At 58.6% G+C, this 111,988-nt stretch carries 110 protein-coding genes, 2 tRNA genes, 1 pseudogene and 1 riboswitch (1 of these 114 running past the window's edge); of the genes and pseudogenes, 61 read left to right on the top strand and 52 right to left on the bottom strand.

Going from position 1 to position 111,988, the window contains the following annotated elements:
- Positions 1-86, bottom strand: partial view of a FliI/YscN family ATPase gene (locus tag SHM7688_RS03945; RefSeq protein WP_058238682.1) — the beginning only. The gene continues 1,249 nt to the left of window position 1, outside the view; only the first 86 of its 1,335 coding nucleotides appear in the window; it begins with the start codon at positions 84-86; its stop codon lies off the left edge, out of view.
- Positions 87-170: 84 nt separating this feature from the next.
- Here SHM7688_RS03945 and SHM7688_RS03940 point away from each other — a divergent pair, with 84 nt between their 5' ends.
- The 9 genes from SHM7688_RS03940 to SHM7688_RS03900 are packed head-to-tail and all read left to right on the top strand — an operon-like array spanning position 171 to position 4,738.
- Complete coding sequence (locus tag SHM7688_RS03940) at positions 171-554, top strand: FlgB family protein (RefSeq protein WP_058238681.1); 384 nt, start codon at positions 171-173, stop codon at positions 552-554.
- A 19-nt stretch (positions 555-573) separates the two neighbouring features.
- Positions 574-960, top strand: coding sequence for a flagellar basal body rod protein FlgC (gene flgC / locus SHM7688_RS03935; RefSeq protein ID WP_058238680.1), 387 nt, complete (start codon positions 574-576; stop codon positions 958-960).
- A gap of 21 nt (positions 961-981) precedes the next feature.
- Positions 982-1,269, top strand: a complete 288-nt coding sequence (gene fliE / locus SHM7688_RS03930; RefSeq protein WP_058238679.1) for a flagellar hook-basal body complex protein FliE — start codon at positions 982-984, stop codon at positions 1,267-1,269.
- Entirely contained in the window at positions 1,269-1,538 is a 270-nt protein-coding gene (locus tag SHM7688_RS03925) for a flagellar biosynthetic protein FliQ (protein WP_058238678.1), read from the top strand. The genes fliE and SHM7688_RS03925 overlap by 1 nt, the downstream gene beginning before the upstream one ends.
- A gap of 1 nt (position 1,539) precedes the next feature.
- The gene (locus tag SHM7688_RS03920) at positions 1,540-2,253 is read left to right on the top strand and encodes a flagellar hook-basal body complex protein (protein ID WP_058238677.1); all 714 of its coding nucleotides are present in this window, start codon (positions 1,540-1,542) and stop codon (positions 2,251-2,253) included.
- A gap of 15 nt (positions 2,254-2,268) precedes the next feature.
- Positions 2,269-3,054, top strand: a complete 786-nt coding sequence (flgG, locus tag SHM7688_RS03915) for a flagellar basal-body rod protein FlgG (protein WP_058238676.1) — start codon at positions 2,269-2,271, stop codon at positions 3,052-3,054.
- Between the two features lies 1 nt (position 3,055).
- Positions 3,056-3,478, top strand: a complete 423-nt coding sequence (gene flgA, locus SHM7688_RS03910) for a flagellar basal body P-ring formation chaperone FlgA (RefSeq protein WP_058238675.1) — start codon at positions 3,056-3,058, stop codon at positions 3,476-3,478.
- A gap of 12 nt (positions 3,479-3,490) precedes the next feature.
- Positions 3,491-4,222, top strand: a complete 732-nt coding sequence (flgH, locus tag SHM7688_RS03905; protein ID WP_058238674.1) for a flagellar basal body L-ring protein FlgH — start codon at positions 3,491-3,493, stop codon at positions 4,220-4,222.
- A gap of 12 nt (positions 4,223-4,234) precedes the next feature.
- Entirely contained in the window at positions 4,235-4,738 is a 504-nt protein-coding gene (locus SHM7688_RS03900) for a flagellar basal body-associated FliL family protein (protein ID WP_058238673.1), read from the top strand.
- Between the two features lie 92 nt (positions 4,739-4,830).
- Here SHM7688_RS03900 and SHM7688_RS03895 read toward each other — a convergent pair whose 3' ends face one another.
- The 10 genes and pseudogenes from SHM7688_RS03895 to SHM7688_RS03850 all read right to left on the bottom strand — a co-directional run bounded on the left by SHM7688_RS03895 (position 4,831) and on the right by SHM7688_RS03850 (position 15,101).
- A complete protein-coding gene (locus SHM7688_RS03895; RefSeq protein WP_058238672.1) occupies positions 4,831-5,241 on the bottom strand; it encodes a hypothetical protein in 411 nt (136 codons plus the stop codon).
- Entirely contained in the window at positions 5,238-6,323 is a 1,086-nt protein-coding gene (locus SHM7688_RS03890; RefSeq protein ID WP_058238671.1) for an EscU/YscU/HrcU family type III secretion system export apparatus switch protein, read from the bottom strand. The genes SHM7688_RS03895 and SHM7688_RS03890 overlap by 4 nt, the downstream gene beginning before the upstream one ends.
- A complete protein-coding gene (locus SHM7688_RS03885) occupies positions 6,320-7,093 on the bottom strand; it encodes a flagellar biosynthetic protein FliR (protein ID WP_058238670.1) in 774 nt (257 codons plus the stop codon). The genes SHM7688_RS03890 and SHM7688_RS03885 overlap by 4 nt, the downstream gene beginning before the upstream one ends.
- Positions 7,093-9,120 carry a flagellar biosynthesis protein FlhA gene (gene flhA, locus SHM7688_RS03880; RefSeq protein ID WP_058238995.1) on the bottom strand — a complete coding sequence of 676 codons (2,028 nt, stop codon included), beginning with the start codon at positions 9,118-9,120 and terminating at the stop codon, positions 7,093-7,095. Before flhA ends, SHM7688_RS03885 begins: the two co-directional genes overlap by 1 nt.
- Positions 9,121-9,183: 63 nt before the next feature.
- The gene (locus tag SHM7688_RS03875) at positions 9,184-9,918 is read right to left on the bottom strand and encodes a transglycosylase SLT domain-containing protein (RefSeq protein WP_083498905.1); all 735 of its coding nucleotides are present in this window, start codon (positions 9,916-9,918) and stop codon (positions 9,184-9,186) included.
- A gap of 130 nt (positions 9,919-10,048) precedes the next feature.
- A complete protein-coding gene (locus tag SHM7688_RS03870; RefSeq protein WP_058238669.1) occupies positions 10,049-12,379 on the bottom strand; it encodes a hypothetical protein in 2,331 nt (776 codons plus the stop codon).
- Positions 12,376-13,245 (bottom strand): flagellar motor stator protein MotA, encoded by an 870-nt coding sequence (gene motA, locus SHM7688_RS03865; RefSeq protein WP_058238668.1) that lies wholly within the window; start codon positions 13,243-13,245, stop codon positions 12,376-12,378. Before motA ends, SHM7688_RS03870 begins: the two co-directional genes overlap by 4 nt.
- A gap of 60 nt (positions 13,246-13,305) precedes the next feature.
- Positions 13,306-13,959 carry a MotE family protein gene (locus SHM7688_RS03860; protein WP_223229158.1) on the bottom strand — a complete coding sequence of 218 codons (654 nt, stop codon included), beginning with the start codon at positions 13,957-13,959 and terminating at the stop codon, positions 13,306-13,308.
- 345 nt (positions 13,960-14,304) lie between these two features.
- Positions 14,305-14,592 (bottom strand): annotated as a pseudogene (locus SHM7688_RS03855) (hypothetical protein); the annotation flags it as partial.
- An 11-nt stretch (positions 14,593-14,603) separates the two neighbouring features.
- Positions 14,604-15,101, bottom strand: coding sequence for a flagellar basal body-associated FliL family protein (locus SHM7688_RS03850; protein ID WP_058238992.1), 498 nt, complete (start codon positions 15,099-15,101; stop codon positions 14,604-14,606).
- 123 nt (positions 15,102-15,224) lie between these two features.
- Between SHM7688_RS03850 and fliF the strand changes: the two genes are divergently transcribed.
- The 6 genes from fliF to SHM7688_RS03820 all read left to right on the top strand — a co-directional run bounded on the left by fliF (position 15,225) and on the right by SHM7688_RS03820 (position 19,633).
- The gene (fliF, locus tag SHM7688_RS03845) at positions 15,225-16,868 is read left to right on the top strand and encodes a flagellar basal-body MS-ring/collar protein FliF (RefSeq protein WP_058238667.1); all 1,644 of its coding nucleotides are present in this window, start codon (positions 15,225-15,227) and stop codon (positions 16,866-16,868) included.
- Positions 16,868-17,464 carry a FliH/SctL family protein gene (locus tag SHM7688_RS03840; RefSeq protein ID WP_058238666.1) on the top strand — a complete coding sequence of 199 codons (597 nt, stop codon included), beginning with the start codon at positions 16,868-16,870 and terminating at the stop codon, positions 17,462-17,464. Before fliF ends, SHM7688_RS03840 begins: the two co-directional genes overlap by 1 nt.
- Positions 17,457-17,738, top strand: coding sequence for a FliM/FliN family flagellar motor switch protein (locus tag SHM7688_RS03835; RefSeq protein WP_058238665.1), 282 nt, complete (start codon positions 17,457-17,459; stop codon positions 17,736-17,738). The genes SHM7688_RS03840 and SHM7688_RS03835 overlap by 8 nt, the downstream gene beginning before the upstream one ends.
- Complete coding sequence (gene fliP, locus SHM7688_RS03830; RefSeq protein WP_058238664.1) at positions 17,738-18,475, top strand: flagellar type III secretion system pore protein FliP; 738 nt, start codon at positions 17,738-17,740, stop codon at positions 18,473-18,475. Before SHM7688_RS03835 ends, fliP begins: the two co-directional genes overlap by 1 nt.
- Positions 18,476-18,554: 79 nt before the next feature.
- A complete protein-coding gene (locus tag SHM7688_RS03825; protein WP_058238663.1) occupies positions 18,555-19,508 on the top strand; it encodes a DMT family transporter in 954 nt (317 codons plus the stop codon).
- A gap of 48 nt (positions 19,509-19,556) precedes the next feature.
- Positions 19,557-19,633: transfer RNA gene (locus tag SHM7688_RS03820), tRNA-Pro, on the top strand.
- Between the two features lie 78 nt (positions 19,634-19,711).
- On the opposite strand, the gene mvaD is transcribed toward SHM7688_RS03820, so the two are convergent.
- The 6 genes from mvaD to SHM7688_RS03790 form a co-directional block, all read right to left on the bottom strand.
- Positions 19,712-20,719 carry a diphosphomevalonate decarboxylase gene (mvaD, locus tag SHM7688_RS03815; protein WP_058238662.1) on the bottom strand — a complete coding sequence of 336 codons (1,008 nt, stop codon included), beginning with the start codon at positions 20,717-20,719 and terminating at the stop codon, positions 19,712-19,714.
- Positions 20,712-21,620, bottom strand: coding sequence for a mevalonate kinase family protein (locus SHM7688_RS03810; RefSeq protein ID WP_058238661.1), 909 nt, complete (start codon positions 21,618-21,620; stop codon positions 20,712-20,714). Before SHM7688_RS03810 ends, mvaD begins: the two co-directional genes overlap by 8 nt.
- Before the next feature lie 5 nt (positions 21,621-21,625).
- Positions 21,626-22,684 carry a mevalonate kinase family protein gene (locus tag SHM7688_RS03805; protein ID WP_158500659.1) on the bottom strand — a complete coding sequence of 353 codons (1,059 nt, stop codon included), beginning with the start codon at positions 22,682-22,684 and terminating at the stop codon, positions 21,626-21,628.
- A 61-nt stretch (positions 22,685-22,745) separates the two neighbouring features.
- Positions 22,746-23,909, bottom strand: coding sequence for a hydroxymethylglutaryl-CoA synthase (locus SHM7688_RS03800; protein WP_058238659.1), 1,164 nt, complete (start codon positions 23,907-23,909; stop codon positions 22,746-22,748).
- A gap of 13 nt (positions 23,910-23,922) precedes the next feature.
- Positions 23,923-24,972 (bottom strand): type 2 isopentenyl-diphosphate Delta-isomerase, encoded by a 1,050-nt coding sequence (fni, locus tag SHM7688_RS03795; RefSeq protein WP_058238658.1) that lies wholly within the window; start codon positions 24,970-24,972, stop codon positions 23,923-23,925.
- Positions 24,969-26,051, bottom strand: coding sequence for a hydroxymethylglutaryl-coenzyme A reductase family protein (locus tag SHM7688_RS03790; protein ID WP_223229170.1), 1,083 nt, complete (start codon positions 26,049-26,051; stop codon positions 24,969-24,971). The genes fni and SHM7688_RS03790 overlap by 4 nt, the downstream gene beginning before the upstream one ends.
- A 478-nt stretch (positions 26,052-26,529) precedes the next feature.
- Here SHM7688_RS03790 and rpsT point away from each other — a divergent pair, with 478 nt between their 5' ends.
- On the top strand, positions 26,530-26,793 hold the full coding sequence (gene rpsT / locus SHM7688_RS03785) for a 30S ribosomal protein S20 (protein WP_058238657.1): 264 nt from the start codon (positions 26,530-26,532) through the stop codon (positions 26,791-26,793).
- A 56-nt stretch (positions 26,794-26,849) separates the two neighbouring features.
- On the opposite strand, the gene SHM7688_RS03780 is transcribed toward rpsT, so the two are convergent.
- Positions 26,850-27,653, bottom strand: coding sequence for an undecaprenyl-diphosphate phosphatase (locus SHM7688_RS03780; RefSeq protein ID WP_058238656.1), 804 nt, complete (start codon positions 27,651-27,653; stop codon positions 26,850-26,852).
- 220 nt (positions 27,654-27,873) lie between these two features.
- Here SHM7688_RS03780 and SHM7688_RS03775 point away from each other — a divergent pair, with 220 nt between their 5' ends.
- On the top strand, positions 27,874-29,310 hold the full coding sequence (locus SHM7688_RS03775) for an NAD(P)-dependent oxidoreductase (protein ID WP_058238990.1): 1,437 nt from the start codon (positions 27,874-27,876) through the stop codon (positions 29,308-29,310).
- 213 nt (positions 29,311-29,523) lie between these two features.
- Positions 29,524-34,062, top strand: coding sequence for a glutamate synthase large subunit (gene gltB / locus SHM7688_RS03770; protein ID WP_058238655.1), 4,539 nt, complete (start codon positions 29,524-29,526; stop codon positions 34,060-34,062).
- Between the two features lie 84 nt (positions 34,063-34,146).
- Here gltB and SHM7688_RS03765 read toward each other — a convergent pair whose 3' ends face one another.
- Entirely contained in the window at positions 34,147-35,082 is a 936-nt protein-coding gene (locus SHM7688_RS03765; protein ID WP_058238654.1) for a GGDEF domain-containing protein, read from the bottom strand.
- Between the two features lie 258 nt (positions 35,083-35,340).
- Here SHM7688_RS03765 and SHM7688_RS03760 point away from each other — a divergent pair, with 258 nt between their 5' ends.
- The 6 genes from SHM7688_RS03760 to SHM7688_RS03735 all read left to right on the top strand — a co-directional run bounded on the left by SHM7688_RS03760 (position 35,341) and on the right by SHM7688_RS03735 (position 41,406).
- Complete coding sequence (locus tag SHM7688_RS03760) at positions 35,341-36,003, top strand: hypothetical protein (protein ID WP_058238653.1); 663 nt, start codon at positions 35,341-35,343, stop codon at positions 36,001-36,003.
- 147 nt (positions 36,004-36,150) lie between these two features.
- Positions 36,151-36,516: a DUF4189 domain-containing protein gene (locus SHM7688_RS03755; RefSeq protein WP_158500657.1), complete on the top strand. Its 366-nt coding sequence runs from the start codon at positions 36,151-36,153 to the stop codon at positions 36,514-36,516.
- 143 nt (positions 36,517-36,659) lie between these two features.
- Complete coding sequence (mtgA, locus tag SHM7688_RS03750; RefSeq protein ID WP_058238651.1) at positions 36,660-37,376, top strand: monofunctional biosynthetic peptidoglycan transglycosylase; 717 nt, start codon at positions 36,660-36,662, stop codon at positions 37,374-37,376.
- 66 nt (positions 37,377-37,442) lie between these two features.
- Positions 37,443-38,108 carry an FtsZ-binding protein FzlA gene (gene fzlA / locus SHM7688_RS03745; RefSeq protein WP_058238650.1) on the top strand — a complete coding sequence of 222 codons (666 nt, stop codon included), beginning with the start codon at positions 37,443-37,445 and terminating at the stop codon, positions 38,106-38,108.
- A gap of 110 nt (positions 38,109-38,218) precedes the next feature.
- Complete coding sequence (gene queG, locus SHM7688_RS03740) at positions 38,219-39,250, top strand: tRNA epoxyqueuosine(34) reductase QueG (protein ID WP_058238989.1); 1,032 nt, start codon at positions 38,219-38,221, stop codon at positions 39,248-39,250.
- A 137-nt stretch (positions 39,251-39,387) separates the two neighbouring features.
- Positions 39,388-41,406, top strand: coding sequence for a hydantoinase/oxoprolinase N-terminal domain-containing protein (locus SHM7688_RS03735; RefSeq protein ID WP_058238649.1), 2,019 nt, complete (start codon positions 39,388-39,390; stop codon positions 41,404-41,406).
- A gap of 63 nt (positions 41,407-41,469) precedes the next feature.
- On the opposite strand, the gene msrA is transcribed toward SHM7688_RS03735, so the two are convergent.
- From msrA to SHM7688_RS03695, 8 genes are all read right to left on the bottom strand, one after another.
- Positions 41,470-41,970, bottom strand: a complete 501-nt coding sequence (gene msrA / locus SHM7688_RS03730; RefSeq protein WP_058238648.1) for a peptide-methionine (S)-S-oxide reductase MsrA — start codon at positions 41,968-41,970, stop codon at positions 41,470-41,472.
- Positions 41,967-42,419: a peptide-methionine (R)-S-oxide reductase MsrB gene (msrB, locus tag SHM7688_RS03725; RefSeq protein WP_058238647.1), complete on the bottom strand. Its 453-nt coding sequence runs from the start codon at positions 42,417-42,419 to the stop codon at positions 41,967-41,969. The genes msrA and msrB overlap by 4 nt, the downstream gene beginning before the upstream one ends.
- 145 nt (positions 42,420-42,564) lie before the next feature.
- Positions 42,565-42,972, bottom strand: a complete 408-nt coding sequence (locus SHM7688_RS03720) for a thioredoxin family protein (protein WP_058238646.1) — start codon at positions 42,970-42,972, stop codon at positions 42,565-42,567.
- A gap of 15 nt (positions 42,973-42,987) precedes the next feature.
- Entirely contained in the window at positions 42,988-43,722 is a 735-nt protein-coding gene (locus SHM7688_RS03715; protein WP_306341254.1) for a cytochrome c biogenesis CcdA family protein, read from the bottom strand.
- A gap of 36 nt (positions 43,723-43,758) precedes the next feature.
- Positions 43,759-44,634, bottom strand: coding sequence for a DMT family transporter (locus SHM7688_RS03710; RefSeq protein WP_058238644.1), 876 nt, complete (start codon positions 44,632-44,634; stop codon positions 43,759-43,761).
- 89 nt (positions 44,635-44,723) lie between these two features.
- Positions 44,724-45,794, bottom strand: coding sequence for a DUF2955 domain-containing protein (locus tag SHM7688_RS03705; protein ID WP_058238643.1), 1,071 nt, complete (start codon positions 45,792-45,794; stop codon positions 44,724-44,726).
- Positions 45,784-46,848, bottom strand: coding sequence for an HlyD family secretion protein (locus SHM7688_RS03700; RefSeq protein WP_058238642.1), 1,065 nt, complete (start codon positions 46,846-46,848; stop codon positions 45,784-45,786). Before SHM7688_RS03700 ends, SHM7688_RS03705 begins: the two co-directional genes overlap by 11 nt.
- Entirely contained in the window at positions 46,848-47,924 is a 1,077-nt protein-coding gene (locus SHM7688_RS03695) for an AI-2E family transporter (RefSeq protein ID WP_058238641.1), read from the bottom strand. The genes SHM7688_RS03700 and SHM7688_RS03695 overlap by 1 nt, the downstream gene beginning before the upstream one ends.
- Positions 47,925-48,039: 115 nt before the next feature.
- Between SHM7688_RS03695 and SHM7688_RS03690 the strand changes: the two genes are divergently transcribed.
- From SHM7688_RS03690 to SHM7688_RS03675, 4 genes are all read left to right on the top strand, one after another.
- Positions 48,040-48,696: a potassium channel family protein gene (locus tag SHM7688_RS03690; RefSeq protein WP_158500655.1), complete on the top strand. Its 657-nt coding sequence runs from the start codon at positions 48,040-48,042 to the stop codon at positions 48,694-48,696.
- A complete protein-coding gene (locus SHM7688_RS03685) occupies positions 48,693-49,061 on the top strand; it encodes a VOC family protein (RefSeq protein ID WP_058238639.1) in 369 nt (122 codons plus the stop codon). Before SHM7688_RS03690 ends, SHM7688_RS03685 begins: the two co-directional genes overlap by 4 nt.
- A 74-nt stretch (positions 49,062-49,135) precedes the next feature.
- Entirely contained in the window at positions 49,136-50,242 is a 1,107-nt protein-coding gene (gene aroC, locus SHM7688_RS03680) for a chorismate synthase (protein ID WP_058238638.1), read from the top strand.
- The gene (locus SHM7688_RS03675) at positions 50,242-50,913 is read left to right on the top strand and encodes an HD domain-containing protein (RefSeq protein WP_058238637.1); all 672 of its coding nucleotides are present in this window, start codon (positions 50,242-50,244) and stop codon (positions 50,911-50,913) included. The genes aroC and SHM7688_RS03675 overlap by 1 nt, the downstream gene beginning before the upstream one ends.
- A gap of 11 nt (positions 50,914-50,924) precedes the next feature.
- Here SHM7688_RS03675 and SHM7688_RS03670 read toward each other — a convergent pair whose 3' ends face one another.
- Entirely contained in the window at positions 50,925-51,848 is a 924-nt protein-coding gene (locus tag SHM7688_RS03670) for a DMT family transporter (protein ID WP_058238636.1), read from the bottom strand.
- Between the two features lie 121 nt (positions 51,849-51,969).
- On the opposite strand from SHM7688_RS03670, the gene SHM7688_RS03665 reads away from it, so the two are divergent.
- Positions 51,970-53,481 carry a malonate--CoA ligase gene (locus SHM7688_RS03665; RefSeq protein WP_058238635.1) on the top strand — a complete coding sequence of 504 codons (1,512 nt, stop codon included), beginning with the start codon at positions 51,970-51,972 and terminating at the stop codon, positions 53,479-53,481.
- Between the two features lie 148 nt (positions 53,482-53,629).
- Here SHM7688_RS03665 and SHM7688_RS03660 read toward each other — a convergent pair whose 3' ends face one another.
- Positions 53,630-54,499 (bottom strand): branched-chain amino acid aminotransferase, encoded by an 870-nt coding sequence (locus SHM7688_RS03660; protein WP_058238634.1) that lies wholly within the window; start codon positions 54,497-54,499, stop codon positions 53,630-53,632.
- Positions 54,500-54,677: 178 nt separating this feature from the next.
- On the opposite strand from SHM7688_RS03660, the gene SHM7688_RS03655 reads away from it, so the two are divergent.
- The 6 genes from SHM7688_RS03655 to dxs all read left to right on the top strand — a co-directional run bounded on the left by SHM7688_RS03655 (position 54,678) and on the right by dxs (position 59,913).
- Complete coding sequence (locus SHM7688_RS03655) at positions 54,678-55,175, top strand: MarR family winged helix-turn-helix transcriptional regulator (RefSeq protein WP_058238633.1); 498 nt, start codon at positions 54,678-54,680, stop codon at positions 55,173-55,175.
- 26 nt (positions 55,176-55,201) lie between these two features.
- Positions 55,202-55,903, top strand: coding sequence for a response regulator (locus tag SHM7688_RS03650; RefSeq protein WP_058238632.1), 702 nt, complete (start codon positions 55,202-55,204; stop codon positions 55,901-55,903).
- Positions 55,904-55,967: 64 nt separating this feature from the next.
- A complete protein-coding gene (locus SHM7688_RS03645) occupies positions 55,968-56,903 on the top strand; it encodes a histone deacetylase family protein (RefSeq protein ID WP_058238631.1) in 936 nt (311 codons plus the stop codon).
- Complete coding sequence (locus SHM7688_RS03640; RefSeq protein ID WP_058238630.1) at positions 56,900-57,142, top strand: exodeoxyribonuclease VII small subunit; 243 nt, start codon at positions 56,900-56,902, stop codon at positions 57,140-57,142. The genes SHM7688_RS03645 and SHM7688_RS03640 overlap by 4 nt, the downstream gene beginning before the upstream one ends.
- A gap of 11 nt (positions 57,143-57,153) precedes the next feature.
- Positions 57,154-58,023, top strand: coding sequence for a polyprenyl synthetase family protein (locus SHM7688_RS03635; RefSeq protein ID WP_058238629.1), 870 nt, complete (start codon positions 57,154-57,156; stop codon positions 58,021-58,023).
- 36 nt (positions 58,024-58,059) lie between these two features.
- Positions 58,060-59,913, top strand: coding sequence for a 1-deoxy-D-xylulose-5-phosphate synthase (dxs, locus tag SHM7688_RS03630; protein ID WP_058238628.1), 1,854 nt, complete (start codon positions 58,060-58,062; stop codon positions 59,911-59,913).
- Between the two features lie 50 nt (positions 59,914-59,963).
- Here dxs and SHM7688_RS03625 read toward each other — a convergent pair whose 3' ends face one another.
- From SHM7688_RS03625 to SHM7688_RS03605, 5 genes are all read right to left on the bottom strand, one after another.
- The gene (locus SHM7688_RS03625) at positions 59,964-60,818 is read right to left on the bottom strand and encodes an SDR family oxidoreductase (RefSeq protein ID WP_058238627.1); all 855 of its coding nucleotides are present in this window, start codon (positions 60,816-60,818) and stop codon (positions 59,964-59,966) included.
- A 114-nt stretch (positions 60,819-60,932) separates the two neighbouring features.
- Positions 60,933-61,718 (bottom strand): carnitinyl-CoA dehydratase, encoded by a 786-nt coding sequence (locus tag SHM7688_RS03620; protein WP_058238626.1) that lies wholly within the window; start codon positions 61,716-61,718, stop codon positions 60,933-60,935.
- Entirely contained in the window at positions 61,715-63,736 is a 2,022-nt protein-coding gene (locus SHM7688_RS03615; RefSeq protein ID WP_058238625.1) for an acetate--CoA ligase family protein, read from the bottom strand. Before SHM7688_RS03615 ends, SHM7688_RS03620 begins: the two co-directional genes overlap by 4 nt.
- Before the next feature lie 241 nt (positions 63,737-63,977).
- Positions 63,978-64,253 carry an Rdx family protein gene (locus tag SHM7688_RS03610; protein WP_058238624.1) on the bottom strand — a complete coding sequence of 92 codons (276 nt, stop codon included), beginning with the start codon at positions 64,251-64,253 and terminating at the stop codon, positions 63,978-63,980.
- A 66-nt stretch (positions 64,254-64,319) separates the two neighbouring features.
- On the bottom strand, positions 64,320-65,480 hold the full coding sequence (locus tag SHM7688_RS03605) for an acyl-CoA dehydrogenase family protein (protein ID WP_058238988.1): 1,161 nt from the start codon (positions 65,478-65,480) through the stop codon (positions 64,320-64,322).
- A 77-nt stretch (positions 65,481-65,557) separates the two neighbouring features.
- Between SHM7688_RS03605 and SHM7688_RS03600 the strand changes: the two genes are divergently transcribed.
- On the top strand, positions 65,558-66,499 hold the full coding sequence (locus tag SHM7688_RS03600) for a GlxA family transcriptional regulator (protein ID WP_058238623.1): 942 nt from the start codon (positions 65,558-65,560) through the stop codon (positions 66,497-66,499).
- A gap of 3 nt (positions 66,500-66,502) precedes the next feature.
- Here SHM7688_RS03600 and SHM7688_RS03595 read toward each other — a convergent pair whose 3' ends face one another.
- Both SHM7688_RS03595 and SHM7688_RS03590 read right to left on the bottom strand, forming a co-directional pair.
- Entirely contained in the window at positions 66,503-67,498 is a 996-nt protein-coding gene (locus SHM7688_RS03595; RefSeq protein ID WP_058238622.1) for a sterol desaturase family protein, read from the bottom strand.
- A 33-nt stretch (positions 67,499-67,531) separates the two neighbouring features.
- On the bottom strand, positions 67,532-68,287 hold the full coding sequence (locus SHM7688_RS03590) for a class II aldolase and adducin N-terminal domain-containing protein (protein WP_058238621.1): 756 nt from the start codon (positions 68,285-68,287) through the stop codon (positions 67,532-67,534).
- Between the two features lie 310 nt (positions 68,288-68,597).
- Between SHM7688_RS03590 and ade the strand changes: the two genes are divergently transcribed.
- From ade to SHM7688_RS03570, 3 genes are all read left to right on the top strand, one after another.
- The gene (gene ade, locus SHM7688_RS03580; RefSeq protein WP_058238619.1) at positions 68,598-70,406 is read left to right on the top strand and encodes an adenine deaminase; all 1,809 of its coding nucleotides are present in this window, start codon (positions 68,598-68,600) and stop codon (positions 70,404-70,406) included.
- A complete protein-coding gene (locus SHM7688_RS03575; protein WP_058238618.1) occupies positions 70,403-71,881 on the top strand; it encodes an AMP nucleosidase in 1,479 nt (492 codons plus the stop codon). The genes ade and SHM7688_RS03575 overlap by 4 nt, the downstream gene beginning before the upstream one ends.
- A gap of 131 nt (positions 71,882-72,012) precedes the next feature.
- The gene (locus SHM7688_RS03570; RefSeq protein ID WP_058238617.1) at positions 72,013-72,300 is read left to right on the top strand and encodes an HU family DNA-binding protein; all 288 of its coding nucleotides are present in this window, start codon (positions 72,013-72,015) and stop codon (positions 72,298-72,300) included.
- A gap of 240 nt (positions 72,301-72,540) precedes the next feature.
- Here the strand turns inward: SHM7688_RS03570 and SHM7688_RS03565 are convergent.
- Positions 72,541-72,616, bottom strand: a tRNA-Lys gene (locus SHM7688_RS03565).
- Between the two features lie 107 nt (positions 72,617-72,723).
- Here SHM7688_RS03565 and dapF point away from each other — a divergent pair.
- From dapF to SHM7688_RS03550, 3 genes are all read left to right on the top strand, one after another.
- Positions 72,724-73,569, top strand: coding sequence for a diaminopimelate epimerase (gene dapF, locus SHM7688_RS03560; protein ID WP_058238616.1), 846 nt, complete (start codon positions 72,724-72,726; stop codon positions 73,567-73,569).
- Positions 73,566-74,843 (top strand): tRNA (N(6)-L-threonylcarbamoyladenosine(37)-C(2))-methylthiotransferase MtaB, encoded by a 1,278-nt coding sequence (gene mtaB, locus SHM7688_RS03555; protein ID WP_058238615.1) that lies wholly within the window; start codon positions 73,566-73,568, stop codon positions 74,841-74,843. The genes dapF and mtaB overlap by 4 nt, the downstream gene beginning before the upstream one ends.
- Positions 74,844-74,908: 65 nt before the next feature.
- A complete protein-coding gene (locus SHM7688_RS03550; RefSeq protein WP_058238614.1) occupies positions 74,909-75,562 on the top strand; it encodes a glutathione S-transferase in 654 nt (217 codons plus the stop codon).
- Here the strand turns inward: SHM7688_RS03550 and SHM7688_RS03545 are convergent.
- Positions 75,559-75,999 (bottom strand): 6,7-dimethyl-8-ribityllumazine synthase, encoded by a 441-nt coding sequence (locus tag SHM7688_RS03545; RefSeq protein ID WP_058238613.1) that lies wholly within the window; start codon positions 75,997-75,999, stop codon positions 75,559-75,561. The two genes, SHM7688_RS03550 and SHM7688_RS03545, sit on opposite strands and share 4 nt — an antisense overlap.
- Before the next feature lie 78 nt (positions 76,000-76,077).
- Positions 76,078-76,285: riboswitch (FMN riboswitch) on the bottom strand.
- Between the two features lie 63 nt (positions 76,286-76,348).
- Here SHM7688_RS03545 and SHM7688_RS03540 point away from each other — a divergent pair.
- Positions 76,349-76,978, top strand: a complete 630-nt coding sequence (locus SHM7688_RS03540) for an FMN-binding negative transcriptional regulator (RefSeq protein ID WP_058238612.1) — start codon at positions 76,349-76,351, stop codon at positions 76,976-76,978.
- A 45-nt stretch (positions 76,979-77,023) separates the two neighbouring features.
- Entirely contained in the window at positions 77,024-77,638 is a 615-nt protein-coding gene (locus SHM7688_RS03535; protein ID WP_370733045.1) for a glutathione S-transferase family protein, read from the top strand.
- A 72-nt stretch (positions 77,639-77,710) separates the two neighbouring features.
- Here SHM7688_RS03535 and fdhF read toward each other — a convergent pair whose 3' ends face one another.
- The 4 genes from fdhF to cysK all read right to left on the bottom strand — a co-directional run bounded on the left by fdhF (position 77,711) and on the right by cysK (position 84,367).
- A complete protein-coding gene (gene fdhF / locus SHM7688_RS03530; protein WP_058238611.1) occupies positions 77,711-80,497 on the bottom strand; it encodes a formate dehydrogenase subunit alpha in 2,787 nt (928 codons plus the stop codon).
- A 1-nt stretch (position 80,498) separates the two neighbouring features.
- Positions 80,499-82,190 carry an NAD(P)H-dependent oxidoreductase subunit E gene (locus SHM7688_RS03525; protein WP_058238610.1) on the bottom strand — a complete coding sequence of 564 codons (1,692 nt, stop codon included), beginning with the start codon at positions 82,188-82,190 and terminating at the stop codon, positions 80,499-80,501.
- An 89-nt stretch (positions 82,191-82,279) separates the two neighbouring features.
- Complete coding sequence (locus tag SHM7688_RS03520; protein ID WP_058238986.1) at positions 82,280-83,164, bottom strand: LysR family transcriptional regulator; 885 nt, start codon at positions 83,162-83,164, stop codon at positions 82,280-82,282.
- 138 nt (positions 83,165-83,302) lie between these two features.
- On the bottom strand, positions 83,303-84,367 hold the full coding sequence (gene cysK / locus SHM7688_RS03515; protein WP_058238985.1) for a cysteine synthase A: 1,065 nt from the start codon (positions 84,365-84,367) through the stop codon (positions 83,303-83,305).
- 397 nt (positions 84,368-84,764) lie between these two features.
- Here cysK and SHM7688_RS03510 point away from each other — a divergent pair, with 397 nt between their 5' ends.
- From SHM7688_RS03510 to SHM7688_RS03500, 3 genes are read left to right on the top strand one after another with little or no spacing between them, the layout of a single operon-like run.
- Entirely contained in the window at positions 84,765-85,469 is a 705-nt protein-coding gene (locus SHM7688_RS03510; protein WP_058238609.1) for an ABC transporter permease, read from the top strand.
- Complete coding sequence (locus SHM7688_RS03505) at positions 85,463-86,182, top strand: ATP-binding cassette domain-containing protein (protein WP_058238608.1); 720 nt, start codon at positions 85,463-85,465, stop codon at positions 86,180-86,182. The genes SHM7688_RS03510 and SHM7688_RS03505 overlap by 7 nt, the downstream gene beginning before the upstream one ends.
- Positions 86,179-86,985 carry an ABC transporter substrate-binding protein gene (locus tag SHM7688_RS03500; RefSeq protein WP_058238607.1) on the top strand — a complete coding sequence of 269 codons (807 nt, stop codon included), beginning with the start codon at positions 86,179-86,181 and terminating at the stop codon, positions 86,983-86,985. The genes SHM7688_RS03505 and SHM7688_RS03500 overlap by 4 nt, the downstream gene beginning before the upstream one ends.
- A gap of 37 nt (positions 86,986-87,022) precedes the next feature.
- Here SHM7688_RS03500 and SHM7688_RS03495 read toward each other — a convergent pair whose 3' ends face one another.
- Genes SHM7688_RS03495 through SHM7688_RS03480 form a run of 4 tightly spaced genes read right to left on the bottom strand, consistent with a single transcriptional unit; the run spans position 87,023 to position 89,489 of the window.
- Complete coding sequence (locus SHM7688_RS03495; protein ID WP_058238984.1) at positions 87,023-87,502, bottom strand: DUF6505 family protein; 480 nt, start codon at positions 87,500-87,502, stop codon at positions 87,023-87,025.
- Complete coding sequence (locus SHM7688_RS03490; RefSeq protein WP_058238606.1) at positions 87,502-88,227, bottom strand: biotin/lipoate--protein ligase family protein; 726 nt, start codon at positions 88,225-88,227, stop codon at positions 87,502-87,504. Before SHM7688_RS03490 ends, SHM7688_RS03495 begins: the two co-directional genes overlap by 1 nt.
- Positions 88,224-89,288, bottom strand: a complete 1,065-nt coding sequence (gene apbC, locus SHM7688_RS03485; protein WP_058238605.1) for an iron-sulfur cluster carrier protein ApbC — start codon at positions 89,286-89,288, stop codon at positions 88,224-88,226. The genes SHM7688_RS03490 and apbC overlap by 4 nt, the downstream gene beginning before the upstream one ends.
- Positions 89,289-89,489, bottom strand: coding sequence for a DUF6494 family protein (locus SHM7688_RS03480; protein WP_058238604.1), 201 nt, complete (start codon positions 89,487-89,489; stop codon positions 89,289-89,291).
- Between the two features lie 88 nt (positions 89,490-89,577).
- On the opposite strand from SHM7688_RS03480, the gene SHM7688_RS03475 reads away from it, so the two are divergent.
- Positions 89,578-90,333, top strand: coding sequence for a cytochrome c family protein (locus SHM7688_RS03475; protein ID WP_144432474.1), 756 nt, complete (start codon positions 89,578-89,580; stop codon positions 90,331-90,333).
- On the opposite strand, the gene SHM7688_RS03470 is transcribed toward SHM7688_RS03475, so the two are convergent.
- Positions 90,327-92,297 carry a 4Fe-4S binding protein gene (locus SHM7688_RS03470; protein WP_058238602.1) on the bottom strand — a complete coding sequence of 657 codons (1,971 nt, stop codon included), beginning with the start codon at positions 92,295-92,297 and terminating at the stop codon, positions 90,327-90,329. The two genes, SHM7688_RS03475 and SHM7688_RS03470, sit on opposite strands and share 7 nt — an antisense overlap.
- Before the next feature lie 324 nt (positions 92,298-92,621).
- Between SHM7688_RS03470 and SHM7688_RS03465 the strand changes: the two genes are divergently transcribed.
- From SHM7688_RS03465 to SHM7688_RS03410, 13 genes are all read left to right on the top strand, one after another.
- Positions 92,622-93,179, top strand: coding sequence for a DUF3305 domain-containing protein (locus SHM7688_RS03465; protein WP_058238601.1), 558 nt, complete (start codon positions 92,622-92,624; stop codon positions 93,177-93,179).
- On the top strand, positions 93,176-93,835 hold the full coding sequence (locus SHM7688_RS03460; protein ID WP_058238600.1) for a DUF3306 domain-containing protein: 660 nt from the start codon (positions 93,176-93,178) through the stop codon (positions 93,833-93,835). Before SHM7688_RS03465 ends, SHM7688_RS03460 begins: the two co-directional genes overlap by 4 nt.
- Positions 93,832-94,440 carry a TorD/DmsD family molecular chaperone gene (locus SHM7688_RS03455; protein ID WP_058238599.1) on the top strand — a complete coding sequence of 203 codons (609 nt, stop codon included), beginning with the start codon at positions 93,832-93,834 and terminating at the stop codon, positions 94,438-94,440. Before SHM7688_RS03460 ends, SHM7688_RS03455 begins: the two co-directional genes overlap by 4 nt.
- 50 nt (positions 94,441-94,490) lie before the next feature.
- The gene (locus tag SHM7688_RS03450) at positions 94,491-94,682 is read left to right on the top strand and encodes a ubiquinol-cytochrome c reductase iron-sulfur subunit N-terminal domain-containing protein (RefSeq protein WP_058238598.1); all 192 of its coding nucleotides are present in this window, start codon (positions 94,491-94,493) and stop codon (positions 94,680-94,682) included.
- A 108-nt stretch (positions 94,683-94,790) separates the two neighbouring features.
- Positions 94,791-97,685, top strand: a complete 2,895-nt coding sequence (locus tag SHM7688_RS03445) for a formate dehydrogenase subunit alpha (protein WP_058238597.1) — start codon at positions 94,791-94,793, stop codon at positions 97,683-97,685.
- 12 nt (positions 97,686-97,697) lie between these two features.
- Complete coding sequence (gene fdh3B / locus SHM7688_RS03440) at positions 97,698-98,291, top strand: formate dehydrogenase FDH3 subunit beta (protein ID WP_058238596.1); 594 nt, start codon at positions 97,698-97,700, stop codon at positions 98,289-98,291.
- A gap of 100 nt (positions 98,292-98,391) precedes the next feature.
- Positions 98,392-99,609 (top strand): formate dehydrogenase subunit gamma, encoded by a 1,218-nt coding sequence (locus tag SHM7688_RS03435; protein ID WP_223229159.1) that lies wholly within the window; start codon positions 98,392-98,394, stop codon positions 99,607-99,609.
- 2 nt (positions 99,610-99,611) lie between these two features.
- Positions 99,612-100,910 carry a c-type cytochrome gene (locus SHM7688_RS03430; protein WP_058238595.1) on the top strand — a complete coding sequence of 433 codons (1,299 nt, stop codon included), beginning with the start codon at positions 99,612-99,614 and terminating at the stop codon, positions 100,908-100,910.
- A 1-nt stretch (position 100,911) separates the two neighbouring features.
- Positions 100,912-101,037 carry a hypothetical protein gene (locus SHM7688_RS20135; RefSeq protein WP_262975164.1) on the top strand — a complete coding sequence of 42 codons (126 nt, stop codon included), beginning with the start codon at positions 100,912-100,914 and terminating at the stop codon, positions 101,035-101,037.
- A 4-nt stretch (positions 101,038-101,041) separates the two neighbouring features.
- Positions 101,042-102,424 carry a sigma-54-dependent transcriptional regulator gene (locus tag SHM7688_RS03425; RefSeq protein WP_058238594.1) on the top strand — a complete coding sequence of 461 codons (1,383 nt, stop codon included), beginning with the start codon at positions 101,042-101,044 and terminating at the stop codon, positions 102,422-102,424.
- 49 nt (positions 102,425-102,473) lie between these two features.
- Positions 102,474-104,420, top strand: a complete 1,947-nt coding sequence (locus SHM7688_RS03420) for a sensor histidine kinase (RefSeq protein ID WP_233486586.1) — start codon at positions 102,474-102,476, stop codon at positions 104,418-104,420.
- A gap of 156 nt (positions 104,421-104,576) precedes the next feature.
- On the top strand, positions 104,577-106,256 hold the full coding sequence (locus tag SHM7688_RS03415; RefSeq protein ID WP_188128093.1) for a cyclic peptide export ABC transporter: 1,680 nt from the start codon (positions 104,577-104,579) through the stop codon (positions 106,254-106,256).
- 49 nt (positions 106,257-106,305) lie between these two features.
- Positions 106,306-107,055 (top strand): hypothetical protein, encoded by a 750-nt coding sequence (locus tag SHM7688_RS03410; protein ID WP_058238591.1) that lies wholly within the window; start codon positions 106,306-106,308, stop codon positions 107,053-107,055.
- Here the strand turns inward: SHM7688_RS03410 and SHM7688_RS03405 are convergent.
- From SHM7688_RS03405 to SHM7688_RS03385, 5 genes are all read right to left on the bottom strand, one after another.
- Positions 107,019-107,642, bottom strand: coding sequence for a CDP-alcohol phosphatidyltransferase family protein (locus SHM7688_RS03405; protein WP_058238590.1), 624 nt, complete (start codon positions 107,640-107,642; stop codon positions 107,019-107,021). The two genes, SHM7688_RS03410 and SHM7688_RS03405, sit on opposite strands and share 37 nt — an antisense overlap.
- An 11-nt stretch (positions 107,643-107,653) precedes the next feature.
- Positions 107,654-109,189 (bottom strand): xylulokinase, encoded by a 1,536-nt coding sequence (locus tag SHM7688_RS03400; RefSeq protein WP_058238589.1) that lies wholly within the window; start codon positions 109,187-109,189, stop codon positions 107,654-107,656.
- Between the two features lie 80 nt (positions 109,190-109,269).
- The gene (locus SHM7688_RS03395) at positions 109,270-110,406 is read right to left on the bottom strand and encodes a glycosyltransferase family 4 protein (protein ID WP_058238588.1); all 1,137 of its coding nucleotides are present in this window, start codon (positions 110,404-110,406) and stop codon (positions 109,270-109,272) included.
- Positions 110,403-111,548 (bottom strand): LptF/LptG family permease, encoded by a 1,146-nt coding sequence (locus SHM7688_RS03390; protein ID WP_058238587.1) that lies wholly within the window; start codon positions 111,546-111,548, stop codon positions 110,403-110,405. The genes SHM7688_RS03395 and SHM7688_RS03390 overlap by 4 nt, the downstream gene beginning before the upstream one ends.
- On the bottom strand, positions 111,545-111,988 hold a 444-nt coding region (locus tag SHM7688_RS03385), incomplete at its 5' end, for a hypothetical protein (RefSeq protein WP_158500653.1). The genes SHM7688_RS03390 and SHM7688_RS03385, both read right to left, overlap by 4 nt.

The raw sequence follows: 111,988 nt of genomic DNA, 5'->3' as shown, positions 1-111,988 counted from the left end.
TCGACCGCGCATACACGACCTATGTCTTTGATTGGGCGTACTCTTTCAAGTTCCGCGCCCAGGCATTCTAGCTCCAAAGCGTTCATTGGTTTCTCCAATCTACCTACGAAACACTTTCTAAAGGAATCAGGGTTAAGCCTTGATTTAAGTTGTTCGAGGGAGAAACCCCGATGTTCAAATCGTTGGATGTCTTTAAAACGGCACACGCCATGGCTCAGCACGCTGCGACCCGTCAGGTCGTTGTGTCTCAAAATATGGCAAATGCAGATACGCCTGGTTATCAAGCGCAGGACATCACGCCTTTCAAAGAGGTGTTTCGCAATGATGGCAGCGCCAAAACGATGCGCGCAACCCGTTCCGGCCATCATGGCCACAGCCTGGAAGCTTCCGCGCTGAACCCAACCCTCACTACCGCAGAAGTATCTCCCAACGGCAACAGCGTGTCGCTGGAAGAGGAAATGCTGAAGGCGGTTGAGGTCAAGCGCCAGCACGACCGCTCCATGGCGATTTACAAATCATCGCTGACTGTCCTGCGCACCGCGCTTGGACGATAAGACAGAAAGTCCCAGACAAATGAGTGATCTCGGCTCTGCATTAAGCATCACCTCCTCTGGCCTGCGCGCACAGGCCGCGCGCCTGCGCCACGTTTCGGAGAACATAGCCAACGCCGATACCCCAGGGTATCAGCGTAAAACCGTTCGTTTTGAAGCGGATACAGGGGCGCGTGACGGCAGTGTCATGGTTGGCCCCGTTCAGTTGGATCGCAGTGAAGGCACCAAAGTCTTCGATCCATCGCACCCGATGGCAGATGCGACCGGCAACTATTTCAGTTCCAATGTCGACATGATCATCGAGATCGCAGACGCGCGCGAAGCGCAGCGTAGCTACGAAGCCAATCTAAAAATGTTCGATCAAACCCGACAGATGTCGTCCTCTTTGATGGAACTCTTGAGAAAGTAAACTTAGCCTAGGAGACCCAGAATGGATGTCCGCACAGTACTGGCCGCACAGAAATACACGGCCTCCAAACCGGCAACAGGGCCGGCCGAAAACGGGCAGGGCGGCAACGTCTTGCTTGGGCTTGCAAAAGACTTTGCAACCACTCTGCAAGAGAGTGAGCAAGTGTCCATGCAGGCCATGACCAGCAAAGCAGATCCGCACACTTTGGTTCAAGCTCTGGCACAGACAGAGCTGGCGGTGGAAACCGCTGTGACCGTGCGCAACAAGGTTGTGGAAGCCTATCAAGAAATCCTGCGCATGCCGGTCTGATGCTTGATCAAGCCATCTTCTTTGACACTCTGCGCCAGGGGCTCTGGGTCGCCGTGATGATTTCCACGCCGATCCTCGCCGTGGCTCTGATTTCAGGTGTCGCCGTTGGCTTGTTCCAGGCGCTCACCTCCATCCAGGAAATGACACTGACGTTCGTGCCAAAGGTGCTTTCGATTGTCATCGTCTTCTGGGCCACCATGGGGTTCATGAGCCAGTCACTTGTCGCATTTTTTCAAAATCAAATCATACCCTTAGTCGCCGGAGGCTAATATGGATAACGCAGGTTACACAACATTGACCCGCCAATCGGGCCTGAAGCGGGAAATGACGGTTCTGGCAAATAACATCGCCAATGCCGCAACCACAGGGTATCGCGCCGGTGGCATTACTTTTTCGGAATTTATCAAGTCTGCGCCGGGTACGGAAAGTATCTCCATGGCGACAGCCAATGTGCAGACCACATTGCTCAGCCAAGGGGCACTTAAGAAAACCGGCGGATCATTTGATTTTGCCATCGAAGGCACCGGTTTCTTTATGGTTCAGACACCAGAGGGCGAGCGGCTGACGCGTGCAGGTGCCTTTACCCCAAATGAGAATGGCGATCTGGTCAACATGGACGGCCATCTGGTTTTGGATGGGGGTGGCGCGCCAATTTTCATTCCTCCAGATGCCAAAAGCGTGGATGTGTCTTCTGATGGCACGTTCAGTGTTGACGGGCAGCCCTTTGCGCAGATTGGTCTCTATCGTCCGACCAACCCGTTGGATCTGAAGCGGGAAACCGGAGTTTTGTTTGACGCGCCAGATGGTGTTGAGCCGGTAGAAGAGGGGCGCGTGCTTCAGGGATTTCTGGAGAGCTCCAATGTGGATCCTATCTTGCAAATGGCGCGCATGATTGATGTGCAGCGCGCCTATGAGATGGGGCAAACCTTTCTTGAAAACGAACACAGCCGCATTCGCGACGCTGTTAAAACCTTTGTCCGATAACGAGAGGATACCAACATGCGTGCCCTGACGATTGCAGCCACCGGTATGAGCGCACAGCAATTGCGCGTTGAGACCATTTCCAACAACCTCGCCAATATGTCGACCACTGGCTATAATGCGCGGCGCGCCGAATTTGCCGATCTGCACTATCAGCAGGTCTCACGCGCCGGGGCGATCAGCTCTGCGGATGGCTCTGTTTTGCCCACCGGTATTCAGGTCGGTCTGGGGGTGCGTCCTTCGGCGATTTCCGTGCAACTGGAACAGGGCTCCCTGTCCAACACGGGCGGGGATCTGGATGTTGCCATTGAAGGCAAGGGCTATCTGGAAGTCACCATGCCGTCTGGCCAATCCGCCTATACCCGTGATGGGGGGCTTAAGCGCAGTGCCGATGGGCTGATTGTGACCTCAGATGGCTATCCTGTTGCGCCGGAAATCACCATTCCAGAAGATGCGACCAGCATTTCCATCAATGGCGACGGTGAGGTTTATGCCTTCTTCCGGGACAGTCCTGATGCGGAGTTGCTGGGACAGTTCACCATGGCCAGCTTTGCCAATGCCAAAGGCCTAGAGGCGATTGGCAGCAATATGTTCCTTGAGACCGAGGCCTCCGGTGCGCCCACCGTTTCTTCACCCGGGGAAGATGGGCTGGGCACCCTGCGTCAGGGGTATCTGGAAGACAGCTCTGTGGATGCGGTGCGCGAGGTGACCGAGTTGATTGAGGCACAGCGCGGGTATGAGTTGAATGCCAAAGTGATCACGGCCGCCGACCAGATGATGGCCGCCACGTCGCAGGTGCGTTGATATGAAAAAGGCCCTTCTGTTTCTCATCTCTCTTTGTATGGCCGCGCCAGCATGGGCGGAAATTGTGGTCGCGACCACGACCATTCGCGCCAATACGATCATCGAGCCGGGCGCAGTGGGGCTCAAAAAAGGCGATGTTGCCGGTGTGCACAGCGATCTGGAGGCCGTGATTGGCCTGGAAGCGCGCAAAGTGCTCTATCCGGGGCGGCCTGTGCGCATTGGCGATGTTGGCGCGCCGGCCTTGGTCGAACGCAATCAGATCGTCCTGCTGAAGTTCAACACATCTGGGCTCACCATAGAAACCGAAGGTCGTTCGCTGGCCCGCGCCGGTGAGGGAGAACGTCTGCGGGTGATGAACCTGAATTCGCGTACCACCGTGACCGGCATTGTGCTGCCTGATGGCAGTGTCAAAGTCTCAAACTAAAGGGAAAGAATCGTGCGATTTATTTCTGCTCTTCTTGTACTATCTGCGCTGGCACTGTCCGGCTGTGCCCGGACAGATCACATTGGCAAAGCGCCGAGTTTTACCCCGACAACCAACAATCAAGAGCACTATGCGATGATGAATCCGCCGCTGCCCACGCAGGCCAGCGTTTCCCGTCGTTCGGATACGGCTTCGCTATGGAGCCGCAATCGACAGTCGCTTTTGGGGGATCGCCGCGCCGCGTCGCGGGGGGACATCCTGACCGTTGTGATTGAAGTGGATGAAAAGGCGCAGATCGACAATGAGAGCGAGCGCAATCGCAGCGGGTCAGAGACGTTGAGCGTGCCGCAATTGATTGGTCTGCCACAGCGGTTGAACAGCAAGCTGCCGGATGGAGCTACCACGGATCCGCTTGTGGATCTGAGCTCGGACAGCAAAAGCAGCGGTGATGGGTCTGTCAAACGTAGTGAAAAGTTGACGCTTCGGGTGGCCGCAACGGTGGTGGATGTTCTACCAAACGGGGTTCTGGCCATTCAAGGTACCCAAGAATTGCGGGTGAACTTTGAGCTGCGTGAACTGCTGGTGTCAGGCTATGTGCGCTCTGAAGATGTGTCCCGCCAGAACGAAATCACCTTCGACAAAATAGCGTCTGCGCGTGTGTCTTATGGCGGGCGGGGTCAGATTACCGATATGCAACAGCCACGTGTGGGACAGCAGGTTCTTGATGCTGTTCTGCCGTTCTGATCGAGGCCAGGAATGAAAAAACTACTCCCTATAATTCTGCTTCTTGTAGGTGTTGGCGGTGGCGTTGGGGCTGGGCTGGCACTGCGCCCGGAGCCTACGCCGCCTCCCGCCGAAGAACATATGGCAGAGACTGATGAAAAAGCCGCCACCAAGACGGAAAAGCCCTCTAAGGAAGAGGGCCCGCCAAGCGGACGTGAATATGTGGATCTGAACGATCAGTTCATCATTCCAGTGGTGGATGATGATGCGGTGTCATCGCTTATTCTGGTCACCTTGACCCTTGAAGTGGACTCAGGTGAACGCGAATCCATCTATCAAGCGGAGCCAAGAATTCGCGGCGCGCTTTTGCAGACGATGTTTGACCATGCCAATGCGGGTGGTTTCCATGGCGCTTTCACCAATTCCAGCAAGCTGGAGCCCCTGCGTCGCACCTTCTTGGAAGTGGCTCAGAACGTGTATGGAGACGAAATTTCCGACGTGTTGATTATTCAGATCACACGTCAAGATGTCCCGTAAACCGGGACATAACATAGCGCGCAGAAAGCGCGATTGCCTACGGTGAAACTGTAGAAAACCTGTTGCGCTCCACATGTTTGTGGAGCGCTTTTTTATCCAAAGCTCAATTTGGTTTCCAGAATGGAAGTGACTTGTTGCGTGCGACGGGTTTGCAGGCGTGTCAGCTCAGCCTCTTTCAGGAGCTTTTCCATCACATCAGCTTTGCCAAAGTGTTTTTGAAGTTCCTGAAAAGCCATCTCTTTGCGCACAAGCACATTGGCCAGCTGCTGATTGAGGATCTTGCGGTTGCGCCCGATCCAATTGTTCCAGGCCAAGTCACCGCCGGTGAGACGCAACGTGGCGTCTGTTTGCATGGTGTCACGGCTGGATTTTTCCTGATCCGCCAGGTCACTGAGCAGGCCACGCAGCTTATTCTCCTCTGCCTGAATCGCTTGCATTTCTGCCTGTGCTTTTTGGTAGCGCGCCTGTGTGATCACGTTCAGGTCTTTGAGGTCTTGTGTCATACCATGCCTTTCGCACGTTTGCGCATTGCATCTGCAAACCGGATGGCTGCGGCCACGGAGCGGTATTGATCAGACGGAATCTCCTGTCCGATTTCAACAACCGCATGCAGCGCGCGGGCGGTTGGCGGATCTCTGTGGATTGGCACCGCCGCCTCTTGTGCAACTTCGCGAATGCGCGCGGCGATCTCATCCACACCTTTGGCCACGCAAACCGGCGCTTCACCCGGCAGGCGGGACCATTTCAGAGCAACGGCATAATGGGTTGGGTTCACAACAATCACATCAGCGTCCGGAACATCGGCCAGCATCTGGTTCATGGCAATTTCCTGCCCCTTCTGACGGCGGTGTTGTTTCATATGTGGATCGCCTTCGGACTCCTTCTGCTCGTCGGTCATTTCTTTGCGCGTCATCATGTTCTTGCGAATGTGTTCGGCGCGCTGCCAGAAGTAGTCGATGGTGGCGATGATGGCGGAGACGATGATAACGATCATCAAGAACTCCAGCATCAAACGGCCAAGCAGGGCTGGGACCATCATCGCATCGAGCTGAATGGCGGAAGCCATTTCGGCCATGCGGAATTTTAAAAAGAAACCTAGGCAAATCGAATAGGTCACCAGTTTGGTGAAGCTTTTGGCAAACTCAAACAATCCATTGCGGCCGTATTTGTTCTTGGCGTTTGATATCGGATTGATGCGCGATAACTTGGGTTGCAGTTTGGAGGGTGTCACAAGGAATGCGTTTTGAGCCAGAATGCTCAGGATTACCGCAATCATGGGCACGGCAAACCAGGGGGAAATGGCGGTGATGGTTTCCAACATGATGCCGCCGAGCGGTGTGGACGGGTTCCCTTCAAACACCAGAGGCGCAAGCGAGTCGGCCTGATCCAGAAGCACCATGAGCCCGTTGCCTGCCGCGGAAATGGTGCCCGCGCCAACGGCAATGAAGGCCAAGGTGATGCCCAGATAGCTTGCCGCCACCGACACATCCATGGATTTGGCGATTTCGCCTTTCTTGCGCGCCTCATCCAGCTTGTGCTGCGTCGGCTCATAGAACTTTTCGCTGTCGTCTTCTTGTCCGCTCATCTCAGGCCCTCAATCGGGTTGATCATGAAGCTTTGCAAAGCGCCCCACCACAGGGTCAAAAGTGCGGGCGCGACAAGAAACAGAATGAAAAGACCGCCAGCGGTGATCAGGGGCGCACCAACAAAGGCCACCATCAGCTGTGGCATGGCGCGGTTGATGACGCCCAGCATCAGATTGTAGAGCGCGGAAATGATCACAAAGGGCGCGGCCAGCCGGAAGGCCATGGAAAAAGCAGCAGAAACCTGTGGCACGCCCCATTCCGTCATGACTTCGACCACCGGGAAAACACCTGCGGGGAAAATGATATAGGAGCCAATCAGATAACGGGCGACATAGACATGCAGCCCCATTGTGACGGCGAGCGCGAGCCCAGCCAGGACCAAAACATTGCCAATGGCGGGCAGAGGCTCACCGGAGGCCCCGCCCAGAAGCTGTGCCAATGAGGTGGATTGACCGGCAATCGTGCCAGCGGTCTGCAGCGCCATGACAAACATACGAATGCTGACACCGATCAGCAGCCCGGTCAGCCCTTCGGTGACGGTGTAGCGCGCGACCGCATGAAAACTGGGTGGAATGGTTTCAAACGTTGGCACCGCAGGGGCCACGATGGCAGTAAAGGCCACCGCCAGACCGATTTTGACACGTGGCGGAACAGATGTTTCGCCAAAGGCGGGCAAGACAGAGACCGCCGCGCCCACGCGCAAGAACACCAGAAAGCCGTGCCAGAGCACGGCTTCGGTGATGTTTAGGACGGCGAGGGCGTTTTCCATCAGGCAGTGACCACTCCAACCAGAGAGGGGCGGGCATCCAAGCCGATCTCTTCGAAGGAAAGAACCGGATTTGTGATGCCCTTTGCACTGAGCACGGTGCGCAGAAAGCGCCGACGTCGCGTGGAGGTCACGAGGGCAGCAAAAATTCCGCTGTTGCCGGCTTCTGACATGCGGTCGGCGATGGATTGTGCCAGCGAGTTGAAGACATCAGGTGGCAATGCAACATCCATGCCTCCCGCCTCGCCATCAATTTGATAGGTGGCAAATGTGTCTTCCCATTCTGGTGCCAATTGTACGAGCGGAATGGTGCCATCTTCGCGTTTGAGATCGGAAATGAGCTGGAAGCCCAGCCGCTGGCGCACATGTTCACAGATCGCATCCGGCATGACGCTGACATGGCGTGCCTCGGCGATGGACTCCAGAATTAGGGGAATGTTGCGGATGGAGACTTGTTCATCCAGCAGCATGCGCAGGATGCGATGCAGCAGATCCAGCGGCACTTTGTCTGGTACAAATTCATCCATCATGCGGCGGTTGGCTTCGGCGCGGATGGGGTCAGAGAGGTTGACCATTTCATCAAGAATGCGACGCAGGGCCTTGAAGGTCAGCAGGCGGCCGAAATTCATCTTGATGGTTTCCAGCAGGTGCGTGGCCAGCACTTCGCCCGGGGTGACAATCGTGATTCCAGAGAGAGCGGCCTGCTCCTGAGCTTTGCTGTCAATCCAGCGCGCGGGTGCGCCATAGACCGGCTCAGAGACATCCTCTCCAAACGGCAGGGCATCAGGTGTGTCACCGGCAAGGGCCAGAACCTTTTCGGGCTCAAGCCGGTCGCGCACCTGCTCTACGCCTTGAATGCGGATGGTGTAGGTGCCATTGGGCAGAGAGGGTTCGTCCGTCAGACGGATTTCGGGCAGAATCAACCCAAATGTCGAGGCCACATGGGTGCGCATGTTTGTGATCCGCGCATCCAGCCCGGCACCGGGATCCAACACCATATTGACCAGATCTGTGGCGAATTCCACATGGATGTCGTCGAGATCCAGCACGTCCCCGATAGGCTTGTCCCTTGGCAGTACAGGGGCTTCTTCTTCCAGCTCAGGCAGGTCGCTTTCCTGTTTTTTATTGCGTTGCAGGTAGTAGGCGGCCGCGCCCAGGGTGGCCCCGCCTGCAATAAACGGGATGAATGGGAGGCCGGGAACCAATGCAAAGAGCACCATAAGAACCGCCACGGTTGCGATGGCAGGAGGGTAATTGCCCAGTTGCTTCATCAGCGTGAGATCGGTGGATCCAGTGGTGCCGCCACGGGCCAGCAAAAGCGCCGATGCGATAGAGATGATAACCGCCGGGATCTGCGTGACGAGTCCATCACCAACAGTCAGGATGGCGTATGTTTCAAAGGCCTGTCCAAGGGGCATGCCATGTACGGCCGCGCCCATAATCAATCCCATGACCAAATTGAGCAGGGTGATCAAAAGGCCGGCAACTGCATCGCCCTTTACAAATTTCGAGGCACCATCAAGGGAACCGAAGAAGGTGGTCTCCTGTTGCTCGCGCTCACGGCGGGCTTTGGCCTCGGCGTGGTCGATCGCGCCTGCGGACATATCGCTGTCGATGGCGAGCTGTTTGCCGGGCATCCCATCAAGGGCAAAGCGCGCGCCAACTTCGGCCATACGCGTCGCGCCTTTGTTGATGACCATGAAGTTCACGATCAGCAGCACACAGAATACCACAAGGCCCAGAAAGACGCTGCCGCCCATGACGAAATTGGCGAAGCCTTCGATCACATCCCCTGCGGCATTGGTGCCGGTATGACCCTGACCAATGATCAGTTTGGTGGAGGACACGTTGAGCGACAGCCGCAGCATCAGTGAGGCCAGCAGGATGGTTGGGAAGGCGGAGAAATCGAGCGGGCGTTCAATGAAGAGCGTCACGGTAAAGATCAGGATGGCCAGAGCGAAAGACCCGGCCAGTCCGATGTCCAAAACCCAGGAGGGCATGGGCAGGATCATCATGACGATGATCGCCATCAAGGCCAGCGCCAACAAAATGGTTGGGCTGAAGAGTGTTTTGATCGTTTGCGGGGTCACAGATCAGCCTCCATTGGCGAGGAAAGGGCGTGCGGAACCGGAGGAGCGCGGGACCAGGGACCCCATCACGCCTGCGCTTTGTCCGCGCTGCAGAAGCGGAAAATTATTTTCGTGCACAACGGTGGCCGTGCGCACGAGCGGTTTGGTTTTACGGGCCGGTGTCACGGGCATGGCGCCAGGATCCGGCAAGTTAGCGATGATTTTCTTGAAACGCGCTTTGTACTTTTCAGCGTATTTCGGTGTGCGAGAATGGTATGCGGCGGCGGCATCATGCCAATTGTTGGTCTCCGCATAGAGGCGTGAGAGAAAATCGGCAGCGTAACGTGCATTGGCGATGGGTTCGAACATATGTTCGATGTCAGTGAAGTTTTGGCCGTGCCAGCGATAGTTCAGCTGAAAACACCCAACATCAAAACTCCGAGCACCCGCTTTGAAATGGCTTTTGGCGTAGTTCAGCGCCTCTTGTCTGGAGTTGAACCAGACGCCCTTGCCTTCCATATTAACCGTCCACGGCCATGGCGCCAGAACCCCATTTGAGCGACGTCCGGTTTCTGTTCGGGTGATGGCAAGCAGGACATTGGCGGGCACGCCGGTTTCATTGGCAACGATACGGGCCACGCGATCACAGGTTTCAGGCCCGCCACCACTGGCCGACGCTGCTTGAGATCCATCTCCGAGGATGACGCAGGCCAGCGTCAAGGATCCCAGCCGTGAAAAGGACTTCAGAGAGTCGCGCATAAAGAATCGCAACGCTCTGAAAACGTTCTGTTTTATCATACCGATAGCTTTCTGCCCCAGTTTGGGTTCAAGCTATCGGGCGTTTCTTTACATTTGGTAACCGACGGTCACCCTATTGGTGAGAAGGTAATCAGGATGAGGGGTCTGAAAGTGTGTGCCAGTTCAGAATCTCATCCACCACACTGCGGATTTCGGAGCTGCCTTCCAACAGGGAGCGGTTTTCTGACAGCATGCCTTGGGTCACGCGCTCAAGCGGGTCTTCTCCCTCAGCCGTGCCCTCAGTTTGCTCTGCGAAGAGCGTGGAGGCTTGACGATAAACTTCGGTTTCTGAGGCGGCCAGGGCCTGTAGATTGCCGCCGAGCCAGTTTTCGGCTTCGGCTTCGGCCTCATCGCCCAGCTCCGCAAGCAGGCTTGCCGCTATTTCATGATCACCTGACAAGGAACGTGCCTTTGCGCGCAGCCGATTGGCCTCTGGGCTATCCATGCCCATCAGTTCAGCTTCCGCGCGCCGCGGAAGCGCATCAGCCAGTGCCACGCGGGCTTTCAGAAGACGCTTCTTGTCATTTGCGCTTGCATTTTGCGCAGCTTGTAGCAGGCGGCGTGTTTCCCCCACAAAGCCCAGATCAAAGAGCTTATGTGCCAAAGCAAGAGCTGTGTCGGGTTTGATGCGTCCTGGCTCAGAAAGCTTCTGAGCCAAGGTATAGGAAATAATGTCAAAATCTTCGGAGTGTTCGATCACAGCATTGGCCAGACGGTTGCGAATCTCCACCGCGTGTTCTGCGCCATCACGGTCTTCGATTTCCGCCACGATGGCAAAGGCTGTTTCGAAGTCCTTATCCAACATCCGCGCCAAAGCGTGCGCGCGGCGCAGTGATGGCCCCATGGCCCCGCCTTTGTGTTCAACCGCAAGTGCGCCCACCAGTGCGATGGTGTCTGAGGCAGGGGCAACACCCTGTTGTAGATGAGAATCCACGAGATCAATGATTGCCAGTGTTGCCATGTCGGAATTTTCAGTGGCGAGCTCTGTCAAGGCTTCGGTGGCCTCTTCGGTTTTTCCCATCTCCGCATCCAGCGTTGCTTTGGCGAAGTCAAAGTTTGCCGCCGGTGTTGAATTGGCACGGGCGATTGCGTTTAGCACCAAGGTCGCGCTCTCGGTGTCGCCTTGTTCCACAAAGTGATTGCTCAGTTTGGGGCCGAGATATTCGCGCAGGTGGCGTGGCATGGCCGCCAGCCCGTCCATCGCACCTTTTGCGGCGCTTTCCCCTGTCAGAGGTTCTCCGGCAAGGGCGGCCCAGAGAGCGACGTGACCGGAACAATGGCCTTGATTGGCAAATGCGTGACCTTCTTCAGGCAAGGGCTCGCCATCAACGATGAAGGCCATCGCTTCCAGAATGTCGCTGTGGCCCGATTTCGGCAGAAGATCCAGTGCTTGCAGCGCTTCCGCGCCAAATGTGTAATGAATGTAGAGTTTGGCGAGCTGTTCCAGAGCCTCGTCGTTGGTCCGGTCAAACTCTCCCACCAGATTTTGACGCAAAGCGGCCAGTTCTTCGATGAAGGTCCGATCTCCACTCCACGATGCTATATTTACGGCTGCATCGGGCAGACAGGTGCCGACACCTCGCTGGCCACTCAAAAGGGCGGCGATGTCGCGGCCCACTTCGTCGATCACGTTGTAGGCGACGATGTTCAGATCTTTGCCGTCCATACCAATTGCGGCTTGCGGCGGCACGTGGTCTGTTTTGACCACAGATGCGCCTGGTGTTTTGAATTGTTCACCTGCGGCGAGCTCTGTCGGCGTAGTGTCTGGCAGCACTGGAATAGGTTGTGCATCCAAAAGCCGCTGCGTGGCGGCACGGTCCACTTGTTTGATCAGATCCTGACGCAGCGCGGTCACATTGGTTTTGCGTGTCACGAAGTTTTCCAGTGCCAGAAGGCCGGAAAAGTCAGGCTTGGGAGAGGGCTCCTGCTCTGGAACGGGCGCAGTTGTGACGGGCTTGGCGGCTTCCAGAGATGAAAAGCGGAAGATGCGCTGAGGCTCTTCGGTGGGCACGGCCTCCCCGAAAGAAAGCGGGATCTGTGGCAGATCATCCTGCTCCGGCGGAAGGCCTTCGCGGATATCAAAAATCACATAGCGCTCGTTGTAGGGAATTGAAACAATGCGACAGTCGCAGGCAAGTTGCAGTTCCACTTCGCCAGCCTGATCATCTGTGACCACATTGGCCAGCCGCGTCCGCGGGATGCGGTCGAAAATGCGGGAGGTTCGCAAATTGAGGTCATCGCCCTCAATTTTGATCCGATAAGTGGTGCCGCGACCGGTGATTGTCCAATCGGTATCAGCTGATGGCAAAGTTGCCACCAGCCGTGTGAAATCCTCATGCTCCCCGGACCGGAAGAGCACATCCTGTGCCTGTGCCGTCGTAGCGGCTGCAACAATCGGTAGGGCCAGCAGGAGTGGTTTCATGCTGCTTCTTTCTTCACTTCTTTAAGAGCTTCTTCCAATTCCGCAAATTGCGGTCTGTTGTGAGCGGGCGTGTTTTGGCGACCAACTTCGATACAGATATTGGGAGAGTGGTTGTGCAGGTTTGCGATCAAGACTTCGCGGATCAACTGATAAAAATGCGCGTCTTCTTCTACGATGCCTTTGATTTTGGAGGCAAAAGGACCGACCAGACCATAGGCCAAGAAAACGCCGAGGAAGGTGCCTACAAGCGCGCCGCCAATCATCTTACCCAGAACTTCCGGTGGCTGATCGATAGAGCCCATGGTTTTAATCACACCCAAAACCGCGGCCACGATGCCCAGTGCGGGCAGGGCGTCAGCCAGAGATTGCAAAGCATGCGGGGAATGCATGGCGTGGTGAAAATTGGCCTCGATGCGCTTTTCCAGCACTTCCTCCACCTGATGCGGGTCATCGTAGTTCATCGATGCAGAGCGCATGGTGTCGGAAATCAGATTCACGGCTTCTTTGTCAGCCTGAATTTTTGGATAGCGTTGGAAGATCGAAGACTCTTCAGGGTTTTCGATGTGCTCTTCAATGGCGACCGGATTTTTTCTGGCTAATCGTATGAGCTCAAAGAGCAAACACAGCAGATCCTGATAGTCCTGTGGCTGCCATTTTGTGCCTTTGAAGACTTTGCCCAGATCTTTGAGCGTGTGTTTCACTGCGGCGGCGTCATTGGACAGCAGAAATGCCCCTACGCCGGATCCGCCAATGATGATCATCTCAAATGGCAGGGCTTTCATAATGGGGGCGAGACTACCACCGGCAAGAGCGTAACCACCCAAAACCATGATGAAAACGACTGCAATGCCGATAATACTGATCATGGAATCGTACTCCTAATTGCGTTCCTCAGAGACCTTACGAGGTCGCCGGTTAACAATGTCTCATTCCGTGGGCGTATTTGCGTTACGACCGGCCAAAATCACGCTGATGGTATAGGCGGCTTCCGGGCCCATGCCGGCCAGGATGCCGGCGGCAGACTCAGGTTTCATACGCGCGATAAACCCGGCGGCGAACTGAGGATCCATTTCCTCAAACAGCGCGGCAACGCTTTTGGGTTTCATGGTTTCATAGACTTGTGTGAGCTGTGTCACGTCGTCTTCTGCTGCCGTTTCCGCCATTGCAATCAAGGATCGCAGGCGTCCTTCTGCGTTTTCGAGCGCGGCCAATTTCTGAGAGACTTCTTCATCAGCGAGATGCAGGGCTTTCAAGCGACTTTTGATTTCCGCTTCCTGGCGCACGATGCGCGACTCACGTTCTTTGAAAACAGCCATCAGCTCGCGCATGTCTTCTGGCTGATCGCAGGTCTGTGGTTCCGTCATGGCGGCAACGGGAGTTTCCATCAATGGCTCTTCGCGTGCCAATGCTTCGCTGGCCCCGATCCCCACGCGCAATGTGGCAGATCCGATCAGCAAAGTCGCAATCAGAAACAGACTGCCTTTGGCGCGTTTTCTGGAGCCTTTAGGGGCAGGTTTTTTAGCGCTCTTGCCCTGAGGTTTAGGGGCTTTGGCAGCGGCAGACTTGAGAGCCTTCTTCATGATGGTCGCTCCGGATTAAGCTACGTGACGGGTAAACACAGGTGCGCTCTGTGCCTCAGGCTTGGCACTGGCTTTGGAAGCCTTTTTCTTTTTCTTGGGGGCGGCCGCCGCTTCTTTGGCTGCTTTACGCTTGGCTTTGCGCTTTGCGTTTTTCTTTTTCTTCCGCAGACGCTTTTCTTCTTCGGCCGCTTCGAGCGCTGCCGCTTCGAACGCTGCATCATATTCTGCTTCTGCGTCCTCTTCGGCCTCATCCTCAAAGTCATCCTCTGTTTCAGAAGATGTTTCTAGCGTCTCGGTTTGAGGCGGCTCTGATTCGATCGGATTTTCGACTGCATCTTTTGTGACAGCCTCAGGCAGGTCGTGCATTGAGGCCAACATGAGTTCCATGCGTTTGGAGACGCCTTCCGCACGTTGCGTGAGGGATTCCAACCGCTCTGCGGAGACACCAGCTGTTTTTTGTGCTGCTTTCAAAGTGCGGGTCATGTCATCCACCTGCGCGGAAAGCACGGCCACGGCACCGCCGACACCAGCCTCAAGGTCGTTAAACTTACTCAGGCGGCGCGCCAAAACAAAGCAGTAGAGCCCGGCACCGAGCGCTCCTGCGACCATCAAAATATCTGCTATCAAGGTCATTCTGGCCCCCTTTAGTTCAACACGAATTCCATGACCAAAAGGTCAGAAACACGTTCTTGTCCGGTTACGATTTGCACGCGGCGCAGCATTTGAGAGCGCAATTTGACGAGTGCATCTGGCGATTCGATGTCTGAGGCGCTGAGCGCACGAAGATATCCGTTGAGCACGTCCACCACTCTTGGCAGCACGCGTTCGACTTCTTCTTGATGATCACTGGGAACTTCGAGTTGTGCTCTAAAGCGCAGATAATCTGCGCCACCGCCTGAGGTCAGGGACACAACAAACGGGTCCAGACCGACATAAGCGATGTCCGGTAGAGGTTCTGATTCCTCAACCTTAGCCATCTCTTCTTCTGCGTGTGGCTCGGCGTCACCACCGAGAATCATGCCTGAATAGACGGCGAAAAAACCACCGCCGCCGCCAGCAAGCGCTAGCACCAACCCAATGATTAAAGGGAGTTTTGACGCCTTTTGCGGCGCTTCGTCTGTCTCGACAGTTTCGTCAGTCATGGCAGGTTCCAAATTCTTTGTCCCTGCAACTTCAACCATACAGAAACTAACCGATTGTTAAGTCTGTTAGGAGAAACAGTTCGTGAAGGTTGTGCAGAAGGTACGGCCCCACGGAGTGAAGACGTGCAACAGATATTGAATATGTGGACTGGGTTGGACGCGCGGCGCAAAGCGATCGTCGTGTTGGCCACGGTTGCGGTGTTTGCAACAGTAATTTCCCTTGGTCGCGCAGTGACCAAACCCGGAATGGCTCTGCTTTATAGCGGTCTTGAGAGTGGCGCGGCAGGGGATGTCGTGCGTGCGCTGGAACAGCGCGGTGCAGTTTATGAAGTGCGCGGTGGCGCCATTTATGTAGAATCAGCCTCGCGAGATGAATTGCGCATGACACTGGCCAGTGAAGGGCTGCCCGCCAATACAACGCAGGGATATGAACTGCTTGATTCGCTGTCTGGGTTTGGCACCACATCGCAAATGTTTGACGCGGCATATTGGCGTGCCAAAGAAGGGGAGCTGGCCCGCACCATTGTTGTCAGCCCTCTGATCAATCAGGCGCGTGTGCATATTGCCAATGCATCTTCCAATCCGTTTCAACGGCACATCAAACCTTCTGCGTCTGTCACCATCACAACAGCTTCTGGTGATTTGCCAACAAAACACGCACAGGCGTTGCGCTTCCTTGTGGCCTCTGCCGTTGCTGGGCTCTCACCCGAAGATGTTGCCGTGATTGACGGCAGTGGCGGGCTTGTTGGCATCGCTGAGGAGACCACAACCACGGTTGGTGAAGACCGCGAAGAAGCGACACGTACGGCCGTTCAGCGTTTGCTTGAAGCGCGCGTTGGTCCTGGCAATGCAGTGGTCGAAGTGAGTATCGAGACCGTCACCGAGACCGAATCGATCACGGAACGTATTTTTGATCCCGCCAGCCGTGTGGCGATCAGCACAGATACCGAGGAACGTAGCACCGATTCTCAGAATGCCAGCGGTACGGTCACCGTGGCTTCAAATCTGCCAGACGGTGACGCAGCAGGCGAATCCGGCTCCACCAACCAGAACCGTGAGACGCGAGAGCGAATCAACTATGAGGTGTCAGAGACACAGCGCGAAATTCTCCGCGAGCCGGGTGCGGTCCGTCGTATGACTGTTGCTGTCTTGGTAAATGGCACACCCGCAGAGAACGAGCTGGGCGAAGCAATTCTGGAGCCACGCTCTGAAGAAGAAATGGAAGCTCTTCGTGAGCTCGTGGCCTCTGCGGTTGGATTTGATGAAAGCCGGGGCGATGTTATCACGCTAAAGTCGATGAACTTTCAGCCATTGGTCCCTATGGGCACATCTGCTGAATCCTCAATGTTTCAAGGTATGACGCTCGATCTGATGTCCATCATTCAGACCGCTGTGCTTGCCATTGTCGCGCTGGTCCTTGGTTTGTTTGTGGTGCGGCCCCTTCTGGCGGGCGGCTCCGGTGAGTTGAACGACATGGCTGAGGCACCAATGCTGCCCGGTCTTGATGATGGCGACGGGTTCCCGGCAATGGCCCCTATGATGGGGGAAGTGGATGATGGCGGTATGATGGGCATGCCTATGGCGCTTGGCGATATGGGTGGTGATGCAGGTGATTTGCCAGCGCTTGGTGGCGGTATGCCGATGGGCGATGACGGCATGTCCCAATCCGATGCTGCGGAACGTCTGCGCAATCTGATTGCGGATCGTAAAGAAGAGACCGTTGAAATTCTGCGGCATTGGCTCGACGATCGCGAGGAGCGCGTCTGATGTCCATTTCTCATCTATTTGAAGATTTTGGGGGCTTCAGCGCACCTCAGCCAGAACCAGAACAACCGCAGGTGGCCAACGAAGACGATATGCTCGCAAGCTTCGAGCAGGGCTATAAGGCTGGTTGGGACGATGCGATAAATGCCAAGTCCGAAGAGCATGCCAGCGTGTCTGCGGAACTGGACCGCAAGTTGCAGGATTTGTCCTTCACTTATCACGAAGCACGTGAAGCCATTGTGGCCGACCTTGCGCCCACGGTTGAGAAGGCAATCATGAGCGTGCTGCCGGAGATTGCCAAACAAGCAGTTGGCGCGATGGTGGTGGAACAGCTCAACACGATCATTCGTGAGAACAGTGAAACACCCGTTGTGCTTTCTGCGGCGCCTGACGCCTATCAGCCTGTCATCGATGTGATGCCTGAAAAGCCGCAGTTCCCGGTTGAAGTGGTGCGTGATGAGAGCTTGTCAGAAGGGCAAGTGCGTTTTGAGTTCGCAGAGCGCGAACGACTTCTGGATATGAGCGAAGTTCTTGAAGCTGTTTCTGAGGCTTTGACTGCGTTCACACATGAAACCCGCAAGGAGGCCCAGAATGGCTGATCCAATGATGAAATCCGATTCTTCCAACCCTTTCACATCCGTGCCGGTGGAGATCACCATCTCTGTGGGCAAAGCGCGCCCGTTGATTGGGGATTTGCTGAACATGAATGAAAATTCTGTTCTGCCGCTGGACAAACGTGTGGATGACCCTGTTGAGCTCTATGTCGGCGATAAATTGATTGCACGCGGAGAGCTGGAAGAGCTGGAAGGCGGGCAAGAGGGGCAGCTTGCGGTGCGTTTGACCGAAGTCGCTGAGTTCGAAAGCGGCCTGTGATGAGCAGGGCAGTTCTCGCTGCCGTTTCTATTGCGATCCTAACTCTATCTCTTGCAGGGGCTGCCTCTGCGCAAGAGTTGAATCTCTCTGTCGGAGACGATGGATCGCTGACGGCGCGCAGTATTCAGATCTTCCTTTTGATTACGGTCCTGAGCATGGCGCCCGGGATCGCAATCATGGTGACATGTTTTCCATTCATCGTCACGGTGCTGTCGATCTTGCGCCAAGCCATCGGGTTGCAGCAATCGCCGCCCAATATGATGATGGTCTCGCTGGCCATGTTCCTCACCTACTATGTGATGGAACCGGTCTTCATGCAGGCCTGGACCACGGGTGTGGATCCGCTCCTCAATGAGCTGATCGACTTCGAAACCGCCTTTGAACGCACTGCGGAACCTTTCCGCCTGTTCATGGCGGCCCGGCTTGATCCCGATACCTTCACACATCTCGCCACGCTGCGTCCCGACACTGCGGAAGTTGCGCCGGGGCCTGAGGCACCGTTGTCTGTGCTGGTTCCAAGTTTCATGCTGTCTGAAATCGCGCGGGCGTTTCAGATCGGGTTTCTGATCTTCCTGCCGTTTCTGATCATTGATCTTGTTGTGGCTGCCGTCCTGATGTCCATGGGGATGATGATGGTGCCACCGGCGATTGTGTCATTGCCGTTTAAGCTCTCTTTCTTTGTGATTGCAGATGGCTGGAGCTTGATTGCGGGCAGTTTGGTGCGCAGTTACTTCTAGCGGATTTTGTGCGTTGCTTCCTTTCTGGAGCAACGCGTGGCATGAAGGCGCATGCGCAGTCAGGCGCGGAGACAGCCCCATGAATTTCAAAGCTACCTTGCTGGCCCTGCTGGCATTCGCGATCTATTCCACGCATGATATGGTGGTGAAACATCTGGGGGCGAGTTTCTCGCCTTTTCAGATTGTGTTTTTCTCCTCTTTGTTCAGTTTTCCGCTGATTACCCTGATGTTGGTTCGGGATCCGACACATGGGAATTTGCGCCCGGTTCACCCATGGTGGGTGGCGCTTCGCTCTTTATGTATCGTGATAGCCCCCACTGCGGCTTTCTATGCGTTTTCCACTTTGCCCTTGGCACAGGTTTACGCGCTTTTGTTTTCTGCACCTCTCCTGATCACTGTGCTGTCCATTCCCATTCTGGGTGAGAAAGTTGGTGTTTTCCGCCTCGTTGCGGTTCTGGTTGGGCTGTGCGGCGTGCTTGTCGTTGTGCGTCCTGGTGCCACCAGCCTCAATGGTGGACATCTGGCGGCCATGTTGGCTGCGAGCGCTGTGGCCCTACAATCTGTGATCGTACGTAAGATTGGCCGTGAGGAGCGCCGCGTCGTTTTGATGCTTTACCCACTGCTGATCAGTGTCGCAGTGATGTCGGTGGCAATGAGTTTTGCCTATGAGCCTGTTGGGCTTTCCGATCTGGCAGGTTTTGCCATCGTGGCAGTCTTTGGCTTTGTGGCAACCCTGTTGATGGTTGTGGCTTATACTTGGGGGGAGGCCGCGTTGGTTGCCCCGATGCAATATTCTCAGATCATTTGGGCGGTGATTTTTGGCATGCTGTTTTTTGGCGAAACGCCGGATGTGCCCACATTGCTTGGTGCAGGGATTATTGTTGCCAGTGGCCTGTTTATCATTGCACGAGAAGCAACCGGGGGCACATCAGAACAAACCCCGGTTTTGCGGACCCGTTCGCGAGGTATTTCACCGGGCAGTTTACGTGTCAGTCAGGCGATGCGGCGGCCAACGCGGTCTGAAAAGAAATGACTCCCTATTGCCAACCAAACGGCAAAGCCCTAAATCGCCGATCTCGGTCGGAGTGTAGCTCAGCCTGGTAGAGCACTGTCTTCGGGAGGCAGGGGCCGGAGGTTCGAATCCTCTCACTCCGACCAGTTGCAGACGTTTCAAGAACAATACCCAGCATGATCTGCCAAGCCAGTGGACCACGCTTCCATGTGTGCCAACTTCGTTTACGGTTTTGAGAAAGGGTCGATCATCTGCGCTTGCGGAAAGATCTCCATCACATCTGTCGCGGCCTGCTTCAGGAAAATCAATTTGATGTTCGCCCCCGCATCCATTGTCGCGAAAGCGCGCAAACCGTCTTGTCGTGCACGCCACAAGCGTTCCAGTAGGGTCCAGCTCTCAGATGTCAGGTAGGTGAGCGCTGGCCGCGCGGCTTGCATTGTCGCATGCATCGCCAAGGCGTTGGCTTCGACCAGCGGACCCAATGTTTCGAAGTCTTGTTCCTTGATGGCGCTCTCAATGGCTGCACAATCGGCCTCGGCCTGATCAGGCCAGCTATTGAACAACGGGCTGGTGACAACCGTATGATTCATGCCATCCCGTGATGATTGCGATTTTGGGCCAACATCTACGGGCAAAATGGCGATGCGAAACTCTGGCCAGTTTAGATCCAGAGGGTGTGCAAAACTGTCGGCGCCATCCTCGCGTGTGCCTTTGTCCCATCGGACAAAGCCATGCCAGAAAGAGCGGGTGGCGCTGCCGCTGCCAAGTCGGGCAATCAGGCTCATCTGCGCCTCTGACAGGGTTTCCGTCAGGCCAAAACACCCACAGATCGCCCGGGTGAGCGCCGCAAAGCCAGAGGCCGAAGAGGCCAGGCCGGCGGCCGTGGGAATGGTGTTGTTGGTGTCAATGCGCAGAGGTGCGGAGGCGGCATGTGTGCGAAACAAATCCGCAAACCGTAGGGCTTTTGCGGCAAAGGGCGTATCAAGCGCCAGCTCTTTGCCTCCGAGCGTGACGTGATCCTGACCATCGTCAGAGGGGCTCACCTGCGTGTGTGATCCCCAATCGGCCAGCGAAATAGACAGGGAGCTGTTTAAAGGGAGATTGCGCGCATGATCCCGTTTGCCCCAGTATTTTGAAAGGGCAATATTGCTGGGTGCGTAAGCCGCAAAAGGCTTTGGTACACTGGCCGATGTCATGGCCGTTCCAATCAACTGTTTGGCCGCGTCACTCATGAATGATCAATCCTTCCATCGCCAGTTCGACCTTTGTGAACCCTTTCGGCACCGTGCCAAGTGCCACCACACAATCCCCAAGGCCTGATCCTGAAATTTTTGCGGCCAGTGTTTGTGGGTCCCTGTTTGCCCGCGTGATGATGCCGCGCAGAGTGTCGTCGCAAACACCAAGATCTTCCATCAACGCCTGATAGCGTGTCAGGCTGGCACTAAAATCTTCCCAGTCTTCGCCTTTTGCCGCCAGAATTGCGGTTTCCGTTTCCTGCCCCATTTCTTCATAGAGCTTGGCAAAGGCGGCTTCATTGCCCTGCATGCGCTCAGATATACGCTGCAGAACCTCTGCTGTCGGGGTTTTATAGCCTGCATAACACAGCGCCAATTGTGGTGGGCGGGGCAGGCGCGTGATCTGTACATCGGGCGGTGCGCAGTAGCTGATCATGCCTCCGGTCAGGCTGGCCGCGAGATCCGCGCCGCTGCCACGCCCTTGAATGCCACGGATGATAGACACCGCCGTATCATGGAGCTCTTTCCTGTCTGCCCCTGTAAAGGCGGTCAGCACGCCCAGAACCGCAATTGTCACGGCTGCGGAGGAGCCCAAACCTAATGTGGGATCAATTTCGGAGGAGATGTTTAAATCAAATCCTTCTGCGATCTGCTCATGATGCGCCTCAATACAGGCCATCACAAATCGATAGGGATTTGAGGGCTGAAGATCGTCCAGCGACGTTTCAAACGGGGCGGCAATTTCAGAGGTGATGCGGATCTGTCGGTCCGCGCGCTCTGTCAGGGTCACAGTGAGGCGCTGTTCGATGGCGGCCACAATTGCGCGGTGCCCATAGACCACGGCATGTTCCCCTGAGATCATGATGGATCCGGGGGCGCTGGCGGAGATGTGTCTCATGTTATCTATCTTTCTGCAGCCGCGTGATGCTGAGGCGCAGGGCCTGTGCTGGCCCCCTTTTGCGCCATGCGCAGCTTAGACCAAGTCTTATCTGGGTGGGTCTCCATGAGACGGCGCATCGCTTCGTGATCCGTCAGCCGTACCAAGATGGCTCCGCCACCGGCGCCTTTGACCGATCCAGCGCCACAGATTTTTGCGGCTCCGCCAAGGGCGCAGACAGATTGCACAAAAACCTGTGCCGGTTCTGGGACCACACCAATATGTTCGAGCAAAGATTGGTTTTCTCGCAGCAGCGGGATCACGTCTGATCCATCTGAAAGCGCGCGTGACAGTCCATTGGTGCAGGTTGAAAAGGCGTGCCACAGCTGCGCGTCTTGCCCGTGCTGAGCGCGCACCTGTGCCACACATTCTCCTGTGGAGCTTTCCGGGCGGCCATGAAGAACCCAATACCAGCCGTTTCCTTCTGTCAGACCATGGGCGTTATGGACAGAAGGCACACTCAACTCTCCTTCTGTGACATGAACCAATCCGCCATACACCACGGCGGCGGCATCAATCGGGCCGGCTTTGCCATGCTTGAGCCGCTCGCAAAATCGCACTCTTTCATAGCGTTCCTGAAGGGTTTTATGGCGGTCTAAGAGCGTTTCAAACAAGATCGTTACGGCGGCCACGACCGCTGCAGATGATCCCAAGCCAGCGCCTATTGGCAGATCGGAACAGCTGGAAAGTTGGCCGGGGTGCGGCAGGTGCCCTACCGCGCCAAAGCCCATCATGGATGTGCCTGTGCTGCCTTCGCTGTCCTTTAGTAAAGAGGCCAGCGTATACACCGCAAGATCATCCGGGTGTGTCAGGATTTCATGGACCAGCAATTCGCCACGCTTGAATTGATCAAAGCGTTTATCGAGGGAGTTCTTGAATTTGTGCAAGAGCTTGAGAGGATAGTCGACGCCAGAAGATAGGTTTTCAAACGCTGTGCGCAGGCCCTCTCCGGGGCCCTGAGGAACGAACTTCACCTCGGTATATTGTGCCAGAGCCATTGCAAGCGCAGGGGCTCCATATAGCACAGAATGCTCCCCTGACAAGATGAGCTTGCCGGGGGAGTGCGCCAAAGACATATCCGAGGCTTCAGGCCCGCGTGTCGACGTAGATGCGCTTGTGGTCATTGATGCCTGCCAGTCTGTAGCGCCCGCGCGCCTCAACCTCAAAGGTCAGCTCTTCGCCGTCTTTTGCCACAGGCGCGCCCCAGAGCTCAACATAGTCCTCATAGCTGACTGGCACACGGTCTTCCAAGATGGCTTGGTGGTGTTGTGTGAACAGGTGCTCTTGGTATCCCGACACAACGGTGGCATCGAAAAATTCACCTGTTGCCCCAGAGCCATAGGAAAACAGGCCGATGGATTTTCCTGTGAGATCGTCCTCGGAATTCTCCAATGTGGAAATCAGAGCGAGGTAGATCGAGGCTGTGTAGCTGTTTCCGACAACGCGATTGTAGAGCATGCCAGGAAGTGCCATCTCCATATCAAGGCTGGCTTTGGCCGATTTGGCCAGATGGCGGTGTGCCTTTTCGCCCATGCGGGAGAAGGGCAGGTGATAGCAGAATCGTGCAAAATCTTCATAGGCTTTGCCGCCGTTTTCACCGTAATCGCGCCAGGCTTCGATCAAAGCGTTTAGGTACCGCAATGTGGAGAACTTGCCGTCAAAGAGGGGGGTGCGGCGGTGGTTGGGACGCCAGAAATCCATAATGTCTTCAGAGAACAAACCAGAGACGGCACCAATCTCCAGCAATTTCGGATCTGCACTGATCAACATGGCAACAGCGCCCGCCCCTTGGGTGGCCTCGCCAGAGCTTTCGCGATCATAGCGCGCCACATCTGAGGCAATGACGAGCACTTTGCGATCTGGGCGGCGCGCGACATAGCTACAGGCGAGCTGTAGGGCCGGAGTTGCCGAATAGCAGGCCTGTTTCAGTTCAACATTGCGGCAGTTTGCCGGTAGGCCCAGCAGGCGGTGTACGTAAATGCCCGCAGCTTTTGACTGATCAATACCGGTTTCGGTTGCAAAAAGGACCGTGTCGATGCCTTCGGTGCCATAGCGATCAATCAATGGTCGCGCCGCCTCTGCGGCCATGGTGACGATGTCTTCATCGTGGCCGGGCAGCGCAATTTTTTCCTGCCCAATTCCACGCGAGAATTTTTCAGGATCGATGCCGTGTTTTTCGGCCAGTGTCGCGAGGCTGATGTATCGATGAGGCGTGTAAAAGCTCATCGCCTCAATGCCAGTTTTGATCATTTCGTTCCGTCTTCTACCGAATGAGAGAGGTGTTTCCCTGAAGAGATTGAACATTTGCCGTCCCTAAAAGGAACATCGCAGTGATAAACTCTTTTTGAAACTTCCTTATTTTTCTTACTACACTATCGCTGGAGTCCTGAGCTGCTTCCAAGAATGGGGCTGCAACGCCGCACAGGTCAGCACCCAGAATCACACTTTTGGCCATGTCTACACCATTGCGAATGCCACCGCTGGCGATGAGGGTGGTTTTCCTTTGGTAATGCGACAATGTTTCACGAGCGCCGATCAGGCTCTCCACAGTTGTCAGCCCCCAATCTTGAAACACCAACCCCAGATCATCGTCGTCGTCAGAGCGGCGATGGTATTCGATGCGGCTCCAAGACGTCCCGCCGCGCCCTGCGACATCAAAGTGAGAAATTCCTGCCGTCAGTCCAAGGTTGATGTCGGCCTGCGACAGGCCCGAACCAACTTCTTTCAGTATCACAGGCACATCAAGGTCGTGGGTGATCTGCGCTATTTTAGAGGTGAGATCGGAGAAATTCCGATCCCCTTCCGGCTGGACCGCTTCTTGTAGAGGGTTGAGATGAAGATACAGCGCATCAGCCTTGAGAACATCGACAGCCGCCCGGCAATGTTTCAAGCTGAAGCCCTTGTTCAATTGCACGGCACCGATATTTGCCAGTAGAGGTACATCAGGGGCCAGCGCGCGCAAATCAAAGCTGGCCGCAGCGTCACGATTGGTGAACATGACACGCTGTGATCCGACGGCCATGGCAACCCCGGTTTCCTGTGCAGCTATCGCCAGGTTGCGATTCAGTTGCAGACACTCCTCGCCGGAGCCACCTGTCATTGAAGAAATCAGCATGGGAAACGAGAGAGGTTTGCCCAAAAAGGTGCAGGTTGTGTCTATCTGGTCAAAGTCGAGTTCTGGAAGCGCGCGGTGGGTGAGGGAAATCTGGTCAAACCCACTGGCTCGGCGTTCAACCTGCGGATCAGATTGAATGGCGCGGATATGTTCCAGCTTGCGTCCCGCGACGCTGCGATCGACGCTGTCTTTGCTCACCGTTCCAGTTCCATATGTGTGCGGACCAGCTCACCTGGGTTGGTTTGGGCCGCCAAGAGGGACAATTCTCCGCACAAAACCGTGGCGGCGCAAATCCCAGCCAGACGGCGCGCATTTTCGCCAGCAGGGCGGTCGTCTTTACAGCCCATTCTGGCAAGGTTGTCTTCCACGGCGGTGTTGCCTTTCCCGGCACCAACAGAGCCCATAATGAGATTTGGGAGGGTGCAGGCAAAATAGAGATCTTCGCCGCGTTTCTCACATGTGACTTGGCCCTGCGATCCTTCGATGATGTTCGCCGCGTCCTGTCCGGTGGCAAGATAAAACGCCAAGAGCATATTGGCAAAATGGGCATTGGCGCTCCGCAGAGAGCCGGCGAGGGTGCCGCCGACGTAGTTTTTCTCATGGTTGAGCAGAACCATCTTTTCCGCGTCGGTACGCAGCATCCGTGTGAGGATCTTTCGCGGGATTTCGATTTCCGCAATCATGTATTTCCCGCGCCCGAGCAGCCCGTTGACCGCTGAAGGTTTCTTGTCGGTACACAGATTACCTGAGATAGACGAGTACGTCAGATGTGGTTGATCGGCGAGAATCCATTCCAGAACAGCTTCGGCCGCTTTGGTGACCATGTTGTGACCGGAAGCGTCGCCAGTGATGCATTCGACACGCACAAAAAGCAGGTTTCCGGCAATCTGTCGGTTAAGCCGATTAAGGCGCGCAAAACGGCTGGTCGTGGCGATGATCTCTGCAACTTTGTCAAACTGCGCTTCGATCCTCCGCCACGCTGCGACCGCTTCTGCACCTGAGGGCGCGCGCACGGCGATAGATCTGGTCATCCGTTCATCGACCATCGTGACGTGAATGCCGCCGCTGTGCCGAGACACTCCTGCCCCGCGATCGGTGGATGGCCAAAGCGGGCTTTCAAAGGTTGCCAAAGGAACGCTTACTTCTCCGTCGACCACGTCGCCTTTTAAGATCAGTGGGCCAACCCATCGGGTCGGAATTGGAGTGGAAAACGTCTGCTTATCGCGCACCTTCAGTCCCTTTTCGTCTCTCGGAGCTTCGCTTGCCATGTTGTTCACGGACAAGCAGCTGCTCTTGGTTTTCCTGCTGGCGCGCAGGAATAGCATCTTCGGTATGCGCATATACCCTCAAAACACCAGCGGAAAGGTCCGCGCATGACGAAATGTGCTTTTTACCGCAGCCTATAGTGTTTCTGAAGGTAGTGCTTAGGCGTGACTTGCCAAGGCAGTGTTGGTTTTTTGGCGTTTTTAGGGCGGCATCAATCAGCACGGGCAGTTTGTTGGTTTGCGCGGAGATGCCGCATCGTGATTGCTCTATTTTGCCTTCCTCCGGTGTTTGTCAGGTCTGATACAGCCATTTGTTCGCGAGCGAGTCTGCGTTTTGGGGAAACGGGTTGCATTTGGGGGCAGGATCTATAAAAGGCCTCGTCATACATGCGCGTGCAGCCCGCTCTGGCTTGATCTGATTCTCTTTATTGGGGGAAACCTGTTCGGGGCGCAGCACGCATTAAACGCACCGACGATAAGGTAAAAGATCATGGCAAATTCGCCTCAGGCTAAAAAACGCGCCCGTCAGAACGAGCGTCGTCTCGAAGTTAACAAAGCACGTCGTTCCCGTATCCGTACGCATCTGCGCAAAGTTGAAGAAGCAATCGCTTCTGGTGACAAAGAGGCGGCAACTGCTGCACTGCGCGCTGCTCAGCCTGAGCTGATGCGCGGCGTGAGCAAAGGTGTTTACCACAAGAACACAGCGGCTCGTAAGATGTCCCGCCTGGCTGCTCGGGTCAAAGCAATCGCGTAAGCTGCTTTCGATATGTTTCAGAAAACGCCGCTGAATTTCAGCGGCGTTTTTTGTGCTTAAGCATAGGCGATGATCAATAGGGTTGCGCCAAGCGCCACGCGATAGATCACATAGGGTGTAAAGCTGACGGAGCGGAGCAATCGCATCATCAGCGTGAGGGCCAAGAGAGCTGCCACAAAAGAAAATGCCGCAGCAATGCTGGCATCGCGTGCCAAAGCCAAGTCAGCTTCGCGGATCACATCTACAGACAGCAGGGCACCGCTGGCGATGATTGTTGGGATCGACATTAGCATGGCCAGTTTCGCTGAATCATGCCGGGTGAATCCCAGGTGGCGCGCGCCTGTGATGACGATGCCTGAGCGAGATGTGCCCGGAATAATCGCCAGAGCTTGCCATAAACCCATTTTAAGTGCGGTTTGAAAGGACCAGTCGGTTTCTGTTTTCATCTGTGCGGAACGCTGGTCGGCCCACCAGAGGGCAATTCCGAACAAGATCATGGTCCAGCCTATGACAGCAACAGAGCGCAGCATGTCATAGAGGCCCGTTACTTTGAGTATCAAGCCAGCCAGAATAACCGGCAGTGTTGCGATGATCAGCAGCAAGGCCAGGCGGGCATCATCTGTGTCAATGCGGCCTGTAACAGCGCGTGGCAATCCGGCAAAAGCGCTTTTGGTATCTTTCCAAAAATAGATGATGACTGCGCCCAATGTGCCGACATGGACAGCCACGTCAATGGCAAGACCCTGGTCTGGCAGGGAGGTGACTTGTGACAGAAGAATCAGGTGCCCGGAGGAGCTGACGGGGAGAAATTCCGTGAGCCCTTGGATGATTGCCACCAAAAAAATGTGAAAAAGTGCCATAATGGGTGAGGCCCTAAGTTGAACGACTCACGTATAGAGGTCCTGTGATTTAAGGGAAATATTCAATATAAGTCCGAATCGGACATAAAAATCCGCAATTTTTCGCCCTGGGTGTGGAGAAAAGATCAAAAAAGTGAAATATAAGTCAGTAATTATGACTTTTATCTCGTTTGATTATTTTCTAAACACGGCGGACTGGAAAAATCAGGAGGCAGCTGGCATGGCCAAGCAACCGATGCTGAAATTTGTGACTGTAGATCGCGACATGCCGGAGAAGCGTGATGCGGGCGTGCGCAAAGATGACTTCAATGAGATTTATGCTGAATTCGCCAAGGCGAAGGCAGAAGAGCAGGCCAGCCGTTGCAGCCAGTGTGGCGTGCCGTATTGCCAGAGCCACTGCCCACTACACAACAATATCCCGGATTGGCTGCGTCTGACGGCGACAGGACGTCTGAAAGAAGCTTATGCGGTGAGCCAGGCCACCAACACCTTCCCGGAGATCTGTGGCCGCATCTGCCCGCAAGACCGTCTGTGTGAAGGCAACTGCGTGATTGAACAGTCCGGTCATGGTACCGTGACCATCGGCTCCGTGGAAAAATACATCACCGACACCGCCTGGGAACAGGGATGGGTTGAGGCGCTTGCGCCTAGTGAAGAGCGCAGTGAAAGCGTTGGCATCATCGGGGCAGGCCCCGGGGGTCTGGCCGCCGCAGATCGTCTGCGCCGAGCCGGGTTTCAGGTCACCATCTATGACCGCTATGACCGCGCAGGCGGCCTGCTGACCTACGGCATTCCCGGCTTCAAGCTGGAGAAAGATGTGGTCATGCGCCGCAACCAGCTGCTGGAAGATGGTGGCGTGACCTTCAAGCTGAACTGCAATGTGGGCGAAGACATTTCTTTCCAAGACATTCGCGACGCGCATGAGGCTGTGATCATTGCCACGGGCGTGTACAAAAGCCGTGATTTGCAAGGCCCTGGCGCTGGTGCAGAAGGCATTGTGAAGGCGATTGACTATCTCACCGCCTCCAACCGTCTGAACTTTGGCGACACCGTGCCGGAGATCGAAAGCGGTGAGCTGAATGCAGAGGGCAAAAAGGTTGTTGTGATCGGTGGTGGTGACACCGCGATGGACTGTGTGCGCACGGCGATCCGTCAGGGCGCAGAGAGCGTGAAATGTCTCTATCGTCGCGACAAGGCCAACATGCCCGGCTCTCAGCGGGAGACGCAGAACGCTGAAGAAGAAGGCGTGGAATTTGTCTGGCTGTCAGCGCCAAAAGGCTTCACCGGCACTGATAAGGTCGAAGGTGTGATGGTGCAGAAAATGCGCCTTGGTCAGCCGGATGCCTCTGGTCGTCAGAGCCCCGAAGTGATCGAGGGTGCGGATTATGTGGAAGAGGCGGATCTTGTCATCAAGGCGCTGGGTTTTGAGCCCGAAGATCTGCCAACTCTCTGGGATCAACCCGAGCTGGAAGTGACCCGCTGGGGCACGGTGAAAGCACAGTTCACCACCGGTGCCACCGATCTGGATGGCGTCTATGCGGTGGGGGATATCGTGCGTGGCGCGTCGCTGGTGGTCTGGGCCATCAAGGACGGTCGCGATTGTGCGGATGCCATCATCGAGAAGTTCGCAGCACAGGCCGCAGTGGCCGCAGAGTAAATCTTAACGCCCGCCGATTTCCGGCAAAAATCGGATGTCGGTATCGCATCGGTATCACGGTGGTATCGCATAGGTGCCAAAATTGGCGGGCAAATCTTAATAGGACAACCATGCTGACCAAGCGGCGCAAGCCACGGTTGGCACAGATCACCGAAGGCGGGTCGCTGACCTTCCCGATTTGGGGCCGATGGTGAGACAGATGGAGACAAGCCAATGACCAAATTTGACGAGAACTGGGTCAGAGCCGAAGAAGCCAAACGCAAGTGGTTGGCGGAGAACGGTCTCTATTCCGAGGAAGAAGAGCACTCCTCCTGTGGTGTGGGCCTTGTGGTCTCCATCGACGGTAAGCCAAGCCGTAAGGTTGTTGAGGCGGGCATCACCGCGTTGAAAGCGATCTGGCACCGGGGGGCGGTGGATGCGGATGGCAAGACCGGGGATGGCGCGGGTATTCACGTGCAAATCCCTGTGCCGTTCTTCTATGATCAGATCGAGCGCACCGGCCATGAACCCAACAAAAATGAGCTGATTGCGGTGGGTCAGGTGTTTCTGCCCCGCACCGATCATGGCGCACAGGAATCCTGTCGGACGATTGTGGAAACCGAAGTTCTGAAAATGGGTTATCGCATCTATGGCTGGCGTCATGTGCCGGTGGATGTGACCTGTCTGGGTGAGAAGGCCAATGCGACCCGCCCAGAGATTGAGCAGATCCTGATCTCCAACTCCAAAGGTGTGGACGAAGAGACCTTTGAGCGTGAGCTTTATGTGATCCGCCGTCGCATCGAAAAAGCGGCGCTGGCGGCCAATATTGGTGAGCTTTACATCGCCTCGCTGTCCTGCCGTTCGATCATCTACAAGGGCATGATGCTGGCCGAGCAGGTGGCGGTGTTCTATCCCGATCTGATGGATGAGCGCTTTGAAAGTGCTTTTGCGCTTTATCACCAGCGTTATTCCACCAACACCTTCCCGCAGTGGTGGCTGGCGCAGCCGTTCCGCATGTTGGCGCACAACGGTGAAATCAACACGCTGAAAGGCAACCTCAACTGGATGAAGAGCCATGAAATTCGCATGGCCTCTGCTTCCTTTGGGGACCATGCCGATGACATCAAACCCATTGTGCCCGGCGGTGCCTCTGACTCCGCGGCGCTGGATGGTGTGTTTGAAGTGCTGGTGCGTGCGGGCCGGTCTGCGCCGATGGCGAAAACCATGCTGGTGCCGGAAAGCTGGTCCAAACAGGCGGTGGAGCTGCCACAGGCGTGGCGTGACATGTATTCTTACTGCAATTCTGTGATGGAGCCATGGGATGGTCCGGCCGCGCTGGCGATGACCGATGGCCGCTGGGTTTGTGCCGGGCTTGATCGGAACGGTCTGCGCCCGATGCGCTATGTTGTGACCGGTGACGGCCTGCTGATTTCTGGTTCTGAAGCCGGCATGGTGCCGATTGATGAATCCAATGTGGTGGAAAAAGGCGCGCTTGGTCCCGGGCAGCTGCTTGCCGTGGATATGAAAGAGGGCAAGCTCTACCACGACACGGAAATCAAAGACAAACTGGCGGCGTCACGTCCGTTTGGCGAATGGGTTGGCAAGATCCGTGATCTGGCGGGTGAGCTGGACCGGGTGGAAGAGACCGCCACCTATAGCGGTGCTGAGCTGCGCGCGCGCCAGATCGCGGCGGGCTACTCCATGGAAGAGGTGGAGCAGATCCTTGCGCCGATGGCAGAAGACGCCAAAGAGGCGCTGGCCTCTATGGGGGATGACACGCCAAGTGCGGTGCTGTCGAAGATGTATCGCCCGTTGAGCCATTTCTTCCGTCAGAACTTCTCTCAGGTGACCAACCCGCCCATCGACAGCCTGCGTGAATATCGCGTGATGTCGCTCAAGACCCGGTTTGGCAACCTCAAGAACGTGCTGAGCGAAGATGGCAGCCAGACTGAGATTGCCGTATTGGAAAGTCCCTTTGTGGCCAATGCGCAGTTTGCGCGGATGCTTGAGGTCTTTGACGATACGGTTGTGAAAATCGACTGTACCTTTGAAGCGGGCAGCCATGAGGGCGCCTTGCAGGCAGGTCTCGCACGGATTCGTGCCGAGGCGGAGGATGCGGTGCGCTCTGGCGCGGGCCACATTGTGCTGTCTGATGAAACGCAGGGCGCGGATAAAGTGGCGATGCCGATGATCCTCGCCACCAGCGCGGTACACAGCCACCTGACCCGCAAGGGTCTGCGCACCTTCTGTTCGCTGAACGTGCGCTCGGCAGAATGTATTGATCCGCATTACTTTGCGGTTCTGATTGGGGCCGGTGCCACCGTGGTGAACCCCTATCTGGCCGAAGACACGCTGGCGGATCGCATTGAGCGCGGTCTGGCGGATGGCTCGCTGACCGAAAACATGGCGCGCTATCGTGAAGCGATTGATCAGGGTCTCTTGAAGATCATGGCGAAGATGGGGATTTCGGTGATTTCCTCTTATCGCGGTGGTCTGAACTTTGAGGCTGTGGGTCTGTCGCGTGCCATGTGTGCTGAGTATTTCCCCGGCATGACCAGCCGGATCTCTGGCATCGGGGTGAGCGGCATTCAGAAGAAGGTCGAAGAGGTGCATGCCAAAGGCTTCCTGTCGGGCACGGATGTGTTGCCGATTGGGGGCTTTTACAAGGCGCGTAAATCCGGGGAGACCCACGCCTGGGAAGCGCAGACTATGCATATGATGCAGGCGGCCTGTGATCGGGCGTCTTTTGAGCTGTGGAAGCAGTACTCTGCGAAGATGCGGGCCAATCCGCCGATTCACCTGCGCGATCTGCTCAACATCAAGCCGTTGGGTGAGGCCATTCCGATTGAAGAGGTCGAAAGCATCACCGCGATCCGCAAACGCTTTGTGACGCCGGGCATGTCTCTGGGGGCGCTGTCTCCTGAAGCGCATAAGACACTGAACGTTGCGATGAACCGGATTGGTGCGAAGTCTGACTCCGGCGAAGGCGGGGAAGATCCAGCGCATTTCGTGCCCGAGCCCAATGGCGACAACCCTTCTGCGAAGATCAAACAGGTGGCCTCTGGCCGGTTTGGTGTGACGGCGGAATACCTGAACCAGTGTGAAGAGCTGGAGATCAAGGTGGCGCAGGGCGCGAAGCCGGGTGAAGGTGGTCAGCTGCCGGGCATGAAAGTGACCGACCTGATTGCACGTCTGCGTCACTCGACCAAGGGTGTGACCCTGATTTCGCCACCGCCGCACCACGACATCTACTCGATCGAAGATCTGGCGCAGCTGATCTATGATCTCAAGCAGATCAACCCGCGCTGTAAGGTGACGGTGAAGCTGGTGGCGTCGTCCGGTGTGGGCACGATTGCTGCGGGTGTGGCCAAGGCGAAAGCCGACATCATCCTGATCTCCGGCCACAATGGCGGCACCGGGGCGTCGCCTGCGACCTCGATCAAATATTGTGGTCTGCCATGGGAGATGGGCCTCACCGAGGCGCATCAGGTGCTGGCGATGAACAACCTGCGCGAGCGTGTCACGCTGCGGACCGATGGCGGTCTGCGCACGGGGCGTGACATTGTGATGGCGGCAATGATGGGCGCAGAGGAATACGGCATCGGGACCGCTGCGCTGATCGCCATGGGCTGTATCATGGTGCGTCAGTGCCAGTCCAACACCTGCCCGGTCGGGGTCTGTACGCAGGACGAAGATCTGCGCAAGAAATACACGGGCAACGCCGACAAGGTGGTTAATCTGATCACCTTCTATGCGCAGGAAGTGCGGGAAATCCTGGCCTCCATCGGGGCGCGCAGCCTGGAAGACGTCATCGGGCGTGCGGATCTGCTGGCGCAGGTGAGCCGTGGTTCAGCGCATCTGGATGACCTGGATCTCAACCCGCTGCTGATCACCGTCGATGGCGCACATGACATCGTCTACAACCGCGATATGCCGCGCAATGTGGTGCCTGACACGCTGGATGCGGAGATCGTGCGGGATGCGGCACGCTTCCTCGAAGATGGTGAGAAGATGCAGCTCAGCTATGCGGTGCAGAACACGCACCGGACCGTGGGCACACGCACCTCAAGCCACATCGTGCGCAACTTCGGCATGCGCAATGCGCTTCAGGAGGATCACCTGACCGTCAAGCTGACCGGCTCTGCGGGTCAATCTCTGGGGGCCTTTGCTGCGCCGGGTCTGAAGATCGAAGTCTCCGGCGATGCCAATGACTATGTCGGCAAAGGTCTTTCCGGTGGTACGGTTGTGGTGCGTCCTCCGCAGGTCAGCCCGCTGACGGCAAGCGAAAACACCATCATCGGCAACACCGTGCTTTACGGGGCGACCGATGGACATCTGTTTGCGGCTGGCCGCGCGGGTGAACGTTTCGCGGTCCGTAACTCGGGTGCGAAAGTGGTGATCGAGGGCTGCGGCGCCTGTGGGTGTGAATATATGACCGGTGGTGTGGCGGTGATCCTTGGGGACATCGGCGCGAACTTCGGCGCAGGCATGACCGGCGGTATGGCCTATCTTTATGATCCGGAAGGCAAAGCCGAAGGTGTCATGAATATGGAGACGCTGGTGACCTGCCCGGTGACGGTTGCGCATTGGGAGGATCAACTTAAGGGTCTGATCGAGCGCCATGTGGCCGAAACCGGCAGCCGGAAAGCGGCGGACATCCTGCAACATTGGGATGTGGAAAAGGCCAACTTCCTGCAGGTGTGCCCCAAGGAGATGCTGGTGCATATTCCGCATCCGTTGACACTTGAAGAAGCTGCGGTTCCCGCCGAATAAGGCCGGAATAGAGACAAAAAGACCCCCGCTGGCCCTGGCTGGCGGGGGTTTTTGTTTTTGGGGTCATGCGCCTAACCCAAAGACCTATGTTGTCGTTGAAATCGTGGTTTTCGCGTTGGGCGTTATCCTCACGCTGCCTTCGACCATCACTTGGTTTCGGCCAGAGTTTTTGGCGACATACAGCAACTCGTCCGCGCGTTTGAGGAGGGTCGTGGCCGGGTCGGTTTGAGCGCACATCTCGGTAAGCCCGATACTCACCGTTAAGCGGATTTTGTTTGCGTCAGCGATGATTTCGCTTGCCTGTATCGTCGAACGTAGCCGCTCACAGGCCGCATATGCGCCAATCAGGTTTGTGTCAGGGAACACCAGCGCAAATTCTTCGCCACCGAGCCTGCCCACAAGGTCAATTGTGCGAAACTCGCGGATCAGCATCCGTGAAAGCTGTTGCAGAGTCTTGTCTCCGGCGTCGTGGCCGTATGTGTCATTTATCCGTTTGAAATGATCCACATCGAGCATGGCAACCGACATTGGCAGCCCGTGTTGTCGAGCTTTGTCAAATTCGGTTTCCAGTGTTTTCAGAAAGGGGCGCCGGTTCGACACTTGGGTCAGGGGATCCGTATTTGCCTCAATCTGAAGGAGTTCATAGGCTTTGGTCAGCTCTCTGATGCTCAAAATGCCGACAAGTTTCTCATTCTCAATCACCGGCATATGCCGGATTGCGTGTTCATTCATGAGGTGCAGCAGGTAGGCCACCTCGTCCTCCGGGCCGCATGAAATGACGACCCGGGTCATTACCTCTGAAACCAAAGCTTCTGCGGCATTGGGATCACAACTCGCGACGACAGGCAGGAGATCCCTCTCGGAGACAATGCCAACCATTGTGTTGGTTTCGTCGGTCACAACCAATGCGCCAAGTTTCAGAGACATCAGCGCGGTGGCGGCTTGCCGAAGCGTCGCGTGAGGTCGAATACTCTCGACCGTGTTCGATTCCTTGGACTTCAATAACTGAGATACTCTCACTCTGAAGGCTCCCTATTCAATCGTGCAGTAGTGTAATCCCTACCTGATCAGCGGTTAAAAGGTTCTTTCTATATGTATTTTTGAATGCGGCATTTTACCTAAAAGATCTGTGAATAGAGGCGGTATTTTATAAGGATATGGGCCTTGGCGATCTGCTGCTTGGGCAATGGGGTGTGAACGCCGTCTGCGGACTTGCAACTTCTCAACGCATGAGGTTTCTGTGATTTAAATGAGGGGGATGCTCTTGGAGGGCTGGCCATGAAGTTGGCGCTTTTTTTGTCTGTTTCTGTTGTCTTGGGCGCGCCTATGTCGGCTTGCGCAGATGAGTTTTCAGTCGGGTTTGTGGACAAGAGCGTGGCGCAGTGTCTGGCCTGGTTCACAGGGGGCATGACGCAGGCTGTCTATGGAGACTGGCATTTGTCAGAGCAAACGGCGCGGGAGTTGTCTCTGGCGCAGAAATATCCTGATTTGATGCCAACCAGCTTCCATTTTGTCAGCCCGGAGCGGCATTATCTTGCGATTCTGAAGGCGCATATTGCGACCTGCAGCGTGATGAAAAACGTCCTGAGCGTGGATGAAACGGGCCGTGTGACAGTGCCGCCCGTGCCGTTTGACAACGGGCAGGCTTGGCAGGCTTTGCAAACATGGGGCGCGGATCAGGCGTTGGATGCGGGATTTGAAGATTGGCCCGAAGGAGCGGCGCAAAAACACCTGCCGGAGCGCTCTGATTTTGTCTTTTTCAAAAAGCGCTGTCGGGGCGACGTGCTTTGGACCATACAGGCGACCGCGCAGGCAGAGGGGCGCGGCGCGGAAGGTGTGTCTTTGCCCTTGCCTGCGTGGCATCTTACCATGTCGCGCTTTCATGCAGATGATCCCGACTTCGGCGGCTATGTGCAACGCGCCTGTCCCAAACTCTCCTAAACCATGCGCGGGCCGCTTTTCTCGCCTGTGATCCGTGAAATATGAACGCGAAATTAACCTCTGACTGCTCTGCTGTTGGGGGTTTTTACTTGTCTCATGTCTTTTGCAGAACGCGATCAGCGGGGACCGATTGCATTGGAGTGGACGATGAAGACGCGTATTTTGGCGCTGGCGATGATTATGGGGCTGACGGGGCAAGTGGCATCGGCCGGGCAATGTGGCTTTGCCTACTGCTGGGGCGCAGTAGCGATTGGGCAGGGCGGTGTCTGGGGCTGGGCCCACAGCCACTATTCTGAGCAGAGCGCGATCAATGCCCTGCAGAATGAATGTGGCGGAAACTGCGACAACCTGCACACGTTTTATAACAGCTGTGGGGCGATTGCGGAGGGCAGCAGTGGCAATTGGGGCTTTGGTGAAGGCGCGACGCGGGCACATGCGGAATACACGGCCAAAGCCTATTGCGCGACATATGGCGGGGGATGTGAGATCCGGGCCTGGGCCTGCTCGCCCTGATCCAGAAAGGTCAGCTTTCGGCGGATTTCTGGCTCTGCATTTTGGGAGGCTTGCACGGATGACGGGGAGTCTCTAAGCCCGTAGGATCAAGAGGCGCCTGATTACAGTGGTGGATCACAGCGACAGGGATATCGCGCGGGGATATGGCACAGACAAAAGCCAAACAACAAAAGCATGGCGTGATCAGGCGTCAATGGCTGCGCCTGCGCTATTGGCTGCGGCGCGTGGCGCTATGGTCTGTCTCTTTGGTGATCCTTTCCGTCCTGCTTTACGCGGTGGTGAACCCACCGATCACATGGACCATGGTGGGGGAGAAGCGCCGGCTTGGGGCGATTGACCGCGCCTGGGTGCCGATCGAAGACGTGGCGCCGGTGATGTTGCGATCAGTGGTGGCGGCGGAAGATGCCAATTTCTGTCTGCATTGGGGATTTGACGTGCGTGAGATTCGCCGTGCGATTGCCGAAGGGGCGGGGCGCGGGGCAAGCACGCTCACCCAGCAGACGGTGAAGAATGTCTACTTCTGGCAAGGGCGCAGCTGGCCGCGCAAGGTGATGGAAACCCTTATGACACCGCTGGTGGAGATGGCCTGGAGCAAGAAGCGCATTCTAGAGGTCTATCTCAATGTGGCGGAGTTTGATGAGGGGATCTTTGGGGTCGAAGCGGCGGCGCGGCATTATTTTGATGTCGGGCCTGAGGCCTTGACGGCGGTGCAGGCGGCGCGGCTGGCGGCGGTGCTGCCCAACCCCAAGGTGCGGGATGCCAGCAAGCCAACCGCCGGGTTGCGGCGGCGGGCGGCGGCGATCCTGGATGGGGCGGCGACCATACGCGGAGATGCGCGCGCGGCCTGTTTTGCGGATTGAAAAATGGCCCATGGCAAGGCATTGAGAGTCTATCTCTGAAATTCCAACAAGGCTGTGACTGTCCTGATGAACCGTTTGTTTCATGTGCCCCTGTCCCCATTCTGCCGCAAGGTGCGCCTCGTGATGGGGGAAAAGCGGCTGGAAGTGGAACTGGTGGAAGAGCGCTATTGGGAGCAGGATCCGGATTTCCTGCGCCGCAATCCGGCGGCCAAAGTGCCGGTTCTTAAGATGGACGGCAAGATGATGGCGGAAAGCAGTGCCATCTGTGAGTATCTGGAAGAGCAATATCCGGATCCGGCGCTGATGCCGCGGGATGCAGATGGGCGCTATGAGGTGCGCCGGCTGGTGGCGTGGTTTGATGATAAGTTTCACCATGAGGTCACCGCCAAGCTGCTCTATGAGCGGGTCAATCGCAAGCTGATGGGCACGGGTTACCCGGACAGTTCCAATGTGAAGGCGGGGGCGAAGGCGATCAAATATCACCTCGACTACATGCATTGGCTGCTCGATCACCGCCGGTGGCTGGCGGGGGATGTGATGAGCCTTGCGGATTTTGCCGCCGCGGCGCATCTGAGTGCGCTGGATTATATTTCGGATGTGGATTGGAACCGCTCTGCGGTGGTGAAAGACTGGTATGCGACCATCAAGTCGCGTCCGGCGTTTCGCGCCATTCTGGCAGATCAGGTGCCGGGGTTCCCGCCACCGGCGCATTATGCGGATCTGGATTTCTGATCTTTCGGGAGAAGGGGGCTGTCTGCCCCCTCGGCCTGACGGCCTCACCCCCGAGGATATTTCGGGCCAAATGAAGGAGTGGGCCGGTGTCTGCTGATCTGACCGCGCGGATGAAAGCGGAGGCCCGGGAGATGGGCTTTGATCTGGCGCGGGTGTGTCGGCCAGATGCGGTGCGCCATGTGGGTGCAGATCTGGCGGGGTTTCTGGCCAAAGGTTATCACGGGCAGATGAAGTGGCTGGGGGAGCGCACCCACTGGCGCGCAGATCCCAGTGTTCTGTGGCCTGAGGCGCGTTCTGTGATCATGCTGGGAGAGAGCTATACGCCCAAACATGATCCCACAGCGGTGCATGCCCATCCGGAGCGCGCGGCGATTTCTGTCTATGCGCAGAACAAGGATTATCACGACACGGTCAAGAAACGGCTCAAGCGGCTGGCGCGCTGGCTGATTGCGCAGACGGACCCGGAGGTGCAGGTGAAGGTGTTTGTGGACACGGCGCCTGTGCCTGAAAAACCGCTGGGGCAGGCGGCGGGGCTTGGCTGGCAGGGCAAACACACCAATCTGGTGAGCCGGGATCTGGGATCGTGGTTTTTTATTGGGTCGGTGTTCACCACTGCGGAGCTGGATATTGATGCGGCAGAGGTGGATCACTGTGGCTCTTGTCGGGCCTGTCTGGAGGCCTGTCCGACTGGCGCCTTTCCTGCGCCCCATAAAATTGATGCGCGGCGCTGTATTTCTTATCTGACCATTGAATCACACGGGCCGGTGGACCCGGCGCTGCGCCCGTTGCTGGGCAATCGGATCTATGGTTGCGATGACTGTTTGGCCGCCTGCCCGTGGAACAAGTTTGCACAGGGTGCGCGGGAGATGAAGTATCACGCGCGCGAGGAACTGAAGGCGCCGAAGCTGGCGGAGCTGGTTGGGTTGGATGATCCCGGGTTTCGGTCCTTTTTCTCAGGCTCTCCGATCAAGCGGATCGGGCGCAATCGCTTTGTACGCAATGTGCTTTACGCCATTGGCAATTCGGGTGCGCCGGAGCTTGAGGCGGCGGCAGTGCCGCTGTGTGAGGATCCCGATGAGACCGTGGCAGATGCGGCGCGCTGGGCGGTGGCGCGGCTGCGTGGCGAAAGCGGCACCCCGTGAAAAGAGGCCCCTTAGAAAAGACGCGCAAAAAGAGATGGGTCTGCGTGTCGAAAATCAGGTAAGCGTGACGCAATTGGGGCAGTGGCCGCGCGCGCAGGGGCGTAGGTTTCCGCAAAATGAGCACGGGAGAGGCCAGCATGAGTTTGTCTTTGGGGGTGGATACGGGTGGCACCTATACGGATGCGGTGTTGATCCGGGACGAGCGCGATGTGGTGGCCACGGCCAAGGCACTGACCACGCGGGAAGACCTTGCCAAGGGCATTGGGGCCGCAGTGGAATCCGTTTTGCAGCAGGCGGATGTGCGCCCTGAAGAGATCACCCTGGCCTCTCTGTCCACGACACTTGCGACCAATGCGCTGGTGGAAGGGCAGGGCGAAAGGGTTGGGCTTATTCTGATCGGTTTTCAGGAAGAGGATCTGCACAAACACGGATTGGCCGAGGCGCTTGCCGGGGATCCCCATGTGGTGGTGGCAGGGGGCCATAATCATGCGGGCCATGCGGAGAAAGATCTGGATGAGGCGGCGCTTTGTGCATGGTTAGAGACTGTTTCGGATGTGTCAGGCTTTGCCATCGCGGGCAAATTTGCCACCCGTAACCCGGCCCATGAGCAGCGCGCGGCAGCGCTTCTGGCTGCCCGTCTCAATCGCCCGATCAGCGCCTCTCATCAGCTCTCTGCCAAGCTCAATGGGCCGAAGCGGGCGCTGACGGCGCTGTTGAATGCGCGGCTGATTGGGATGATCGACCGGCTGATTTCACGGGCGGATCATCGTTTGCGCGGGTTGGGCATCACCGCGCCTTTAATGGTGGTGCGTGGGGATGGCGCGCTGATCTCGGCAGAGCTGGCGCGGGAGAAGCCGATTGAGACCATTCTGAGCGGTCCGGCGGCCTCCATTGTGGGCGCGCGCTGGCTGACGGGGGCAGAGGAGGCGCTGGTGAGTGACATTGGCGGCACCACCACGGATGTGGCAGTTCTGCGCAATGGCCAGCCAGCGATTGATCCACAGGGCGCGCGTGTGGGCGCGTTCCGGACCATGGTGGAAGCGGTGGCGATGCACACCTTTGGGCTGGGTGGAGACAGCGAGGTGCAGGTGCAGAGCAGCGGCTTGCAGGGGGGTGTGACGCTGGGCCCGCGCAGGGTGCTGCCGGTGGCGCTTCTGGCGACAGAGGCGCCTGAAGTTGTGCATGCGGCGCTTGAGACACAGCTGCGCCGGGCGGTGCCCATGCAGCACGACGGGCGGTTTGTGCGCGCTGTCACCCATCTTGAACCACAGGTCGAGTTTCTGGGGCTGACGGCGCGGGAGGCGACGCTGTTTGACCGCATCGGCGCGGGGGTGCGACCTTTGGGTGAGGTGTTGAAAAATCAGCTGGAGAAGAAGGCGCTGGACCGTCTGGTGGCCCGTGGTCTGGTGCAACAGGGCGGCGTGACGCCGTCAGATGCCAGCCATGTTCTGGGCAATGCGGATTTCTGGGATCAGGAGGCGGCCACTTTGGCACTGAGCCTGATGGCGCGCAATCGGATTGGCTCTGGTCAGACGCTGGCAGCAGGGCCAGAGGCATTGGCCCAGATGATTGTCACGCAGCTCACCCATCAGACAAGTTTGGCCTTGTTAGAGACTGCTTTTGCCGAAGAAGACAGTGATTTTGGCCTGTCGCCAGCGCAGCTGGCGCGACATGTGCTGACCCAGCGCGGTTTGACAGATGGGCATAAGGGGCTGGTGCGCATTGATAGCGGTCTGGTCGGGCCGGTGATTGGTCTTGGGGCGTCGGCACGCCAGTATTACCCGGCGGTGGGCGCGCGCGTGCGCTGTGACACGATTTTGCCAGTGCACGGCGGCGTGGCCAACGCCATTGGTGCCGTGGTGGGGCGGATCACCATCCGCAAAAGCGGCACGGTTACGGCCCCCAGCGAAGGTAAGTTTCGGGTGCATCTGGATGCGGGGCCGGAGGATTATTCGGATGAAAATGAGGCTCTAATTCGCCTTGAAACGGCTCTCACCCAACAGGCAGAAGAAGATGCTTTACGCAGCGGGGCCGAGGGCATTCGGGTGACGGTGCATAAAGATATCCGCCGCGCGCAGGCAGAGGCGCGGGAGGTCTTTGTGGAGGCGAGCTTTACTGTGGAGGCTTCTGGGCGGCCCCGGATTGCAGAGGCGTGAATCGCGCCTTTGAGCGGTTGGGGCATGCTGCCAAAGGCAGGGTGCCTTTGGCAGGGGGGTGTTTCAGCCGTGGCGTTTGGGCAGCACCCAATCCGGGCGGGCAAAGTGGCAGGTATAGCCGCCTTTGTTTTTCTCCAGATAGTCCTGATGATAATCTTCGGCTTCCCAGAAATCACTGACGGCGGTGACTTCTGTCACCACTTTGCCGGGCCAGAGACCGGAGGCTTCGACATCTTTGATGGTGTCGATGGCGACCTCTTTCTGTGCCTCATCCACATAGAAAATGGCGGAGCGATAAGAGGTGCCGATGTCGTTGCCCTGACGGTTCACGGTGGTCGGATCGTGGATCTGAAAGAAGAATTCCAGCAGCTTGCGGAAAGAGGTTTTGGCCGGATCGAAGGTGATCTCGATGGCTTCGGCATGGGTGCCGTGGTTCTTGTAGGTGGCATTGGGCACATCGCCGCCAGTGTAGCCCACGCGGGTGTCCAGCACACCTTCCATTCTGCGGATCAGGTCTTCCATGCCCCAGAAACAGCCGCCGGCCAGAACTGCACGTTCGCTCATTGCTCGATCTCCTCAATTTGGTTGAGATAGGCGCCATAGCCTTCCGCTTCCATATCGTCGCGGTGGATGAACCGCAATGAGGCGGAGTTGATGCAATAGCGCAGGCCGCCGCGATCCTGTGGGCCGTCGGGGAAGACATGGCCAAGGTGGCTGTCGCCGTGTCTGGAGCGCACTTCGGTGCGGATCATGCCGTGGGTTGCGTCATGATGTTCGGTGACATAGGCGGTTTCAATGGGCTTGGTGAAGCTCGGCCAGCCGCAGCCGCTTTCGTATTTGTCAGCGCTGGCAAAGAGGGGTTCGCCGGAGACCACATCCACGTAGAGGCCGGGCTCTTTGTTGTGGAGCAGCTTGCCGGAGCCGGGGCGCTCGGTGCCGTTTTCCTGAGTGACCCAGAATTGCTCATCGCTCAGCGTGGCGATCACATTGGTGTCGCGGGTGTATTTGGTCATGCGCGTCTCCTTCCCCGATCTATGGGCCCTGATGCGCGGGCGGGATCGGTGTTCTGTCTTCAGGCATATGGGAGGATACGGGCGTTTGAAAAGGGGAGATCACGCCAGCGTGTCATGGTTGCGCTGGCGTGGAGGTGTCGCAGCGTCAGGCGCTATAGGCCTTCAGAGCGGTGTCGAGCAGGCCTTTGATCTGGGACTTTGAGGTGCCGGCCACGATGCGGCCAAGCTCCTGATCCCCTTTCAGCACCACAAGCGTGGAGCGGCGCGGGATCTTGAGGCTCTTGGTGAGCTCGGCTTTGCGGTAGGTGTCCCAATCGACCTTGATGAAGGTGATGGCCTCACCGTAGGCGGGGTTTTCGTCGATCAATTCGTTGACGACCCGTTCCTGTGTGGCACAGGTGGCGCACCATGTGGCGGAGAAATCAAGGAAGACGATGTCGCCTTTGGCAAGGTGCTTTTTGACGAGGCCGGGGGTGTAGTCGGTGGCGGCGCGGGCCGCGAGCGGTGCCAGAAGGCTGGCGGCGGCTGCGGTGAGGAAGGTGCGGCGGTGCATGGGGAAACTCCTTGGTTAAATGGAAACAGACAGGTCGATCAGCCAGGCGGGCATGACAGTGAGCAGCCAGCCTTCGATCATGTGGTGGAGGTTGAAAAACAGCGCGAGGCCGGTGGCGAGGAAAACCACGCCCATGATCGGGCGGGATTTGGCGGCGATGGCGCGCATAGTCGCCTGATGGCGGCTCATGGCGGAGCGTGCCCCATAGCCGAGCGCGAGGATGAGTGTGGACACGCCTGCGGCGAAGGCCACCATGATCAGCGCGGCGAACCCGAGACTTTCGCCCTGACTGGCCAGAGAAATGGCGCCGCCAAGCGTGGGCCCGATACAGGGGGACCAGACCGCGCCCAGCAGGAGCCCACCGAGGAATTGGCCCTGAAGGGTGGAGCGGTCTACAGCATCGAGCCCACTGTCTGCACGGGCAGCGACGCCAGCTGTTGCCGTGGAGAACGCGGTGGAGAACCGGGGGATCAGAAGGATCGTTCCAAAGGCAATCATCAAGACGGCCCCGGCTTGAGACAGGGTTTCAGGGGTGAGGCCGATGGCATAACCAAAGGTCGTCACGGCCATGCCGAGCATCACAAAGCTCAGGCTCATGCCCAGAGCCAGAACTGCGGGGCCGTGTTTGGAGGCCTGAAGGGCGGTGGCGATGACGATGGGCAAAACCGGCACCACACAGGGGTTAATCAGGGTCAGCAGACCCGCACCATATGCAAAAACAAATTCCATGGCCCCGTTGTGCCAACACATTCAGGATATGTCATATCAAACCGTGGTGACGGATGATCACGTGGTCGTGTGGGATTGTTTCGACAGTTGCACCGCAAGAATCCCGGCACAGATCACAGCCACGCCGATGATGTCGGTGAGCGTGAGGCTTTCCCCAAGAATGAGCGCGGCAATCGTCACCCCAAAAAACGGATTGAGGAAGTGGAAGGTGGCGGCTTTGACCGCGCCGATGCGGGCCACCAGTGCAAACCATATCCATGTTGCCAGCAGCCCCGGCGCGACGATGGTATAGGCAAAGGCCGTGAGCATGCGTGGGTTCCAGTGCACCTCCCAGGTCTCAAAGATCAGAGAGGCCACACACAGCACGGCGGCGCCAACAAACATCTGCAGCCCGACGATCATCAGAACATTCCCGCCAGAGGAGGCATTGCGCACGGTCAGCGTGGCAATGGCCAGCGCCAAGGCGCCGATCACACAGAGAATCACACCAAAGAGATCCACGCCCTGACCAAGGCGCCCCGCCATAATCAGCACCACGCCGCCGAAGCCGACAATCAGCCCGATGGCTGCAGGAGGGGAGAGCTTTTCGCCCATCACAGCCCAGCCCAGCAGCGCGACGATCAACGGCATGGTGGAGGCAACGATGGAGGCCAGAGAGGCTTCGACCGTGGTCATGGCGGTGAAATTAAGCCCCAGATAGAGCGCATTTTGGCAGAGGCCAAAGATCAACGTGGCCCGCCATTGCGCTTTGGTGAGATGCCAGCTTTGCCCGAGCGCGCGGGCAATGGCCACGCCGATCACTCCAGCGATGGCAAAGCGCAATGCGGAGATCGCCAGTGGTGGGGCGTCTGCGACGATGATGCGTGCAGAGGTGAAAGCCGATGACCAGATCAGGGCAAAGAGCAGCCCCATGCCAAGCGCGCGTATGTCCATCAGGCTGTCCCGTCGTGTGCAGTTTTTTGATATCGGCGGATGTAACCGCAGAAATTTGATGTCTGCAAGTGGGGCCTGAAGGTGGCCTGTCAGCTTGGCGCGGTGCGTCGGCGCAAACGGGCGCGTGGGCGGCGTTTGGTCTTTGCTTTGGGATCCGGGGTCAGAGGGAAGAAGGCATCGACAACAACATAGGCGATCAGCACGAACATCAAGGCATTGCCAATTTGCAGCAGCCGGTCGACCAGCGCCACATCTGCATCATCGCCAAAGGGGGCGATAGAACCGCCAAAGAGGATCACGGTGGTGGTGAGGCCAGAGCCGGCGAGCGAGGCGTCGGCGCGACCGGAGACAAACCAACGGGCAAATACGAATGCGGCGGTGGCAAAGGCAAGCAAAGCCACCAGCATCAGAGGGGCAATGACGGTCAGCTCATAACAGATCATGGCGGCGATGCCGCCCAGCACATTGGCTTTGAGCATGCCGCGCGCCACGGTAGGGCCTGCGGCGGTGGCTGCGGAGAGCTGTTGGGAGAGGATGGCCACAAACAGCAAAGTCACAAGCGCGCCGCTGCCCACCAGATAAAAATAGAAGGCAAAAGGAATGGTCACCAGTGACATGCGCCAGACCAGACGGCTCGGATCATGATGTGGGGCCGGAGGTTTTTGCGCTGCGGCGACACCAGAGGGCGTTGGCGGAAACAGGTGAAACATCGCCACGGTCCAGAGCCACGCCAGCACCAGATTGAGCGGCACCCAGATCACCAGGATCAGGGCCAGCTTCTGTGAGGTCAGCACAAGTGTCGGCAGCATCAGCGCAGCCATCAGCGCCAGCACCACGGCGAGCATGCCAGTGCCTTTGGTGGACCAGTAAAAGGCGCTGGCCACGGCCAGAGCCAGCCCCAGCAGAAAGGCGACCGGGTAGGGTGACAGCGCAGAGGAGATCACCCAGCTCGCAGTCAGGAAGACAACGGCCATCATGAACAGGCCTTTGATGGCCTTGGGGGGCATGGGGCCGGGGGCCTGTAGGAAGAGGGTCACAAACACCGTGCAGATCGTGGCCAGTGGCCAGCCGAGCAAAATGGCGAGGGCAAAATGTCCGCCCACCCCAACCGCCAGCCGCAGACCGCGATTGTCCGGTGCGGAGGTGGCCTCAGTAGGCATAGGAGAACAGGGCGACCAGCTTGATGTAGAAGCGGCCCACGGTGTTCAGAAAGAAGCTGTCTCCGGTGTAGACGATTACATCTGCCTGTCCGTTCATATTAAAGCGGATGTCATCGGTTTCATCGCCGGATGTGTGCTCTGGCAGGATGATACGCAGGGCAAAGCGCTGCGGGTCACGCAGCCAGCCTGCGGTGCGGGGAATGGGGGTGGGGTCGCCGGGCTTGGCGTTGGTGCCGTCAGAGCTTGCGATGCTCAGGCTGGCCACTTCGCCGCGCCAGACTTTGCCCGGGTGCATATCCAGCACCACATCGACCGGATCGCCGATCTTGATTTTGCCGAGATTGTTTTCGGTCATATAGGCCTCGACCCAGACATTGGAGGCATCGACAAATGTCATCAGGCTTTGACCTGCTTTGGCGTAGTTGCCGGTGGCGACATCCAGATCGGAGAGCACGCCACGGGAGGGGGCCTCCAGCGCGGTCCAGCTGAGTTTGAGCTCGGCATCGGAGAGCTTGGCGAGGGCGGCCTGAATGCGCGGGTTGTCGTTGCCGGTGCTGCCGAGGGCTTTCTCTTCGCTTTCCAGATCTGCCTGCGCCTGTTCCAGCTCGGATTCGGCATCGGCCAGACGGCGGCGGGATTCATCCGCCTTGGCGACGGCAATCAGGCCTTTTTCCTCCAGCTCAAAGACCCGTGCGGCTTGCAGACGCTCTGTTTCCAGATCGGTCTGGGCCCGGGTCACGCGGGTCTGGGCGCTGCTGACATCTGCGCTGTCGGCCCCGACATCCTGTGTGGCTCGGGCCAGATCGGCTTCGGCGCTTTGTTTGGCGATTTCAAACTGGCGCGGGTCGATGCGGGCAATCACGGTGCCCGCTTCGACAATTTCGCCATTGCCTGCGTTTATTTCCACAATCGTGCCGGACACCTGCGGGGTGATGGGCGTGATGATGGCTTTGACGCGGGCGTTGGAGGTGAAGGGGGTGGTGCGGTCGGCGGCGAGATACCAGGCGACAATCACCAGCAGCAGGCCGACCGTTGTCCAGAAGGTGCGTTTCATCAGGCGTCGCCTTCCTGCGTTTTGGCTTTGGCGGGATCGGTTTCCATCCAGGCGAGCACAAGCTCATAGAACACCGAGAGGATCACCGGGCCGATGAAAATGCCGATCAGGCCAGAAGACAGCACACCGCCCAGCACGCCGACGAGGATGACGAGGATGGGCGTGTCGAGACCTTTGGCGATGAAGATCGGGCGCAGGAAGTTGTCCATCAGGGTGAGCGGGATCATCAGCGCTGTGAAGCCGAGCGCGGCGCCAAAGCCCATGGCGCCCCAGGCCCAGATCAGCAGAGGGATCACCACCAGCAGCGGGCCGATTTGAAGAATGCCAAGGATCAGGATCACCACGGCCAGAGGGCCTGCGGCGTCAATGCCAAAGAGCATCATGACAATGCCCATGCCGCCGGCCTGTAGCGCGGCCACGCCCAGCACCCCACGGGAGACGTTGCGCACGGTGGCGGTGGCCATTTTGACAAATTCGCCGCCCTTTGGGGCAAAGACGCGGTTGCCGAATGTCTGTGTCATTGCGCCGAGTTTGGGGCCGGGGGGCAGCATCATGCCCATGACAACGACAGAGAGTGCCATGGCGAGCAGTTGAAAGCCAATGCCTGCCACTGCGCCGCCGATGGTGCTGGCAAATTCCAGGATCACCGAGCCATAGCGTTCCAGCGCGACCGCCATATTGGAGTTGAACAGATGCCAGGCCTCGGTCGCCTTGGGGCCGACCACAGGAATATCCTTGAGCCCTTCTGGTGGGGCGGGAATTTCCAGCGTGCCATTCTGCACTTTGTCCGACAGCGTGGCGATGTGTTCTGCCAGCCCGCTGATGGAGGCCCAGAGCGGGCCGATGGTGAGGCCAAGACCGAGCAGGGTGATCAGTGTTGCGGCAAGCCCGCGGCGCCCGCCGAGTTTGGATTGCGCCCAGTCAAACAGAGGATAGATCGCGACGGCAAGGATGATGGCCCAGATCACAATGCCGGACAAAGGCAGGATGATGGTGAAGGCCGCAAAAGCAAACAGCCCCAAAAACAGCAGCCGTACCCCAAGGTCAATCAAGCGTCTTTCGTCCATGCCATCCATAGTAACCAACTTTCCTTGTTTGCAAAAATCCGCATAGGCTTGCAGCAAGGTGGCTGGCGTCTGCGGGTATTGTCGCTCTATTAGTACACTTATCGGGGAATGCGAGGATAAAATAGTGAGCGTAACCAGAGAGCTTCCGGAGAATGCCGGTTTTTTTGTGACACATCGCTGGTCGATTTTGCTTGGGCTTTTGGCCCTGCTGATTCTGCTGGACGGGTTTGATGACCACTTTGTCTGGGCCGATACAATTGCGCTTTGGGGGCTGAGTTTGCTGTTTCTCGGGGTCGTGGGCGCAACAGAACGGCGGACCACGCTGCGCCTGATTATGGCGGTGCCCGTGGTGGCCTGGTTTGCGATGATTTTGGTGAGCGAGCTTTGGGGGGCAAAAATGGACGGCAGCCTTGCGGTGGTTGCGGCGATCCTGCTGTTTGGCTCCATGTTGATCAGTTTCCGGCAATTGATCGGGCCGGTGCATTCCGAATATGAGCGGCTGTCGAGCGGGATTTTTGGCTATCTGCTGATCGCCATGATCTGGGGGCTGATCTACTGGCGGATCGAGGTGGCGCATCCGGGTTCGTTCAATCTGCCGGATGATGTGGGACAACAGCGCGCGCCCTTTGTCTATTTTTCCATGATCACCATGACCACAGTGGGCTATGGCGAGATCACACCGGCGGCGAGCCTGCCACGTATGCTTACTGGATTGCAGGCGATTGTGGGCACCATGTTTGTGGCGATCTTCATTGGCCGTATTGTCGGACGGTTGAAGTGAGCGGCATCCTGAACCAGATCACCTGGGTCTATACCGAGACGCTGGCGCCCTGTGTGGCCTTTTACCGGGATGTGCTGGGCCTTCCGGTGGTGCGGGACGCGGGCACGGCGATGATTTTTGAAACCGCGCCGGGCGCGCGCATTGGGCTCTGTGAGGTGTTTGGCGCGCGCGTTGTGCAGCCCGCAGGCAGTATGATCACGCTCGTTGTGGCGGATTCAGAGGCCGTGGATGCGGCCTATCTGCGTCTTAAAGAGGCTGTGGCAGGGGGGCTGTCGGGACCTGAAGAGATTGCGCGTTTTGGCATCTATAGCTTCTTTTGCGCCGATCCGAACGGTTATCAGATCGAGGTGCAGTGTTTTCTTTAGGATAAGGACGCGAGAGGCGACTTCCCCATAGCGCGCATTCTGCTAAAAGGTGCCTCAAACGAGGAGCCGCGCCTATGTCGATGAACAGTTTTGGACACCTTTTCCGCGTCACCACCTGGGGTGAGAGCCACGGCCCTGCGTTGGGCGCGACGGTGGATGGCTGCCCTCCCGGTGTTGAGGTCACGGAGGCGATGTTGCAGCATTGGCTGGACAAACGCCGCCCCGGTCAGAACAAAAACACCACGCAGCGCAATGAGCCGGATGCGGTGAAAATCCTGTCTGGCGTGTTTGAGGGCAAGACCACTGGCACCTCGATCCAGTTGATGATCGAAAACACCGATCAGCGCAGCCGCGATTATGGTGAGATCAGCCAGACCTTCCGGCCCGGGCATGCGGATATCACCTATCATCTGAAATACGGCAACCGTGACTATCGCGGGGGCGGGCGCAGCTCTGCGCGCGAAACGGCGGCGCGTGTGGCCGCGGGCGGCATTGCACGCGAGGCCATCAAGGCGCTGGTGCCCGGCCTTGAGATCAAAGGCTATATGACCAAGATGGGCGATCTGGAGATTGATCGCGATGCGTTTGACTGGGACGCTATTGAGGACAATGACTTCTGGATCCCACAGGGGGCGGATGTGGCGCAGCAGTGGGAAGATTATCTTCAGGCGCTGCGCAAAGAGCATGACAGCGTGGGCGGCGTGATCGAGGTGGTGGCACGCAATGTGCCTGCCGGGATTGGCGCGCCGATTTATGGCAAGCTCGACACGGATCTGGCGGCGGCGATGATGTCGATCAACGCGGTCAAGGGCGTGGAGATTGGCGAAGGCATGGCGGCGGCGGGGCTGAAAGGCTCTGAGAATGCCGATGAAATCTTTATGGGCAACGATGGCCAGCCGGTGTTTTCCTCCAACCATGCAGGCGGCATTCTGGGGGGCATTTCCACCGGGCAGGATGTGGTGGTGCGCTTTGCCGTGAAACCAACCAGTTCGATCCTGACGCCGCGCCAGTCGATCCGCAAAGACGGCACCCCCACCGAAGTGATCACCAAGGGGCGCCATGACCCCTGTGTGGGCATTCGCGCGGTGCCTGTTGGTGAGGCCATGATGGCCTGTGTAATTTTGGATCATCTGCTGCTGCATCGCGGTCAGGTGGGGGAAAATCAGGGCAAGATCGGTTGATGCTGGACAGTCTGGAATTGGAGCCGCTGCGCCTCGCGCTGCGCAAGGAGGCAGCGGAACACATGGCGCAGGACAGCGCTCATGATCTCGCACATCTGGACCGTGTCTGGCAGACCGCACAGAAGCTCGCGGAACTTGAAGCTGGGGCGGATCTGAAGGTTTTGCTGGGGGCGGCCTATCTGCATGATCTGGTGAACCTCCCCAAGGATTCGCCGCGCCGTGCCAAAGCCAGCACCATGGCTGCTGCGGCGGCGGCCCCCATCCTGCGCACCCATGGTTTTGACAATCATCAGGTGGCCGCAGCACAGCATGCCATTGCTGCACATAGTTTTTCGGCTGGATTGCAGCCTAAATCGCCTGAAGCGCGGATTTTGCGGGATGCGGACCGGCTGGACGCGCTGGGCGCGATTGGCATTGCGCGCACCTTTGCGGTGGGCGGGGCCTTGGGCCGTGCGCTCTATGATGAGGATGATCCTTTTGCCGAAAACCGCGCGCTGGATGACACCGCTTTTGCGTTGGATCATTGGCCGCTTAAACTGTTTCGTCTGCCAGAAGACATGTTGACAGAGGCGGGCTGTGCCATGGCCCATGCGCGGGCGGCGGACATGCGGCTTTTTGCGCAGCGTCTGGCGTTTGAGCTGGGCCGTGAGCTGCCGGAAAGCTGGGTTTAGGCTCAGCGCGCTTAACCCTGTGGTGTGACGCCGGGGCGGGCCTTGCCGCGCTTCAGGCCGAGCTGGCGTTCGCGCCAGATGATCAAAATGCCAGCGGAGATCACAATGGAGGCCCCGATCAGCATCTGCGCGGTGGGGATCTCTGAAAACCAGACATAACCGATGAGGATGGCAAAGAGGATCGCCACATAGTCAAAGGGTGCCACCACTGATGCGGGGGCAAAGCGGTAGCAGGAGGTCAGCATGATCTGTGCCACCCCGCCAATCAGTCCGGCGGTGATCAGCAGCCCGGCCTGCTCCCAGCTTGGCACAACCCAGCCAAATGGCACTGTCAGCAGGGACAGGCCAGAGGCGGTTAGTGAGAAGTAGAACACGATGGCGGAGGTCTGATCGGTCTGCACCAGTTTGCGGATGTGGATCTGTGCCAGGGCGCGAAACATGGCGGACCCCAGCACCAGCATCACCCCTACTGTGGCCAGTGCGGAGGCCTGATCCTGATCAAAGAGCGTCAGGCGCGGCCAGAGCACCACAGAGACCCCCACAAGACCAAGGGCGACGGCAGAGAGGCGAAAGGCGCGCACTTCTTCGCCCAGAAACATGGCGGCAAAGATCACGGTCATCAGGGGGGCGGCAAAGCCGATGGCGGTCACCTCCGGCAGGGGCAAGAGGCCAAGGGCCGCGAAATTCATCGCCATCGAGGTGGTGCCAATCACCCCACGCCAGACATGGCCCATGGCGTTGTTCACCCGCAGGCCCTGAGGAAATTCGCCGCGCTGCACCAGCCATGCAAAGATCACAAAAAGCGCAAAAAACGACCGGAAGAACACGGCCTGACCTGCGGGGATCTCATCGCTGGTGGCTTTGATCAGCGCCGCCATAAGCGAAAACAGGGCGATGGCGGTGACTTTGAAGGCAATGCCTTTGAGCGGCTGCATGGGGGACCTGGCGTTTGAGATGGGGCAACTGTGACGCAGGGACGTGGTATTGGCAAGCGGGGCAGGCTTGATCTTTGGGGGAGGAGCAGGGACAGTGCGGCGCGCAGATCGGAGGGCTTTGATGTATCAGGACAACCATTTGATGGCCGGGCTGAGTGGTGCCGCGGTGGGGCGCGAGGGAGAGGTTTTTGCCGAGGTGCCCGGCGGTGCAGATGTCACCTTTGGCGCGCTTTTTACTGGGGCAGAACGAATGGCAGCGGCGCTGGTGGCGCAGGGCGTCATGCCGGGAGATCGCGTTGCGGTACAGGTAGAGAAGACTGTTGCGGCGATTCAGCTGTATCTTGGCACAGTGATGGCGGGGGCCGTGTTTTTGCCGCTCAACACGGCCTACACCACGGCGGAGGTGGCCTATTTTCTCTCCGATGCCACGCCCCGGGTTCTGGTCTGTGATCCGGCTAAAGCCGCTGCGCTTTCTGAGGTGGCCAAAGGCGCGGCTGTGCTGACGCTGGATGATGCGGGGGAAGGCAGGCTTGTGGATCTGGCTGCAGCGCAGCAGGGCTTTGTGCCGGTGGCGCGTGGGCCACAGGATCTGGCGGCGATCCTCTATACCTCTGGCACCACCGGGCGCTCCAAAGGGGCGATGCTCAGCCATGACAACCTGCTGTCCAACTCCCAAATGCTGCGCGACTATTGGCAGTTCACGCGTGAGGATGTGCTCATTCATGCGCTGCCAATCTTTCACACCCATGGGCTTTTTGTGGCCACCAATGTGGCGCTTCTGGCCGGGGCCTCGGTGATCTTTCTGGCGCGGTTTGAGGGGGAGGCCATTCTTGAGGCCATGCCCAGGGCAACCAGCCTGATGGGGGTGCCAACATTTTACACAAGGCTCTTGCAGGATGCGCGCCTGACCCGCGAGCGCGCGGCCAATATGCGGCTTTTTATTTCCGGATCTGCCCCTTTGCTGGTGGACACCCATGAGCAATGGGAAGCGCGCACAGGGCACCGGATTCTGGAGCGCTATGGCATGACCGAAACCAATATGAGCACGTCCAACCCCTATGACGGGGAGCGGCGCGCGGGCACGGTGGGCTTCCCCCTGCCCGGTGTGGAGGCGCGCATCCGCGCCGATGGTATCGAGGTGCCAGAGGGGGAGATCGGGGTGCTGGAAGTGCGCGGGCGCAATGTCTTTAAGGGCTATTGGCAGATGCCCGAAAAGACCGCTGAGGAACTGTTGGCGGATGGCTGGTTTATCACCGGGGATCTCGCACAACGCGATGGCGATGGCTATGTCACCATTGTCGGACGCGCCAAGGATCTGGTCATCACAGGCGGGTTCAATGTCTATCCCAAAGAGCTTGAGGCTTTGATAGATGATCTCGATGGCGTGCTGGAAAGCGCGGTCATTGGCGTGCCGCATGCCGACTTTGGCGAAGCGGTGGTGGCTGTGGTGGTGCGCAGCGATCCCACCCTGACAGAGGCAGAGATCAGCACGCCTCTGGCGCAGAGTCTGGCGAAGTTCAAACAGCCCAAGCAGATTATTTTCCTACCCGAGCTGCCGCGCAACACGATGGGCAAAGTGCAGAAGAAGGCACTGCGGGAGACCTACGCCGACCTGTTTACACAGGCGACATAGCGCGGTTGCAGAACGGATGGCCCTTCATTTGACCAAAAATATCCCGGGGTGGCCACATCTCTGATGTGGCAGGGGCAGCGCCCCTAAAAACAACGGGGGCGCATCCGATTGGATGGCCCCCGTGCTGGTCCTGTCTTCGCAAGAAGGCTTATGCGCGCACCAGCGCCTCATAAGACTGCGCGATGTCGCGGGTGATGTCGCCCACTTCAAAGGTGTAGTCCCCAATCTGGCCCACCGGGGTCACTTCGGCGGCGGTGCCGGTCAGCCAGCATTGCTCAAAGTCAGCGAGTTCTTCGGGCATGATGTGGCGCTCAATCACGGTGATGCCTTTTTCTTTCAGCATGCCAATCACGGTCTGACGGGTGATGCCATTGAGGAAGCAATCCGGTGTGGGCGTGTGGACCTCGCCGTCTTTCACAAAGAAGATGTTGGCGCCGGTCGCCTCTGCCACATAGCCGCGGTAATCCATGAACAGCGCGTCCGAGCAGCCTTTGGCTTCGGCTTTGTGCTTGGAGATGGTGCAGATCATATAGAGACCTGCGGCCTTTGCATGGACCGGGATGGTTTCCGGGCTGGGGCGTTTCCACTCCGCGATGTCGAGCTTGGCGCCCTGCATTTTGGCGTCGCCATAGTAAGCGCCCCAAGGCCAGACGGCGATGGCGACTCGGACCGGGTTTGCCGCAGAGGCGACCCCCATGTCATCGCCGGAGCCGCGCCAGACCACAACGCGCACATAGGCATCCTTCAGGCCGGAGCGCTTCAGGGTTTCCTGTTTGGCGGCTTCCAGCTCTTCCAGCGTGATGGGCATGGGCATGTCCAGCGCCTCGGCGCTTTTGAACAGGCGCTCATTGTGTTCCACGCTTTTGAAAATCTTGCCGTTGTAGGCACGTTCGCCTTCAAACACGGAGCTTGCATAATGCAGCGCGTGGGTCAGGACGTGCACCTTGGCCTCGCGCCAGTCAACAAATTCGCCATCCATCCAGATGACGCCGTCACGATCGTCATATGCACCAGCCATAGCATGTCCTTTCGCCGTTCAAAGTGCGGTAAATTTTTCATTTATTGCGCGGAAAGCGGCCGATCCGGTCACAAAGTTGCGCAAATCCTGCGATTCGCTACCAGTTAGCTCTTGGAGTGTCAACAAAGCTGACGTATTGTGACGGGGAAAGCGATCAATTGTGATCTTTGGAGGCGGTATGGGCGAAGGCATCAGGGGCGAAAGCCTGTTGTATCTGACAGATGAACAGCTGCGACAGGGAATCGAGGCGATGTATTTTGCCTATCGGGGCTTCACCGCAGATCCCGACCGCATTTTGGAGAGCATGGCCTATGGCCGCGCGCATCACCGGGCGATCCATTTCATCAACCGCGCGCCGGGCACCACGGTGACCAATCTTCTGGCGATTCTGGGGGTGACCAAGCAATCGCTTAACCGGGTGTTGCGGACTTTGATTGAAGATGGGCTGGTGGAAAGCCGTGTGGGCACCACTGATCGGCGTGAGCGTAATCTCTATCTGACTGAGGCGGGCACCGCCTTGGAGCATCGCCTGTCGGATGCTCAGCGGGTGCGGATGCGCACCGCCTTTCGGGATGCGGGGCCTGAAGCGGTGTCTGGCTTCCGGCGCGTGCTGGAAGCGATGATGGATGGTGAACTGCATCGACAGTATCTGTCCTTGCGGGACGCTGGTCAGTAAGCTGCGGGCAGGAGAGGATGTGAGCCATGAATGATATCGCCCCCCATCTGTTGATTGTGGATGACGATGAGCGCATCCGCGACCTGCTGCGCAAGTTTCTGATGCGCAATGGGTTTCTGGTGTCTGCTGCGCGCGATGCGGCCCATGCGCGCCGGGTGCTGTCCGGTTTGGATTTTGATCTGATCGTGCTCGATGTGATGATGCCGGGCGAGGATGGCGTGTCGCTGACGCAGGGCATTCGCGAAACCTCGCAGACGCCGATCATGTTGCTCACTGCCAAAGGCGAGACCGAGGATCGTATTGCCGGGCTTGAGGCAGGGGCGGATGATTATCTGGCCAAACCGTTTGAGCCCAAAGAACTGTTGTTGCGCATCAACGCGATCTTGCGGCGGATGCCGGAGGTGGATGAAGCGGCCACGGTGCCCAAGGTGCTGCATCTGGGAGACATTCGCTATGACATCGACCGCGGCGAGATGTGGCAGGGGGAAACCCCGCTGCGTCTGACGGCCACGGAGAGCCAGCTGATGAAGATTTTCTCCAAAACGCCGGGTGAGCCGGTCAGCCGGGGCACGCTGGTGGAAGAGCTGGGCCGCGACAAAGGGCAGGCGCAGGAACGCGCGGTGGATGTGCAGATCACGCGATTGCGCCGCAAGATTGAAGAAGATCCCAAACAGCCGCGTTATCTGCAGACCGTGCGCGGCGCGGGCTATATGCTGGCGCCGGATTGATCCCGCTGGCGAGGATTTCGCCTTCGGCGAGAGTATTTTTGGCCAGAAGAAGCAGGGGAATGCCATGCCGACAGCCTTGTTCAGTCATGAGAGTTCTCTGACACATGTGACGCCGCCCGGCCATCCGGAGCAGGTGGCGCGGATTGCGCATATCCAAGAGGCGCTGAGCCAGCCGGACTTTCAAACGCTGGAGCGGCGCAGCGCGCCAGAATGTTCGGATGCGGACATCCTGCTGTGTCATCCGCAGAGCCATCTTGAAGCGATCACCCGGGCCGAGCCAACCAGCGGCTCTGTGGCACTGGATGCGGACACCCATATGTCGCCGGGCTCTGTGAAGGCGGCGCGCCATGCGGTGGGCGGCTGTCTGGCAGCGGTGGATGCGGTCATGGCCGGAGAGGTGGGCAATGCTTTTGTGGCCTGTCGCCCGCCGGGACATCACGCAGAACAAAGCACACCCATGGGGTTTTGTCTGTTTGGCACAGCGGCCATCGCGGCGCGCCATGCCATGGAACGCCATGGTCTGAGCCGTGTGGCGGTGGTAGATTTTGATGTGCACCATGGCAATGGCACGCAGGCCCTGCTGTGGGATGAGCCGCGCAGCCTGTTCATTGGCAGCCATCAGAACCCGCTTTGGCCGGGCACGGGCATGGCGGAGGAGACCGGTGGGCACAACAACGTCATGAACCTGCCGCTGCCCCCGCACAGTGATGGGCGCTTGATGCGCGCCACCTATGAGGCGGAGGTTTTTCCGGCGCTGAGGCGGTTTGCGCCAGAGCTGGTGATCCTGTCGGCGGGGTTTGATGCCCATCGCGACGATCCTTTGGCGCAGCTTGAATGGACGGAGGCGGATTTTGTCTGGCTGACCGAACAGCTCTGTGATCTGGCGGCGGCGCATTGTGGCGGGCGCGTGGTCTCGACTTTGGAAGGCGGATATGATCTGAACGCCTTGGCGGCCTCGGTGGCGGCACATGTCAGGGTTTTGATGGAGAGAGCCGGATGAGCGACACAGCTGTGGAAGAAATGAGCTTTGAGGCGGCGATGCGCGAGCTGGAGCAGGTCGTGGGCCAACTGGAGCGTGGTGATGTGGAGCTGGAGAAATCCATCGCCCTCTATGAGCGTGGCGCGGCGTTGAAAGCGCGCTGTGAGGCCAAGCTTAAGGAAGCCGAAGAGAAAGTGGCCGCCATCACGCTGGATGGGCGTGGCGCTCCGACCGGTTTGACACCGGTTGAGGGCATGTAAGCCCCGCTCTGATGTTTGAAGCACGATTGAAAGAGGCGGCTCAGCAGGTTGAGGCGCATCTCACCGAGGTGATGGCGCCTTTGGGCGATCTGCCGGTGGTGGCTGCCATGCGCTATGCCAGCGCGGGCGGGAAACGGCTGCGGGCGTTTCTGGTGATGGAAACGGCGCGTTTGCATGGGGTGAAACCAGAGCATGCGATCTGGGCGGCGACCGCGATTGAGGCGATCCACGCCTATTCGCTGGTGCATGATGATCTGCCCTGTATGGACGATGATGATCTGCGCCGTGGTCTGCCCACAACCCACATCAAATGGGATGAGTGCACAGCGGTGCTGGCTGGGGATGCTTTGCAGACGCTGGGATTTGAATGTGTGAGCCGCCCGGACTGTCACCCCAATGCAGAGGTGCGCGCGGCGCTGACCGTCTCACTTGCACGGGCGGCCGGGGCGCAGGGCATGGTACTGGGACAGGCATTGGATATTGCCGCAGAAACAGCATCTACGCCCCTGACACTGGAAGAGATTACGGCGCTTCAGGCAGGTAAGACCGGTGCGTTGATTGTCTGGTCTGCCACCGCAGGTGCGGTGATGGCGCAGGCGGATACCGCGCCCTTGCAACGCTATGCCACCGATCTGGGGCTGGCGTTTCAAATTGCCGATGACATTCTGGACGTGGAAGGCGATGCCGCCACAGTGGGCAAGGCTGTGGGCAAAGATGCCGATGCGGGCAAGGCGACTTTTGTATCGCTGTTGGGCCTTGAGGGGGCCAAGGCGCAGGCAGCCCGTCTGGTGGCGCAGGCCTGTGAGGCGCTGTCAGCCTATGGAGATGCGGCGGATGCGTTGCGGGACGCTGCCCGGTTTGTTGTGGCACGGGACAGTTGATCAGGGCATCAGCCCCTGTCAGGGAGACACAGAGTTTTGAAACCTCAGACGCCCTTGCTTGATCAGGTGACACTGCCAGAAGACCTGAAACGGTTTTCGGATCCGGAGCTTGCGCAGATTGCAGATGAGCTGAGAGTGGAGACCATTTCTGTGGTCAGTGAGACCGGTGGGCATCTGGGCGCGGGGCTGGGCGTGGTGGAACTCACCGTGGCGCTGCATGCGGTGTTTGAGGCCCCGCGTGACAAGATTATCTGGGATGTGGGGCATCAGAGTTATCCCCATAAAATTCTGACCGGGCGGCGGGCGCGCATGCGCTCTTTGCGGCAGCAAGACGGGCTGTCAGGGTTTACCAAACGGTCTGAAAGCCTGTTTGATCCTTTTGGGGCGGCGCATTCTTCGACCTCGATTTCGGCGGCGCTGGGCTTTGCTGTGGCGCGTGATCTGGGTGGTGTCTGTGAGGGCGGGCTGGGGGATGTTGTGGCGGTGATCGGCGATGGCGCGATCACGGCGGGCATGGCCTATGAGGCGATGAACAACGCCGGTCATCTGAAGAAGCGGCTGTTTGTGGTGCTCAATGACAATGATATGTCGATCGCCCCGCCCGTTGGAGCAATGCGCGAATATCTAGCCGGTCTGTATGAAGGGGACACGTTGCAGGGCGCGGCGGCGCAGGCCCCGTCGCTGGATGCCGGGCGTGCGGCGGGTGGCACAGTGTTTGAAAATCTCGGCTTCACCTATGTGGGGCCGATTGATGGGCACAATCTGGCGCAGATGCTGCCGTTGCTGCGGGAATTGAAGGAGCGGGCCACCGGACCGGTTCTGCTGCATGTGGTGACGCAGAAAGGCAAGGGGTACAAGCCGGCTGAAGCTGCGCCGGACAAGGCGCACGCCACTGCAAAATTTGATGTCAGCACCGGCAAGCAGCACAAGGCGCAGGCCAATGCGCCGAGTTATACCGCAGTTTTTGCACAGGCGCTTTTGCAGGAGGCCGAAGCGGACAGCCGGATTTGTGCGGTCACCGCCGCCATGCCAGATGGCACAGGGCTCAACCTGTTTGCGGAGCGGTTCCCGAGCCGTTGTTTTGATGTGGCCATTGCTGAGCAGCATGGGGTGACTTTTGCGGCGGCGCTGGCGGCAGGGGGGATGAAGCCCTTCTGTGCGATCTACTCGACGTTTTTGCAGCGCGGCTATGATCAGGTGGTGCATGATGTGGCCATTCAGCGCCTGCCGGTGCGTTTCGCCATTGATCGCGCCGGGCTGGTGGGCGCGGATGGGGCCACCCATGCGGGCAGCTTTGACATTGCTTTCATGGCGAACCTGCCCGGTATGGTGGTGATGGCCGCAGCCGATGAGGCGGAGTTGAAACATATGGTGGCCACTGCGGCGGCCTATGATGAGGGGCCGATTGCCTTCCGCTATCCGCGCGGCGAGGCGGTGGGTGTGGAGCTGCCAGAGCGGGGCAGGGTGCTTGAGATTGGCAAAGGCCGTGTGGTGCAGGCAGGTGCGCGCGTTGCGCTTTTGTCATTGGGCACACGGCTTGAGGAGGTGCGCCGGGCGGCGGAGCGTCTTGCGGCGCGGGGGATTCGGCCAACCATCGCGGATGCACGGTTTGCCAAACCTCTGGACCGGGAGATGATTTTGGATCTTGCCGCCCGGCATGAGGTGTTGATCACCCTTGAGGAAGGCGCGGTGGGCGGCTTTGGCAGCCATGTGGCGCAGCTCTTGGCAGAGGAAGGTGTCTTTGATCAGGGGCTGACCTACCGCTCTATGGTTCTGCCGGATGTCTTTATTGATCAGGCGAGCCCTAAGGCGATGTATGATGTGGCCGCGATGAATGCGGAACAGATTGAAGCCAAGGTGCTGGACGTGCTGGGCGGCGATCCCGTCTAAGAAGAGATCGCCCTGCCTATTTGGGACGCCTGCTTGAGGCATAAACGCGGTTAAGTCTCTTCTGCCTCCAGCATCGCTTTCAGCGCATCGCGGTAGTTGGGATATTTCAACTCCACGCCCAGCTCTTCCTTGATGCGGTTATTGCGCACCCGTTTGCTGTCTGAATAGAAGCTGCGGGCCATGGGGGTCATGTCGGCTTCTTCAAAGGGCACTTCCGGTGGTGGATCCATACCCAGAAGCTCTGCGGCGTAACTCAGGATGTCCTGTGGCGGGGCAGGGCTGTCGTCGCAGACATTATAGACACGCCCCGGATTGGGCGCGATCATGGAGGCCGCAAGCACCTGTGCGATGTCTTCGACATGGGCGCGGGAGAAGACCTGATTTTTCTTGATGACCCGGCGGGCGGTGCCACGACGGAGCTTGGCAAAAGGGCCGCGCCCCGGTCCATAGATGCCTGCAATACGGAAGATGTGCAGCGGCAGGCCGGTGACGTCATGCCATTCGGCCTCGGCCTTGACGCGCATCTTGCCGCGAATGCCGCCGGGATCAGGCGGGGTTTCTTCATCGACCCAGCCGCCATCCATATCGCCATAGACACCGGTGGTGGAGAGATAGCCAACCCATGTGAGATTGGGGGCGGCGGCTTGCAGGGCCTGCTTGCCAGCACGCAGCACCGGATCCCCCTCTTTGTCAGGGCGAATGGAGCTGAGCACATGGGTGACGTTTTGCAACGCCTCCTCAAAATCGATTGGCCAATGCAGGGGGGTGACGCCCTGTGCGCGCAGCGCCTCCGCCTGAGCAGGGTCGCGATGGGTGCCAAGGATGGTCCAGCCCTCAGGCAGCAGTCGCGCCGCAAGTGCCTGGGCCGAATAGCCGTGACCTAGGGAAAGCAGTGTCTTTGTCATGGCGGCACCCTGCCCCTCTCCATGAGCGGGGGCAAGAGGGATCGTGGATTTGTGATCGCGCGCCTTGGGCAGGCACGCGCATATGCTGATATTCTCAGCGTCGGGGATGCGGCCTTATTTGCCTTGCCACACAGGATCGCGTTTTTCGGCAAAAGCGCGGGCGCCTTCGAGCTGATCCTCGCTGTCATAAAGCACATCGACGCTGCGGAGCTGACGTTGTGTGATGCGGTTCATGGCGTCTTGGAATTTGGCATCTTCGGCGTCACGCACGATTTCCTTGATCGCGGCATAGACCAGCGGCGGGCCGGAGGCGAGCAGGCGGGCCTGTTCCCATGCGCGCGTCATCAAGGAGGCGGCGGGCACGATTTCATTGATTAAACCCCAGCGATGGGCCTCTTCTGCATCAAACCAGCGGCCGGTGAGCAGAAGCTCCATGGCAATGTGATACGGGATGCGCTTGGGCAGCTTGACGGAGGCGGCATCGGCCACGGTGCCCGAGCGGATTTCTGGCAGCGCAAAAGAGGCGTGGTCGGCAGCGATCAGAATGTCGGCAGAGAGCGCCAGTTCGAGACCGCCGCCGCAGGCGATGCCATTGATGGCGGCAATCACCGGTTTGTTCATGTCGCGCAGCTCTTGCAGGCCACCAAAGCCGCCAACGCCATAGTCGCCATCCACCGCGTCGCCATCTGCTGCGGCCTTCAGATCCCAGCCCGGACAGAAAAACTTGTCCCCGCCCCCGGTGATGATGGCCACACGCAGGTCCGGGTTGTCGCGAAAATCGCGAAACACCTCGCCCATGATACGGCTGGTGGCGAGATCAATCGCATTGGCTTTGGGGCGGTCGAGCGTGACTTCGAGAATGGCACCGTCGCGGCGGGTTTTGACAGGGCTGTCGGTCATGTGAGTTCCTTTCGGATCAGCGCATCTGCGGCCACCGCGCGGGTGGGGGTGCAGATCAGCGGGTTGATTTCAACCTCTTCCAAGGTGGTGCGGTTGGCAAGTACATAGGCCTGAAGCGCCTCTGCTGCGTCCAGAATGGCCTCGATGCTGGCAGGTGGCGCGCCGCGATACCCGGTCAGCTGCTTGGCGATCTTCAGGCTCAGAAGCGCCTCGCGGAGATCTGTGCGACTGGCAGGAATAAGGCAGGAGGTGCTGTCTTCCAGAAGTTCGGTGAGCACGCCGCCGGCTGCAAGGGTCAGGACAAAGCCATGGGCCGCATCCCGCGTGACCCCAATCAGCACTTCTGCCACAGCATCGGTGACCATCTCCTCGATGAGAAACTGCTCTGTCGGCATGGGCTGTGCGGCGCTCTCAAGCGTTGCGGCGGTGAGATTCAGCCGCACGGCACCGGCTTCGGTTTTATGGGCGATACCAAGCCCTTTGAGCACCAAGGGAGGCTGCAATCCCTCGGCCGCTTTTTGAAGCGTCAGCGCGCCGCGGGCGCTTTGGCTATGGGGGACATCGACCCCATGGGCCTCAAGCTCCGCCTTGGCGCGGGCTTCGTCCAACACAACCGGGGCCATCGGATCGCCGGGCAGAAGGAGGGGCGTGGGATCTGGAGGGGCGATCTGCGCGGCGGCGACTGTGGCGGCCAAGGCCTCGCGCAGCCCATAAAACGGCACCACCCCGCCGGCGATCAGCTCTTTGGCGACATCTTCTGGCATCAGTTCTGGCAGGCTTGCGGCCACGGCGAAGGGGCGTTCTGTGTTGGCATGCGCGGTGATGGCCGCTTGCGTGGCGCACGCCCAATCGCTGCGATTTTCATGGGGGTAATCCACCACTGTGAACGTCATGGCGATGTCTGGGGGCGCCATGGCCGTCCACGCTGCCGCCATGGCGGTGGCATCGCGCCAAATATAGGTGTGATAGTCCAGCGGATTGGCCAAGGCGACCATGGGGCCGAGCACCTGACGCAGCTCTGCATGCTGTGTGGTGCTGAGAGGCGGAAAGCTGAGCCCGGTGCCAAGCGCGGTATCGGCCATCAGACTGGCCTCGCCGCCAGAGCAGCTGATGGAGGCAATCCTGTTGCTCTTGAGCGGGCCCTGCATGTGCAGAAGTTTGAGGGTTTCCAGCAGAACAGGCAACTCATGCACACGAGCAAAGCCCAGCCGACGGATCAGGGCCCTTGCGCCTGCGTCACTGCCTGCGAGAGACGCCGTGTGAGAGACGGTAGCCGCCTGTGCCTCTGCGCTTGCGCCGACTTTGAGCACCACCACGGGGATGGATTTTTCTGCGGCGCGTCTGGCAAAAGCCTCCCATGCGCGCAGGTTGGTGAAGCCCTCAATGTGCAGGCCTATGGCGGTGACACGGGGGTCCTCCAGAAAGGCCTGCGCGATCTCCGCCTGATTGAGCTGTGCCATGTTTCCGCAGGTCGCCACATAGGCAATCGGCAGGCCCCGCCGCTGATTGGTGAGATTGATGGCGATATTGGAGCTTTGCGTGAGGATGGCCACGCCGCTGTCAACCGGGGAGCAGCCATGCTGATCGGGCCAAAGTGCGGCCCCATCCAGCGCATTGATCAGCCCATAGCAATTGGGCCCAAGGATCGGCATCTCCCCCGCTGCATCGCGCAGCGCATCTTGCAATGCGGCCCCATCTGCATCCTCAGAAGCAGCTTCGGAAAAGCCTGAGGCAAAGCAGACGGCTCCGCCTGCACCCTGCTGAGCAAGCGCATCAACAGCCTGCACGGTTGCATGGCGGTTGATGCCAATGAAGCTGGCGTCAGGGGGGGCAGGCAGATCTGCAATTGTTGCATAGGTCTGATGGCCCAGAACGGTGTTGGCCTTGGGGTGCACAGGCCAGATGTCGCCGGTGAAACCAATTTTTTCACTCTGGCGGATCACTTCGGCACACCAGGCCCCGCCCCCAATCACGGCGATGGATTTGGGGCGGATCAGGCGAGACAGGTCACGCGTCATGTCTGGCGCTCCGCAACAGATTTTATGCCTCCGGCGGGAGTATTTTGGGCCAGAAGAAGTAACCTTTTGTTAACCAAGATTGCGAAGGCTGTGGGGGCGGTACAGGCGGGAGCGCCGATGGCCGCGTCAGGAGAAGCCCCTCGTTGTGCTGCGCCATGGCGGGGGGTGGACCGCATTTGGCTTCTTCTGACCGGAAATACTCCGGGGGTGCGGGGGCTGGCCCCCGCTGCGCCATATGTCGCTACCGATCCGAGTGGCCGAGGCTGCGCTCTGGGGCGATCACATCGCGCAGGCGTTGTTTCAGCTCTTTGGCTTCGGGAAAACCGCCATCGCGTTTGCGATCCCACAGCAAGCTGCCATCCACGGTGATTTTGAACGTACCGGGCAGCTCTGCTGGGGCGAGTGTGACGCCTCCCAATGTGTCTTCGAAGGTTTGCAGGAGCTCCTGCGCCATCCATCCAGCCCGCAAAAGCCATTTGCAGCCCACACAGTAGGTGATTGTCACAACGGGTTTCATGCGGTGTCTCCCTCCGTCTGTCTGGGAGGTTGTGCCGCAGGGGCGGGCGCAACACAATGCTTTCCATCAGGCGCCCAAGGGCCGCAGCAGGTCGCGGCTGATGATATGGCGTTGAATTTCGCTGGTGCCGTCCCAGATGCGTTCGACACGTGCGTCGCGCCAGAAGCGTTCGATGGGGAAATCATCCATCAGCCCCATGCCGCCAAAGATTTGCAGCGTGGTGTCTGTCACCCGTGCCAAAGCCTCAGACGCATAGAGTTTGGCGGAGGCAATTTCACGGTTGGCGGGCAAGGCGTTGTCCAGTCGCCAAGCCGCCGCGAGGGTGAGCCAGTCTGCGGCATCTATTTCGGTGATCATATCGGCAATTTGAAAGCCAACCCCTTGGAATTTGCCGATGGGCTGGCCGAATTGCTCGCGCTCGGCAGCATAATTTAAGGCGTAGTCAAAACAGCGGCGCGCGCGGCCCACGGAGAACGCGGCAACAGTGAGACGGGTGGCGTAGAGCCATTCGTTCATCACGGCAAAGCCTCCATCAACTTCACCCAGCACCTGTGCATCTGGCAGGCGGCAGTCGTCAAAGGTGAGGATATAGTTCTTGTAGCCTTTGTGGCTGACTGAATTGTAGCCTTCGCGCACCTCAAACCCGGGTGTGCCCCGATCCACGAGGAAGGTGGTGATGCGCTTTTTGGGACCTTTGGGGGTGTCATCGACGCCGGTGGCGATGAAGACGATGAAGAAATCCGCATGCTCAGCGCCGGAGATGAAGTGTTTGGAGCCGTTGAGGACCCAATCACCACCGTCGCGCTGGGCTTGGCATTTCATGCCGCGCACATCCGATCCGGCATCGGGTTCCGTCATGGCAAGCGCGTCCATTTTTTCACCGCGCACTGCCGGGAGCAGATAGCGTTCGCGCTGATCGGCGTTGCAGGCCATCAGGATATTTTGCGGGCGGCCAAAGAAATGGGTGAGCGCCATGGAGCCACGGCCAAGTTCGCGTTCCACCAGTGTGAAGTCCAGATGGGACAGACCGGCGCCGCCCACCTCCTCTGGGAAGTTACAGGCATAGAACCCCAGGTCGATGCATTTCTGTTTGATCTGATTGCCAAGCTCCAGCGGCACCTGACCGCTGCGCTCCACCTCGGCCTCATGTGGGTAGATTTCATTTTCCACAAAGCTGCGGACGGTGGAGACGATCATCTCCTGTTCTGCGCTCAAACCAAACTGCATGCGGGGGCTCCATGTGCGTGTTTGGGAAAGCATCAGGGCGCTTGACCGAAGGTAAGATGCGGAATTATCACTAAATCATGCAGTATTGGGAAAATTCTCACGCCGCGGCGCAGAATGTGGCCGTGCTTTTGTTTGACGGGTTCTCCAACCATTGTCTGGCCAACACGGTGGAGCCCATGCGCGCGGTCAATCGTTTGACCGGGCGACAGTTGTTTGAATGGCAGTTTGTTTCGCTGGATGGCGCGGTTGTGAGCAGCTCGTCGGGCCTCTCCGTGACACCGCATAGTGCCATTGGTGGGGTGCAGGGCGATTGTTTGATCGTGATGCCCTCTTATGGGTTTCGCGCGCATGGGGGTGGGGGAACGCATCGCGCCTTGCGTGCGGCCGCGCAGCGCTTTGATCAGGTGATCGGCATGGACACGGGCAGTTGGCTGCTGGCGGAGGCGGGATTGCTTGATGGCTATCAGGCGACCATTCACTGGGAGGAGTTGACCGCATTTGCAGAACGCTTCCCAGAGGTGGAGGTTTTGCGAGAACGCTATGTGATGGATCACGACAGGATCACCTGCTCCGGGGCGATGGCGGCCTTTGATTTGATTCTGCATCTGATTGGGCGGGATCTTGGGCAGGCGCTGGCAGTGGAGGTGGCGCAGCTTTTCATGATGCGAGACAGCGCGCGCTCTCACAGCGGGGGGGCAACACCGGCGGGACGGTTGGTCAATCGGGCATTGGCCGTGATGCAGGAGAATCTGGAGCATCCGCTGACCATTGCGCAGGTCGCGGCGCGGGCGGGCGCCACGCAAAAAACGCTGGAGCATCGCATGCGCCGCGAATTGGGCGCGGTGCCAGCGGCGGTCTATCGGCGGCTGCGGCTCAATCTGGTGCGCAAGCTGGTGGAAGAGACCGATCTGTCGGTTGCCGAGATTGCCTTGCGCGCGGGCTACGCCAGCCCGGCGGCGATGACGCGGGCCTTCAGGGAAGCCTTTGGCACAACACCACGCGCGCTGCGCCAGGGCTGAGGCCTATCGCGTGTACATCTGTTTTTTGTGCGCGCGGGTGCGGTTTGTGCCTTCTGCGGAGCCGTCGTGAAAGGTGCCAAACCATTTATCAAAGGGGATCTCGGAGGTGCCGTAGTTGCATTCGAAATACCTGTGGTGCAGCTGATGGAAAAAATCACCGGATTTGGCGACTTCTGTGTCTTTGGCGATCAGCCTCTCAAAGCCGCAATGGGAGAACACCGGGCTGATCTGTTGAAAATAGCTGTGAAACAACAGATGCAGTGGTGCGGAGGGAATGATCAGATGGATGAAGTAAGTCGTGAAGTAGAAAAAGTTCTCATACCAGTGGTTTGAGATGCCTGACCAGGGCCCCACATTGACGTTGCGGTGATGGACGGCATGCACATGTTTGTAGAGCTTGGGGTGATGTTCGAGCCGGTGAACCCAGTAAAAATGCAAGCCGGACCACATCGGGATGAGCGCCATCCAGAGCAGACAGGCCAGTGGAGACTGTGCAAAGCTGAGCATGGGCACCCAGCCATTGGCCATGACCCAGTAGATCACGCATTGGTATAGGCTGGCGACGGTCATGGCGCTGCCCAATGTCCACCATATGTTGTCGAGGACCTGATTGTTGAACGTGAAGGTCCCGTTTTTGCGCGTGAGGTCCCGTTTGTCGAACTTCTTACGCATGCCCTGACCTTTGCGCATATAGAGCCACCAGTGCAGCCCCCCTGCAATCAGCGTCTGAGGGATCACGTTCATCAACCAGACCGTGGCGATCCAGCTGATATGGAAGCTTTGCATCTGCTCCAGAGGTGGCAGCACAAAAGCCCAGATGACGAGGGCGATCAGAAGCGGGATTGTGAGGGCTGTGAGCATGAGCCAGGCCCCACGATACCAATGCAGGATGGCAGCTGGACGTGGGGGCCAGTCAAAAAGCGGATTGAGGCGGACTGGCTCTGGCGGTCGATAGTGCCAACGCTCGGCTTCGGCGTCGGTTGCAAAGTCGTGGGGCATGACGCGATCCTCCCAAATGCGCGTGTCCCGCCATCAAGTGGCGTAGTTGGATCCTTCCTCATCGAGGATGGCTTTCAATTCCGCCAGATGGCGGACGTCCTGTTCGGGATAATCTTCAAGCTCCTGCGCGGTTTTCTCGGCAATCTCATCGGACAGGATGCGCAACGGCTGGCCGGTTTGCAGGGCGCGGATGTAGGTCTCTGCGGCGCGTTCGAAGTAATAGAGCCGATTGAATGTCTCGGCGACGCTCTGCCCTATGATGAGGACACCATGATTGCCCATGATCATGACTTTTTTCTTTGGGTCTGTCAGCAGCGCAGCGCATCTTGTGCCTTCTTCCTCAAAAGCAAGGCCGCCGTAGCCTTCGTCAATCACGTAACGATTGTAGAAGGTGGCGCAATTCTGATCGATTGGGGGCAGGCGAGAGTCTGCGAGGCTGGCCAGAACGGTGGCAAAGATCGAATGCACATGCATGACGCAGCGTGCGTGGGGGCAGGCGCGGTGGATGCCGCCATGCAACCCCCAGGCCGTGGGGTCCGGCGCATCAGGGCCTTGGAGGGTATCAGGGGCGTTGGCGTCGATCTCCAGAAGGTCGCTGGCTTTGATGCGGGCAAAGTGGCGCTGATTGGGGTTCATCAGAAAGCGGGTGCCATCGGGATCAATGGCGAGGCTGAAGTGGTTTGCCACGCCTTCATGCATGTTGAGACGCGCGGTCCAGCGAAAGGCGGCGGCCAGATCCACGCGATCCTGCCAATGGGCGATGTTTGGGCGTTGGCTGCTGACTGTCATGGCGTACCTCCGTCTTATGGCGCAGTTCAGCACGGAGAAAAACCGATGGTCTGTTCGATTTGCGACCTTTGCAATGGGTCGCAAACAGACAGGTTTCCCTGGTGCGTATCTCCCTGCGTATCTCGGTGGCTCAGCGGAGCTGAGCCTGGGGGCGCGGCCCCCGGCACCGCGCGCGGTGGCCTCCCCCGGGGTGCGCAAACGGTGGGCAGTGTCAGATGGTGGAGGGGGTGACATCCCGCAAACTGTGCTTTCGCAAAATCTTCAAACGACAGGCGCTTGAACCCCGGAAGTCTGCGTGTCACCTTGGGCCATGGAACAGACGTATTTTCAGAGCTGGGCGGATGTCGCCCCTCAACTGGTCGCAGTGGCTGCGGGGCGCAGCCCGGCCGACCTTGTCATCAAAAACGGACAGTGGGTGAATGTGCACACCCGCGAGATTTTGCCGGGGCATGATATTGCCGTGATCGCAGGGCGGATCGCCTATGTCGGGCCGGATGCCAGCCACTGTATTGGTGCCAGCACGGAGATCATCGAGGCCGAAGGGCGCTTTATGATCCCAGGTCTGTGTGATGGGCATATGCACATTGAAAGCGGCATGCTGACCCCGGCGGAATTTGCCCGAGCGGTGATCGGCCATGGCACCACCACCATGTTCACCGATCCGCATGAGATTGCCAATGTGCTGGGCTTGGAAGGGGTGCGGATGATGCATGATGAGGCGCTGATGCAGCCCATCAATATCTTCACGCAGATGCCCAGCTGTGCGCCTTCTGCGCCGGGGCTTGAAACCACAGGCTATGAGATCGGGCCGGATGATGTGGCGGCGGCGATGCAATGGCCCGGCATCATTGGCCTTGGTGAGATGATGAATTTCCCGGGTGTGATCAACGGCAGCCAGCAGATGCTGGCGGAAATCGCGGCCACACAGAAGGCTGGCAAGACCGTGGGCGGGCATTATGCCTCGCCGGATCTTGGCAAGGACTTCCATGCCTATGCCGCAGGGGGACCGGCGGATGATCATGAGGGCACTTGTGAGGCGGATGCGATTGCACGGGTCCGGCAGGGCATGCGCATGATGATGCGGCTTGGATCTGCGTGGTATGATGTGGAAACCCAGATCACGGCAGTGACGGAAAAGGGGCTGGATCCGCGCGGATTTATCCTGTGCACGGATGATTGCCATTCCGGCACTTTGGTCAACGATGGTCACATGAACCGCGTGGTGCGCCATGCCATCGATTGTGGCTGTGACCCGGTGGTGGCCTTGCAGATGGCGACGGTCAACACCGCAACGCATTTCGGATTGGAGCGGGATCTGGGCTCCATTGCGCCGGGACGGCGGGCGGATGTGATTCTGACCAGTGATCTGAAAACCCTGCCGATTGAGCAGGTGATTGCGCGTGGGAAAACCGTGGCCAAAGATGGCGAGGTTTTGGTGGATTGCCCGCATTATGACTGGCCAGAGCATGCGCGTCAGACGGTCAATCTGGGGCGCAACCGCACGGCGGCGGATTTTGAGGTGGCCGCACCAGAGGGCGCGCAGGCGGTTACGGCCAATGTGATTGGCGTGATTGAAAACCAAGCCCCGACCAAGGCTCTGACGGCGGATCTGATGGTTGTCGATGGCGTGGTGGAAGGTGATAGGGCGCAGGATGTGTGCCAGATCGCACTGGTGGAGCGGCATTTGGGCACCGGAGGTGTGACCAATGGCTTTGTGTCCGGTTTTGGCTACACCGGTAAAATGGCGATGGCCTCCACAGTGGCGCATGACAGCCATCATATGATTGTGGTGGGCACGGATCGTGCGAGCATGGCGCAGGCCGCCAACCGGCTTGGCGCTGTGGGCGGCGGCGTGACTGTCTTCAAGGATGGCGAAGAGATTGCGCTGGTGGAGTTGCCGATTGCCGGTCTGATGTCAGATGCGCCTGCCACGGAGGTTGCGGCCAAGGCGCAGAAAATGGTTGAGGCGATGGAGGCCTGCGGCTGTACGCTCAACAACGCCTATATGCAGCATTCGCTTCTGGCGCTGGTGGTGATCCCGGAGTTGCGGATTAGCGATCTGGGGCTGGTAGATGTGACAAAATTTGAAATGACTGACGTGATTAAGGCGGTGAAATGACTCCACAGAATATTCCCGTGCATTCCCCAGCGGTGCCTGCCCCTGAAACTTTCACCGATCCCAAGGCGGCGGTGGCGCGTCTTGAAGAGCTGTACCGCATTGCGACTTCTTACCTATGTGAGCAGTTTGGCCGTGCACTGCGCAAGGGGCCGGACGGACATCGCATTCGTGCGTTTTACCCTGAGGTTCGGGTGGTCACGATGAGTTTTGCCCAGGTGGACAGCCGCTTGAGCTTTGGCCATGTGGCAGAACCCGGTATGCATGCGGCAACCATCACGCGGCCAGATCTGTTCCGGCATTATCTGGAGCAACAGATTGGGTTGCTGCTGGAGAATCATAAGGTGCCGGTGACAGTACGCGCATCGAGTACGCCGATTCCAGTGCATTTTGCGGTCGCCGCCCACAGCGATATGACCGTGCCGCAGGAGGGGGCAGCGGATTTCACGCTGCGCGACATCTTTGATGTGCCCGATCTGTCGACCACCAATGATGACATTGTGAATGGCACCGCCAGTGTGGGGATGGATGGTGTTGGCCCGCTGGCGCCTTTCACCGCGCAACGGGTGGATTACTCGCTGGCGCGGTTGAGCCACTACACGGCCACGGATCCGGAGCATTTCCAGAACCATGTGCTGTTCACCAACTATCAGTTCTATGTGACAGAGTTTGAGGCCTATGCCCGTCAGATGCTGGCGGACAAAAAGAGCGGCTACATCAGCTTTGTCAGCACCGGAAATGTGGAAATCACCGAGGCGGATGCGCCGCTGGATCCGGTGGACAAACAGCCACAGATGCCGACCTATCACCTCAAACGTGCGGATGGATCAGGGATCACGCTGGTGAATATCGGTGTGGGGCCGTCCAATGCCAAAACGGCGACGGATCATATCGCCGTCTTGCGGCCTCATGCCTGGATCATGGTGGGGCATTGCGCGGGGCTGCGCAATTCTCAGAGCCTTGGGGATTTTGTGCTGGCGCATGCCTATCTGCGTGAGGATCACGTGCTGGATGATGACCTTCCGGTCTGGGTGCCGATCCCGGCGCTTGCGGAGGTGCAGACCTCTTTGGAAGAGGCTGTTGCTGAGGTGACGGAGCTGTCCGGCTATGAGCTGAAACGCGTGATGCGCACCGGGACGGTGGCGACCATCGACAACCGCAACTGGGAGCTTCGGGAGCACAGCGGGCCTGTGCAGCGGTTGAGCCAGTCGCGCGCCGTGGCGCTGGACATGGAGAGTGCGACAATTGCGGCCAATGGCTATCGCTTTCGGGTGCCCTATGGGACGCTGCTTTGTGTGAGCGATAAACCGCTGCATGGGGAATTGAAACTTCCCGGCATGGCGAGTGACTTCTATAAGACACAGGTCGCACGGCACCTGCTGATTGGGATCCGTGCCATGGAACGGTTGCGTGAAATGCCACTGGAACGTTTGCATTCGCGTAAATTGCGCTCTTTTGATGAGACCGCTTTCCTCTGACCCTACGGAAACTTGTGGAAAACCCATAAAAACTTGGTTTTTAGCGACACAATTTATTGTGTTCACCTACCACATCCCGTTAAATGCCGCCCACGAGGCCCAATATTCGGGCAGACTAATGGAGACCTGAAATGGCGAAACCGATGACCAAGACCCAACTCGTTGCCGCTCTGGCCGAGGAAATGGGTTCTGACAAGAAATCCGCAGGCGCAGCTCTGGAAGCCGTATGCGCGCTGATCACTCGCGAAGTGTCTGCTGGTGGTGCAGTGACTCTGCCAGGCGTTGGCAAAATCTACTGCCGTGAGCGTCCTGAGCGTATGGTTCGCAACCCGGCCACCGGTGAGCAGATCAAGAAAGAGGCGGACAAGGTTGTGAAAATGACCATCGCCAAAGCGCTGAAAGACAGCGTGAACGGCTGATCGCGTTGATCACAGTTACGGAAAGGGTCGCTCTTTTGAGCGGCCCTTTTTGTTTGCGGCCTCTCCTTTGCTTTCGGGGCTGCAATCTATGCGGCTGGGAATGTGCCGGCCAAATGCGCGGAGGGCGCGCCAGAGGGTCGGAAAGTCAGCGGTAAGCAAGGAGAAGAAAAACCGAATACAGCGATCCTTACTCTGTACCTGCATGGGACATTATAAGGATCAGCTTGTATTTGATTTCAGTGGTGAGCCGTATAGGATTCGAACCTATGACCCACTGATTAAAAGTCAGTTGCTCTACCAACTGAGCTAACGGCCCACTCTGTGAGGGCGGGTTCTAGTGTTGTGCGCCGGGGGGGTCAAGCGGATTCTGAGAAAAAAATCGCGCCACTGGAAACTAATTTGGATCGAGCGTATATCCGCCCAATGGATACACGCGCAAACACCCCTTTGCCCTTTATGAAAATGCATGGGCTTGGCAATGATTTTGTCGTTGTTGACGCTCGTGCGCGGGCCTTTGAGCTGACCGAGTCGCAAATCACAGCCATCGCAGATCGCCAAAAAGGTGTTGGATTCGACCAACTTGCGGTGATTGCACCGGGTGCAGTGGGCAACAATGCCGATGCGCATCTGATTTTTTACAATGCGGATGGGTCGACCTCAGCGGCCTGTGGCAATGCGACTCGCTGTATTGCACGACATTTGATGGATGAAGGCGGGGCTGCGTCGCTGACGCTCACCACGGATCGTGGCACATTGTTTGCCCGTGAGGCCGGTGCGGGGCTTGTGTCTGTAAATATGGGCCATCCGCAATTGCTGTGGGATGAGATTCCCCTCTCCCATGAGATGGACACGCTTGAACTGCCCATCGACGGGGGCCCAACGGCCACAGGCATGGGCAATCCGCATTGCACCTTCTTTGTGGAGGATGTGGCGGCGGTGGATCTGCCTGCTTTTGGCGCGGCCCATGAGCACCATCCGCTTTATCCTGAGCGCACCAATGTACAGGTCGCGCAGGTTGTTGGGGAGAATCACATTCGTATGCGGGTGTGGGAGCGCGGCGTAGGCATCACGCTGGCCTCTGGCTCTTCCAGCTGTGCCACTGCTGTGGCGGCGGCGCGCCGGGGCCTCACGGGCCGCAAGGTACAGATTGATCTGGATGGCGGCACGCTCTGGATTGACTGGGCTGAGGATGGCGTCTGGATGACGGGTGGCACTGAACATGTGTTTAGTGGAGAGTTCACCACCGCTTTTCTGGAGCGCGCAAAATGAGCGTCGCCCCGCCAAAGTTCACCACACTTGGGTGTCGCCTGAATTCTTACGAATCTGAGGCGATGAAAGACATGGCGCAGTCTGCCGGGCTGGAAAACGCCGTGATCGTGAACACCTGTGCTGTGACGGCTGAGGCTGTGCGCAAAAGCCGTCAGGAGATTCGCCGCCTGCGCCGTGAAAACCCTGACGCCAAAATCATCGTCACCGGCTGCGCGGCACAGACCGAGCCGGAGACTTTTGCCGCCATGGGCGAGGTCGATAAGGTGGTCGGCAACACCGAGAAGATGCAGCCCGGCACCTGGCAGGATATGGCGCGCCCTCGTGGTCCGGATTTCATTGGTAATACCGAAAAGGTACAGGTGGACGACATCATGTCGGTCACCGAAACAGCAGGTCATCTGATTGATGGCTTTGGCACCCGCTCGCGCGCCTATGTACAGGTGCAGAACGGCTGTGACCACCGCTGCACCTTCTGCATCATTCCCTATGGCCGGGGCAATTCGCGCTCTGTGCCCGCCGGTGTGGTGGTGGATCAGATCAAACGTCTGGTGGACAAAGGCTTTAACGAGGTGGTGCTCACCGGTGTGGATCTCACCAGCTGGGGCGCGGATCAGCCGATGCAGCCAAAGCTGGGTGATCTGGTGATGCGCATTCTCAAGCTGGTGCCGGATCTGCCGCGCCTGCGCATCAGCTCGATTGACAGCATTGAGGTGGATGAAAACCTGATGATGGCAATCGCCACCGAGCCACGTCTGATGCCGCATCTGCATCTCAGCCTGCAACATGGCGATGATCTGATTCTGAAACGCATGGCGCGGCGCCATCTGCGCGATGATGCGATCCGATTCTGTGAAGAGGCCAAAAAGCTGCGCCCCGCCATGACCTTTGGCGCGGACATCATCGCAGGCTTCCCCACCGAAACCGACGCGCATTTTGCCAATTCACTGAAGCTCGTGGAGGAGTGCGATCTCACCTGGCTGCATGTCTTCCCCTATTCCAAACGCGAAGGCACGCCAGCGGCGAAGATCCCCAGTCAGGTCAATGGCAAGGTGATCAAGGCCCGCGCTGCCGCGCTGCGTGCGGCGGGGGAGGCGCAGGTGGCCCGGCATCTGGCCGCGCAGCTGGGCAGAACCCATCACATCCTGATGGAAAACGCCCATATGGGCCGCACGGAACAATTCACCGAGGTGAAGTTTGATGTGCCCCAGCAGGAAGGCAGTATTGTGACTGCAGCGATCACCGCCATCGAGGGGACACAGCTGCGGGCGTCGTAAGATAGGGGGCCAGCCCCCATCGCGCAGGCGCGATTCCCCCGGGATATTTGGAGTCAAATGAAGCCATGCGGGAAAAAACGCGACCCATTCTCTATTCCTTTCGGCGCTGTCCCTATGCCATGCGGGCGCGGCTGGCGGTGGCGGTCTCGGGCGTCTCTGTGGAGCTGCGGGAAATCCTGCTGCGCAACAAGGCGGCGGCCTTTCTTGAAACCTCGCCTAGCGGCACTGTGCCCTGTCTGAAAGACGGCGCAGAGGTGATTGATGAAAGCCTTGATGTGATGCTCTGGGCGCTGCGCCAGAAGGATCCGCAGGGTTGGCTGGAGATGCCGGAGGCGGGTTTTGCCCTGATTGAGACGGCGGATGGCCCGTTCAAACGCGCGCTGGATCGCACTAAGTATCACACGCGATATGCAGATGCGGATCCCGAGGAGAGCCGCGCAGAAGCCATGCAGTTTCTGAACAGTTTGGAAGATCAGTTGGGCGACGGCTGGCTCTTTGGAGACAAACCGCGCTTGGCGGATATGGCGATCCTGCCCTTTGTGCGCCAGTTTGCCTTTATCGACAAAGCCCGCTTTGATGCGGAAGCGGGGCCAAACCTCGCCCACTGGCTGGCGCGGTTTCTGGACTCTGAGGCTTTTGCCACCATCATGCCCAAACTGCCGGTCTGGCAGGCGGGGGATGCGCCCACAGTGTTCTGCGGGCACATTTTACCGGCTTAGGCGGCTTTCTGAAGCGATTCGCGGGTTTTCAAGATACCAAGCGCGGCGCGGGCGGCCTCGCGGCCTTTTTCCACAAAATGCGCTTTGTAGATCGCCATGTGGTGTTCGGTTTCCTGAAAGTGGTGCGGCGTAAGGGACACGGACAGCACGGGCACGCCGCTGTCCAATCCGGCGCGCATCAACCCATCCACCACGGCTTGGGCTACAAAATCATGGCGGTAGATCCCGCCATCCACCACCAGCGCGGCGGCGGCCACCGCGCCATATTGGCCGCTTTCGGCCAGATCCCGCGCCAGCAGGGGCATTTCAAACGCGCCGGGCACGTCAAAAACATCCACTTGGGCTTCTGGAATCAGCTCGCAAAAGCCTTTGAGCGCCTGATCGACGATATCGGCATGCCATTGTGCCTTGATGAAGGCGAATCGGGTGTGTGTCATCGTAATCTCCTTTGGTTCAGACACGTCACCCAAGGCGATTACGCGCGCATAAGGCGCAGCCCCACGGCCACACCCATCGCACGTTCTCTTCCATCCGGACTTTCACCGTCGGCTCTGGCCTCTCACCAGATCTGCTGACACGTCTTTGCTGGCTCCACATCTGATCCCAAAACCGGTTCCCACTTTTGGGGATGTGGATGCATCTGCACTAAGACGCCGCTCGCGGGCTTACGGGTCGTGCCCGTATACCGCCGGTGGGGAATTTCACCCCGCCCTGAGAACGATGGCACCTTGCCAATCTTCGCAGAGCTTTGCAACATCGCGGTGACCCAGAGACGAGGCGCAGATCATGCATCCCAATCCAGCCTTTCGAGGCACCGAGACAGAAGAGAGTCTGGCCTTTGCGCGCGCGCGTGGCTTTGGCATGTTGGCGGCCTCCGTTGCAGATCAGGCGCCTTTGATCAGCCATGTGCCTTTTTTGGTGGCGGAAGATGGCAAGAGCGCGGATTTGCACCTTGTGCGCTCCAACCCGATGGTGCGTGCGTTGCACACAGGCGGGGCGGTGCGGCTCGCGGTCAGCGGACCGGACAGTTATGTGTCTCCGGATTGGTATGAGGTCGCGGATCAGGTGCCGACGTGGAATTATGTCGCGGTGCATCTGACGGGTTTTTTGCAGCCACTGCCGCAGGAAGATCTGCCCGCGCTGCTGGATCGGCTCTCGGCCCATTTTGAAGCGATGTTGTCGCCGAAGACGCCTTGGACTCGCGAGAAGATGCAGGGGGACAGTTTTGAGCGCATGCTGCGTATGATTGTGCCGTTCCGGCTGACCATAGAAGATGTGCAGAGCACCTGGAAACTGGGCCAGAACAAGCCTGCAGAGGTTCGGCTGGCGGCTGCACAGCATATGGCAGCCTATGGCTTTGGCAGTGAGGCGCGTGAACTGGCGGCGCTGATGCAATCGCCTTTTGCTGACGTATAGCATTTCGGGTTTTACCTGAAACACATTAGAAACAGAGTGAATGATATGTCCCAATTGAAACTGATCCATTCCCCCTCCTCGCCGTTTGTGCGCAAAGTTTCCGTGACTCTTGCTGAAACAGGGCAGAGCGCAGACGTTACGCTTGAGGGTGTGAAAACCACGGCGCTTTCGACCGCGGATGCGGCGGCGGCAGCCAATCCTTTGGGTAAAATTCCGGCGCTTGTGCGTCCGGATGGTCCGGCCCTCTATGACAGCCGGGTGATCTGTCGCTATCTAGTGGCCCGGGCCAAGTCCGATCTCTATCCTGAAGAGCGCCTTTGGGATGTCTTGACCTTGGAGGCGACAGCGGACGGCATGCTCGAGGCGGCGGTGCTCATGGTCTATGAAAAACGGCTGCGCCCTGAGAATATGGTTTTTGAGGACTGGATTGAGGCGCAATGGGGCAAGGTTGCGGGCGCGCTTGATGCGCTGAATGAACGCTGGATGAGCCATCTGTTTGGGCCGCTGGATATGGGGCAGATCGCTGTGGGCTGTGCGTTGGGCTATCTGGATTTTCGCCACGGAGATCGCAATTGGCGGCAGGGTCGGGATGGGCTTGCTGGCTGGTATGCGGAGTTTGCCAAGCGCGACAGCATGCTGGCCACAATGCCAAGTGATTGATCAAAAAAGATATTACACCACCAAAAAGGCCGCGTCTCAGATTGGGACGCGGCCTTTGTTATTAGTGATCTATCACTCTGCGGCGATGGTCGGCGTTTCGGCCTTTTCCACCTTGAGTGCGGAGAATTTGAACTCCGGGATCTTGCCGTAAGGATCCAAAGCGGCATTGGTCAGGATGTTGGCCGCCGCTTCCACATAGGCAAAGGGCAGGAACACATTGTCCGGTGCCACGGCGCGGTCCATACGGGCCATCACCGTCACAGAGCCCCGCCGCGTGGTCAGGCGTACGTACTCGCCCGGCTCCACACCCAGCTTGCGCAGGGTCGAGGGGTGCAGCGAACAGTTTGCTTCCGGCTCCAGCGCATCCAGCGTGGTGGCGCGGCGGGTCATCGACCCGGTGTGCCAATGCTCCAGCTGACGCCCGGTGATCAGCACCATCGGGTAGTCGTCATTCTGCACGTCATCCGGCGCAATCACAGAGGCCGGGGTGAACCGGGCCCGCTTGCCTTCACGCGGGAAGCCGTCGCCAAACACGATGGCCTGACCGGGATCTTCCGGGCTCAGCGACGGATAGGTCACCGCCTCGCCTTCCAGACGCTCCCAGGTGATGTTGTTGAGCGAGCCCATGTTGAGCTTCATCTCCGCAAACACCTCTTTGGGGTGCGTGTAAGACCAGTTCAGCCCCAGACGTTTGGCCAGCTCGACCTCGATCCACCAGTCTTCCTTGGCCTCGCCCGGAGGCGGCGTGACAGGGCGGCCCATCTGGACCTGACGGTTGGTGTTGGTCACCGTGCCGGATTTCTCATACCAGGCAGAGCTTGGCAGGATCACATCGGCGTAGTTGGCGGTCTCGGTCAGGAAGATATCCTGCACCACCAGATGATCCAGCATCGCCAGCGCCTGGCGGGCGTGATCCACATCCGGGTCAGACATCGCCGGGTTTTCCCCGAGGATATACATGCCTTTGATGTCGCCATCATGGATCGCATGCATGATCTCCACCACGGTCAGGCCTTTCTGCGCAGAGAAATCCTCGCTGTCCCAGACCTTGGTGAAAGCCGACCGCACACCGTCATCCATCACCGACTGGTAGTCCGGCAGGAACATCGGGATCAGACCCGCATCAGAGGCACCCTGAACGTTGTTCTGACCACGCAGCGGGTGCAGGCCAGCGCCCGGCTTACCCACGTTGCCGGTCATCAGCGCAAGGCTGATCAGGCAGCGGGCATTGTCGGTGCCGTGGATGTGCTGGCTGACGCCCATCCCCCAGAAGATCATGCCCGCCTTGCCTTTGGCAAAGGTGCGTGCCGCATCGCGCAGCAGCTCTGGCTCGATGCCACAGATTGGCTCCATCGCTTCCGGGCTGAAGTCCTTCAGATGGGCTTTCATCTCTTCCCAGTTCTCGGTGAACTGCGAGATATAGGTCTCATCATAAAGCTCTTCTTCCACGATCACATGCATGATCGCGTTCAGCATGGAGACATCCGCGCCCGGCTTGAACTGCAGCTTGTGGGAGGCATAGCGCCCCAGCCCCACGCCGCGCGGGTCACAGACAATCAGCTTGCCGCCGCGTTTGGTGAACTGCTTGAAGTAGGTCGCCGCAACCGGGTGGTTCTCGATCGGGTTACAGCCGATGGTGATCGCCACATCCGCGTTTTCGATCTCATTAAAAGTGGCGGTCACCGCACCGGAGCCGACATTTTCCAGCAAGGCTGACACCGAGGAGGCGTGGCACAGGCGGGTGCAGTGGTCGACGTTGTTGTGGCCAAAGCCCTGACGGATCAGCTTCTGGAACAGATAGGCTTCCTCGTTGGAACATTTGGCAGAGCCGAACCCGGCCACATTGGTGCCTTTCTCGGCACGCAGCTTGGCCAGTCCACCAGCCGCCGCATCCAGCGCCTCTTCCCAGCTTGCTTCGCGGAAATGGGTCATCAGATTGCCCGGATCCACGTTCAACCCCTTGGGCGGCGCATCCTCGCGCCGGATCAGCGGCTTGGTCAGCCGGTGCGGGTGGTGGATATAGTCAAACCCGAAGCGTCCTTTGACGCAAAGCCGGTTTTCATTGGCCGGGCCGTCAATGCCTTCGACATATTTGATCTTGTTGTCTTTGACCTTGAACTTGATCTGACAGCCCACACCGCAATAGGGGCAGACGCTCTCGACTTCGCGGTCATAATCCGCGCTGTCGCCCGCCTGATTCTCATCCAGCACTGTGGCTGGCATCAGCGCGCCGGTCGGGCAGGCCTGAACACATTCGCCACAGGCCACACAGGAAGAGGCGCCCATCGGGTCGTTCTGGTCAAAAATGATCTGGGAAGCCGCACCGCGTCCGCCCACGCCAATCACGTCATTCACCTGAACCTCGCGGCAGGCGCGCACACAGAGGTTACAGTTGATACAGGCGTCCAGATTGACGTTCATCGCCACGTGGCTGGCATCCAGAAGCGGGATCGCCTCTGGCGCTTTGGCTGGGAAGCGGGAGGCTTCTACGCCCACCTGCTCGGCCATTTTGGAGAAATGGCTGGAGGCGTCATGTTTCACCTCCGGCTGATCCGCTGCCAGCAGCTCGATCACCATCTCGCGGGCCTTCTTGGCGCGGGTGCTCTCGGTGTGCACCACCATGCCGTCGCTGGCGGGGCGGATACAGGAGGCCACAAGTGTGCGCTCCCCTTCCACTTCCACCACACAGGCGCGGCAGTTGCCATCCGGGCGATAGCCCTTGGCCGGTTTGTGGCACAGATGCGGGATCACAAAGCCGTCGCCATTGGCGGCGTCCCAAATTGTTGTGCCCTCCGGCACGGTCACATCTTTGCCGTTCAGAGAGAAGGTCACCATGTTCAGTTGTGCACCGTCAGCCATCTCAGATCTCCTCCCCAAAGTGTTTCATCACCAACCGGATCGGGTTGGGTGCCGCCTGTCCAAGACCACAGATGGAGGCATCGCCCATCACCTGACACAGATCTTCGAGAAGGGGTTGATCCCAGCTGTCCGCCTGCATCAGCTTCACCGCTTTTTCACAGCCGGTGCGGCAGGGGGTACATTGACCACAGCTCTCATCTTCAAAGAACTTGAGCATGTTGAGTGCGGCATCTTTGGCGCTGTCCTGATCTGACAGCACAACCACAGCGGCGGAGCCAATAAAGGTGCCATAAGGTTGCAGCGTGTCAAAATCCAGCGGCACGTCATTCAGCGTTGCTGGCAACAGACCGGAGGAGGGGCCGCCGGGCTGATAGGCTTTGAACACATGGCCCTCTGCCATGCCGCCCGCCGCTTCGATGATGTCCTCAATGGTGGAACCTGCTGGCAGCAGATAGACGCCCGGTTCCGCCACACGGCCGGACACCGAATAGTTGCGCAGACCCTTGCGACCGTTCTTCTCCACCGCATTCAGCACCTGTGGGCCAAAACGGGCAATTCGCGCCACCCAGTAAAGCGTCTCCACATTGTGCACGAGGGTGGGCTGGTTGAAGATACCGACTTGGGCCACAAAAGGTGGACGGTGGCGGGGTAGGCCGCGCTTGCCTTCGATCGATTCGATCATCGCGCTTTCTTCGCCGCAGATATAGGCACCTGCACCACGGCGGACTTCGATGTAATCTTCGGCGACAATGCCCGCATCGACGAGCTTGGCGATCTCTTTTTTCAGGATCTTGATCACGCCGGGATTCTCGTCGCGCATGTAGATGAAGCAGGTCACGGCCTCGACCGCCCATGCCGCAATCAGCATGCCCTCAAGAAACATATGCGGGTTGCGTTCCAGATGGTGGCGATCTTTGAAGGTGCCGGGCTCGCCCTCATCGCCGTTCACCGCCAGATAGCGGGGGCCGGGATTGGCGCGCACAAAGCCCCATTTGGTGCCAGACGGGAAGCCCGCGCCACCAAGGCCGCGCAAACCGGCCTCTTTGATTTGCTCCTGCACCGCTTCCCAATCGCCATTGTCGCGCAGAGCATGCAGGGTTTGATAGCCGCCATCGGCCATATATTCCGCAAATTGCTGATAGTCGCCGATCTGCGGGTGCAACTCACCCGCGTGAATGGCGGCGTTCACCTTTTCATGGGTGGCGTGCGGGATGTGGTTGTGGCCCACTTCGACCACCGGTGCGGTGTCACAGCGGCCCATGCAGGGCGCGCGCAGCACGCGGACTTCGGAGGGGTCCATGCCGATTTCCAGCGCTTTGCGCAGCTGTTCGGCACCGGCCAGTTCGCAGGACAGCGAATCGCAGACGCGGATTGTGAGCGCGGGCGGGGGCGTGTCGTCTTCGGCCACCACATCAAAATGCGCGTAGAAGGTTGCGACCTCATAGATCTCGGCCTGCGCAATGCGCATTTCTTCGGCCAGCGCGCGGATATGCGCCGCAGAGAGATGCCCATAAGCATCTTGAATCAGATGAAGATATTCGATCAGCAAATCGCGACGCAGGGGCATGCCCCCGATCAGCGCCTGAACCTCGTTTAAAGCGGCATCATCAACCTGCCGCCCTTTGGGCGTGCGGCGTGATTTGCCGGTGCCCTTCTTTTTCCAAACGCCTTTTGAGTCGTCCAGCGGTACCATAGTGCTCTCCCTACCAGATCGGCATAGGGTGACATCACTATTGGTGATGATCAATCAGGCAGATTTTATCTTTAGATAAGCAAAAGTTATCACTCTCCAAGATTGAGGACGCGACGTAAAGCTTCAACCGTGGAGAGGCCTGGCAGCCGGTGTGGCGTCACCAGACTGACGTCTTTTTCAACCGCCGGATCACCAAGGGGGAGGGCCACAATGCCTTTTCTGTCCCCAAGCCCCTCGAGCAGGCTTTCGGGAATCACCGTCGCTGCCACCCCGTTGGCCGCCATCAGGAGCGACGAGGTAAACTCGCTGGTTTCGGCAATCACAGAAGGCAGGAGACCAGCCTCGCGAAAGACCAGATCCAGAATGCGCCGGTTCTGCATGCTTGGGTCGAGCAGGCTGAGCGGCAGTTCTGCGGCTTCTGCCCAACTGGCGGTGCCAGAGAGACGGGGGGCGAGTGTTTGGGGGGCCACCAGCACGTAGCGTTCTTCATAAAGATGCTCGACGCGCATCATTTCGGGGGAGACGCCTTCGCCATAGGTGATGCCTGCATCAAAAACGCGTTTTTCCAGCCCTTGCTGAATGGTCAGTGACGAGGCGGTTTGCAGACGCACGGTGATGGCGGGATTGCCGGCACGCAATTTGCCAATAGCCTGTGCGGCAAAGCCCACAGCGGTGGGAATCACCGCCAGCGAGAGTTGCCCGGTGACCTCACCGCCAGCAGAGCGGAATTCCTCTTCGAGCAGTTTGACACTGTCCATGATTTTGCGGGCGTGCCGCACCAGCGCTTCGCCTTCTGGTGTGAAGCCCTGAAACCGGTTGCCGCGTTTGACGATGGCCGCATCGAGCCGCTCTTCGAGTTTGCGAATGCGCATGCTGAAGGCTGGTTGGGATACGCCGCATTCTTCGGCGGCGCGTGCGAAATGGCCATGGCGCGCCAGAGAGGACAGGAATTCGAGATCTTTTAAGCTGATCACTGTGCGGCCCTCTTTTCGCAGGATTGGCTTCACTCTGTAGCGGGTTTGTGGCCACCGTGCCAGTCTTGCCGGTTCTGGCGCGTGGGAGAGTGGCGCATGCTGGACCGGTGAGGGGACCGGCCCAGCAGAGGGGGCGGGCTACAGCTGGGCGCTGGGCGTGGAATGTGAGAGCGCGCGTTCTTCGTCGCTCATGTCTTCGGCCACACCCTCAAACAGCGGGGTGGACAGGTAGCGCTCGCCGGTGTCGGGCAGCATGACCAGAATGTTGCTGCCTTCGGGTGCATCCTGTGCCACCTCAATTGCGGCGGCCAATGTGGCACCGGCCGAAATGCCTACGAAGATGCCTTCTTCTGCGGCAAGACGACGAGACCATACGATACCGTCTGGTCCGGTGGTTTTGATCAGGCGGTCATAGCCCTTTTTATCCAGCGCCTCCTGAAGCACCCATGGGATGAAATCCGGGGTCCAGCCCTGAATGGGGTGCGGTTCAAAATTCGGATGGCTTTCGGTGGCCTGATGCGCTTCGTTGCGGCTGTTGATGTAGCCTGAATCTACAAGCGCTGCATTGGCGGGTTCAGACAGGATGATCTTGGTGTCTGGGCTTTCGCGGCGCAAGACGCGCGACACGCCGGAAAGCGTGCCCCCCGTGCCGTAGCCGGTGACCCAGTAATCCAGCGAAGTATCGGCAAAATCAGCGAGGATTTCGCGCGCGGTGGTGGTTTCGTGCATGTCGGCATTGTCTGCGGTTTCAAACTGGCTTGCGAGGAACCAGCCGTTGGCCTCTGCCAGCTCTTTGGCCTTGGTGTACATGCCAAAGCCTTTCTGCGCCTTTGGTGTCAGCACGACCTGCGCGCCGAGAAAGCGCATCAGGCGGCGGCGCTCAACAGAAAAGGCTTCAGACATGGTGATGACAAGCGGATAGCCTTTGGCGGCGCAGACCATGGCCAGACCAATGCCGGTGTTGCCAGAGGTGGCTTCAACCACGGTTTGCCCCGGTTTCAGGCGGCCGTCTTTTTCGGCGGCTTCGATGATGTTAAGTGCCAGACGGTCCTTGACGGAGCCTGCGGGATTGGCGGCTTCGAATTTTACAAAGAGGTTCACATGGGATGGGGCGATCCGGTTGAGACGCACCACGGGTGTGTTGCCCACTGTGTCCAGAATGCTGTCGTAACGGCGTCCGCGCCCTTCGGTCTGTCGGGTCATTTTCGCTTCCTCGATCAATGCGTTGGTTGATCTTAACCTAAGACCCCTGACGTGGCTGGGGTAGGTGTTGGGCACAGGGGGCTGCAATTAAGAACAGCGATTGGAGCCGTGGAGATTTTGGTCAATCCGGTCCTGTGCGCGGCGTCGGATTGGAACATTTCAGCGGCACCGCGCGCGATCATGAGATTGCTGTTCTTGCGCCCATGCCGGTCCTGACGGACAGAATGACGCGGATGAAGCTGAGACGCAGGACAATTTGTGCCATTTTGTGAGGGCGCGATTGGGCTGGTGCATTTTTCTTCCGTGACGGCTTGCCAAGCCCTAGAAATAAAACAATCACGGGAAGACGCCTGTTGGATTACAAGAGGCGGCGAGGGAGGCACCACAGTACCTATCTATGAATGAGATCCTGTCCGGTCTGCTGCAGGCAGGCCAAATGATACTCACATTGGATCCCGATCTCATCGAGATCTCCCTGCGGTCCTTGCAGGTGACGTTGAGCGCGGTGTTTGTAGCCTCTTTGATTGGCCTGCCTCTGGGCTGCTGGTTGGCTGTGCGCCGATTTCGGTTCCGCCGGATTGTGATCGCGATGCTCAATGCCCTTATGGGATTGCCGCCGGTGGTTGTGGGGCTGATCGTTTATATTCTGCTATCGCGGTCTGGGCCATTTGGCGTCTTTGGGCTGTTGTTTACGCCCACGGCGATGATCATTGCGCAGGTGGTGATCCTCACACCGTTGATTGCCTCGATCAGCCATCAGGCCATTCGGGATCTCTGGGCGGAGTATCATGACCTGTTGATTTCGCTGAATACCACACGGCGCCAGCGCATTCTCACGCTGCTTTGGGATGGGCGGCGGGCCCTGCTGACCGCATCGCTGGCTGGGTTTGGGCGCGGCATTGGTGAGGTCGGGGCGATCATGATTGTGGGGGGCAACATTGACCACGCCACACGGGTGCTGACCACGGCGATTTCGCTTGAGACAGGGAAGGGCAACTTTGCCCTCGCCCTTGCGCTGGGCTTTGTGCTGATCGGGCTGGCCGTGGCTGTCAATCTGGTGATCCACATGCTGTCGCGCACGGAGGTGAGCGGACGATGGTAGGATCGATTCTCCCGTTGCAGGTGGAAAACGCGGTTGTGCGCCGCCGGGGCAAGGTCTTGCTGGGGCCGGTTAATACGCAGGTTGCCACAGAAGGCTTGTCGATTGTGATGGGGCCCAATGGGGCGGGCAAAACCACCTTGCTGCGCATGTTGCATGGCATGGAGCGTCTGGCACGCGGTGGGCGGTTGACGTGGCAGGTGCCCGAGCCGCAGGCGCGCGCCGCGCAGGCTTTTGTGTTTCAGGCACCGATCATGATGCGGCGCAGTGCCCTGGACAATGTGGCCTATCCCTTGATCGTGCATGGCGTGGCACGCGCGCAGGCGCGGGCACGGGCTGCAGAGTGGCTGGCGCGGGTTGGATTAAGCGACAGTGCCGACAAACGCGCCACTGTGCTCTCTGGGGGGGAGCGCCAGAAAATGGCGCTGGCACGGGCGTTGATCCGCGATCCGCAGATCCTGTTTCTGGATGAACCCTGTGCCAATCTGGATGGGCAGGCCACACGCGAGTTTGAAGAAATTCTGCGCGGCGCGCACGCGGGCGGGACACGCATTGTCATGTCCACACATGATGTCGGACAGGCCCGCCGCCTCGCTGAAGACATCTGGTTCATCCATCACGGCTGCATTCTGGAAACCACGCCGGCCGATCAGTTTTTTGAAAATCCAAAATCCAAGGAAGCGCGCGCATTCCTGAAGGGAGATATTGTCGAATGAAACTTGGAACGATTATTGCGGCGACGCTTTTGTGCTGTAGTGCTTTGACGGCGCAGGCAGAGAACATGAAGATGGCCGTGACCACGTCTTTCCATAACTCGGGGCTGGCAGATGTGCTCTTGCCAGAGATCGAGGCAGATCTGGGGCTGGAGGTTCAGCTTTTGGTGGTGGGCACCGGTCAGGCTTTGCGACTGGGTGAGGCTGGAGATGTGGATGCCATTTTGGTGCATTCCAAAGCCTCCGAAGAAAAGTTTGTCGCCGCAGGCTATGGCACGCATCGCCGCGAAATCATGTATAATGATTTTGTCTTCATCGGTCCGTCGGAGGATCCGGCACAGATCAAAGAAGCGCAATCCGCAACGCAGGCTTTGGGCCTGATTGCCGAGGTGCAGGCGCCCTTTGTCAGCCGGGGTGATGACAGTGGCACGCATAAGAAGGAGCTGTCTTTGTGGGCCGCAGCGGGCGTGGATGCAGAACAGCGCGATGTGGCGTGGTATAAAGAAGCAGGTGCGGGTATGGGGGCGTCGCTCAACACCGCATCGGGGCTGAACGCTTACATCATGAGTGACCGTGCGAGCTGGCTTAAATTTGGCAATAAGGGGGCCTTAGCCCTGCTTTATGCCGGGGATCCGGACCTGTTCAATCAATATGCCTATTTGCCGGTCAACCCCGCCAAACATCCGCATGTGAAGGCGGATCTGGCGCAGAAGCTGGAAACCTGGCTGGTGAGCCCGCGCGCGCAGGCTCTGATTGATGGCTACACGCTGGAAGGCGGGCGGCTTTTCACATTCAACGCCCAGTAAAAAGGACAACGGCGCGCTATGGAGCGCGCCGTTTTTGTCAGCTGTCTGGTGTGGCGTGGATGGCGAATTGTTCCAGATCTGCGTCCGCCGGTGCGATGGAGCGGAACTGTTCTTTCACCCCGGCTTCGGTCAGTTCGCGCGCGACGGTGAGCAACGTATTTGGATCATGATCCGCGCAGAGCTCTGACATATGTGCAAGTTCCTCTGCGGCGACCGGGAGAGCGGCCTCAACAGAGGGGGCACCGTAGACCTCTACGAAATGCTGCGCCAGTTGTGTGGTGAGCGCCTCCAGTTCCGCAGGCTCAATGCTGGTAACGGCCACAAAGGTCACACGGCCAAAGGTCTCGACCCCAAGCCAGCCATTTGAAAACGCCTGGCGGGCTTTGCCGGTCAGATCGGCCTCGGACCAGTTGGAGAACTCAAAGCCGCCGCTGATAGCCCATTCGCCGGTGCGCGCGGGATTGAAAAAGATGCGTTGATCGCTTTCGTCAAAGTGAATGGCACGCGCCAGCAGCATCATGTCGTTCCTTCCAAGAGATGGGTGAGCGGCAGCAGGCGGGTTGTTTCGCCGCTGCGCAGGAGTGCGCCGAAATGTTCATCGGTGCCTAGAAAAGTGCCGGTTTCAGGGGGGGCAGAGAGCGGCCAGTTCACCTCTTCCCCCAGATCATGGGCAAGGCCGCGCCATTCTGTGGTCAATGGTTTGAGCCCCTCTTCCTCCATGCGATTGATCCAGACGAGGCTGTGGCGCACCCATGCGCTGAGCAGATCATCGGTGCGGATGTCCACACAGCCCTCCTCATAGAGAGCTGTATCATCCGGGGTGATGCCCGGCGTGTCGGCATTGGCGGGAATGAGGGGCAATTCTAGTCCCACCACAATCCAATCCGGTTCCGCCGCCGGATCCTGATGGGAGGCGGCGATGCGCAGGCGGCCGCAGCGCGCGCCATTGACCCGGATGGTGCCGGGCCATTCCAGATGGACACCGACCTCTGGGGGTGCCAGTGCGCCAAGCGCGTTCTGAAAGCCGATGGCACAGCTGATCAGAACGGGCATGGCCGCACGCAGGGGCACCTCGGGGGCAAAAACCATCGCTGCGCGGAGCTGATCCGCCGCAAGATTGTACACCACAAGCCCCGCATCACAGCCCATGATGGCCTGTGCCTGTGCTTTGGCAAAGGGATCCGCCGTGCCCGTGAGGGCCATGCCATGAAACAGCGGCGGGAAGTGTACTGTGTTGCTCATGCGTTGCCGTCGGTGATCAATTGGCGCGCCAGTGTGCGGAAGGCCTGTGCCTGTGCAGAGTCCGGTTCAGAGACTACAATCGGTGCGCCCCCGTCTGCGGCAACACGAATGTTGAGCGACAAAGGAATTTCAGCCAGCAGAGGCACACCCAGCTTGTCGGCTTCTGCCGCAACGCCGCCATGGCCAAACACATGTTCTTCGTGCCCGCAGTTGGAGCAGATATGTGTGCTCATGTTTTCGATCATGCCCACGATGGGGGTGCCGAGTTTTTCAAACATGTTGATGCCTTTGCGGGCATCCAGCAGGGCAATGTCCTGAGGGGTGGAGACCACCACGGCGCCGGTCAGCTCTGCCTTTTGGGCGAGGGTCATCTGGACGTCCCCTGTGCCCGGCGGCAGATCCACGATCAGCACATCCAATGCGCCCCATTGCACCTGTGTGAGCATCTGTTGCAGCGCCCCCATCAGCATAGGACCACGCCAGACCACAGCCTCTTCTTCACGGGTCATCAACCCCATGGACATCATCGTCACGCCATGGTTGCGCAGCGGCAGGATGGTTTTGCCATCCGGGCTGGCTGGACGGCCGGAGACGCCCAGCATGCGGGGCTGGGACGGGCCGTAAACATCCGCATCCAGCAGGCCCACGCGCCGTCCTTCGGCGGCCAGCGCAACAGCAAGGTTGGCGGAGACCGTAGATTTGCCAACGCCGCCCTTGCCGGAGGCCACGGCGAGAATGCGATCGATTCCGGGGATCTTCTGTGGCCCTTTGGGCTCTGCGGGACGTGCAGCTTTAAGATCCGGTGGCGGTTTGGTAGCGGCATGTGCGGTCATCACAATTGAGACTTTGGAGACACCGTCCAGCGCGGAGAGCCTGTCTTCGATCTCCACTTTGATCGGCTGCATGGCCTGGGCGCGGGCCGGATCGATTTCCATCACGAAACGCACTTCGCCAGCCTCAACGGACAGAGCGCGTACCATGCCGCTGGCCACCAGATCGCTCCCTGTGGCGGGATCGGTGAAGCCTTTGAGGATGTTGAGAACTTCGTCGCGGTTCGTCATTTAATCACGTCCTTTGATCTGGCCAGTGACCACATGTTCCATGTCGATTCCATCAATCGTCAGGGTCATCTTGGCTTCAAATGTCTGTCCCGCAGTGGTGTCGCTTCCGGCCGCGCGCATGGCGTCCTCAATGGCCTGCTGGCTTGTCACGCCAACCTGCTTGAGAAATTTGCGCATGCTCATGTTGAAGTCATCGCTCATCTGGGGGTGTTCCTTTCCTGGAGTGGGCGCCGATCGCCCCATGTTGACGTAAGGCAAGCGCCGCGCCTAGGCTTGGGGGATGGGTTTTTTGAGAATTCTGTACCAAAGTCTATCTGCCTTCGGGATCAGCTGTGCCCTTGCTTCGGCCGGCTGGGCCGAAGGCAAGGCCACGGAGCTGTTTGTGGCAGAGGATCTGCGGGACACGGGGTTGATTGCATACATCTTGCCCCGGTTTACGTTGAAACATGGGGTTCGGGTCACGATTGTTGATGACACAGCTGAGGCCGCAGGGATGTTGCATGTCGAGGGGAGCACACCTGTGTTCTCCCAAGCGGATGTCACCTATGGTTTGACGGTGACGGATGTGGCGGATCCGCATATGGCGCGTTTTGCGCAATGGCTGACGGGGGAGGTTGGGCTGCGCACGGTTTTGAGCTTCAAACCGGACGGTGAGACGCTTTTTGCCCCGCCCGTTGCGCCACAGTCCACACCTGAGGATGTCTTCATTGAGGGGGATGCCAATCGCGGTGCGCGGCTGGCTTTGCAGGCCTGTGGGCGGTGTCATGTGGTTGGCGAGATCAATCAGATGGCGGGCATCGGTTCCACACCCAGCTTTGCTGTGCTGCGCAGTCTGGAGGATTGGATGGAACGTTTCACTGCTTTTTATGCCTTGAACCCACATCCGGCTTTCACGGTTATTCCGGATGTGACCTTGCCCTTTGACGAGACACGCCCCTCCCCGATCAGCCCGGTGCGGCTGACCTTGGAAGAGTTGGAGAACATCGTGGCATATACCGCCACGATTGTTCCGGCGGATTTGGGCGCCCCCATTGCGCATCAGTGATCTCGGCGTTTGCTGAAGTAATCGTCGCTGGTGCGGGTGGCGGGGCGTTGTCCCGCAGCGAAGGGATTGTTGTCCTGATGGAACTGTGCGTTCACACGGCAATCGTCACACATGCGGATCATCTTAGCGGCATCGGATGTGGCAAACATCGGGTGTTTGCCTTCCAGCTTTTCAATGATGCGCTCGATGGTGGATTTCACACCAAACGGGGTGCCGCATTCGATACAGTCAAAAGGCTCTTCTTCATGCACGATTTGCTGTGATAGCGCGCTGTCAGACGGATTAAACTGCGGCACCAATGAGATGGCGTTTTCCGGACAGACCTGTGTGCAGAGACCACATTGCAGACAGGCATCTTCCTGAAACCGCAGCTGGGGTTTGTCAGGATTGTCTCCCAACGCGCCAGCGGGGCAGAGGGAGGCACAGGACAGACAGAGTGTGCAGGCGTCTTTGTTGACCTGTACGCTGCCGTATGGTGCGTTCTCAGGTAGGGTAAAGGCTGTGCTATCGTCCCGCAACGCTTTGACGGCGAGGCGTGTGACCTGACGCCGATTGCCCAGCGGCAGGACGGGGTTGGTGCGCAGGGCAGCAGGATGTGCCGTGTAAAGCAGATCACACAGGGCTGTGGGATCCTGCGGCTCAATCAGGCGCAGCCTGTCTGGCGTGCCCGAAAGTGTCTGTGCGAGCTGCATTTCGCTGTCCAAGGCACCGCGGTCTGTTGTGGGGGCGACCAGAATATCCACGCTGGCAAAACCGCTGGCCAATGCCGCCAAGGTTTCTGCATGACCAAAGCCGCTGATCCGTTCGAGATCCAGTGGGATCACCGCAGCGGGCAGGCCCCTCTCATGCCGTGCTGCCAAAGCGATCATTTCTGCCCCGAAGCTGCGGTCATGCACCAGCAGGCGCGGGGCGATGCCCCCTGCGGCACGGTAGGCGTCTGCAAGGGCGTGCAGGCGCGCAAAGACTGCGCTGGTGGGCGGGTCGTCATAGGTGATCGCGCCTGAGGGGCAAAGCGCCGCGCAGGAGCCACATCCGGCACAGATATTGGGATCAATATCGACGTGGTCGCCCGCAGGTCGGATCGCGGAGGTTGGGCAGACATCGAGACATTTGGTACAGCCGGTTTGTTCGGCGCGCGCATGTGCACAGATGCTGGGCTCCAGAGAGAGATAGAGCGGTTTTTCAAAGGTGCCAACAAGATGGGAGGCTTCAAGGATGGCTGCGGCAACCGCTGGCAGGCTCTTGGGATCTGCCTTCAGATAGCCTTCGCGCTTTTCCGGTGCTGGAACCAGAGCTGGTGCGCCGCGCAGATCGAGAATGATGTCACAGATCGTGTTTGCGCCATCGCGCGCCTCTCCAAAGCGCAATGCGCCGCGCCCGCTTGGATCAAGCTGTTGCAATGCGTCAATCTCGACCGCGAAGTTGCCAAGTGCGCCGGTCACGCGTTTCACCTGCCCTGCAACCACATCGTATCGGCGTTCCTCTGGGGCGGTTATTCCGGAGGGCAACAGCACGGTGACACTGAGAAAATCCTGCAATTGATCGGCGGCGGCCAAGGCGACATTCGGCGCACCCAGGATCAGGCACTGGCCTTCGGAGGTGATATCAAATGTCTTGGTCGGGGTTTGCGGGCGTAACGCATCTGCCAACAGTGCCGCCATTTTAGGGCCAGCCTGCGCGGCTTCATCTGACCAACCAGCCCGGTCTCTCAGATCGACAAATTGGGGCGTTTGCGTCTCAAGCTCTGCGGCCAGTTCGACAAAGAAGTCCTGTTCTTGCTGGCAGGCAATTAGGGCATTCTCCCCACCACCTGCGGCGGTGATCAAATCCGCAGCCGCTTGTGTCTGCGTGGTGCAGAGCCCGCTGTGTATTTTGGAGCAGGTGATCTCGCCCTGTGCGGTTGGATGGGCTGTGTCCAAGTTCATGCTATTGGAACAATTACACAAAATCAGTGTCTTGGACATATTTGGCTCCCGAGGGTGGCTGTGTTTCTGACGCTTAGGTGTTTCAGAAATGCACGAATTCTCAGCGGCGTAAAGTCCCGAGGCCTGCTGTTTGGGCACGTTGCATGCTGCGCAAAAATCCTAGTGATTCTATGGGTCTTTGCGGCTTGTGGACATTCTGTCCTTACGGAAATTAAGCGACTCTTTGGCTGGATCAAAATGTCCAGATTTCAGCGCGTTTCGGAACGGTTTTGCGTTTTCCTTTGGCAAGGCGGGTCAAAGGGCAGAACATGGTCTCACCTGCAAAAAAATATTCTGTGCAGGTTTGGGAGGAAGCAAGACTTCATGCGCCAAGCGCCGGTTTCATTGCCTTTGGGCATCGTTATCCGCAGAACACCCTCGGCAAGCCGATGGGTGCCTTTTTCGTGGAAGGTGGTTGCGGTTGTTCCCGGAGCGGCGCAGGCGGACTGGCAGGTGTTGCGCCAAGAGGGCGATGTTTTGGAGTTTCACGCGGCAACCGTGCCTCTGGAGCTTTGGCATTCGGATACCGAGGCCTATTTGGCCTCTCTGTCTGCGCGCGTGCCCTCTGTTGGGGTTGTGATGCGGGAACAGGACGGTCCGAGTGGTGAACATCCTTATGATGTCTTGTTGGCCACAGTCTCCGCTTATGAATTTCAGGATTATGCTGACAGTGGTGAAGAGCTGCTGGAGCTTGTGCCGATGCCGGAAGGTCTGGTGGCTTTTGTGCGCGACTTTGTGGAGGCACATCACGAAGAAGAGGTGTTTGTAAAACGCCGCCGCGACAAGAAGCGCATGGATTTGGTGGAAGACGGGCGCGGGGATGCACGTATTTCCCAATTGTCCGATGTATATCGCGCGCCGCGCAGCGGGAGGCCGCATTGAGCCGGGGCGGAGATTTCTGGGCGCGCCGGAAGGCGGCCGTCGCGGCGGAGGCTGAAGCGGATACGCGTGCGGAAGCCGCCGCAACGCTTGAGGCGCAGCACGCGGCGCTTGAAGAGAAAAGCGATGCCGAAATTCTTGAGGAACTGGCGTTGCCGGATCCTGATACATTGGCGCAGGGGGATGACTTTTCGGTTTTTCTGGCCAAAGCGGTGCCTGAGCGCATTCGTCGCCGCGCCTTGCGTAAGCTTTGGCTGTCCAATCCGGTGCTCGCCAACGTTGATGAGCTGGTCGATTACGGCGAAGACTTTACCGACAGTGCGATGGTCGTTGAAGGCATGCAGACGGCCTATCAGATCGGCAAAGGCATGTTGAAACATGTCGAAGAAATGGCGCGTCAAGCTGAAGAAAAAGCCCGGTCCGAAGACAGCTTGCCTGAAGGCGATGTGTCTGAGGAGGACGACGCGCCCCTGGAGGCCGTGGCAGAGGTGGAGATTGAGGCAACGCCGATGCCTGCCTTTTCTGAGGCTGCACCCACAGACAATTTTGACACTTCAAAAGATGAGACGCCAGACCCGCAGGAGAGTGCGCCTGTGCGTCGGCGTTTGCGGTTCGCTTTTGCCGCAGCAGAGACCACGGAAGAAAGGGCCCAGCCATGAGCCAAGCCGCACCTGAATTTGAGGTAGCTGAAGAAGATCTGCTGCGTGCGGATCTTTATGATTTTCTCGCCGCTTTGTTTGCCAATCCACCGGGTAAGGCGGTGTTGGCCCAGGCTGCTGCTCTTGGAGGAGACGAAAGCGCCTTGGGGCAGGCCATTGGAACTTTGGCGCGGGTGGCACAGGCGACCAATGAAAAAGCTGTGGAGCGCGAGTTCAATGCTTTGTTCATCGGGCTTGGGCGCGGTGAGCTGATGCCTTTTGCCTCTTACTATCTGACGGGGTTCTTGAACGAGAAACCTTTGGCCACCTTGCGTGCCGATATGGGCGCGCTGCGCATCAGTCGCGCGCCAAATGTCTATGAGCCTGAAGATAACATTGCCAGCCTGCTGGAGATGATGGCGGGCATGATCCGGGGGCGCTTTGGCGCACCGGTGCCCCTGACCCGGCAGAAAGATTTTTACTTTACCCATATCGCGCCCTGGGCCGAGCATTTTTTCACAGATCTCGAAGCTGCACAGAACTCGGTCTTTTATGCGCCGGTCGGCACGGTGGGCAAAGCGTTTCTGGACATCGAAACACAGGCGTTCCGCATGGGGGCGGAGTGAACGTCAACTGACACCGTCGGGCCCCAACCGACACTTTAAAGGAGCAAGCTATGAGCCAGCCAGAAGACAAAGGCGCAAGCCGGCGTGACTTTCTGAAGCTCGCAACAGCGGCAGCCCCGGCAGCCGCCGCGGCGGTGGCCCTTTCGCCAGATGCGGCGGAAGCCCAGCCCGTGGATCTGTCCAGCGACAAGATGCAGGACACCGCGCATACCCGCGCATATCTCGACAGCGCCCGGTTCTGATCCCGGACGTTTTCACCCGCCCCCGACCACCGGTTGCGTGACGCCCACCGGTCGGGATTTGAGAAAGACCTAGCCAGCCCTGAAGCGGGGCAGCAAGGGGAGGAAACTATGCTTAGGAAAAAGACCAACGGGGTTGCGCGACGCCCCCAGCGGACAAGTATCCTGTCTGTCGCAGCTGAAAAAGCTGTGGATCGCCGTACATTCTTGCGGGGATCCGGTCTCGCCATTGGCGGATTGGCAGCGATTGGTGCCACTGGTGGCACCGTCACTCAGGCGCATGCGCAAGAGGCAATCAACACTGCTGTGCAAACTGTCAAATCTGTCTGCACCCACTGTTCTGTGGGCTGTACAGTTGTGGCGGAAGTGCAAAGCGGAGTCTGGATCGGCCAGGAGCCGGGCTGGGACAGCCCGTTCAATCTTGGCGCGCATTGTGCAAAAGGCGCGTCGGTGCGTGAACACGCCCACGGCGAACGTCGCCTGAAGTACCCAATGAAAAAAGAGGGTGGTGAGTGGAAGCGCATCAGCTGGGAACAGGCGATCAATGAGATCGGCGACGGCATGATGCAGATCCGCGAAGAAAGCGGCCCTGACAGCGTCTATTGGCTCGGCTCTGCCAAGCACAACAACGAGCAGGCCTATCTGTTCCGCAAGTTTGCTGCCTATTGGGGCACAAACAACGTGGACCACCAGGCGCGGATTTGTCACTCCACCACGGTTGCGGGTGTTGCGAACACATGGGGCTACGGCGCCATGACCAACTCCTACAATGACATTCACAACTCCAAGGCTATCTTCATCATAGGCGGCAACCCAGCCGAAGCCCACCCGGTTTCGCTGCTGCACGTGCTGCGCGCGAAAGAGCGCAACAATGCGCCTCTGATCGTATGTGACCCGCGCTTCACACGCACGGCGGCCCATGCGGATGAATATGTGCGCTTCCGTCCCGGCACCGATGTGGCGCTGGTATGGGGTATTCTCTGGCACATCTTCGAAAACGGTTGGGAGGACAAAGAGTTCATCCGCACCCGTGTTTGGGGCATGGATCAGATCAAGGAAGAAGTGAAGCAGTGGAACCCGGAAGAAGTTGAACGCGTCACTGGCGCGCCGGGAGAACAGCTGCGTCGTGTGGCACGCCAACTGGTGAACAATCGTCCCGGCACCGTGATCTGGTGCATGGGCGGGACACAGCACACCAATGGCAATAACAATACGCGTGCGTATTGTATCCTTCAGTTGGCTCTTGGCAACATGGGCACAGAAGGCGGCGGCACCAACATCTTCCGTGGCCACGACAACGTGCAGGGGGCCACAGACCTTGGCGTTCTGTCACACACCTTGCCGGGCTACTATGGCCTGTCCAAAGGCGCATGGGCGCACTGGGGCCGTATTTGGGAAGAAGATGACGCATGGCTGGCTGGCCAGTTTGCCAAGACCACTGGCGCAGATGGCAAAGAGAAATCACTTCAGAACCTCACCGGTATTCCGGTGTCGCGCTGGATTGACGGTGTTCTGGAAGACCCGGACAACATGGACAACCCCGATAAGGTACGGGCCATGGTACTCTGGGGCCACGCGCCGAACTCTCAGACCCGCGGCAAGGAAATGAAGACCGCGATGGAAAAGCTGGACATGCTGGTCGTGGTTGACCCGTTCCCAACTGTTTCCGCTGTGCTTCATGACCGTACCGATGGGGTCTATCTGCTTCCGGCCTGTACTCAGTTTGAGACCCGTGGCTCTGCGACCGCGTCCAACCGGTCTTTGCAGTGGCGTGATCAGATCATCGAGCCCTTGTTTGAAAGCAAGCCTGACCATGAAATCATGGGGCTCTTTGCCAACAAGTTCGGCTGGGCTGATCGCTTCTTCCGCAACATCGAAATGGAAGATGAAAACACCCCAGTTGTTGAGAGCGTCACGCGCGAATTCAACAAAGGCATGTGGACGATTGGGTATACCGGTCAGTCGCCCGAGCGCATCAAGCTGCATATGGCGAACCAGCATACCTTTGATCGCACCACGCTGAAGGCCAACGGTGGTCCCGCTGATGGGGATTACTATGGCATGCCATGGCCCTGCTGGGGCACGGCAGAGATGAACCATCCGGGCACGCCGAACCTCTATGACATGTCCAAACGTGTCTCTGAGGGTGGTCTGACGTTCCGTGCACGTTTTGGTGTGGAGCGGGATGGTGACAATCTGCTGGCCGAAGGTGTGGCAAGTCTCGATTCCGAGATTCAGGATGGCTATCCAGAATTCACCATGCAGATGCTGATGGATCTGGGTTGGGATGGTGATCTGACCGCAGAAGAGCGTGCAGCGATTGATGCGGTTGCCGGGCCAAAGACCAACTGGAAAACCGATCTGTCTGGCGGTATTCAGCGGGTGGCGATCAAGCATGAATGTGCGCCATTTGGCAATGCCAAGGCCCGTGCCGTGGTCTGGACCTTCCCGGATCCTGTGCCGGTGCACCGTGAGCCGCTTTACACCAATCGTCGTGATCTGGTTGCGGATTACCCGACCTATGAGGATCGGAAATTCTATCGCCTGCCGACCATGTATGCCTCCATCCAGAAACAGGATTTCAGCAAGGACTATCCGTTGATCCTGACCTCTGGACGTCTGGTGGAATACGAAGGTGGCGGGGAAGAAACCCGCTCCAACCCTTGGTTGGCAGAGTTGCAGCAGGACATGTTCATCGAGATCAATCCGCGCGATGCGAATAATCTTGGCGTGCGTGATCGGGCGCAGGTCTGGGTCGAAGGTGCGGAAGGTGCCAAGGTCAAAGTGATGGCCATGGTGACAAACCGTGTTGGCGAAGGTGTGGTCTTCATGCCGTTCCACTTTGGGGGGCACTTCGAAGGAGAGGACTTGCGGAGCAAATATCCGGAAGGGGCCGATCCTTACGTGTTGGGTGAAAGCACCAACACGGCGCAGACCTATGGCTATGACAGCGTGACCCAGATGCAGGAGACCAAAGCGACTCTCTGCAAAATCTGGACAGCATAAGGAGGAAGAGAAATGGCAAGAGCGAAGTTTCTCTGCGACGCGGAACGCTGCATCGAATGTAACGCCTGCGTCACGGCCTGTAAGAACGAGCACGAGGTGCCTTGGGGCATCAACCGGCGTCGCGTTGTGACGATCAACGACGGAAATCCGGGTGAGCGGTCTATCTCCGTGGCCTGTATGCACTGTTCCGATGCGCCCTGTATGGCCGTGTGCCCGGTGGATTGTTTCTACCAGAACGAAGAAGGTGTGGTTCTGCACTCCAAAGATCTCTGCATTGGCTGCGGCTACTGTTTCTATGCGTGTCCTTTCGGTGCGCCGCAGTATCCGCAGGCGGGCAACTTTGGCAGCCGCGGCAAGATGGACAAATGTACCTTCTGTGCCGGTGGCCCCGAAGAAACCCACTCCACCGCGGAGTTTGCCAAATACGGTCGCAACCGTATTGCTGAAGGCAAGCTGCCGTTGTGTGCGGAGATGTGCTCCACCAAGGCGCTTCTGGCAGGTGACGGTGACGTTGTGTCCGCCATCTATCGTGAGCGGGTTGTGGCGCGTGGCTTTGGCACAGGTGCCTGGGGCTGGGGGACAGCCTATGAACAGAAGGGCGGCTGAGGCGGCTTTTGATTCCTACGGCGGCTTTTGCCGCCGTAGGACACTCTAATTTGAAGAATTCAAACATGCTCCGTTGAGGCACGAGGCCTCCGGTGAATGCATGTGGCTCAAACAACATGAGGATGTGATGCGCGCGCTTCTCTGGATCGTTCTTTCCCTGTTTCTGACGCTGCCTGCGGTGGCGCAGGATGCGGCTCCTGATCGGAGCACAACAGGCGGAGCCCAAACGCTTGAAGATATCATGGCCCGTCAGCGTGGCGAAAAGCTGGATGACAGTTTTCGCCGTGATGCCACCGGGCAAGGCAATGTCGAGGCCCTGATCGGGCAGTTGGGCACAAGGGGCGTGGCCTCTGATGCCGATGTGTTCCGGGCGCTACGGTACGGGAGTGCGGACACCAATACATCTGCGCGCGGGCCGACCACCGGCCTTTTGATTCAGGACAGCGGCATGGCCTGGCTCGCCTTCCGTGAGGGGCCGCTGCTGACCTATGGTTTGTATCTGTTGGGCGGCATGGTGCTGGTGATTGGTGTGTTCTGGGCCATGCGCGGCAAGATCATGATTGAAGGGGCCAAAACCGGACGCAACATCATCCGTTTTCTGGCGATTGAGCGCTTTTCGCATTGGGTGATGGGCGTGTCCTTCATTCTTTTGGGGCTGACCGGGCTTTTCCTGATCGCGGGGCGCAAGTTTTTGCTGCCATGGCTTGGGCATGAGGCCTATGCCAGTATCGCGCAGGCGGGCAAATGGGTGCACAACAATGTGGCCTGGGCCTTCATGTTGGCTCTGATCATGGTTTTCGTGATGTGGGTGAAGCACAACATTCCTGATCGCACGGATATCAAATGGATGGCGCAGGCGGGCGGATTGTTTACCAAGGGCGTGCATCCCCCGGCCAAGAAGTTCAACGCGGGTCAGAAGATTGTCTTTTGGGCGGTGATTGTGCTTGGGGTCTCCATTTCCATGTCGGGGCTGGCGCTGCTCTTTCCGTTTGAGCTGCCGATGTTTGCCAAGACGTTCCATGCGCTCAATATGACGGGGCTGCCGCAACTGTTCGCTGGGGGCGCTCTGCCAGAGGTACTGTCGCCTTATGAAGAGATGCAGCTGAGCCAGCTGTGGCATGGGATTGTGGCCTTTGTCTTCATCGCGATCGTGATTGCGCATATCTACCTTGGCAGTGTGGGTATGGAGGGCGCACTTGAGACCATGGCCACCGGTGAAGTGGATGAGCAATGGGCCAAAGAGCACCATTCGCTTTGGTATGAGGAAGAAATGGCCAAATCAGATGCCGCGCCGGATCAGGCGACCCCTGCCGAATAAATATGCGCTATCTCGGGCTGCTGATCGCATTGTGCCTTTGGCCCTTGGAGGCTGTGGCAGAAGATTTCTTTCAGTTGAAAGGACACGGTGGGCCCATCAAAGGCATCGCCGTGTCTCCCGATGGCAGTCGCATATTGACTGCGAGTTTTGACAATGCACTGGGGCTGTGGGTCAACCGACAACCACAGTGGCTGGAGGGGCATGATGCGGCGGTGAATGCGGTGGCTTTTGTTGATGAGGCGCGCGCGGTTTCCGCAGGCGATGATTTTGCGGTGCGCCAGTGGGATCTGGCGACTGGTCAGTCCAGCGTGCTTGGCCATCATCTGGGCAAGGTCCTGTCTTTGGCCGTGTCACCGGATCGGCAGTATGTGGTAAGTGCCAGTTGGGATAGTCGCCTTGGCGTATGGTCTTTGACAGGGGCCGCACCGCGTTTCATACAGGTGGGTGCCAACGTCAACGACGTGGCCTTTGCACAACAAGGCAGGGTGCTTTTTGTGGCCTCAGCGGATGGGCGCATTCGGGTATTTGATTTTGACAGGGGCACATTGGAGCAGTTGTTTTTGTCCAATGGCTTTGGTGTGAACACGCTGGTTTTGAATGAAGCGGCTGGCTGGCTGGCGTTTGGTGCGGTGGATGGCGTGACCAAGATCGTGTCTTTGGACAGTGCCGAGGTGATCAAGGACATCACTCTTGAACGCCGCCCTGTTCTGGCGATGGACATGAGCCGCGATGGAGGGATGCTCGCTGTTGGTGATGGGGAAGGGTATATCCTCTTGCTGAATAGGGTGGATTGGTCGATTGCCAGCGATATCAAAGCAACCCATCGTGGGCCGATCTGGGCGTTGGCCTTTGCGGCGGATGGTCAGAACATCCATGCCGGGGGACTGGATGATGCCATGTTCAGCTGGCCCCTGTCTGATCCGCGCGATGCGCCCCGCATGGTGGCCGAGGATCGGGATTTTCTTAACGGCAATGACCGCGCCTCCAACGGCGAGCGCCAGTTTCAGCGTAAATGCTCCATTTGCCACACGCTGACAGGAGACAGCGCGCGTCGGGCAGGGCCGACGTTGAAAGATTTGTTTGGACGTCCGGCAGGAACAGTGCCGGATTACACCTATTCAAAAACGCTTCAGGACGCAGAGATCGTCTGGAATGGACAAACCATTGATGCGCTTTTTGATTTGGGGCCAGACGTGTATATTGCGGGGAGTAAAATGCCAGTTCAACGCATTGCCCGCGCCGAAGACCGCGCAGATTTGATCGCTTATCTGCGCCTATACAGCGATATTGAGGACCAATGACATGAAGACGTTTTTTATGGCCTGTGTGGCGGTTGCCGTTATTTCCGTGGTTGCGTACTACGGCCTGCACGAAGCTGGTTTTGCCACCTCTGATCAGGCCAGCGGGAGTTCCGTAAGATTGGACTGACACGATGACTCAGATCGAGCGGCTCCGTCCGCAACTCAAAGCGCCGTCCGAATTTGGCATGGGGCTGTCCACAGCCTCTGTTTTGGTTGTGGATGATGAGCCGGGTATCCGTAACTTCATTGTCAAAATCCTCGATCCTGTCGTGGGGCGTATCGAGCAGGCGGCCAACACCGAAGTTGCCAGCCGCATGCTTGATGCCAATCACTTTGATATTGTGATTTTGGACAATGTTATGCCGGGCACCACGGGCCTTGAATGGCTGAGTGATCAGCGCAAGCTGGGCTTTTTTGCGGATACGATCCTGATCACAGCCTTTGCCGATATGGATACGGCGATTGAGGCGATGCGGGCCGGAGCTGTGGATTTTGTGCTCAAGCCATTTCGCTCCAACCAGATCCTCAATGCGGTTGCGCGCTGTTTGGATCGGGTGAACCTACGGCGTGAAAATTACCTTTTGAAGTATGAGCTTGCGTCTGGAAATGAACAGGTCCGGGCGCGGTTGCTTGGCAGTTCTCCGGAAATTGAGACGATCCGCGTAACGATGGCGCGGGCCGCGCCTTTGCCGACGCCCGTCTTGCTGACAGGGGACACTGGAACCGGCAAAGAAGTGGCGGCGCGGGCCTTGCATATGATGTCTCCCCGTGCAGATAAGCCCTTTGTTCCGATCAATTGTGCGACCATCGCGGGAGATATGATCGAACATGAGCTGTTTGGGCATATCCGTCAGGATGCAGGTGGCCGCACGGTGCGCCATGACGGTGTGTTTATGAACGCCAATGGCGGTACGCTCTATCTTGATGAGATTGTTGAATTGCCCCTGCCCGTTCAGGCGGCTTTGCTGCGGGTGATTGAGCACCTGAAGGTGCGGCCTGTTGGCTCCTCACGCGAGGTGCCGCTTGATCTGCGGTTTTTGTTTGCCACCAACACGGATCTGGAAGCCGCCGTCAAAGAGGGGCGTCTGCGTGAAGATTTGTATCATCGGATCAATGTGTTGAATATTCAGATGCCGCCGCTGCGCGCGCGCAATGGCGATCTGAAAGAGCTGGCGTTGATGTTTTTGCAGGAGATTTCCCGGTCGCTGGGCGTGCCGCCTCTCACCCTGTCAGAAGGGGTTTTGTTGAACATGGCGCGCTATGACTGGCCGGGCAATGTGCGAGAGTTGCGCAATCTGATTGAACGGTCTTTGATTGTGGGCGAATGGCCTGCGGAATTTGCGGCCAATGGATCCGATGAGGAAGTGGCGGCTGTGGACAGTCTTGCGGCGGTGGAGCGGCGCCATATTCTGACCGTGCTCAATGCCTGTGATGGCAACCGGGCAGAGGCGGCGCGACGGTTGGGTATTTCACGCAAGACCATCGACCGTAAATGTGCCATGTGGAATGACTGATAGGCTTGACAGGGCACCACGACCAAAGCGTCGGCCGACATCGGTGCGCATGCGATTGTTGGCGATCGCGCTGTTGCCGACGCTGGTCATCATGCCGATTTTCTTCATTATCACAGCGATCAATTGGTCATCGAGATTTGACAACCTATTGATCGCAAAGGTGAATGGGGAGCTGACCATTGCGGACCAATATCTCTCCCAATTGCTTGAAAACAGCACGTTGCGCATGCAGGCTATCGCCGATTCCGCAGGCTTCGTGAGCCGGGTGGCGGAGAATGACAGCAAAGGCATTCTGGCCCTGTTGGAATATCAGCGTGCGAAGCTGGAACTGGATTTTCTGTATTACATCACGCCGGAAGGCTCGGTGTTGTCGTCGCCCCAGTTTGTCGATGATCTGGGGCTGACGAAATGGCCTGTTGTTGCCGGGGCCTTGGCGGGGCAAGGGTCTGCCCGGATTGATGTTTTTGAAGCTTCTGATCTTGGGCAGGTCTCTCCGTATTTGGCGAATAAGGCGCGGATTGATCTTGTGCCGACGCAGGCTGCGGTGCCGACAGAGCGGAAGGTAGAGGCCCGTGGCATGATGGTGCATGCGGCCACGCCGATCTCTGGCAATGGGCGCAGCGGGGCGCTTGTGGGGGGCGTTCTGCTCAATCGAAACCTCACTTTTATCGATACAATCAATGACTTGGTTTATCCGACAGCCAGTTTGACCGAAGGCAGTCAGGGGACGGCGACGCTGTTTCTGGATGATGTGCGGGTGTCCACCAATGTGCGCCTGTTTCAGGACGAACGCGCGCTGGGCACGCGTGTGTCCGGTGTTGTGCGGGAAGCGGTGCTGGATCACGGAGAGGTCTGGTTGGATCGCGCCTTTGTGGTAAACGATTGGTATATCTCAGCTTATGAGCCGATCACGGACAGTTTCGGAAGGCGTGTGGGCATGCTGTACGTCGGCTTTTTGGATCAGCCGTTCCGGGATGCAAAATTCTCCACTATTCTGACTTTTGCCGTGGCTTTTGCGGTTATCGTCTTGATTTCCGTGCCCATTTTCCTGCGCTGGGCACAGCAGATTTTTGCCCCGCTGGAGCGCATGCTGCGGACGATTTCAAAAGTGGAAAAGGGCAACCTTGGGGCGCGCACCGGCGTGGAGAATTCTGGCGGTGAAATTGGCCGTGTGGCGGCACAGATGGACAGTCTGTTAGAGCAAATTCAGGAGCGAGATCGGGAGCTTACGCGGCGCGTGGCGGCGCGGACGCAGGATCTGGAAGAGGTCAACCGGCGGCTGGAGGCGACCACCAAACAGTTGGTGGTTTCCGAGAAACTGGCCGCCATCGGGGAGATTGCCGCTGGGATTGCACATGAGATCAACAACCCTGTGCAGGTGATACAGGGCAATTTGGATGTGGTTCGGGTGCAGCTGGGCGCTGAGGCGGATCAGATCAAGACGGAGCTGCGTCTCATTGATGAGCAGACTCATTCAATTTTCCTAATTGTAAACAAGCTATTACAGTTCACGCGCCCGGATGAATATGCTGAGGGCAGTGCGCAGCATCGCCCGGCGGACATCCTCTTGGACACCTTGCCATTGGTGCAGCACCTACTGAGCAACAGTGAGATCGTGCTGCATCAGGAGTTGAACAGTCTTAACACGGTTGCCATCAACCGTACGGAGCTGCAACAAATCCTGATCAATCTGATGGTTAATGCCATACATGCGATGCCAGAGGGCGGGGATCTGACGCTTGCTGCCGAAGATCAGCAGAGAGAGGGGCGTGAGGGTGTTTTGATCATCGTCAAAGATACGGGGATTGGCATGACGGCGGAACATCTGACCCGGATTTTCGATCCTTTTTTCACGACAAAACAAGGAGAAGGCACCGGACTGGGCCTTTCCATCACCAGTAAGTTGGTGGCACGCTATGATGGGGCTATTGAGGCGCAGAGCAGGCTGGGGCAGGGCACCGAATTTCATGTCTGGTTCCCGGCGGCAGGGTGCTGAGCAATGCGACACAGGTGCTGAAATTGGGCTCAAACACGGGGTGTCTGTATTACGTCTGTTTCACGTCTGTATTGCGTAGGTGTGATTTTTCGGGCCTAACTCGTTAACAAGACCCAAAAAAGTGCGTTTGAGGGCCCTGTGAGCGTGAATTTTGAAATGACGACGTCGCCAGAGGTGGCCCCAAAAAATACCCTGCGTTTGCGTCTTGAAGTGGTGCGCTTCCTTCTGGGGGCCGGGGGCGGTGTGAAAGATCGCATTGTGTTTTACACCTTGCTGTCTGGGCTCAGCCGCGCAGGTATGATTTTTGCGATCAATGAAACCGCGCGCCGCCATGGCGAAGGCTTCGGCTGGCCGGTGGTGATGCTGCTGTTTTGCGTGGTGAGCATGGTTGGCTTTGGCTATCTGCAGAAGGTGCGTGCCTTTACGCTGATCACCCGGATCGAAGCACAGATGCGCAATCGCCTTTCAACATTGTTGCTGCGGGCCAATATTGATTTCCTGATCAGCGGGCGCCACGGAAAAGTCTATGGGGCCATGACCGCTGAGGTCACCCAGCTGGCACAGGCGGTGGTGTTTCTGGTGGAGGGCATCGGGGCCTGTGTGGTTTTGCTCTTTGCCATCCCTTATCTGTTTTATGTGAGCTGGATTGCCGGGCTGGCTGCGCTTGGCGCGCTGATCATTGGGGGGATTTCCTTTGCGTTCCTGGATGGGCCGGCGCGCCGGTGGGCCTATCGGGCGGCGGATTCCTTTGCGCTTTATTGTGATCGGGTTACCGATATGCTCGGAGGCTGGAAGGAACTGCGGCTGCGGGCCAGTCGCCGGGCGGCTCTGGAGGCAGAGACACAGGGTGTGATTGAAACACAGGTGTTTCGCAGAATGCGCTCAGAGCGGTTGTTCGCGGGCAGCACCGCAGGCGCGCAATCGGCGGTGGCGCTGTTGTTGTGCTTTGTGGTGATTGCCCTGCCCTATCTACAATCTGGCGGGGCCGTGGCGATGTTTCAGGTGCTGACCATCGTGTTTTTGGTCAATGGCCCGACCGAGATGGTTTTCGCGGCCTTGCCGATGCTGAGCAAAGCCGAGAGCAGCTATGTTAAAATCAAACAGGTTGAAGCGGATCTTATGGCGGCACAAAGCCTTGCGCTGGCCGCACCACAGCAGACCGTCGCAGCGTTCTCTGAAATTGCCCTGCGTCAGGTGACAGCCGATGTGGGGGAGGCGCGTGAGGGCGTGGTGCCCTTTCATCTGGGGCCTGTGGATCTGACGTTTCATCCGGGGGAGACGGTGTTCATCTGTGGAGGCAACGGCTCTGGCAAGACCACGCTTTTGTCTTTGATCACGGGGATGCGGCACCCGGCCAAGGGCGAGATCACTTTGGACGGCGTGGCGTTGACGGATGCGACAACTGCTGGATACCGTGAGTTGTTTTCTGCGGTCTTTGCTCAGTTTCATCTGTTTGATCATGCCTATGGCCTCCCTGAAAGCGAGTTGGAGGCGCTTCAAGCGCGTATTGCGCAGTTGGGGTTGGCCAAACGTGTGCAGCTGTTAGGGGACAAGTTTTCCAACACAAGCTTGTCTGCGGGGCAAAGCCGTCGGCTGGCGCTGGCGGTGGCATTGGCCGAGCAGCGGCCGATCATTGTTTTGGATGAGTTTGCTGCGGATCAGGATCCGGCGAACCGGGCGTTTTTCTATGATGTGTTGATGCCGGAATTATCCGCATCCGGGCGGCTCGTTTTGGCGGTGACCCATGATGATCACCAATTTGGGAAGTGTGACCGCTTGATCAAGATGGACGCAGGGCGCATCGTGTCAGATGAGTATTTGACCAAAGAGATTTGACATCATGACGCAGAGGCAATGGGCTCCCAGCCGAGGCACAGGGTGGGCGATGTTGATAGCGCTGATCGCCACGCTGTTTGTGACGCTGACAGTAAATGTCCAGATTTATACCGCGCGCTGGAAGTTTGCCGCATTTTATCCTGACCTCAGTGCGACGCGCGCGCGCACTATCAGCGAGTCGATAGCGGATCCGCGCATTGGAGAGCCTTTTGCCATTTGGTTGCTGCTGTCGGCTGTGGCGCTGTTTGTCGGCGTTGTGCTCGTCAGTCTTCCGGCCTTGCGGGAACTGCAACGGCATGGGCGCGCAAGCCCGCGTGTTGTCGGTCTGACATGGTTGCTGGTGGCCCTGCAGGCGCTGGCGTCTGTCGGCATGGTGGTGTTGAGCCAGTATCGTTTCCCGGAGTTCCGTGATCAGCATATGGCGGGGAGCTATCTGTTTTTCTTTTCTCAGGCCTTTGCCATTGTGACCGGAGAGGTTTTGTCGCGCAGCTATGCCACCATGGGACCGGAGGGGACCGTGGTGGGGCGGGTGTGGTCACCGCGTTTTGGGCGCTGGCGGCGGGGCTATGTCTGGGTGCCGATTGTTCTTGGTGTGGTGTATCTGTGCCTGTTTCTGGGCAAGGGATATGCGCCGGAGGCCTATCGCTATGAGGTCTATGCGGCCTATGCCAGCACCGAGTTGCTGCTGTTAAGTGGATTTCTGTTTTACGTCACAAGTTATGTGCCGGACATGTGGTGCGCCTGGCGCGGCAGTCGCGGGGCTTACGGGTCTGTGATCTCTTCATCAGCCGCATCCTGAGCGCGCAGCATCTGTGTGGCGCGGCGCGCCCTTTGCAGGGCGGTGGCATGGGTCAGCACAGCAAAGAGCGCCAAGCCCCAAGCGATCAGCCCTGTGCCCAGCAGGCCAGCGGCGAGCATCAGGACACAGAGATAGATGATGCGCTCCATTCGTTCGAAGACATCGGGCCAGTCGGTGTTGGAGATTGGCATCTCAATGGCCGTGCGCGCCTTGGCGTAAGAGGTGATGACAGAGCCTGAGAAACAGGCCAGTGCCAGAGGCCAGACGTCGTGCAGATGGGCCAGCGTGGCGAGCACCACCAGCTCTTGATACCGGTCCACCATGGCATCGAAATAGCCGCCCGCTTTGGTGGACATGTTGCGCCGCCGCGCCACGGCACCGTCCAGCGCGTCAAACACAAAGGCCAGCGCGAGGGTGAGCCCATAGAGCGCGGCGGACTGGTGCCAGAGATAGGCGAGGGACACCAGAATGATCAGCACAAGCCCGATGAAAGTGACCTGATTGGGCGTGAGGCGCGCCTTGACCAGAGGGGTGGCCATGGCTTCCCAGAGCGGGTCGATGGTGGATTTCATCAGACCATCAATCATGGCGGTCTCCTTCAGGTGTAGCTGCGGATGGTGTGGCGGCGGATTTTGTCGAGGCTGTGTGCGCGGTGCGTGAGCGCGTCGCTGCGCTCAGGATCGGGTGTGTAGGTGGCAGAGCTGCGGGATTTGAGGCGGGCGGCGGCCCCTGTGACGCTGTCGGCCCAGCCCATGAGTGGGGCGGCGAGGGTGGCTGTGCCCAGCATGCCTGCGTGGCGGGCGGCGCAGACGCGCACGTTGCGTCCCAGAGCATCTGAGAGGGTTTGGGCAAAGGCAGGATTGGCGGCCAGACCGCCGGTGATGGAGAGCGTCCCGGAAGTTTGCGCGCCTTTCTCTCGCGCAACTTTGGACATGGCCCACCGCAGATTGAGCGCGACGCCTTCGATGGCGGCGCGGCGCAGGGCGGCGGCGTCGTGATGCAGGCTGAGGCCATGAAAAGTGCCCCGCAGGCGGTCATTGTCCACCGGCACGCGTTCGCCGGCGAGCCAGGGCAGAAACAGCGGATCATCCGGCTGTGGTGTGCCGATATCGGCATAGGGGTGTTCGCCGCCGCCGGTGATTGCGGCCACCCAATCCAGTGCGGAGCCGGCGTTTTCCTGACTGGCGATCAGGAGCGGGCGGAAGTTGAGGCCAGAGGTGACCGTGGCGTAGGAATGCGCGACGCTGAGGCGGCGGTTGGGAAAGAAACCTGCGATCCATGCGGAGGTGGCGACAGAGACATGCAGCGCCCCATCGGCCACTTCGCCGGAGCCAAGTGTGGAGGCCATGGCATCTGATGTGCCTGCCAGCACCTGAACATTGGCGCGCAGGCCAAGATCTGTGGCGGCTTGCGGCGTGAGCGGACCCACAACCGTGTCGGCCTGTGTGATCGGGGCCAGTTTACTCTGATTGATGCCGGTGAGGGCGCAGAGTGTTTCAGACCAGCCTTCGCGGCCAAGGCGCGTGTCCATCACCCATGTGAGATTGGCGCTTTCGGGGCAGGTGGTCATGGTGCCGGTGGCGCGATGCACCAGCCAGTCTTTGACATCCACCATCCAGCGGGTCTTGGCGTAGATGTCGGGCTCCTGCTGCATGAACCAGAGCATTTTGGCGGTTGGGTCCATGCCGTTTTTGGCAGGCGCCCCATTGGCGATGCGCAGCCAGCGGGCCAGACGCGGCGCGTTATACCCATGGATCTCGGGAAAGCCGCCCACGAGTTTTTTGCCCAAAGGGGCCGCGCGTTTGTCCAGCCATGTCAGGCAGGGGCGCAGCGGTGTGCCATCTTCGGCACAGCACACCAGCCCGAGCAGTTGGGAAGAAAACACCAATGCGGCGGCGCGGGATTTCAGCTCAGGAAGCTCCTGATGCAACGCGTGCAGCGCCTGTGCCAGCGCCTCCCACCAGTCTGTCGGGTTTTGTTCGGCGATGCCGCCGGGGGCGAGATTGAGGGGATAGGCGGCGGTGACGCGTGCCAGAATGGTCAGGGAGCTGTCCACAACGCCGACTTTCACGCCGGAGGTGCCGAAGTCGGCAGAGATGACAAGATCGCCTTCAATCAATGGCTTTATGCCCAAGTCTGGTCTTAAAAAATATGCAAATGAATGCTCTGAAGGTCTGGCATGTGGTCTGTGCTTTGGCAAGAGCTGTGCTGTGATCAGCCATGCAAGAGGGCCTCCTGCAAAAGGGTTTCATAGGCCGGGCCAACGGTGGTGACGTCAAAACGGGCAGCATGGGATCTGGCCCAGTCGCGGGCCGCGTTGTAGCGCGCCGGGGATGTGGCGAGGTGCAGCAGTGTCTCGGACAGAGCGACGGCATCGCCCGGCGGGCAGAGCAGGGATTTGCCCGCCTCGGTGAGAACCGTGGCGAAGCCATCGTTGGCGGCTGCAACGGGCACCGCGCCCGCCGCCATGGCTTCAATCAGCACAAGGCCGAAGCTTTCCCCATGCAATGCAGGGGCGACAAAGGCATGCGCCCCTGCGATGAGGCTTTTGGCGGCGGCTTGGCTGGGGGGCGCTTGGAAGGTGACATTTGCCAGCGCCAGATCCTGTGCTTGTGCGCGCAGGGTCGCCTCTTCTTCGCCGGTGCCTGCGATGATCAGCTGCGCCTGAGGCAGGGCGTGCTGAACCCTATGCCATGCCGTGAGCAATACAGAGACGCCTTTGCGGGCCTCAAGCCGCCCCATGTAGACAGCGCGAAAGTTGGCGGGCTTGCGGATCTCATCGGCGGCTGCGCGCCATGGCGCAAGGTCAATTGTCGGGGGCAGGATCAGAGGTAGCGGGTCTGCCCCTGCGGTCTTCCATTGCATGAAGGGCGCTTCGGAGGGGACAACAATGCGGTGGAGATGACGGTTGAAGTGATGCCCGACGCGGCGCAGGGCGGCGGCGAGGGGATCAAATCCGCTGCCTGTTGGCAGGGTGGCATGGAATGTGGCGATGGCGGGCAGTTTGAGCGCGCGCCAGATCTGCCATGGCATCAGCGGCGTCCAGGGCGTGTGCAAATGCACCACCTCTGCGCCCCAGTCTCGCAGGGCTGTCACCGTTTCACGTCGGCTGCGCGCTGTGGCGTGGCTGATTTCAAACTGCGTGCCATGGACGGAGAATGGTCGCGCGGTGCCCACTGTCATCACGCCGGGCTCAACTGTGCGCATCTCACCGGGCAGGTCTGTACTGGGCGGGGCGATGATTTTGACCTCGTGGCCCTGTTGGCGCAGCCATGCAGACAGGTCGCGGATATTGCTTTGCACCCCGCCGGGGCGGTCCATGGCGTAGGGCGTGATTTGCACGATTTTCATGGATGCCTCTTGTGCGAGATGGGAAGGATGCCGCGCAGTTTGCCCGCATGGTGGAGCTGTATGAGCGTGGCCACGGCGAGCGCAAAGAAGGCTGGCAAGGTGGCGGTGGCAGCCGGGGGCAGGACGGCATGGATGCCCAGAGCCCAGAAGGTTTTGACGGAGACAACGCAGAGATAGGCCACAGCGGCCAAGGCCAGCAGGCGAAACGGAGAGAGGCGGCGGGGGCCTGTGGCGAGGCTGGCAAGGCTGATACCCAGAAGCAGAAAGATACCCGGCAAGACGGGCGCGGCACGGCGCACGGCCACGGCTGTTGCCGCATCCGAGGCATTGGGGGCATGAGGCTGCGTGGCGATGTGACGGGCCACAGCTGTGGGCATGTAATAGGCATCAATGCCAAACCAGCGCAGGCGCATGGCATCAAAGGGCAGCGGCGTTGTGAGTGTTGCAAGCTGTTCTGTGGGACGATCGCTGTTGAGATGCCAGAGGGTAGCATTGGTGAAGGTCCAGAGGCCGGGGCGCGGGCCGGGGTGCAGGCTCTCGGCATGGAGCAGGTGGGTCAGCTCTGGAGTATCGACGCCGCCAAAGAGCCTCACATTGGTGAGATGCATGTCTGGGCCGCGGATGAGCGTGCCGTGCAGGGCGATGCCCTCCTGTACCAGCCATTGTGTGCCGGTGTCCCTGTTGTGATAGCGGTGTCCGTAGTCGCCGAGATTTTCCTGTACCTGCGCCGCCACTGCAATGGGCCGCAGCCATGCTTCGCCGGCCCATTGTATGGTGCCGAGCAAAAGGCCCGACAGCAAGACCGCGGCCAAGCGCAGCGAGGGGCCTGCGCCAGCGGCGGACAGCACCACATCCTCCAGACGTTGATGGCGCAACAAGGCGGCGACGAAACCGCCCGCCACACAGGCCATGGTCAGCAGGCGGGTGACAATGTCGATGCTGCGGTAGCTCACATAGGTGAGAAGCGTTTTTGCGAAGGGTGTGTGCGTGGTGTCTGCGCGGGCTTGCACAGAGGGCAGCCATTTGGCCAGGTCAATGGTGAGCGCCACCACCAGCAGCGTGAACATCAGGAAGGCGATCACGGAAAGATCCGTGCGCATCATCGTGCGCACGGCGAGGCCCGTATGGCTGCGCCAGATCATGTGCGGGACCTGTCTGGAGTCATCAGCGCCTCGCCGCGCAGGCCAAGCACAAGCAGAGGTGGACCTAGATAGAGCACAGAGGCCAGTGCAATCAGCAGCGGTGCGGACAGGCTCGCAGAGAGTGGTGTAATGGCGGCACGGCTGGCCACATCAACGCAGAGCATCAGGAGCGCGGCCAGCGGCAGGGAGATCATGCGCAGTGCCCCGCGGGGCGCGACCACAAGGGCGGCGAGTGCGAGCAGCCCGGCCATGGGCACCATAAGAGCCCGTGTGATCAGGCGGGTGAGGCGCGCGGGCTCATCCCCTGTGAGATTAAGCAGGCGCTCTGCGGGGCTGCGGCTGGTATCCGCAGGTGGGAGGGCATCAGACATGGAGAACGCAAAGCTGGCGGTCTCTGTGGTGAAGCGGTTGAGGATTGGCGCGGGCTCTGTTGGGGCGGG

This window comes from Shimia marina, from assembly GCF_001458175.1.
GTDB lineage: Bacteria > Pseudomonadota > Alphaproteobacteria > Rhodobacterales > Rhodobacteraceae > Shimia > Shimia marina.
This window is presented reverse-complemented; position numbering and strand designations above follow the sequence as displayed.

Bases quoted from the DNA above. Each gene is read 5' to 3' on its own strand.
- SHM7688_RS03940 (WP_058238681.1), top strand. From the start codon at position 171: ATGTTCAAATCGTTGGATGTCTTTAAAACGGCACACGCCATGGCTCAG.
- flgC (WP_058238680.1), top strand. From the start codon at position 574: ATGAGTGATCTCGGCTCTGCATTAAGCATCACCTCCTCTGGCCTGCGC.
- fliE (WP_058238679.1), top strand. From the start codon at position 982: ATGGATGTCCGCACAGTACTGGCCGCACAGAAATACACGGCCTCCAAA.
- SHM7688_RS03925 (WP_058238678.1), top strand. From the start codon at position 1,269: ATGCTTGATCAAGCCATCTTCTTTGACACTCTGCGCCAGGGGCTCTGG.
- SHM7688_RS03920 (WP_058238677.1), top strand. From the start codon at position 1,540: ATGGATAACGCAGGTTACACAACATTGACCCGCCAATCGGGCCTGAAG.
- flgG (WP_058238676.1), top strand. From the start codon at position 2,269: ATGCGTGCCCTGACGATTGCAGCCACCGGTATGAGCGCACAGCAATTG.
- flgA (WP_058238675.1), top strand. From the start codon at position 3,056: ATGAAAAAGGCCCTTCTGTTTCTCATCTCTCTTTGTATGGCCGCGCCA.
- SHM7688_RS03900 (WP_058238673.1), top strand. From the start codon at position 4,235: ATGAAAAAACTACTCCCTATAATTCTGCTTCTTGTAGGTGTTGGCGGT.
- SHM7688_RS03895 (WP_058238672.1), bottom strand. From the start codon at position 5,241: ATGACACAAGACCTCAAAGACCTGAACGTGATCACACAGGCGCGCTAC.
- SHM7688_RS03890 (WP_058238671.1), bottom strand. From the start codon at position 6,323: ATGAGCGGACAAGAAGACGACAGCGAAAAGTTCTATGAGCCGACGCAG.
- SHM7688_RS03885 (WP_058238670.1), bottom strand. From the start codon at position 7,093: ATGGAAAACGCCCTCGCCGTCCTAAACATCACCGAAGCCGTGCTCTGG.
- flhA (WP_058238995.1), bottom strand. From the start codon at position 9,120: ATGGCGATCATCGTCATGATGATCCTGCCCATGCCCTCCTGGGTTTTG.
- SHM7688_RS03875 (WP_083498905.1), bottom strand. From the start codon at position 9,918: ATGCGCGACTCTCTGAAGTCCTTTTCACGGCTGGGATCCTTGACGCTG.
- SHM7688_RS03870 (WP_058238669.1), bottom strand. From the start codon at position 12,379: ATGAAACCACTCCTGCTGGCCCTACCGATTGTTGCAGCCGCTACGACG.
- motA (WP_058238668.1), bottom strand. From the start codon at position 13,245: ATGATCAGTATTATCGGCATTGCAGTCGTTTTCATCATGGTTTTGGGT.
- SHM7688_RS03860 (WP_223229158.1), bottom strand. From the start codon at position 13,959: ATGAAGAAGGCTCTCAAGTCTGCCGCTGCCAAAGCCCCTAAACCTCAG.
- SHM7688_RS03850 (WP_058238992.1), bottom strand. From the start codon at position 15,101: ATGACTGACGAAACTGTCGAGACAGACGAAGCGCCGCAAAAGGCGTCA.
- SHM7688_RS03840 (WP_058238666.1), top strand. From the start codon at position 16,868: ATGTCCATTTCTCATCTATTTGAAGATTTTGGGGGCTTCAGCGCACCT.
- SHM7688_RS03835 (WP_058238665.1), top strand. From the start codon at position 17,457: ATGGCTGATCCAATGATGAAATCCGATTCTTCCAACCCTTTCACATCC.
- fliP (WP_058238664.1), top strand. From the start codon at position 17,738: ATGAGCAGGGCAGTTCTCGCTGCCGTTTCTATTGCGATCCTAACTCTA.
- SHM7688_RS03825 (WP_058238663.1), top strand. From the start codon at position 18,555: ATGAATTTCAAAGCTACCTTGCTGGCCCTGCTGGCATTCGCGATCTAT.
- mvaD (WP_058238662.1), bottom strand. From the start codon at position 20,719: ATGAGTGACGCGGCCAAACAGTTGATTGGAACGGCCATGACATCGGCC.
- SHM7688_RS03810 (WP_058238661.1), bottom strand. From the start codon at position 21,620: ATGAGACACATCTCCGCCAGCGCCCCCGGATCCATCATGATCTCAGGG.
- SHM7688_RS03800 (WP_058238659.1), bottom strand. From the start codon at position 23,909: ATGATCAAAACTGGCATTGAGGCGATGAGCTTTTACACGCCTCATCGA.
- rpsT (WP_058238657.1), top strand. From the start codon at position 26,530: ATGGCAAATTCGCCTCAGGCTAAAAAACGCGCCCGTCAGAACGAGCGT.
- SHM7688_RS03780 (WP_058238656.1), bottom strand. From the start codon at position 27,653: ATGGCACTTTTTCACATTTTTTTGGTGGCAATCATCCAAGGGCTCACG.
- SHM7688_RS03775 (WP_058238990.1), top strand. From the start codon at position 27,874: ATGGCCAAGCAACCGATGCTGAAATTTGTGACTGTAGATCGCGACATG.
- gltB (WP_058238655.1), top strand. From the start codon at position 29,524: ATGACCAAATTTGACGAGAACTGGGTCAGAGCCGAAGAAGCCAAACGC.
- SHM7688_RS03760 (WP_058238653.1), top strand. From the start codon at position 35,341: ATGAAGTTGGCGCTTTTTTTGTCTGTTTCTGTTGTCTTGGGCGCGCCT.
- SHM7688_RS03755 (WP_158500657.1), top strand. From the start codon at position 36,151: ATGAAGACGCGTATTTTGGCGCTGGCGATGATTATGGGGCTGACGGGG.
- mtgA (WP_058238651.1), top strand. From the start codon at position 36,660: ATGGCACAGACAAAAGCCAAACAACAAAAGCATGGCGTGATCAGGCGT.
- fzlA (WP_058238650.1), top strand. From the start codon at position 37,443: ATGAACCGTTTGTTTCATGTGCCCCTGTCCCCATTCTGCCGCAAGGTG.
- queG (WP_058238989.1), top strand. From the start codon at position 38,219: ATGAAAGCGGAGGCCCGGGAGATGGGCTTTGATCTGGCGCGGGTGTGT.
- SHM7688_RS03735 (WP_058238649.1), top strand. From the start codon at position 39,388: ATGAGTTTGTCTTTGGGGGTGGATACGGGTGGCACCTATACGGATGCG.
- msrA (WP_058238648.1), bottom strand. From the start codon at position 41,970: ATGAGCGAACGTGCAGTTCTGGCCGGCGGCTGTTTCTGGGGCATGGAA.
- msrB (WP_058238647.1), bottom strand. From the start codon at position 42,419: ATGACCAAATACACCCGCGACACCAATGTGATCGCCACGCTGAGCGAT.
- SHM7688_RS03720 (WP_058238646.1), bottom strand. From the start codon at position 42,972: ATGCACCGCCGCACCTTCCTCACCGCAGCCGCCGCCAGCCTTCTGGCA.
- SHM7688_RS03715 (WP_306341254.1), bottom strand. From the start codon at position 43,722: ATGTGTTGGCACAACGGGGCCATGGAATTTGTTTTTGCATATGGTGCG.
- SHM7688_RS03710 (WP_058238644.1), bottom strand. From the start codon at position 44,634: ATGGACATACGCGCGCTTGGCATGGGGCTGCTCTTTGCCCTGATCTGG.
- SHM7688_RS03705 (WP_058238643.1), bottom strand. From the start codon at position 45,794: ATGCCTACTGAGGCCACCTCCGCACCGGACAATCGCGGTCTGCGGCTG.
- SHM7688_RS03700 (WP_058238642.1), bottom strand. From the start codon at position 46,848: ATGAAACGCACCTTCTGGACAACGGTCGGCCTGCTGCTGGTGATTGTC.
- SHM7688_RS03695 (WP_058238641.1), bottom strand. From the start codon at position 47,924: ATGGATGGCATGGACGAAAGACGCTTGATTGACCTTGGGGTACGGCTG.
- aroC (WP_058238638.1), top strand. From the start codon at position 49,136: ATGTCGATGAACAGTTTTGGACACCTTTTCCGCGTCACCACCTGGGGT.
- SHM7688_RS03675 (WP_058238637.1), top strand. From the start codon at position 50,242: ATGCTGGACAGTCTGGAATTGGAGCCGCTGCGCCTCGCGCTGCGCAAG.
- SHM7688_RS03670 (WP_058238636.1), bottom strand. From the start codon at position 51,848: ATGCAGCCGCTCAAAGGCATTGCCTTCAAAGTCACCGCCATCGCCCTG.
- SHM7688_RS03665 (WP_058238635.1), top strand. From the start codon at position 51,970: ATGTATCAGGACAACCATTTGATGGCCGGGCTGAGTGGTGCCGCGGTG.
- SHM7688_RS03660 (WP_058238634.1), bottom strand. From the start codon at position 54,499: ATGGCTGGTGCATATGACGATCGTGACGGCGTCATCTGGATGGATGGC.
- SHM7688_RS03655 (WP_058238633.1), top strand. From the start codon at position 54,678: ATGGGCGAAGGCATCAGGGGCGAAAGCCTGTTGTATCTGACAGATGAA.
- SHM7688_RS03650 (WP_058238632.1), top strand. From the start codon at position 55,202: ATGAATGATATCGCCCCCCATCTGTTGATTGTGGATGACGATGAGCGC.
- SHM7688_RS03645 (WP_058238631.1), top strand. From the start codon at position 55,968: ATGCCGACAGCCTTGTTCAGTCATGAGAGTTCTCTGACACATGTGACG.
- SHM7688_RS03640 (WP_058238630.1), top strand. From the start codon at position 56,900: ATGAGCGACACAGCTGTGGAAGAAATGAGCTTTGAGGCGGCGATGCGC.
- SHM7688_RS03635 (WP_058238629.1), top strand. From the start codon at position 57,154: ATGTTTGAAGCACGATTGAAAGAGGCGGCTCAGCAGGTTGAGGCGCAT.
- SHM7688_RS03625 (WP_058238627.1), bottom strand. From the start codon at position 60,818: ATGACAAAGACACTGCTTTCCCTAGGTCACGGCTATTCGGCCCAGGCA.
- SHM7688_RS03620 (WP_058238626.1), bottom strand. From the start codon at position 61,718: ATGACCGACAGCCCTGTCAAAACCCGCCGCGACGGTGCCATTCTCGAA.
- SHM7688_RS03615 (WP_058238625.1), bottom strand. From the start codon at position 63,736: ATGACGCGTGACCTGTCTCGCCTGATCCGCCCCAAATCCATCGCCGTG.
- SHM7688_RS03610 (WP_058238624.1), bottom strand. From the start codon at position 64,253: ATGAAACCCGTTGTGACAATCACCTACTGTGTGGGCTGCAAATGGCTT.
- SHM7688_RS03605 (WP_058238988.1), bottom strand. From the start codon at position 65,480: ATGCAGTTTGGTTTGAGCGCAGAACAGGAGATGATCGTCTCCACCGTC.
- SHM7688_RS03600 (WP_058238623.1), top strand. From the start codon at position 65,558: ATGCAGTATTGGGAAAATTCTCACGCCGCGGCGCAGAATGTGGCCGTG.
- SHM7688_RS03595 (WP_058238622.1), bottom strand. From the start codon at position 67,498: ATGCCCCACGACTTTGCAACCGACGCCGAAGCCGAGCGTTGGCACTAT.
- SHM7688_RS03590 (WP_058238621.1), bottom strand. From the start codon at position 68,287: ATGACAGTCAGCAGCCAACGCCCAAACATCGCCCATTGGCAGGATCGC.
- ade (WP_058238619.1), top strand. From the start codon at position 68,598: ATGGAACAGACGTATTTTCAGAGCTGGGCGGATGTCGCCCCTCAACTG.
- SHM7688_RS03575 (WP_058238618.1), top strand. From the start codon at position 70,403: ATGACTCCACAGAATATTCCCGTGCATTCCCCAGCGGTGCCTGCCCCT.
- SHM7688_RS03570 (WP_058238617.1), top strand. From the start codon at position 72,013: ATGGCGAAACCGATGACCAAGACCCAACTCGTTGCCGCTCTGGCCGAG.
- dapF (WP_058238616.1), top strand. From the start codon at position 72,724: ATGGATACACGCGCAAACACCCCTTTGCCCTTTATGAAAATGCATGGG.
- mtaB (WP_058238615.1), top strand. From the start codon at position 73,566: ATGAGCGTCGCCCCGCCAAAGTTCACCACACTTGGGTGTCGCCTGAAT.
- SHM7688_RS03550 (WP_058238614.1), top strand. From the start codon at position 74,909: ATGCGGGAAAAAACGCGACCCATTCTCTATTCCTTTCGGCGCTGTCCC.
- SHM7688_RS03545 (WP_058238613.1), bottom strand. From the start codon at position 75,999: ATGACACACACCCGATTCGCCTTCATCAAGGCACAATGGCATGCCGAT.
- SHM7688_RS03540 (WP_058238612.1), top strand. From the start codon at position 76,349: ATGCATCCCAATCCAGCCTTTCGAGGCACCGAGACAGAAGAGAGTCTG.
- SHM7688_RS03535 (WP_370733045.1), top strand. From the start codon at position 77,024: ATGTCCCAATTGAAACTGATCCATTCCCCCTCCTCGCCGTTTGTGCGC.
- fdhF (WP_058238611.1), bottom strand. From the start codon at position 80,497: ATGGCTGACGGTGCACAACTGAACATGGTGACCTTCTCTCTGAACGGC.
- SHM7688_RS03525 (WP_058238610.1), bottom strand. From the start codon at position 82,190: ATGGTACCGCTGGACGACTCAAAAGGCGTTTGGAAAAAGAAGGGCACC.
- cysK (WP_058238985.1), bottom strand. From the start codon at position 84,367: ATGACCCGACAGACCGAAGGGCGCGGACGCCGTTACGACAGCATTCTG.
- SHM7688_RS03510 (WP_058238609.1), top strand. From the start codon at position 84,765: ATGAATGAGATCCTGTCCGGTCTGCTGCAGGCAGGCCAAATGATACTC.
- SHM7688_RS03505 (WP_058238608.1), top strand. From the start codon at position 85,463: ATGGTAGGATCGATTCTCCCGTTGCAGGTGGAAAACGCGGTTGTGCGC.
- SHM7688_RS03500 (WP_058238607.1), top strand. From the start codon at position 86,179: ATGAAACTTGGAACGATTATTGCGGCGACGCTTTTGTGCTGTAGTGCT.
- SHM7688_RS03495 (WP_058238984.1), bottom strand. From the start codon at position 87,502: ATGCTGCTGGCGCGTGCCATTCACTTTGACGAAAGCGATCAACGCATC.
- SHM7688_RS03490 (WP_058238606.1), bottom strand. From the start codon at position 88,227: ATGAGCAACACAGTACACTTCCCGCCGCTGTTTCATGGCATGGCCCTC.
- apbC (WP_058238605.1), bottom strand. From the start codon at position 89,288: ATGACGAACCGCGACGAAGTTCTCAACATCCTCAAAGGCTTCACCGAT.
- SHM7688_RS03480 (WP_058238604.1), bottom strand. From the start codon at position 89,489: ATGAGCGATGACTTCAACATGAGCATGCGCAAATTTCTCAAGCAGGTT.
- SHM7688_RS03470 (WP_058238602.1), bottom strand. From the start codon at position 92,297: ATGTCCAAGACACTGATTTTGTGTAATTGTTCCAATAGCATGAACTTG.
- SHM7688_RS03465 (WP_058238601.1), top strand. From the start codon at position 92,622: ATGCGCCAAGCGCCGGTTTCATTGCCTTTGGGCATCGTTATCCGCAGA.
- SHM7688_RS03455 (WP_058238599.1), top strand. From the start codon at position 93,832: ATGAGCCAAGCCGCACCTGAATTTGAGGTAGCTGAAGAAGATCTGCTG.
- SHM7688_RS03450 (WP_058238598.1), top strand. From the start codon at position 94,491: ATGAGCCAGCCAGAAGACAAAGGCGCAAGCCGGCGTGACTTTCTGAAG.
- SHM7688_RS03445 (WP_058238597.1), top strand. From the start codon at position 94,791: ATGCTTAGGAAAAAGACCAACGGGGTTGCGCGACGCCCCCAGCGGACA.
- fdh3B (WP_058238596.1), top strand. From the start codon at position 97,698: ATGGCAAGAGCGAAGTTTCTCTGCGACGCGGAACGCTGCATCGAATGT.
- SHM7688_RS03435 (WP_223229159.1), top strand. From the start codon at position 98,392: ATGTGGCTCAAACAACATGAGGATGTGATGCGCGCGCTTCTCTGGATC.
- SHM7688_RS03430 (WP_058238595.1), top strand. From the start codon at position 99,612: ATGCGCTATCTCGGGCTGCTGATCGCATTGTGCCTTTGGCCCTTGGAG.
- SHM7688_RS20135 (WP_262975164.1), top strand. From the start codon at position 100,912: ATGAAGACGTTTTTTATGGCCTGTGTGGCGGTTGCCGTTATTTCCGTG.
- SHM7688_RS03425 (WP_058238594.1), top strand. From the start codon at position 101,042: ATGACTCAGATCGAGCGGCTCCGTCCGCAACTCAAAGCGCCGTCCGAA.
- SHM7688_RS03420 (WP_233486586.1), top strand. From the start codon at position 102,474: ATGCGATTGTTGGCGATCGCGCTGTTGCCGACGCTGGTCATCATGCCG.
- SHM7688_RS03415 (WP_188128093.1), top strand. From the start codon at position 104,577: ATGACGACGTCGCCAGAGGTGGCCCCAAAAAATACCCTGCGTTTGCGT.
- SHM7688_RS03410 (WP_058238591.1), top strand. From the start codon at position 106,306: ATGTTGATAGCGCTGATCGCCACGCTGTTTGTGACGCTGACAGTAAAT.
- SHM7688_RS03405 (WP_058238590.1), bottom strand. From the start codon at position 107,642: ATGATTGATGGTCTGATGAAATCCACCATCGACCCGCTCTGGGAAGCC.
- SHM7688_RS03395 (WP_058238588.1), bottom strand. From the start codon at position 110,406: ATGAAAATCGTGCAAATCACGCCCTACGCCATGGACCGCCCCGGCGGG.
- SHM7688_RS03390 (WP_058238587.1), bottom strand. From the start codon at position 111,548: ATGATCTGGCGCAGCCATACGGGCCTCGCCGTGCGCACGATGATGCGC.